Source organism: Halovivax cerinus, from assembly GCF_024498195.1.
Lineage (GTDB): Archaea > Halobacteriota > Halobacteria > Halobacteriales > Natrialbaceae > Halovivax > Halovivax cerinus.
Genome location: NZ_CP101824.1, coordinates 2,113,294 through 2,225,239 on the forward strand (window position 1 = coordinate 2,113,294; position 111,946 = coordinate 2,225,239).

Here is a 111,946-nt window from a genome sequence, read left to right on the forward strand (position 1 = left end):
GCCGAGATCCGCGACGCCGTCGACGTGGTGGACCCCGGTCACCAGGTAGACCGCGAGGAGGTAGCCGACGGCGACGGTCGGCCCCGGCAGGTGCGCGCTCGCGAGGAAGGGGATCGAGGCGAGGGCGCCGACGACGAGGCCGATGACCGGAAACGCCGCGGGCGTTCGACTGAACGCCTCCCAGTCCGACTCGTCGCTCCCGCCCGTCGGCAGCCGCGTCAGGAAGGCGACGCCCGCGCGGAGCGCGCGCAGTGCATCAGGCGTCACGGAGATCCCTCCAGAATCGTCTTGGCAACCCGTTCCAGAGCCTGCTCGACGACCCACTCCACGACCGTCACGGTACCGCCCCCATCGTGAGTGCGTCCACACCCGCGTCGAGGCCGATCGTCGCGAGGAGGAGCCCGCACACGGCGACGACCGCGCCGACGCCGACCAGGCGAATCGCCCGGTCGCCGTCCGCCGGCGTCGGGTCGTCCCCGTCGGGATTTAGCACGTACGCGCCCGGCTTTTCGAGTCGGAGACCCAGGCCTACGGCCACCACTGCCATGGGCCACCCCGAGTTCGGCGACGGCGGGGCTCGGGCCCACTGTCCGGCTGCCGCGAGCGCCCGCGGCTCTCGCGCGGCGATCGCCAGTGCGACGGCCGTCAGCCGGGCGGGGAGCCACATGACGAGGTCGTCCAGTCGGGCGCTGGCGGTCCCGATCGGCCGGTCGGGGTAGCCGAGCATCGAGTCGAGCGTGTTCACGGCCTTGACCCAGGTCGCGCCGGCGGCCGCCACCGGCAGCGAGAACGGCGCCAGAAGGACGAACGGGGCCAGCGTCGCGACGTAGCCGTCGGCCAGGTTCTCGGCCGCGCTCTCGATCGCGGCGCTGCGAAGCTGGGCCGGCGAGAGGTCGCTCGCGTCGCGACCCGCGAGCCCGCGGAGCCGGCGTCGTGCCTCGTCGGGGTCGGTCTCCGTCAGCGTGACGACGTCCTCGGTCAGCTCTAGCAGGGAGCGAAGGCTCGTCGTGAGAAAGAGGACGGCGCCGGCGAGCAGGGCACCGACCGTCGGGTGGGCCCGACCGGCGAGGACGACCAGGCCGGCGACGACTCCGGCCGCGACCGCCGGGAGGACCAGCGCGACTGCCAGCCCGAGTGCCCGCTCGGCTCGCTCGTCGAGGTCCCAGTTCCGGTCGACCGCCGCCACGGCCCGTCCGAACCAGGCGACCGGGTGCCAGCGCGTGGGCGGCTCGCCGACGAGCAGGTCGAGCCCGGTGGCGAACGCGACGAGTGCGAGGGTCGTGGCGCTCACCGCGCCCACCCGATCGCGACCGACGGTCGATCACTCACCCGATCACCTCGTCGAGTCGATCCGGAACCGCCGGGAGCGCGGTCTCCTCGAGCGAGATGGCCGTGCCGCCCGCGTTCGTGATGCCGCCGTCGGTCTCGGGATCGTCGCCGACGTGGACGAGTGACGACGGTGGGACGTCGAGGGCCTCGGCCGTCGCCTCGAAGATCTCGGAGGCTGGTTTGCGAAACCCGCAGGCGGCGCTCGTGACGATTGCGTCGAACGCCGACCGATCGACGGTCGATCGAAGGAGCGCCTTCGAGACGAGTTCCGGGACCCCACAGTTCGAGCAGACGGCGACCGGTCCGCGCTCGCCGGCGGCCGCGACGGCCGCGACGGCCCCCGGTCGCGTCTCGACGACGGGGTCGAACGCCGCGACCACGGCCCGGCGCACCGCGTTGTCCGCCCACTCGACGTCCCGACTGGCCAGCGCCCGGCCGACGTGAGCGGGAAGCGGGACTTCCGCGTGCTCGGGTGCCCGGACGTGGCGCTCGACGAAGGCCTCGTCCCAGTCCGCGGGGACCGCCACGTCCCTGGCCTCGAGCTCGCTCGCGATCGCGCTCGCCGGGTCCGGCGGCCGCTCTGCGGTCACGAGCGTGCCGAAGCAATCGAACGAGACTGCCATGTGGGTGAGTGTAGTCCAACTTCACTTGAAGCGATCGGTGCGGCGGGGTCGCGAGCCTGGAGTGAGCGAGAGGGTGGTTCGCCGCGTCGGACCGAGAGCGGACCGAATACGTACTGGGATGGTACAGACGGGAATACGATAATACGGGCGTACATTTATAAACGAAGGTATCCGATATTACTTCCGTGCCGATCAGCATCGACGAGTTCGACACACACGATCCGACGCACCGCGAGACGAACGCACAGCGCGTCGTTCGTTTCCTCGTCGAAAACCGAGACAAGGCCTACAAGGCCGTCGAGATCGCCGAGGCCACGAACGTCGATCGGAACTCGATTCACCCGGTGCTGAATCGACTCGAAGAGCGCGGGCTCGTTCGGCACCGGGAGCCCTACTGGGCGATCGGTGATCTCGAGGCCGTCCGGGATGCGATGGTGTTCAGTTCTGCGGCCGCATTGTTAGACGAAACGGTCGGATCGGAGAGCAGAGCGGAGTGGCTTCGTGCGAGCGAGAGCGAGGATACGGAGCGACCGTGACACCGTCGGATCCGACGTTCGACGATCTCGAACGGGGACACGTCGTCCTCGCTCCCGATCCGTTCACGCCCGACGACGACGCGACGAGACCGTGGGTCGTCGTCAACAACGATTCGCACCCCTTCGACAAACAACAGTACGTGGTGATGGGTTTGACGACCCGGACGTGGTACGACGAACGGATTCCGCTCGTCGGGGACGATTTTCGCCACCAACGGGCGCCGCGGGACAGTTCCATCGTTCCACACTCTGTCGCCGCACTCAAACCGGATTTGATGACCGATTACGTCTGTCGGATTCGTGACGAACCGCTCGACCGGGCGGTCGAGACGCTCGTCGAGTACTTGTGACAGACCATGGATAAACATCGGGCCGGACAGCCGTGGACGTTCGGGTTACGCTTCGCCAGACCAACCTGAGTACGCAGTACGTCCGAGGAGCGGCGACCGGGAGTTACTCGCTCGGCCCGTTCGATGTCGTCGCTCTCACCCGTTCGTGGACTCGTCACCCCGTCCCGTGGGCACTATCCACCGCCGGGAGAAGTCGGAGAGGTTCATCGCAGCGGCGCAGTGTTCACAGCAGTAGCGGACGCCGTCCGCGTATTTCTCCGACAGCGGCGCCGGCGACTCGACGGTGACGCGAAAGAGAAAGTGCGGCGCCACGTCGCGATTGCAGCGATAGCACTCGCGCCCGCGCGGCTTGTACTCGTGAGCGTCGCTCGACGCGTCGGCGGCCGTCATCCGCGATCACCACGGTGCGGTCCGGCGGACCATCGGATGGATTTCGGTCCCCGATCCCCGGAATCGAAAGTGAACGACGCACAGCGTTTCAACTCTCTAGACCGAGAGCGGGCGAGACCTTTTTGTCGTGGTGGTGTGTTTCGTAACATGGCAACCGAATCGCAAGCCGCGGTTTGGAAGCCACGTCTCGGGTGACCCAACCACCCGGGGCATTTCGTACCCCAACGGACGCAGCTTCCGTGCGGGTGATTGACGTGATGGGTAATATAGTTACTGTTCAGTGAGTGAAATCAAGCACCTGTGGGGGTATAGTATACCACGCCATCTCTCTCTCTCTCGGGTTCAACCGGAACGGATCGTCGATTCGTCCGGATGGCGGCCCTGGAATTCTGTCGTATCGAGGGTTGCGGGGTGATTCGTCGCGGCGGTCGGGAATTTTCGGTGATGCGTCACCGCTACCGTTCTCGGTTCACTCGACGTCGATGATGTTCCCCTCTAGGTCGCGCGGGAAGTAGGTGAGCCACTCGATCCCGTCCTCGGTGATGGCGATGGTGTCGGAGTGGCGGTAGCCGTACTCGTCGGTGTAGAGGCCGGGCTCGATCGTCCAGACGTTGCCGGGTTGCATGACGGCGTCCTCGGCGTCGTAGCTGGTGTACTCGCTCTCGCAGTGGTCGCCCCACCCCTGGTCGATGTACGGCGGTTCGTGTCCGTCCATGCCGATGTTGTGGCCGACGTGGTGCTGGTAGAGGTCCGCGACGCCCTGCTCTTCGACGTAGTCGCGGACGGCGTCGTCGACGTCGGCGATCGGGACGCCGGGGCCGAGCGCGTCGATCGCGATCTCCTGCATCTCGCACATGAGTTCGAAGTAGTGGACCTGCTCGTCGCTCGGCTCGCCGAGGAACATCGTCCGCTCCAGTTCGGAGTGGTAGCCGTCGACGTTGGCTGCGGCGCCGGTGACGAGCACGTCGCCCTCCTGCAGGCGGCGGTTGGCGGTGTGGCCGTGCGGGAGGCGCGTCTGTGGGCCGGTGATGTAGCCCGCGAAGGCGGGACCGGAGCCACGGGTGCGCGCGACGTACTCGTCGCCCAAGGTGTCGAGCATGGCGCGGGAGGCCTCCATGGAGGCGCGCTGGCTCACGGTCGCCGGGTGGGCGCCGACCTCGGTGTAGTCCGCGAGGTAGCGGTGGGCCAGGTTGCCCCAGCGGGCGGACTCGCGGATCAGGTCGATCTCGGCGTCCGTCTTCTCCCAGCGCATGCGGGTGACCCAGGACTGTTTGTCGACGGCGACGAACTCGGAGAGGGACGGCCCCTCGTAGCCCATCGTGCCGGGCGCGCCGTCGGCGTCGGCGACGACGGACTCGACGCCGAGCCCGTCGAGCATCTCCGCGGCGAGGGCGATCGGCCGGCCGCCCGGGTAGTCGTGGTAGTGGTGGACCGCGTCGATCCGCGGGTTGGGCTCGACGCGCTCGACTTCGAGCCGGGGGACGACGATCTCGGCAGACTCCGGCGTGACGGCGAGACAGACCGGTCGTTCGGTCTGGATGTGATCGAAGCCGGTCAGGTACTCGATGCTCGTCGCGCCGAACCAGACGCCGGCGTCGGCCTCGGCGTCGACGATCCGCCCGCGAATTTGGTCGAGGCGGTCGTCGTACTCGCGTTCGGGGAGTTGCGTAGCCATGTGTCACCTGCTAGCGCAGAGGGGTAAAAGGATACAGATGCCGGAGAATTGGGGACCGCGAATCGGCCTCGCCCGCGTCGGGGTCAGCGCTCGTCGATCGACGTCCACGTCCGGCCGTACTCGCCGACGTACTTCGACCGGGGACGGACGATGCGGTTGTCGGCCAGCTGTTCGAGCGCGTGGGCGGTCCAGCCGCCGACGCGGGCGACGGCGAACGTCGCACTGAACAGCGGTTGCGGGATGCCGACGCCACGCAGGACGATCGCGGTGTAGAATTCGACGTTGGTCTCCAGGTCGAGGTCGGGCCGGCGATCCGAGAGGAGGTCGCGGGCGACGGTCTCGGTCTCGACGGCCGACTCGTAGAAGTCCTCGTCGCCGCCGTCGTCGGCGCGATAGAACGCCTCGGCTGCCTCCGAGAGGACCGCTGCCCTGGGATCGCGGACGGTGTAGACCCGGTGGCCGAAGCCCATCAGGCGCTCGCCGGCGTCTAACTTCGCTTCGAGGATCGCACGGACGTCGTCCGCGGCGTGGGTCTCGTCCAGCATGTCGAGAACGGGTCCGGGCGCGCCGCCGTGGAGCGGTCCCTTCAGCGCGCCGACGGCGCCGGTCACGGCCGAGAGCACGTCCGACTCCGTCGAGGCGATGGCCCGGCCCGTGAACGTCGAGGCGTTGAACCCGTGGTCGACGACCGCGTTGAGGTACGTCTCCAGGCCCCTGACCTCGCTGTCGGTCGGCTCCTCGCCGGTCAACATGTAGAGGTAGTTCCCGGCGTGTGAGAGGTCGGATCGCGGCTCGATGGGCTCTGCGCCCTCGCGGGCCCGCCAGTAGGTAGCCACGATCGTCGGGAGCTGGGAGACCGCGACCAGGGCGTCGCGTTCGGGCTCCTCGGACGCGGTCTCGCCGTTCGCGCCCGATGCCCCGTCGTCGGCGGCCGGGCGGGCGAGCGACGCGCTCGCGATTCCCATGCGGGCGGCGTCCATCGCGGACTGGCCGCCCTCGGCCGCCGCCTCCACGACCGTCCGGGTCGCCGGCGCGAGTGACCGGTAGCCGGCGAGCTCGTCGCGAAAGTCGGCCAGCTCGTCCGCCGTCGGCAGCCGATCCTCGTACAGCACGAAGAGGGTCTCTTCGAACGTCGCGTTCCCGGCCAGCTCGTCGAGCGAGAAGCCGCCGATCGTGAGTTCGCCCAGGTCGCCGTCGATCGCGCTCAGTCGCGTTTCGTCGGCGACGACGCCGTCTAAGCCCGTGCGTACGGTCTCGTCCATGGGCTAGCCAACGCGGGAGCTGCCCTTGATAGCACTGATTCAGGAAACCCGGACGGTCTGAAATAGTGACCGTTCGTCGAGAATTCGGGCGATCGGCCCGAGACGGGTGGACGCGTCTAGGCTTTGCGGGCGAACGCGAGGTTGCCGGAGATGTTCTCGATGTAGATCTCGGTGACGTCGCCCTCCTGGGCGCCGGGGACGAAGATGGTGTACTTGCCCTTCTCGGCGACGCCGTCACCCTTGCGGCCGGTGCCGGTGATCTCGACGGTGTAGGTCTGGCCTTCTTCTACCGCGTCGCGGTCTTGTTGCTGGGACTGGCTCTGGGAACGTTTGGTGACCGGCCGGAACGCTCCGCAGGCGTCACAGCGCAGCATCGGCGTGCGGTCCTCGCGAACGAGTCGGGTGTCGGGCAGTCCGCACTCCGAACAGAGGACGTACTCGTCGACGTAGGCGTCGATGACCGCGTCCAGGTCGGTCTGGGAGAAGTTGCCGTTGTAGCGGCCGCGGCCGTCTTCGAACTTGCCGCTGGTGCCAAGCTCGCGCTGGATGAACCGGTGGAGGTGTTCGGGTTCGCGACCGAGGGTGTCGGCGATCTCGTTCATGTTGGTAAACCGCGTGAACGCGCCGTCCTTCTGCGGTATCGGGTCCGGAATGTCGAGACGTTCGTCGTCGCCGCCGATGTCGGGGACGTTCTCCATCGCGCGGTCGAGACTCGATTCGTAATCCATACGTGAACGGAGCGGATCCCGACGTAAAGCCGTTCCCCTCTCGGTTCACGCCCGCCACGTCCCTGGATTTCGTACCGCATCGCGCCACCGCACGGGCCGGTACTGTCCGTCGTCCACCTCCGGAGCCGTCCGGCCGGTGTCGGCTTCGCCGGGTTCGGTCGACGGTGTTCGGTCGCTGTTTCGCGCTCCGGCCGACGACTCCCGATCGACGCGGGGGCCCGGTCGAGCGACGGTCGTCGGTTCGCGCCCGAGTCCGACGCCGACACTTAAGGCGATTCCCTTCGAGGATGTGGTGTGAGCGAAGACACCACGAGACGGGCACTGCTGGCGACCGTTCTCGGGGCGGGAACCGTGGGACTCGCGGCGTCGGACGTCGGCCCGCTGCTGGATCAGTTCGCTCCGCTCTCGGGGACGGCCTGGGACGCCGCCGACCGGCGCCCGTCGGAGGAGCTCGCGAATCCGTACGGGCCGGCGACGGTCGCCCGCGACGACGTCGGTGTCCCGCACGTCGAGGCGGACGACGAGGAGGCGGCGTACTTCGCGGTCGGCTACGTGCAGGCGTTCGATCGGCTCTTCCAGCTCGACCTCCAGCGCCGACAGATGCGCGGCCAGCTCTCCGCGGTCGCTGGCGAGGCGACGCTCGAGAGCGACGAATTTCACGTCCGGATGGACTTCGCCGCCGCGGCGGAGGCCACCTGGGAGGCCATCGACGAGACGAGTCACGCACCGCTGGTCCGGGCGTTTTCCGAGGGCGTGAACGCGGTCATCGAGACCGAGCAGTTGCCCTACGAGTTCGAACTACTCGAGTACGAGCCGGCTCCCTGGACGCCGGTCGACACCATCCTCCTGGAGAAACAGATCGCCTGGACGCTGACGGGGAACTTCACGGCGCTGCGGCGCGAACGGCTCGCCGACGCGCTGGGCGCGGAGATCGCGGCCGAACTGTACCCGACGACGTACGATCACGACGATCCCATCCTCCGGGTCGACAGCGACGCGATCGGCGACGTCGGCGGCGTCGAGACCGCGTCAGGTGGCGAGGCGTCGGATGGCGAGGCCGTGACGAGCACCGTACACGGAGACGCCGGCGAGCCCGCCGAAACGCAGTCGGGATCGGGAACGGCTGCCCTCCACGGCTGGCTCTCGCGGTTCGAGTCGCCGCCCGGCGTCGGATCGAACAGCTGGATCGTTTCGGGCGCGCACACCGACACCGGGGTCCCGATCGTGGCGAACGATCCGCACCTCACGCTGATGACGCCGCCGATCTGGTACGAACAGCACGTCACTACGCCGGAGACGAACGTCCGCGGTGTGACGTTTCCTGGCGTCCCGTTCGTCATCATCGGGGCGAACGAGGCAGGTGCCTGGGGATTCACCAACGTCGGCGCCGACGTCCTCGACTGTTATCGGTACGAACTCGACGACGACGGCCGGCGGTATCGCTACCGGGGCGAGTGGCGCGAGTTCGACACCGAGGAGCGCGACATCGCCGTGGCTGGCGGCGAGGACCGCACCGTCACTGTCCGCAAGACCGTCCACGGCCCGTTCCTCGAACGCGAAGGATCACACGTCGGCGTCGCCTGGACCGGCCTCGCGGCGACGCGGACGTCCCAGTCGATCTACGAGATCGGCCGAAGCGATGGGCTCGACGACGTCGTAGACGCGCTCGAACGGTTCGACGAACCGACGCAGAACTTCGTCTACGCCGACGTCGATGGACGGACGTGTTACTACGTGACCGGCCAGCTCCCGATCCGGACGATCGACGGCGACGCGGTTCGGGGCGACCGCGTCTTCGACGGCTCGGCGGGCGAGGGCGAGTGGACGGGCTACGAGCCCTACGGCGAGGCGACCTGGGAGGGCTTCGTCCCGTTCGACGAGAAGCCCCACGCCATCGACCCGGACGTCCTGGCCACCGCGAACCAGCGCGTCGCCGACGATCCGACCCACTACATCGGGACGGCCTACGCCGCTCCCTACCGCGGCGGTCGCATCTACGATCGCCTCGACGAACTCATCGGTGCTGGCCCGACGACACTCGACGGACACGCGGCCGTCCAGACGGATCGCGTCGACCCGCGTGCCGCCCAGCTCGTTCCGGAACTCGTCGCGGCCGTCGATCGCGTGGCCGAGGCGGGCGACCGGCGCATCGTCGAGGCGAGCGACCTGCTCGCCGACTGGGAGTACGAGATGGTCCCCGACTCGGAGGGAGCGCTCGTGTTCGCCCGCTGGATCGATCACTTCGTGTCCGCGGTCTGTGAACCGCACTTCGCGGAGACCGGACTCGACGACGCGGACTATCCCGCCGACTGGGTGATCGCGACACTGCCGGCAGACAGCCCGGTCTTCGAGTCGGCCTCGCGTGACGCCGCGATGATCGAGGCGCTCGAAGCCGCACTCGCCGAGATCGAGGAGGCGGAGTGGGAGGTCTACGGCGACTACAACACGACGGCGCCGATCGAACACCCCTTCGGCGCGCAGGTGCCGGCACTCGATTACGAGGAGCACCCCATCGGGGGCTCACGCGCGACGATCAACAACTACCGCGTCGAGTCGGCCGTCGGATCGAGCACCCGTCTCCTCGCCTATCCCGGTGGCGAGGCGCGTACGATCCTCCCCGGCGGCAACTCCGGCGACTACTACTCCGAGCACTACGACGATCAGTTCGAAGCGTGGATCGACGGCGAGTATCGCCCGCTCGCGCTCGACGGCGACTGGGAGACCGACATGACGTTCGAGGAGGGATCGCGATGACGGACGAGGTTTCCGAAGACGGACACGGAGCGACCGGCGACTCCGGTTCGTCAGGAAGCGACCCCGAGACGGCCCGCGACGCCGGTTCGCCGACCGACGACCGCACGTCGGCCGATGTCGCCGATCCGCCGGGAACCGTCGACACGCCCCGAGGCCGGGCGAACGTGGCGCCGGACGGTGGCCCGTCTCGACTCGCCCGGGCGCGCGTCGCTCTCGCTCACCTGCGGACGCACCCGCGGGCCCATCCGATCGCGCTCGCCATCGCGGTGTTCGTCGGCCTGATTCTCTCCTGGGTCCACTGGCTGGGACTCATCGTCGCCGGCGCACTGGTGGGGCTCCTGGCGCGGAACGTCAGACGCGCGCTCCTCGGCGCCGTCGGTTTCGGCGTACTCGTCCTCCTCGTGTTCGCCCTCACACTCGGTCCGTCGGTCGGGCGCGCGCTGGCGATGACGCCGCCGGTGTACGTGGCGATCGGGGCGGCGTTCGGCCTGCCCCTCTTCGGCTCTCTCGTCAGAGGGTTCGGGTGACGACGCCGCCCGTCCGGCCACGGCAGGGCCAAGGAGGACCGGACTGGAACCCGTGGTCCTGGTATGGGTCCGATCGTCGCGATGCCGATGGACGCCGATCATTTTCTCGTCGCGCTGCTCGTGATGGTCGTGACGTTGGCGCACGTGCTCCCCCACCGCCTCCCGGCCGCAATCGAACGCCGTCGCGACTCCCTCCTCTCGATGGCCGGTGGCGTCTCGCTCGTGTACGCGTTCGTCCATCTCTTTCCGGAAGCGGACCACCGTCGCGAGACGATCGAAGGGTTCGACCTGGCGGGAGTGACGCTCGTCGCCGAGCACATATACGTGGTCGCGTTCGTCGGCCTCGCGCTCTTTTACGGCCTCGAGCGTCTCGCGATCGCAGCCGGTTCGGTGGCGGCGGGCGGATCGGACGGTGGGCGGCCCGGGATATCGATCTTCGCCGCCCACGTGGGTGGATTCGCCGTCTACAATGCCGTGATCGGGTACGCTATCGTTCGCGGCGAGACCGGTACGGAACGCGTCCTCCTCTTCGCGATCGCGATGGCGCTCCACCTCTTCGGCAACGACCAGGCCATGCACGAACATCATCCGACACTCTACGGGCGATACGGCCGTTTCGTCCTGGCGGCCGCGGTCGTGGTGGGCGCCCTCATCGGGGCGTGGAACGCACTGGAACCCGGCGTCTATACGCTCCTCCTCGCGCTGTTGACCGGCGGGATCGTCTTCAACGCGATCAAAGGTGAACTACCGCGGGCGCGAGACGGCCGGTTCTGGGCGTTCGCGTCCGGCGCCGGAGCGTACGGCACCGTTCTATTGGCCCTCTAGGTGTCGATCACGTCCGGTCGCCGCCGGCATCGGAGGGTGCGTCCTCGTTCCCCTCGTCCGAGGGTTCGAGGGACCGATCAGGGCTCGCTTCGGTGACGTCGGCCGCTTCGCCCGACACCTCGCCGTAGATCGCCTTCCGAGCTTCGTCGGCAGACGCGAACTCTTCGTTCACCAGCCGGTCGAACGCGCTCCCGAGTGACTCCGTCTCGTTCGGGAGGTCCATCGCGCCGGTGGCGTACTCGCGCGAGAGCTCTTCGCCAGTGACGGGATACTCGAGTTCGCCGAGGTGACGCTCGACGTCCGCGAGCACTGACTCCGTCCGGGCCGCCCGCTCGTGCTTTCGCGCGTCGATCCGGTCCTCGGCCCGGTCGACGTCGGGTTCGTCGGGTGCCATACCCGCCCTGTGCGCTTCCGGCGGGAAGGCTGTCGGCTTGCGACGGCCGGGCGCCTCTCCCATGCTTATAGGTATCATCCATCATTCGGGCAGTCGGATCGGAACTACGAAACCCTCTGAGTCCCATCGATCACTCAATGTCCGCAAATGTTGCCGAGGAGGCGGGAGACGCGTCCGAGGAGACGGAGCCGGAGACGGCCCTAGAGACCGCGAAACGGCAGCTCGCCCGCGCGACGGCCCACGTCGATATCGATCCGAACGTCGTCGAGCGCCTAGAGCGGCCCCGAAAGATCCACGAGGTGTCCCTGCCGCTCCGGCGCGACGACGGCAGCGTCGAGGTTCTGACCGGCTTTCGCGCCCAGCACGACAGCGTTCGCGGCCCGTACAAGGGCGGCCTGCGCTATCATCCCGAGGTTACGCGCGACGAGTGCGCCGGCCTCGCGATGTGGATGACCTGGAAGTGCGCCGTCATGGACCTCCCCTTCGGCGGCGCCAAGGGTGGCATCGTCGTCGATCCCAAGGACCTGAGCAGCACGGAGAAGGAGCGACTCACCCGCCGGTTCACCCAGGAGATCCGCTCGGCGATCGGTCCGACGAAGGACATCCCGGCGCCCGACATGGGCACCGACCCGCAGACGATGGCCTGGCTCATGGACGCCTACAGCATGCAGCAGGACGAGACGATCCCCGGCGTCGTCACGGGGAAACCGCCGGAGATCGGCGGCAGCGAGGGCCGCGAAGAGGCCCCCGGCCGCAGCGTCGCGATCATCACCCGCGAGGCCTGCGACTACTACGACTACGACCTCTCGGAGACCACGGTCGCCGTCCAGGGCTTCGGCAGCGTGGGCGCCAACGCCGCGCGCCTGCTCTACGAGTGGGACGCCAACATCGTCGCCGTCAGCGACGTCAACGGTGCCCGCTACGACGCCGACGGCATCGACGTCGACAAGATCCCCTCTCACGACGAAGAGCCCGAGGCCGTCACCGCCGCGACCGGCGTCGGCGAGAAGATCACCAACGAGGAACTGCTCGAACTCGACGTCGACGTCCTCATCCCCGCCGCCATCGGTAACGTCCTCACCGAGGACAACGCGACCGACGTCAGCGCCGACATGATCGTCGAAGGGGCGAACGGCCCCACGACCTTCGCCGCCGGCGCGATCTTCGCCGAGCGCGACATCCCGGTCATCCCCGACATCCTCGCCAACGCCGGCGGCGTCACCGTGAGCTACTTCGAGTGGCTCCAGGACATCAACCGCCGTGCCTGGTCGCTCGAACGCGTCAACGAGGAACTCGAGACCGAGATGCTCTCCGCCTGGGACGACGTCAGAGACGAAGTCGAAGCACAGGACCTCACCTGGCGCGACGCCGCCTACGTCGTCGCGCTCAAGCGCATCGCCGCCGCGCACGAGTTCCGCGGCGTCTGGCCATAGGACCGACGAACTTTTTCTTCGTCGGGGTCACCTAAGGCGACCCGCTCTCTGCTCACGGGCGCTTAGCGCCCGTTCGCATGGTCAGCGGGACCGGAGGTCCCGCTCGACTCGAGAAACGTCGATGAAACAGGCCGGCGGCGACGCCGCCGGTGTGGTTCGAAAGAGCCCAAGCGCGCTTACGTCATCCTGCGTTCTTTCGTCATCTCGAAGTGCCGTCGCACTTCGACGAGTCATCAGAAGACCGTCGGTCTTCCGAGATGCCGAGAGCGCTCCGCTCTCTCGTAGCAACCCTCGCCTTCTCCGTTCGCGCGGATGCTAGTCCGACCGGTCCCGCCTTCGCAGGTACCGCACGCAGCTCCGCCAATGCCGGGGGTATGGAGCTGCCGTCGTCTCGACCCGTCCCCATCCACTATCGATCCAGATACGCTATCGCCTCCTCGTCGCTCACCTGGCCGAACTGTCGGTAGAACTGGCCGACGGCGCGGAACGTGGGAGGTGTCTGCAGGGCGATCACCTCGTCGGCTTCCGCGTGAAGGTCGTCGGCGGAGTCGGGTGAGGAGACGGGAACGGCGAGCGTGACGGAGGCGGGGTTCTTTTCGCGGACCTGTCTGAGGCAGGCGCGGGCCGTCGCGCCGGTGGCGACGCCGTCGTCGACGACCACGACGCGGTTGCCCTCGATATCGGGGAGGTCGCTCGTGCCACGGTAGCGTTCGAGTTTGGCGCGAGCCGCCTCGATCTCCCGGTCGCGCTCGCGCTCGACGTGGTCCTGGGGGACACCGATGCGGTCGATGAGTGGCTCGTTTCGCCAGACTGCCCCGTCGCTCGCCGCGGCGCCGATGGCCAGTTCGGGGTTGTGCGGCGCGCCGATCTTCGACGCCACGACGACGTCCAGGTCGGCGTCCAGCGCGTCGGCCACGGGACGGGCGACCGGGAGCGCTCCGCGTGGAATTCCTAGGACGAGGTCGGCCACGACGCCGCGACGGTCGAGCTCGGCCGCGAGGCGCTCGCCGGCCTCCGTTCGATCGTCGAACATGCGTGCCTCGATCTAGGACGTCTTTCGTCTTGGCTATTGGCCCGTCGACCGACGAGCGACGGGGGCTTTCGGTCGCTCCGCCACCCCAACTGACTCACCGTCGGAGCGCGAACCCACGGTCGATGACTGCCGATCGTACCGACACGGACGACCTGGATCACCCGCTCTTCGCGAGACTCTACCGGGCGTTCGATCCGATCGATCGCCGGACGTTCGGGCCGCACCGCCGCGACCTCGCGAGCGATCTCGCGGGTCGCGTCGTCGACCTGGGCGCGGGCGACGGCGCGATGTTCCCGTACGTGGTCGCGGGTCCGCGCGGGACGGCGCGGACCGTCGACGACTCGACGGGGGCGGAGTCGTCGCTCGAGTACCACGCGGTCGAGCCGGATCGGACGATGCGACGGCGGGCTCGGTCGCGCGCCGCGGACGTGGGGCTGACAGTTTCGTTCCACGACGCGCGCGCCGAGGCGCTCCCCTTCGAGGACGACAGCGTCGACGTCGTCGTCTCGTCGCTCGTGTTCTGTTCGGTGGACGACCCCGATGCGGCGCGCTCGGAACTCGCGCGCGTGCTCCGGCCGGGCGGCGAGGTCAGATTCTTAGAGCACGTCGGTGGATCTGGTCGGTACCGGACGCTGCAGAACGCCGTGACACCTGTCTGGAAACGCGTGGCAGGCGGCTGTCACCTGAACCGGGACACCGCGGCGCAGTTCGACGCCGACGCTCGCTTCGAGACCGTCGAGTGCGTCGACACCGGCGTACGGACGTACCCTGCGGCGCCGGTGGTTCGGGGACAACTTCGCCTCGCCGACGCGTGATATCCTCTTCCCCGCCCTCTCTCACCTCCGCTTCACACACTCTCCCCTCACCCACCCACACTCTCACCCACCCACATTCTCACCCACTCACATTCTCACCCACTCACATTCTCACCCACTCACATTCTCACCCACTCACATTCTCACCCACCCACATTCTCACCCACCCACATTCTCACCTCACCCCCCTCTCACCACTCTCACTTTTTCGGGCCCACTCTTCCGCATCCAGTACCCTTTTCTCCGGGCCCTTTCCCAGCATAGTCATGGTCCGTTCCGCTGCCGTCGTGAAGTACTACTTCTACAAGGCGACCGAGGCGGTCGAGTTCTACCGCCCGATCATGTACCTCTACTTCCTCTCGCTGGGTCTCTCCTTTACCCACATCGTGATCTTCGAGGCGCTGTACAACGTGGCCACCGTCGTCGGCGAGATTCCGACGGGCTGGGTCGGCGACCGTATCGGTCGACGAAACAGCTTGCTGGTGGGGAGCGCGACGATTACCGCGTCGCTGGTCGCCATCGCTCTCGCGGAGTCGGCGATCGTATTCGCGTTCCTCTTCGTCGTCTGGTCGACGGGCTACAACTTCAGGTCCGGAACGGAGGACGCGTGGGTGTACGAAACGCTCGCCGACAGCGACGATACGGACGCGTTCACGAACGTCCGCGGCCGTGGCCAGTCCATCGCGCTGGCGGCCGGCGTGTTCGCGTCCCTGGTCGGCGGGTACCTCGGCGGCATCGACCTGTCCTACCCGTTCCTCGCGGCGGCGGCGTTCACCGGTGTCGGCACGGTCGTCATCCTCACGCTCGACGAACCGGAGACGTACCAGGAGAGCGGGTCGAGCGATCTCGGGATGCGCGAGGCCTGGGACGTCGTGCGCGAAGCGCTCGGTCAGCGTCGCCTGCGCTCGTTCATCCTCTACTACTACGTCCTCTTCTCGGCCGTCACGTACCTCGTGTTCATCTTCCTCCAACCGGCGTTCGAGGCGACGCTCGTCGACCTCGGGATCGACGCTACCGTCACGATTCCGCTTCCGGGCGAGTGGTCTCCCGAGCTGGCCGTCGCCCCTGACAACGTCGAGACGCTCCTTGGCGGGTTCTACGCCGCGATGAACCTCGCCTCGGCGGCCGTGAGCTACCGAATCGGCTTTCTCCGCGAGCGCATCGGGTTGCACCGCTGGTTCGTCGGCGCTCCGCTCGTCGTGGGAACGCTCCTCGTCGCCATGGCGTTCGTCCCGGCGCTCGCGTTCGTTGCCCTCTTCGTCGGCTGGGGTATCGTCCAGCCGACGCGCGTCCTCGCCGGGCAGTACGTTAACGACCGCGTCGAGACGCTCGGCCGAGCGACCGTCCTCAGCGCGATGGCCATGGTGAGCGGACTGACCGTCATCCCCTTCCAGCTCGGGAGCGGCGTCCTCTCTGACGCCGTCTCGCCGGTGCCCGCTCTCGCACTGGCTGGCGGCGTGCTCGTCGTCGGGTCCGTCGCGATCCTGCTCTGGGAGCCGCCCGTCGACGTGCCGACGGCCGACCCCGTCGCCGACTGATCGACGGGGGAGTCTCTCGCTGGGGGCGACAGTACGTGACCGTCTCGCGGCTTGGACCCGCAGGTTTACGGTGATTCGCTCCCTCGAAACTGGCGTGCGAACGAGTTTCAACATCCCCGACGAGACCGTCGAGACGTTCGATCGCATCTGGCAATCGGAGGGATTCAGCTCCCGATCGCGCGCCGTGCGGGAGGCCATGCAGGAGTACATCGAGTCCCACCGGACGCTCGACGACCGTTCCGGGACCGTCGCCGCAGTCGTCGTCTTCGATTACGTCTACGACGACGTGGTGGCCGACATCCACGAGATCCAGCACGACCACGAACGTGTCGTCAACGCCTCGAGCCACGTTCACCACGGCGACTGGTGTCTGGAGACGGTCCACTGCTCCGGGGACGTCGAGGACGTGAAAGCGCTGGTCTATCGCCTGCGCAACTTCGACGCGGTGAGACGGGTGAAACTGATGCTCGTCGAGGGAAACGCAGCGTTCGACCACCACGCGAACGAGGGCTGACGCGCCCAACACGGTACTGGACCGTCGGCGCGTTGGGACACGACGGTTCGGTGGATCCCAGACGGTCGCCCGGTTCGATCGGGGAAAATGCTGCCGCCGTATTACGAAGGCCTGTGTCACGTCTTAACAAGGTATAACCCGGTCGGTCGGCTGGATCGGAGTATGCTCGCAGATGGAACGCTGGGCCTGTACATGGGAGCGATCGTGCTCGGTGCGGTCCACGGAATCCTTCCCGATCACGGCTGGCCGATCGCCGCGATGCACTCGTTGAACAAGAAGCGAACCTGGTTTCACGGCGTCGCGTCGGGATTCATCCTCGGGATGGGCCACCTCATCAGCAGTATCGCCGTCGTCGCCGTGTACTTCTGGGCGTTGCAGTACTTCGACCTGACCGAGATACACGGACTCAAGTACGTCGCCGGCGCCGTCCTGATCGTACTCGGCGTCCGCGAGTACGTCCGAGGTGGCCACTCCCACGACCACGCCACCAGTGAGGGCGACGAATCTGACCACGCCCACCACGACGATCACGCCCACCACGACGATCACGGTCACGACGATCACGGGCACGACGATCACGGGCACGACGATCACGGTCACGACGATCACGGGCACGACGATCACGGGCACGACGATCACGCCCACCACGACGATCACGGGCACGACGACCACGCCCACCACGACGATCACGGGCACGACGACCACGCCCATCACGACGATCACGGGCACGATCACGGCTCCGCCGACCAGGGCTGGGTGGCGCGCCTTCGCAGCGTGATACCATTCGTCGGGGGCGACGATGCCCACGCGCAGGCCCACTCGCTCGAAGAACAGGCCGATCAGCGCGGTCTCTACGGGATCGCCGCCTTCGCGTTCCTCCTCGGGTTCGCCCACAACGAGGAGATCGAGATCATCGCCATCTGTACGGGCTCGGCGCAGTGTCTGGAACTGATGCTCTCGTACGCGATCGCGGTTCTCATCGCCGTCATGACGATGACGCTGTTGCTCATCGCCGGATTCGAGTACCACAAAGATCGGATCGAAAAGTACGAGGAGTACCTTCCGACGGTCACCGCCGCCGTGTTGATCCTGATGGGGCTGGCGTTCATCGTCGGCATCTTCTGAGTGGTGGGTCCCGCCCCGTCGAGACCGCCCGCCGCCTCGAAGACGGCAGGGCGGTTCGACCGCCGTGAGGTCGCTTCGGCGGTCCACCCGTTTCGGCCGTCTCCGCCGAGTCGATCCCGCGGTTGCTGGCGCGATCTCGTCACACGTCCCCTTTCGTCCCCCGAAAGGGAAACGACTGCCGAGCCGACGAAACCTGGTAACCGCTTCGAGAACGAAACCGCATCGAGAACGAGTGCTACTGCCTGTCCGATCCGCTCAGCGAGCGCCGATCGATTCGGCGAACTCGATCGCCGGGTGGTCGTCCGGGAGGTCGTCGAAGGTGAACGGTGTGCCCTCCGCCGCTTCTTCGGCGAGTCGCTCGTCGGTCGCTCTGAGGGAGTCGACGAAGGCCTCGGCGGAGTCGGACATCACCTCGCCCTTGAAGATGAGGATGTAGGCGTCTTCGTCGAACGGAACCTCGTACCCCGTCGGCACGCCGGGTCCGAACCAGAACAGGTCGCCTTCCGTCATGTGTCGGCGTTCGCCGCGGGCCGACAGGACCCACTCGCCGCTGAGCGTCATGATCATCGACTCCGTCTCGTGGGCGTGTTCGTCGAGGTAGAGGCCGGGCGGCATCTCGATGAAGTGCGTCTGGATCGATTCTCCCTGGAGGAGCATCCCGATCCGCCCCTCGTAGGTGGAAAGACCCGGCTGGTCTTCGATCGACGGGGCGACCTCGACGCCCTCGACGTGCGTTTCGACGCTTGGGAGCGGATCGTCACGCTGATCCGAATCGTGTGCGGTATCTTCCCCGGACGCTGGATCTGTATCCGTCATCTAGCGTGTCCACCGATGCTGGCACCTTGAAGATTGTTAGGACGATTTCGCGACGGCGTAATACGTCGGCACGCGTCTCCGGGGACCCTAGACTGAAGGTGGATTCGAGCCTGTTTCTATCGATGACCGACTGGATAGGCGAAACATTCTGTAGCACCGTCGGGTGGGATCACCTGGAGACGCTGGCCGACATCGACCACCGCATGGCCGGCAGCGAGGGCGAACGTCTCGGGGCCGAAGCCACGCGGGACGTCCTGGCCGACGTCGGCGCTCGTGATGCTCGTCTCGAGACGTTCGACCTGCAGGGCTGGACCCGCGGCGACAGCGGCGTTCACCACCCCGAATCGGGCGCCTCGTACGACTCGATCGCGTTACCTCGCAGCCCAGGCGGCACGGTCGAGGCCGAGTTCGTCGACCTGGGGTACGGCCTCCCGGAAGACTTCGACGCCGCCGACGTCGAGGGGAAGCTCGTCATGGTCGCGTCGAACGTGCCCAGTTACCACGATCGATTGATCCACCGGCGCGAGAAGTACTACTACGCCGTCGAGGCCGGCGCGGCCGGGTTCGTCTTTCGAAACCACGTCGAGGGTCAACTTCCGCCGACGGGCTCGGTCGGTCGACCGGACCATCCTATCGGTGAGATCCCGACCGTCGGCGTGAGCAAAGAGGTGGGGGCGGCGCTCGGCCGACGGTTCGACGGTGAGCCCCTTCGCGTACGTGTCGACGCCGACGTTCACGACGCGACGATCCAGAACGTCCACGCGGAACTCGGGCCCGAAACCGACGAGCGCGTTCTCGTCTCGGCCCACCTCGACGGTCACGACATCGGCGAGGGAGCGATGGACGACGGGGCCGGCACGGCGACGATGGTCGAGATCGCGCGGGCGCTCGCGACCCGCGAGGGTGAGCTCGACACCCGGGTCGAGTTCGTCGGCTTCGGCTCGGAGGAGGTCGGCCTTTGCGGCTCGCAGTACCACGCCGAGGTCTGCGATCCGTCGTCGGTGAAAGCGATCGTCAACCTCGATGGCGTCGTCCGTGGGCGGACGTTGCAGTTCTTCACGCACACGTTCGACGAACTCGAAGCCGCCGCTTCCCGGATGGCCAACCGGTACGATCACCCCGTTCGCATCATCCCGCGCGAAGGATTCCGGGGCGACCAGTGGCCGCTCGTCCGCGAAGGCGTCCCCGGCTACTTCGTCTCGGGCGTCCGGGATTCCGAGGGCCGCGGCTACGGCCACACGTCGGCCGATACGCTGGACAAGCTGGACGTGCGCAACCTGCGAGAACAGTCGATCCTCCTCACCGATCTCGTGGTCGACCTGGCGGACGCCGAGACCGTGATCCCGCACCGCGACCGCGCCGACGTTGCGGCCTCGTTCGAAGCGGAGGGTCGTTCCGAGGGGATGAAGATCGTCGGCGAGTGGCCCTACGCCTGAGTCGGGACGGCGCCGGCACGTCGTCCGGCGTCTGAACCGGGACGACGCCGGCGCGACTTTCGGCGCCGAGTACTAGTCGCGGTCGATCGGATCGTCGATCCAGTTGTAACAGCGGTACGCCTTCGCTGGCCGATCTGCGGTGAGCATCTCGACCGGGATGAACCCCTCCCCGCCGCGGGCGCCGGCGACGCGTTCGTCCGGATCGTCGGAGTACGTCATGAGCTTCGCGTCGATCGAGAACGTGAACTCGAGGCGACCTCGGTGTGCGTCGTCGGGATCGAACGAGACCGACACGTCGCCGCCGCCCACTCCGAAGATCGCCGTTCCGTCCGGACCGGAGACCCCCACGTCGTGACTCGCGAGGCCGCCGCGCAGGTCGGCCAGCCACTCGCGCAGTCCCTCGCGGTCGAGGGACCGATCGAGGTCGAAGCTACCGTCTGCCTCCATCGACCCGCCGTCGAGTTCGAAGTCCGGATAGCGGAGTTTCTCGTCGGGCAGGACGTGGGACGCCGTCTCCGGGTCCGGTGGGGCGTCCGGGACGTCGAGTTCGTCGCTCACGGCGGACCGATCGGTGTCGGCCGACGATGTCGGTGCGACCGGTGTCCGCTCGCCGTCGCCGCCGTCGCTCGCCGCCGGCTCTGCTACGGGTGTCTCTTCGTCGTCGACGTCGGAGGTCGGGACGCCATCGTCGGTCCTCGGGACGTCGTCGTCGGTCGTCGGCGCGTCGCCGTCAGTCGTCGGTGCGTCGCCGCCGTCATTCGCCGCCGGGGGCGCCGTACCGGACGCCGGTTCGTCCTCGCTCATGTGTTCATGCTCGGTCTGTGGGGTACCATCGTCAGTACGTTTCGGGTTCGGTCGTCGTCTCAGTGCGACTCGTGTGCGACCGACTCGGCGTCGGCGACCTCCTCGGCGAAGTGACAGCGCGACCAGCCCCGGCCCACGTCGATACGATCGGGTACCTCGGAGCGACAGCGTTCCTCAGCCATCGGACAGCGGGTGTGAAAGACGCAGCCAGACGGCGGGTCGACGGGACTCGGGACATCCCCTTCGAGGACGAACGTGTCCTCGATCGACGTGCTCGGATCCACGTCCGGGATGGCTGCGAGCAGCGCCTGCGTGTAGGGGTGGGCGGGCCGCTCGAAGAGGTCCGCTGCGGGCCCGACCTCCATCAGCTCGCCGAGGTACATCACGGCGATGCGATCGGCGACGTGCTTGACTGCGCTCAGGTCGTGGCTGATGAAGAGGTATGTGAGGTCGAGTTCCGCCTGAATTCGCATCAACAGGTTGAGGATGCTCCCCTTGACGGAGACGTCGAGCGCGGAGACCGGCTCGTCGAGGACGAGCACCCGCGGTTCGGTGGCGATCGCTCGCGCGATGGAGACGCGCTGGGCCTGTCCCCCCGAGAGTTCGTGCGCGTAGCGATCGAGGTGCTGGTCCGAGAGCTCGACGAGATCGAGCAACTCCGCGATCCGTTCCTCGCGCTCGTCGGCCGACCAGCCCTGCGTGATGAGCGGCTCCGCGATGGCGTCGCCGACGGTCATCCGGGGATTGATACTCGAACTCGCGTTCTGGAAGACGACGCCGACGTCCGCGAGCAGGTCGGCGGGACGGTCCGTCGCCGCGCCGACCGGGGAGCCGTCGATCGTGACCGTTCCGTCGGTCGGCGTGTGCAAACCGGTCACGAGGTTCGCGAGCGTCGACTTGCCGCTCCCACTCTCGCCGACGACGCCCAGCGTCTCGCCGCGGTCGACGGTGAGCGAGACGTCGGAGACGGCCTCGAGCCGGGTGACGTTCCCGAACAGCCGATCGAGGAGCGAGTCGTCCATCGCGAACGACTTCGAGACACCCTCGAGTTCGATGACCGGCTCTCTGCGTCGCGCGGACGTCTCCTCGGCCTCCGCTGCAGCCGAGGTCTCCAGTCCGTCCGGCTCGTTCGTCCCGGCCGATCCGTCGTCCGTCTCCGCGGGCGTACGGGCGCGCTCCGCGGTCATCGCGATCCCTCCACGCCGACGGCCTCTCGCGTCGGGTCCGGGACCCGATCGAGTGCGCAGCACTTCGCCCGCTGACCGTCGCCGCAGTCACTGACAGGCATCGGCCCGTCCCTGCACCGCTCCTGGGCGTACCCACAGCGGGACGCAAACGGGCAGCCGTCCACCTCTCCGAGGCGGTCCGGAACCTGTCCCTCGATCGTTTCGAGGGGTTCTTTTCGCTTCGTCCGCTGGGGCATGCACTCGAGGAGTGCCTGCGTGTAGGGGTGGCGTGGTTCGGTCAGGATCTGCTCGGTCGTTCCGGTCTCCATCACCTCGCCACCGTACATCACGATGACGCGGTCGCAGACGGCCGAGACCACGCCGATGTCGTGAGTGATCAGGACGACCGACATGTCGCGTTCCTCGCGCAGGTCGGCCAGGATCTGCAGGATCTGAGCCTGGATCGTCACGTCGAGCGCCGTCGTCGGTTCGTCTGCGATCAGGAGATCCGGTTCGCTCGCCAGCGCGATGGCCAGCATCGCCCGCTGGCGCATCCCGCCTGAGAACTCGTGGGGATACGCGTCCAGTCGTTCGCCGGGATTCGGGATTCCCACCTCGGACATGAGTTCGACGACGCGATCGCGTTTTTCGGCCCAGTCGGTGCGGTCGTGCAGGAGGGGGATCCGAAGGTACTCGCGCAACGGTTGCCGGTCCGGGTTCTCGTGGACCTTCAACGACTCCACGATCTGCTCGCTGACCGTGAAGACCGGATTGAGCGTCGTCATCGGGTCCTGAAAGACCATAGACGTGTCCTGGCCCCGAAGCCGCCGGATCTCCTCGTCGGTCGCGGTCGTCAGTTCCTCCCCGCGGTAGCGGATCGAGCCGTCGACGATCTCACCCGGCGATTCGAGGCGCATGATCGACCGGGCGGTGACCGACTTGCCGCTGCCGCTCTCGCCGACGATCCCGACGACCTCGCCCGGTTCGACGTCGAAGGAGACGCCGTTGACTGCGTGGACGGTGCGATCGCGGGTTTCGAAGTGGGTGTGCAGATTGTCGACTGCGAGTAGTGGTTCGGTCATGGTTAGAGCCCCTTGTTCTGGACAGATTCTTCCTCACGCGGGTCGAGCACGTCTCGCAGCCCGTCGCCGAGCAGGTTGAAGCCGAGGACGGCGAGCATGATCGCGAGCCCGGGGAAGTTGACGACCCACGGGGCCGACTGGAGGTACTCGCGCCCGGTCGAGATCATCGTCCCCCACTCGGGTGTCGGCGGCTGGGCGCCGAGTCCCAGGAACGACAGACCCGCAGTCGAGAGGATGACGGTCGCCATGTCGAGCGTCGCGAGGACGACGACTGGTCCCATCACGTTCGGCAGGATGTGTCGGCCGACGATCCGTAGCCGTCCGGTTCCCATCAACTGGCTCGACTTGACGTATTCCTGCTCTTTGACCGATAGGACGCTTCCACGGACGACGCGCGCGTAACTGGTCCAGCCCACGATCGCGAGTGCGATCATGATGTTCGTCAGGCTCGGTCCCAGGATTCCCGCGATGACGAGCGCGAGGAGCAGCCCCGGGAAGGCGAGCAGCACGTCCACGAGTCGCATGAGTCCCTCGTCGACGTAGCCGCCCGCGTAGCCCGCCGTCACGCCGACCGCCGTTCCGATCGCCAGGGAGATGCCGACAACGGCGAGACCGATCTTCAGCGAGACGCGCGCGCCGAAGACGAGTCGCGACAGCACGTCCTGGCCGAGTTGATCGGTACCGAGCGGGTGTTCGGCCGACGGGCCTTCCAGGCGATCGCGCAGGTGCTGTTCTTCCGGATCGTGGGGCGCGATGTACGGCGCGAAGACCGCCGTCAGGACGAGTCCCAGGACGATCGCCAGCCCGATCAGGTTGAGGGTGTTCGACCGGAACTGTCTCGCAGTCCGGGAGTGATAGGCCTCGACGAGCCGGGACCGCGTGTCACCGGCCGTCGTTCGCATCCGCTCGACCACCGTCGTCTCTTCGCTCACGCGTTCTCACCTCCCAGGGAGATGCGTGGATCGACGTACCGGTACGTGATGTCGACGAGCAGGTTCGTCACCACGAACACTACCGCGACGATCAGGACCAGTCCCTGGACGACCGGGTAGTTGCGCGCGAAGATTGCGTCGATGAGCAGGCTGCCGAGCCCGGGCCGCTGGAACACCATCTCGATGATCACGGCCCCGTTCAGCAGGTAGCCGAACTGCAGGCCGACGATCGTGATGACCGGGATCAGCGCGTTTCGAAGCGCGTGCTTGTACACCACGATTCGCTCCTGGAGACCCTTCGACCGCGCGGTCTGAATGTACTCCTCGTCGAGCACCTCGAGCATCGACGAGCGCAGGAGTCTCGTGATGACGGCCGCCATCCCTGTTCCGAGGGTAATGGCGGGCAGTGCCAGGTGTCCGAAGGTGCCGAACCCGTGGGTCGGAAGGAGGTTCAACTGGACGGCGAAGACCAGGATGAGCAGGTAGCCGAGCCAGAAGTTCGGCATCGACAGCCCAAGGAGGGCGACGACCTGACTGCCGTAGTCGAGGCGACCGCCCTTGTGGACGGCGCTGATCACGCCGGTCGGGATCGCCACGACGAGCGCGACGAGCAAGCCGGCGACGGCGAGTTCGACCGTCGGCATCACGTTCTGTCCGATCAACGTCGTCACGGCCGTCTCCGAGTGGTACGAGACGCCGAGATCACCGCGGACGACGTCGGTGATCCAGTTTACGAACTGCACCGGGATCGGTTCGTTCAGCCCGTTTGCTTCCCTGAACCGCTCGATCGCCTCCTGTGAGGGTGACCGACCGCCCATCTGCTGGCGCAGGATCGTCCGGGCCGGATCGCCCGGGGTGAAGAACGTCAGCGAGAACGTCAGCACCGACACGCCCAGGAGGACGGCCAGGCCCGAGAGCGTCCGTTGAACGATGTATTTCCACATTGGTTGTCTGTGTCTCGGGGGATTACTTCTCGAGTGACGTCCAGCTCGTGAACTCCGGGATCGGCGAGAACGAGACCCCTTCGAGATCGGACTGGTAGGCGGCGACGAACTCGTCGTAGTAGACCGGCACGGTGACGGCCTGGTCCTTCATGATCCGCTGGGCTTCGCCGTACTTCTCTTCTTTCACCGAACTCTCGGTCGCCTCCATTCCCTCCTCGATCAGCGTGTCGACCTCGCCGCCCGGGTTCTGGACGCCGGTGTCCTCGTTACGATAGAGTCGCTGGTTGACGTCGCCGTCGGAGTGGAACGAGTCGTAGATGACGTAATCGGCGGCGCCGGAGTTCGATCCGCTCGTGTCGAGGAAGAGGTGGCCCTCGCCGTCGCGAACGAGCTCCGAGTATTGCGCCCGTTCGGCCATCTGGATCTCGGCGGAGATCCCGACTGAGGTGAAGTTGTCGAGCAGGACCTGTGCGATGTCGCGACCGTTGACGAGGTCGTTCGGGACGACGATCGTGAGCATCTCGCCATCGTAGTCGGACTCCTCGACGAGCGAACTCGCCTGGTCCTCGTCGTACGCGTACGGGTCGACGTCGTCGTGAGCGGACCAGTAGATCGTCGGCGAGATCGGCACCCGCGCCGCCGACCCGACGTTCGCGAGGATCGTCTCGACGATCAGTTCCTGGTCGACGGCGTGGTTGAGCGCACGTCGGAGCACGGGATCGTCCGTCGGCGCGGCGTAGAGGTTGAGACCGCCGTAACACGATCCTGCCGTCTCCTGTCTGGCGACCGTCGTGCCGTCGCCGCTCTCGAGGGAGCTGATCTGGCTGCGCGGTGGGGCCATCCCGATATCGATCTCCCCGTTCTCGAGCGAGAGCGATCTCGTGTTCGGATCCTCGATCACTTCGAACACGAGTTCGTCCACCTGTCCCCCGTCGCCCCAGTAGTCCTCGAACGGCGCGGTGACGACTTCCTGTTGTGGCTCGACGGTGTCGACCTGGAACGGGCCGGTTCCGATGGCCTCGTACTCGTCGACGTTTCGATCGGGGTGCTGGACGCACACCATGTTGTGCGCGATGTTCCCCGGGAACACGGAGAACGGTTCCGGGGTCGTGAACTCGACGGTGTAGTCGTCGAGCGCGACGATACTATCCGGCCCCTCGAGTCGCAGCCACCCGGGTGCGTACGCGAGTTCGTCTAACAGCGTCTCGAAGGAGTAGACCACGTGCTCGGCCGTCATCTCGTCGCCGTTGTGGAACGAGACACCCTCGCGGAGGGTAAACTCCCAGGTCGTATCGCTCGTTCGCTCCCAGTCCGTGGCCAGCCACGGCTGGAGCGCCATCTCCTGATCGACCCAGATCAGCGGTTCCATGACGTTGGTCCAGTACGGGGTGATACCGCCGTGGGAGGTCCAGGTCTCGGCGGTCGGGTCCGTCTGGAGCGCGATCGTGACCGATCCGGAGTCGCTTCCGCTCGTGTTTTCCGCACAACCGGCCAGGGACACCACGCCGGCCGCAGCGGTTCCCTTCAGCACCGTTCGACGGGTGAGTTTGTCAGTCGTCATCAGTGATCATCCCGGTGATGAAGGCAGGTTGCGGTCAACCCCCATAAAAATTATCCTACTTTTATAATATGTGGTTAGGATTCTAAAGTGGTTTTTCCTTCTCGATTTGGTTGTCGTGGGTGTGGCTGTGCCCGAATGTCCCTGCTCGCAACGCATTCGCCTGTCAGAGACGATACTTTCCAAACGTCGTCCGGGTCGTGCGATTCGATTACAAGGTCGATCCGGGACGCGGGTGGTGCTCGATCGAGCATCAAGGGGGGAATCATCCACATCGGGCGGGCCGTCGGCGCTGGGCCTTTTACCTATAGCCGCTCGAATCGCTATCTCACTTCTTCGTTCACCCGGCTCGGGGTTTATTTATGCACTCTATCCATTCGTTCCGCGAACGAACGGCGGGTATCTCTACTTCGTCCCCTCGCCCGTCAGTCCTGCGGTCTCCTCTCGACGGGGAAACACGCTTCCGTTCGAACGGTCACGGGAAACACGTATACTCCGTCAGTCACTCTGTGGCGGTATGTTCGAGAAGTCGTCGTGGATCCGCTTGCCGCGCAACGTCGTGGTGGGTCACGGAGTGCTCGACGAGGTCGTTCCGGTCGTCTCCGATCTCCACCTCGACGGTCGCCCGTTGCTGGTGACGAGTCCGACGCCTCGCACGGTGGCGGCCGATCCGATCGCCGCCGACTTCCGGGAGTCGGGCGTCGACCCCGCGATGGTCACCGTCGAGACGGCCTCGTTCGACGCGGTCGAGCGGGTGATCGACGCCGTCGAGGCCGAGGACGCGGACTACCTGATCGGCGTCGGCGGCGGGAAAGCGATCGACATCGCGAAGATGGCGAGCCACCACTGTGACATCGGCTTTCTGTCGGTCCCGACGGCGGCGAGTCACGACGGGATCGTCTCCAATCGCGGATCCGTTCCCGACGGCGACACCCGCCACAGCGTCGCCGCGGAGCCGCCGCTGGCCGTCGTCGCCGACACGGCGATCCTGGCGGAGGCGCCGTGGCGACTCACGACCGCCGGCTGTGCCGACATCATCTCGAACTACACGGCGGTGATGGACTGGCGCCTGGCCCACCGGTTGAAGAACGTCGAGTACTCCGGCTTCGCCGGCGCCCTCTCGGAGATGACGGCCGAGATCCTCGTCGAGAACGCCGACTCCGTGCGACCTGGTCTCGAGGAGGCCGCCTGGATCGTCACCAAGGCGCTCGTCTCTTCCGGCGTCGCCATGTCCATCGCCGACTCTTCGCGTCCCGCCAGCGGCGCCGAGCACCTCTTCTCGCACCAACTCGACCGACTGGCACCCGAGGCGGCCCTCCACGGCCACCAGGTCGGCGTCGGCTCGATCATGACCGCGTACCTTCACGGCGGCGAGAAGGGGGTCTGGCTGGACATCCGAAACGCGCTCGAAAGTATCGACGCGCCCACGACGGCGGCCGAACTGGACATCGACGACGAGACCGTCATCGAGGCGCTTACGACCTGCCACGAGATTCGCGATCGCTACACGATCCTCGGCGACGGCATGGACGAGGGCGCAGCCCGGGAGGTCGCAAGGGAGACCGGCGTGATTGGGTAGCGGTGAGAATCGATCCGGGTACCGGGACCGCTTGTCCGATTGACCGGCGGGTGGTCAGCCGAGGTCCGCCCGTTCGAACCGCCAGAGACCGAGTGCGAGCGGAACGACCAACCAGGCCACGAGGATCACGAGCATGGTCTCTCCCTGCAAGAACCACGGCAACTCCATCGGAATAGTGTTGAAGCCGTCGGGGAACACGAGTCCCGTCGAGTTGACGTACGCCGTCGTCGGACTGATCAGCGACTGGAGGAACACGATCTGGTTGACCGAGATTTCGAGCCCCAGCAGGTCGTTGGCCAGGTAGTCGATGGCGAGTTGCAGCGGTCCGAACAGGCTCAACACGTTGGTGACGAAGAAGAACGCGATCGAGGCCCCCATCGCCCGTGATCGGGAGGCAGTCGAGGCGGAGATACCGATCGCGACGGCCACGTACGTGAGGGCGTACAGTATCGTCAGTGCCGCCATCTGACCGAAGATGTCGAGTTGCGGGTCCGGATACCACAGGATGGCGAGGAGGATACCGACCACGAAGGCGACGACGATCGAGGCGCTGACGACCGCCGTCCGGGTTACGAACTTCCCGAGGACGACGTCCCGTCGCGAGTTGGGGATCGAGAGCACGTACTTGATCGATCCGGACTCCCGTTCGCCGGCGATGGCGAGGTAGGCCGTCACGAGCGCGATCAGCGGGATGATCATCGCCCCGGCGGCGGTGAGATTCCAGAGCGCGTCGAGGACACTCGGGGCAGAATCGGTACTCTGTTCGACGAACACCAGAAGTGTCATGAAGAGGGCGTACAGCACGCCGACGAACCAGACGATCTTCGCGCGCCGGACGTCGAGGAAGTCCTTGCGAGCGACGGCGACGGTGCTCATGCCGTCACCTCCGTACGAGACACGTCACGCTCGTCGTCGTCTCCCGTGCCCGGTCCGTCGGCACCAGTGTAGGTGTTGAACAGTTGTTCGAGCGAGGTGTTCGTCGAACGGATGTCGAGGACGGTCGCCCGCTCGTCGACGTGGCGTATGGCGTCGATCTTTCGCGTCGGATCGGCGACCGAGACCGTCAGCGTCGTCCCGTCGAGTTCGACGGCGTGGATGCCGTCGATCGACTCGAGGCCGAGGTCCGTCGGTACCTCGTCGACCTCGATCGACACCGAGGCGTCGAGTTCCAGTTCCGCCCTGAGGGCGTCGATCGTTCCCGTCGCGACGAGTCGCCCCTCGTTCATGATTCCCAGCCGATCGCAGACGGACTCGACCTCGCCGAGGATGTGACTCGAGAAGAAGACGGTCGCACCGCGGTCGGCCTCCTCGCGGATGATCTCGCGCATCTCCTGCATACCCGTCGGGTCGAGCCCGGAGGAGGGTTCGTCGAGGAGCAACAGGTCCGGTTCGCCGAGGATGGCCATCCCGAACGCGAGTCGCTGGGCCATCCCCTTCGAGTAGCCGCCGACCGGCCGGGATCCCTCCTCCGGGGTGAGCCCGACTCGGTCGAGCGTCGCGTCGTAGTCGACCGACTCACGAACGCCGTTCGTCCGCGCGACCCACTCCAGGTGCTCGCGCCCGGTTAGCCGGTCGTATAGCTCGGCCCCTTCGGGGAGGACGCCGATCCGCTCGCGGATCACGGCGGCGTCTGCCTGCGCATCCAGTCCGAGTACTCGCGCGCTGCCCGCCGTCGGGCGGACGAAGTCCAGAAGGACGTTGATGGTCGTCGACTTCCCGGCCCCGTTCGGCCCGAGGAAGCCGAAGACCTCGCCCTCCTCGACGGTGAGATCGAGGTCGTCGACGGCGAGGACGTCCTCTCCGAAGCGCTTCGTGAGTCCGTCCGTTTCGATCGCTGGCATGGTCGTTAGTACGACAGAGACGGTTCTTATAACCTGGACATCTACGCCGAAATACACGTTCTGTAATCACCGCCCGCTGAGCTCGGCCTCCAACTTTGAGTGGTCGGTGGACTACACGTGCTCGTCGAGGAAGTCCGCGATCTCGGTGTAGGCCTCGATGCGGTTGTCGAGTTTGCTGAAGCCGTGGCCCTCGTCGGGAAAGATCAGTTTGCGCGTGGGCACGCCGTGGTCGCGGGCCTCCTCGACGATCTGTTCGGCTTCGCTGACGGGAACGCGGGGGTCGTTCTCGCCGTGGAGGACGAACAGCGGCGCCCCGATCTCGTCGACGTGATTGAGCGGCGAGATGGATTCGAGGAACTCTCGATCGTCCGCTAACGAGCCGTATTCCGCCTCGCGCAGGGATCGGCGCCAGTCGCCGGTATTCTCCAAGAATGTGACGAAGTTGGCGATACCGACGATGTCCACGCCGGCGGCCCACAGGTCGGGATACTCGGTGAGCGACGCGAGGACCATGAATCCGCCGTAGGAGCCGCCCATGCACGCGATTCGATCCTCGTCGATCGCGGGCTGGTCGGCCAGCCAGTCGACGCACGCCGCGACGTCGTCGACCGAATCCATGCGCTTCTCGACGTCGTCGAGACTGGCGTACTCGGTGCCGTAGCCCGACGACCCGCGAACGTTCGGCTCGAAGTAGGCGTAGCCCCGATCCAGGAAGTACTGCTTGACGCTGGAGAACGAGGGCCGACGCTGCCCTTCGGGTCCGCCGTGGATGTCGACGATGACCGGGGCGCCGTTCGCCGTTTCGGTCCCGCGCTGCTCGGTCGCGGTCCCGTCCGCGTCACGAGTCGTCTCACCGTCGTGAGCCGTCTCATCGTCCGGCAGGGTGAGAAAGCCAGGAACCTCCAACCCGTCGAAGCTCTCGACGCGGACCAGGTCGGACTCGTCGAACGTCTCGCGTGGAATCCCGGCAGTCGGGGCGTCGGTCCAGCGCTCGGCCTCGCCGCTCTCGACGTCGACGACCCAGACGTTCGCGTTGGTGGTGTCGCCGGTCGCCGTGATGGCGAAGCGATCGGCGTCGGGATCGAACGAGACGCCGCCGGAAATGCCGCCTGGCAGGTCGGGGTCCGGGAACGTCTCGAACGCGGTCGGGTCCGCGCCGTCGGACTCGTCGCCGGTCAGTTCGCCGACGGTGAGCTCGGTGTAGCCGTCGACGTTGCGTGAGTACACGAATCGACCGGTCTCGTCGTCGAGTGCGATCCCGTCGACGTTCCAGCCGCCGCCGTCGTCGACGACGGTGAGCGGGGTCGTCCGTTCGTCGGTCGTGCCGTCGTCTTCGGCCGCTTGGATCCCCTCGTCGAGGTCCAGGTACGCGAGCGAGAGCGTGTCGGTCTCCTGGTCGGTGACGAGGTAGATTCCGTCGCCGTCTGGCGCCCAGCTGGGTGACTGATAGCGGACGTCGCCCTCGTGGGGCGTGAGGTGGTCGAGCTCACCCGTCTCGAGGTCGAGCACGAACAGGTCCTGATCGTAGCTGGACTGGGCCTCCGAGACGAGCAGTCGCGAGTCGTCGGGGCTCCAACCGGCCAGCGAGAGCCACCCGTCGCCCTCGTGAACCATCGTCGCCTCGTCGCCCGTCTCGTCGCGACCCTGGACGTAGAGATCGAAGACGGCCTCGTCTCGACGGTTGGAGGCGAAGGCGAACCGCTCGCCGTCGTGACTCCAGCCACCCCAGCGGTGTTTCGCAGTCGGTGTGGCGGTCACATTCTCGATGTGGCCGGTTTCCACGCCGAGGCGGTATAGTTGTGCGCGCTCGTTGCCGCCCTCGTCCATCCCGAAGACGAGTTCGGGGCGCTCGGACGACCACGAGGCGAACGTGACCCGCTCGTCGTAGAACGTCCGCTGCTCGGGCCAGCGGCCAGGTCCGTCGAGCGTCCAGACCTGGTTCGTCCCCGTCGTGTCCATCAGGAAGGAGAGCCGTTCGCCGTCGGGACCGAACGACACGCCGCCGGCAGAGCGAATGTTGAGATATCGTTCGATATCGTAGGCCATGACGTGGCGTCGGCGTGACGGGTTCTATGCTTTCGGGTTGCGGCGGATCGGCTGTCCTCGGGATGCGGTGGCTCCATTCGACGAACTCGATCGACCCAGTCGGCTACTCGCGACTCGTCTCTGTCGCGTCGCAAACGGTCGCCCGTCCGTCGACGCTGGCTGGGTCCCCGTCGAGTCCGACCGAGAACGTGTAGGATGCCGTCCCACCGGAGGCGTGGACGACGGTAATTCGTGCGGTTCGCTCGGATCCGTCCCCACAGCTGACCGTCGCTTCGGTATCGGTGAACGCGAAGGGTGCGTCGGTCGTCTCGAACGTGGCCGTCTCTCCGCCCGTGACGACGAGGTCGGATCGATCGGTGGTCAGCGGTCGATCCGTCCCGACACCCACGACGCCCGGATCGTACGGGAGGGACGACTGGTCGACCGAATCGGCCAGTGGATCGATCGAGGGATTCGGGACGTCGCCCGTAATTCCGACGAACCGGACGAGGAGCGGAGCGTCGGCCTGATTCTCCAGGTCGATACGCGCACGGCCGTCCGAAAGCGGTTCGACGGCTGTCGCGTACGCGTGAACGCGTCCTCGGACGTGCTGATCGGCTCGTCCCTCGGACGTCTTCGCAGCGATCTGTAACGAATCACCGATGTACGTCTCCAGTCGTTCCGGGAAGACGACCGTGAATCTGGCCGTTTCGCCCGGCTGGTCGATCGTCTCGTACGTTTCGTCGGTGCGCCAGTTACGGAGGGACACCGTTTCCACGTCGGCCGGATCTCGGAACTCGACGACGAGATCGGTGTCGTCGAACCACCGTCCCGCGAAGACGTCGTTCGCTTCGATGCTGGATTCGGTCTTGAGCACCTGCTCTGTACAGCCGGCCAGCAGGCCGGCCCCGCCGGCGGGGATCGCGTGGAGGAACGGACGGCGTTTCATACACGCACGTTCACAACGGATTACAAATACCTGTTGAAGCGGTTCCATCTTTCGGTCGGCGTTCGGGCCGAGCGGATCGACCGCCGACCCGAACGGATGCCGTGTCATTTATACCTCATCTCTGCGTGGCCGGCGATAATGCGCGTCGGCGTCGTCTCGTTTCGGACCGTCCACCACCGCCGTAGCGAGACGACCGAACGGATCCAGACGCTGGCCGAACTTCTGTGCGACGACGGCCACGACGTCCACGTCTTCTGTGCGCGCTGGTGGCCCGACGACCGGGACGTCGCCGCCGAGGAGGGTATCACCTACCACGGGCTCGCACCCGACCGCGACTCCGGCCGCTCGTTCCTGCTGCGCCTGCCGGTCGCGATTCGAAAACTCGGTCCCGACGTCGTCCACGTTGGCGCGAACCCGCCGAAACAGGTTGGGGCGGCGAGTCTGGGGACGAAACTGTCGCGAACCCCGCTCGTCCTGGAGTGGGACGGCTCCATCGGCGATGGCGCCGAGACGGACTACAAACGCGCCCTCCGGGCCGCCGACGCCGTGATCACGCCCTCGCAACTGGTTCGCACCTGGGCGCGCGAACGCGGCGCCGACGGCGACGACGTCACTGTAATTCCGGACCCCATCGACGTCGACCGAATTCGCGCGGTTGACCCCGGTGAGCCCGCGGAGGTCGTCTACGCTCGCCAGCTCGACGACGGGGCCAATCTGGAGAGCGTCATGCTCGCGCTCGCGGAACTGCGCGATCGGGACTGGACGGCGACGGTGATCGGCGACGGCCCGCGACGCGAGGACTACGAGTCGATGGCCGGCGACCTCCGGATCGCCGACCGGGTGGACTTCGTCGGTGAGGCCGACCGCGACGAGCGCATCGCCAGCTACCGCGCGGCCCACGTCTTCGCCCAGACCGCCGAGTACTGTCCCTTCCCGACCGAACTCGCCTGGGCGCTCGCCTGTGGCTGTGTCGGCGTCGTCGAGTACCACGTCGACTCGGCCGGCCACGAACTCGTCGAGGGTCGTGAACGTGGTTTTCGCACCACGAGCGAGTCGGAACTCGCCGACGCTATTATCGAGGCCGGTGAGCTGGAATCGCTCGACTTCGACGACTCGTTCGCCGAGTTCGACCGGGAGAACGTCCGTCGGCAGTACATCGAGTGCTACGAACGGGTGCAGGACCAACGTGGGTTGTTCGGGTAACGCCGCGGCTTCTTCGCGTATTTGAACGGGGTCACTCGACCGGGTAATTCGTCTGCTCGCTCGATCCGACGCGACACGAACGGTCGACGGACCGGACGGTGGTGTCGGCCACCACTGAACGAGTCCCCGAGCGGACCGTCGGATGTTCTGACGTCTCCTAACGGCTACGGTTCTGGGGGTCCTGAAGACACTCGATGAGCGTCTTTCTCGAGTTCACCGTCGCCAAAACGGCGTTCACGCTCGGTAGCGTGCTGGCGGGGCCACCACCGATGTCCGTCGAACTCGAACGGATCGTCCCGACGGGGGACTCGGCGATGCCCTTCCTGTGGGTGACCGGTGACGATTTCGACGCGTTCGAGCGGAAGGTGCGCGGCCACGAGTACGTCGAGGACGTCATCGCGCTCGATCGGGTCGCCGACAGCACGCTCTATCGCGTGATCTGGTACGAGACCCACAACGACCTCATTCGCGGCATCACCGAAGCCGACGGCACTATCCTCGAGGGTCGTGCGCAGGGCCGCTGGCACTTTCGCGTTCGGTTCCCTGATCACGACTCGCTCTCGCACTTTAGCGACTTCTGTACGGATCGCGACTTGCCGATCGAGATCGTTCGCACCTACACCGAACTCGAAGACGCCGAGGGCCTCGTCCAGTACGGACTCTCGGACGAACAGCGAGACGCGCTCCTCCTCGGGTTGCGCCGGGGCTACTTCGATACTCCCAGTCGGACGAGCCTGGACGACCTCGCCGACGAACTGGGGATCTCCCAGCAGGCCACCTCGGATCGAATCCGTCGAGGAACGGAGCAGGTCCTGACCGATGCGCTTCTGCTGACCGAAGAACACGAGGAGTGACGATCGAGGCCACGGGTGACCGACGGGGTGTCTTAAACGGATAGTAGCTACTACGGACACCCTCTCGGCCGACGATCCGGTGTGTTCGAGCACGATCATGCCCACAGTCACCTGCGACGCACGACGCGGCGACCAGTATCGCACGTCGGGTGAGACACGATGACCGCTTCACGTGAGCGACCGTCGGCCGAGTACGACGCTATTCTCGAGGCGTGTCGCCACCCTGTCCGTCGCGTCGTGCTCGCGACGCTGCTGGCACACTGCGGGTCGATCACGCTCACCGAGTTGGCAGCGTCGATCGAGACGAACGCCGCGGGTGTCACTGGCGACCATCCGAGGAGGCTATCGGACGCCGACGATCGCACTCCGTCGACGCTTCTTCTCACGCTCCATCACACGCACCTCCCGAAACTGGCGGAGGCGGGCCTCGTCGAGTACGATGCGGAGCGACGTGTGGCCGAACCGACGGCCGAATTCGACCGCGTCCGGCCCCTGATGTCGACGATCGTCGCCGCGGATCCCACCCTCGAAGCACCGATCGTCGGCTAACCGCAGCCGTCTCCGGTCGCCCGTTTTGCGGTGCAGCGACGACTCACGCCCGCTGAGCGAGCAGATAGCGCCACTCCTCGCTGCCGAGTTCGTCACCGATGGTCCAGGCGTCTGCGACGGTGAATCCGACATCGTCGAGCGTCTCGCGGGTCCACGCGGCGTCGTGGAAGCTCCAGCGCATCGCGGCGCCACCGTCGAGCCAGTCGGGGTTCTCGCCCTCCCAGGCGCCAGTGCCGACGGTGAGCAGTAGCCACCCGCCGGCGGCTGTTACCCGGGCGAACTCTTCGAGGACGGTCTCGTGTTCGGCCTTGGGAACGTGGATGATCGAGTGCAGTGCACAGATCCCGTCGAAAACGTCTGCCTCGAACGGCAGGCTCGTCAGGTCGCCCTGGACGAGCGGGATGGCGTTTCCCTCGACGGTCCGTCCGACCGTCTCGCTCGCGAGTTCGAGCTGCGACCGAGAGACGTCGAGCCCGACGACAGCCGCTCCCAAATCTAACAGCGGTTGCGACGCCGCCCCTCCGTCGCCGCAGCCGGCGTCTACGACTCGCGGACGTGTGCCGTCGATGCGGGCGTACAGCTCCTCGACCAGTGCCAGTTCCTCGGAATCTTGCTCGCGCTCGGCCGCGTACGTTCGGGCGAGTTCGTCGTACCCCTCGCGAACCCGTCGGCGCTGGGCTGTCGCGTCGTCCGGTGTCGAATCCATCGCTACGTCGAATCGCCCCGGTTCTGTCGTCGCGTCGCGTAGCCGGCTGGATCTCTCGTCGCCAGGGCCGTCTCCACCGCGGCGACGTTCTCGGGGACGTCGTGGACGCGGACGATGTCGGCGCCGCGGTCGACGGCCAGCACCGTCGCCGCGACGGTCGACTCCAGTCGCTCGCCGGCGTCCTGGCCAACCCAGTCGTACATCGATTTCTGGGAGTGACCGATCAGGATCGGACAGCCGAGCGTACGGAACTCGCCGATGCGATCGAGGAGTTCGAACTCTTCCGGTTTCGACTTGCCGAAGCCGAGGCCGGGGTCGACGACGATTCGCTCCCGGTCGAGTCCCGCCCGTTCGGCGAGCAGGACGGTCTCCGAGAGATCCGCGAGGACGTCACCGACGACGTCGTCGTAGGTCGCTTCGCGGTCGGAGTCGACCGGCGCGTCGAGACTGTGCATCACGATCAACGTGGCGTCGTGTTCGGCCGCGACGAAGCGCATCTCGGGGTCGGAGAGTCCGGAGACGTCGTTGACGATGTCCGCACCGGCGTCGAGCGCCGCCTCGGCGACGGCGGCCTTTCGCGTGTCGATCGAGATGGCCGCGTCGAGCTCGCGGATGCGCTCGATGACGGGGACGACGCGGTCGATCTCGTCGGCGACGGGGATCGGTTCCGCACCGGGGCGGGTGGATTCGCCGCCCACGTCGATAAGCGAGGCGCCGGCGTCGACCATCGATTCCGCGCGGGCGACCGCGGCGTCGACGTCGTCGTACTCGCCGCCGTCGTGGAAGCTGTCGGGCGTGACGTTTACGATCCCCATCACCGCCGGCGCCTCGCCCCAGGGGTACTCTGTCCCCGTGACGTCGGGGCCGCGGGGGTTCGGACCGCGCGGACCGGCACCGCTGTCGCCCTCGTCTCTCGCGGCCCCGGTGTCGCCGTCCGTCGGGTCGGCGATGCCGAGCGTTCCTCGTAGGTCCTCGCCCACAGCGGCGAGGCCGTACGGCTGGGCGTCGAGCTTCTCGATCAGACGCCGGTACTGCGCGAGCGTGCCCATGCAGACCGCCTCGACGAGTTGCTCCTCGCGCTGGAGGCCAGAGAGCGCGCACTCGCCGCCGAGGCTCAGCAGCTCTTGCTTGAGGTAGGCCGCCTGGCGCTCCTGCAGCCGGAGGTGTACTGTCCGGTGGACGGCTTTCCCTCGCATCCGCCAGACGCCCTTGTCCGTCACGTTGGCCCGCTCCAACGTCTCGCGGGCGTCGGTGAGGTCTCTGACCCGCGTCTGCACGCCCGACAGGGTGTAGTGCGTCCGGGCCTCGGCGATGGCGTACAGCGAGCCCGCGACGACGACCGCGTCACCCGGCTCGGCCTGCGCGAGTGCGTGTTCGAACCCGTCCCGGACCGCGGAGATCGTCCGCACGTCGTCGACGCCTTCGCGCTCGAAGAGTCGGGCGAGAACGGCGGGATCGACGGATCGATCGGTCGTGGGGCGGCAGGCGACGACGGCGTCGGGGGTCGGCAGCGCCGCGACCATCTCGCCGTAGTCCTTGTCGTGCATGACGCCGACGACGAGGTGGAGGTCGTCGTACGCGAACGTCGAGAGCGCGTCGGCGAATCGTTCGCACCCGGCGGGGTTGTGCGCACCGTCCAGGACGACCAGCGGCGCGTCGTCCATCACCTCGAACCGACCCGGCCAGTGGGCACGGCGCAGGCCCGTTCGGAGCTCCTCGACCGATACGTCGGCCAGCTGTCGGGCCAAAGCGACGGCCACGCCAGCGTTCTCGGCCTGGTGGGCGCCGATCGCGGCCATTCGGCTCTCGACGGCGTCCGCGTGCGGTCGCGTCGGGTGCCCAGACAGGTCGATCGTCACCGCGGATTCGGCGTGGGAGACGCGCCCCTCGTAGGTGACGTGGACGTCCGGGCGGTCGTCTGGATCCGTGGACGGGTCGACGCCGTCACCGACCGTCACCACGTCGGTCGCCACCTCGCGGATCGCGTCCAGCGCCTCGCCGTCCGTTGCGGTCACGAGTCGATTCTCCTCGGCGGGCGGCGCGACGTGGGCCATGTCGCGGGCGATCTCCGGAACCGAGTCGCCGAGGACGGTGGTGTGTTCTAACGCGACACTCGTCACCGCGCTCGCGACGGGGTCGACGACGCTCGTCGCATCCTCCTTGCCGCCGATCCCGACTTCCATCACGGCGTAATCGACGTCTTCGCGGGCGAAGTGCCACAGGGCCATCGCAGTCGTCGTCTCGAAGAAGGTGGGCGAGGCGCCGTCGGCTCCCCGTTCGGTGAGGTACTCGTCGCAGGCCGCGACGAACTCGCTCACCGCCGCTTTCGGGATCGGCCGCCCGTCGACCCGGATCCGTTCGCGCATGTCCTCCAGGTGCGGCGAGGTGTAGAGTCCGACGGTGTAGCCCGCCGCTCGCAGAATCGATTCCAGCATCCGGGCCGTCGACCCCTTTCCGTTCGAGCCCGCGAGCTGGATCGCGTCGACCGACTCGTGGGGACCGTCGAGGTGGGCGAGTACGTCCGCCGTCGACGCCGTCCCCGGGCGAATGCCGAACCGGCCGAGATCGTAGAGCCGATCGGCCGCCTCGTGATACTTCATACGAGAGTATCAGTACAGGGTCGCTTTAGCGTGTTGGAGTCGGACCGCGTACAGTCCCGAGTGACGGCCCATCGCTCGCGCCGTTCCGATATGTCTGGTGTGTTATAGAAAGTCCACGTCGAGGCGGTCGGGTATTCACGAACCGTCGAAATCGTCGTCGGCGACGACGAGTCGGTCGTCGGTGATCAGAGCGCAACCGACGACGAGCGCAACACGTCTGCGAACGGCTCTCCCCGTTTCGCGAGCGCCGTCTGCAATTCCGCGGTCGCCCGAGCAAGCTCCGACGACGTCTCCACGATGGGTACCCACTCCAGTGCACGATCGACCGCGTCGAAGGCCGGCGGTCCCGAAGAGCGTCATCGATTCCCGACGCCTCGCTTCATCTCGGTGCGCGCCTCGCGCGCCTTCTCGGCCGCGCCGGTGCCGTCCCAGAGTCCGGCTCCGTCTCGAACCCGTTCGCGCCGTTCTTCGAGCAGTCTCGTGAGCAGCGCGTCGAACGTCTCGTCGTCACCTTTCAGCGCCGAAAGCGCGGCGTGGGTGTCTTCCTCGACCCGGATGCGCTTGCTCATACGCGTTGTATACGGGACTGAATACGAGTGTGTTGTGCCGGTCGGTTGCGGGTTCGGTTCGCCCGTCGCCGACGCCGGTTTCGGTCGATCCCACGACGAACCGAGATGACATCCTCCCCGCGCTGAAGCGCGAGGCTTTCGCTTCGGATTTCCGTGAGGGTACGGCCGTATTGGCGAACGGATCCCGGTGAGGAACGTTTCACTCCCTGGGGAAAGTATTTATCTTTTTGTATGACAGCAGTAACTACATGATATTGGACCAGGGTACGAATAGGCAGGAGCCCCGAACGACGAGCCGGACGAGCTGATTTGCTCCGGCGGTAGTATTCCGGGTACGAACTGGAAGACTGCGAGATTCGGTGCAGCCGAATCTCGCGCCAACCACTGGCTCGATACCGAGTACGATCGGGGATTCGGTGTCCCTGAAGCACTAACAGAGCAATAGATCAAACGCAATCACCATATGCCATCGAGTGGATTTGAGCGTCGTACCTTTCTCGTCGCTGGCAGCGTCACCATTACCTCGGTGGCGGGCTGCATCGGTGCCCTCGGCGTACAGGAGGCCTCGACGTACGAAACCTATCTGTCGGTGCGCAATAGCGATGACGTCGACGTCGACATCCTCGTGAGCGTGTACAACGCGACGCTCGAGGAGGAACTGATTACCGAGACCGTGACGGTGCCAGCGGACGAACGACACGAATTCGAGTTCACGGTCGCGTACGACGAACCGGGCGGTTCGGCGACGGTCAGTGTCTCTCTGGAGAACGTCGAGACGGGTGCGGAAGCCAGCGCTGATCCTGTATTTGGAGCCGGGTCCGGCTCCCTCGGGTTCAGCGGGAGAATCGACGAAGATGGAACGCTCTCGTTGACCACCGACGTGGAGTAGCGATCCATCGAAGTCGGATTAGCGTCACGCCCATCCGCTTCTGCGCCATATTTATCTATCATTAAGTTATATAATTACTAAGGGATAGGCGTTCAGTATGCCCTCGAACGATCGTACTCGACGAACCGTCCTCGCCAGCGGTAGCGTCGCTATCGCTTCGGTAGCCGGCTGCTTGCGTTCGCTCAGCAGATCGAGTTTGTCGACCCACTATGAAACGAGTCTGTCGGTGAGGAATCGGACCGACGACGTGGACATCGCCGTAACCGTGTACAACGAAACTACCGACGAGGTGGTGATCGACGAGACCGAAACGGTGCCAGCGAACGAACGACTCCACTTCGAGTTCACGGTCGCGTACGACGAGCCGGGTGGCTCGGCGACGGTCAGCGTGACGCTCGAAAACACCGAGACTGGTGAGAAAGCCGGTCAGGAAACCTCCCTCGGTCCCGGATCGGGATTGCTCGGGTTCGGCGGAACGATCGACGGAGAGGATGGTCCGTCCCTATCCGCGTACGTAGAGTAGGAAGGGGAACCACGACAGGGCTGCCGGACCTCGAAAATCTGCGAGAGCGGACCTCACGCACCCTGCAGCCCGTTCGGCGGGCGCAGGAACAGGGCATCGACGAGGGCGAGGGAACCGACGACGCTCGCGAGGGTCATCCCCGCTTCCGGGGGGATGCCGAGCGCCGTACTGGCCGTCGCCGCGCCGGCGAACGCCATCGGGATGATCGCCAGCAGCAGGTCCCACCGGGTGGTCGTCTCGACGATCCGTCGGAGTCGCGCGAAGCCAGGACGGGTACGGATGACTCTCTGCACGTCGATGCTCACCTCCGGACACCAGTACGACCGACGAGACCAAAAAAGTGGCGGAAACCGGCAGAGAACGGACGCGAGTGGCTACGAAGCGCGCAGAACGTGTAAATTGTCCTCGGGCCCGCTTCGGCTCCCGGTCCCGTTGCCCCGGTCGACGACCGCAGGAGACGTCGAGCTGTGAGCGAGGGTTCCCCCGACCCAGACGCAGACTCAGATTCGCGACGACGATCCAGATCGCGTCGGTCGACGCACAATACGCTCACTGTCGGACAGCGCCCGAAACGGTGGACGATGTCCAGCCCCCGGCTCTCGCACAGATCGCCGTCACGAAGGCGGTAACTAGGAGGGCGAAGGTGAACCATATCGCACCCACCAGGATTGCGAGAGCCGGAAGGTAGGATGGCGCCGACAGTTCCGAGACGACGAAATCGATGGACGACCAGACGATTGGGACGCCACCGACGAGTCCGGTCCGAAACCCGGCGTGACGTACCGACTCGGATCGACGCTCGTAGTAGAGGCCGGACACGAACCCGGCCACGAGCACCGGAGAGATGTCGATCGACGACGGCTCGGGCGTCACGATCAGTGTGATCGGGATCGACGCGGCGCCCAGGAGGAGGTCTATAGCAGGAAACCTGTGTACTTTCTCACGCATACTCTTTTATTCGATCCTCTATGTAAAAACCTTATAATTCCTCCCCACTCACGAACGAGCACCCTTCGACTCTGGTGGCTCGGCAGGTGCGTCGACGAACCTGAAGCGGAGACCGAAGCGTCGTAGCCACCCACGAGATGAGGTGGTTCGGTGGGCCGAGTAGGAGGAAATCGGTGCGTGCGATCAATTGACGGTACGAACCGCTATCGCCGTCGTGCGCGGAGAATTACCTCACTCGCCCTTCGGCTGGCCCCAGTACTCGTCGCGCTGGGGACGGTCGCCGATCGCTTCTACGTCGATGGGCTCGTCGCGCGATTCGCGCGCCTCGAGCGCCGCCGACGCCGCCTCGTGCGTCGAGAAGTACGGAATCTCTTCCTCGACGGCGACGGTGAGCAGGTCGCGCTTGCCGGAGACGATCATGTCGATCTCGCCGCGTCTGGCCGCCTCGACGAGATCGACGGCGTCGGAGAGGTCGTAGTACTCGGTGAAGCCGTCGACGAGCGCTTCGCCGGCCTCGCTGTCGGGGTCGGGGAAGGCGTCGTCCGCGAGATCGAGGACGATCGTCCCCGACTCGGGGATCTCGTTTCCGGCCGCCGACTGGGCCTTCTCGTAGGCCTTGCCGAAGGAGTCGGCGGTGCCCATGACCTCGCCCGTCGACTTCATCTCGGGGCCCAGCCGCGGGTCGGAGTCGGGCAGACGGTCGAACGGCAGGACGACCTCCTTGATCGAGGTCTGTTCGGGAACCTGCTCGGTGACGTCGAGTGCTTCGAGCGAGTTGCCGGCCATCACCTGCGCGGCGATCTTCGCGATCGGGACGCCGGTGGCCTTCGAGATGAACGGCACCGTGCGCGAGGAGCGCGGGTTCGCCTCCAGCACGTACACCTCGCCGTCTTTGACCGCGAGTTGGACGTTCAACAGGCCGACCGTGTCCAGTTCGCGGGCGATCTCCTCTGCGACCTCGCGAACGCGGCGGTTAACGTCGCGGCCGAGCGAGCGCGGCGGGATCATACACGCCGAGTCGCCGGAGTGGACACCGGCCGATTCGACGTGTTCCATGACGCCGCCGATGAGGACGCTCTCGCCGTCGGCGACGGCATCGACGTCCAGCTCGACCGCGTCTTCTAAGAACTCGTCGACGAGGATCGGCTTGTCCGGACTCACGCGGACGGCCTCCTCGATGTACTCCTCTAACTCGGCGTCGTCGTAGACGATCTCCATCGCGCGGCCGCCGAGCACGTAGGACGGTCGCACGAGGACGGGGTAGCCGATCTCGTGGGCGAGCTCGAGGGCCTCTTCCTCGGAGGTCGCGGAGCCACCTTCCGGCTGGGCGATACCCAGTTCGTCCATCAGGGCGTTGAAGCGGTCGCGGTCCTCCGCTAAGTCCATCGCCTCGACGCCGGTCCCCATAATCTCGCAGTTCAGCCCGCGGCGTGCGAGTTCGTCCTCCAGCGGCTCGCCGATGTTGACTGAGGTCTGGCCACCGAACTGGACCATCACGCCGTCGGCGTCGGTCGCCTCGGCGACGTCGGCGACCTCCTCGGCCGTGATCGGCTCGAAGAACAGGCCGTCGGAGGTGTCGTAGTCCGTCGAGACCGTCTCTGGGTTGTTGTTCACGACGTGGGCGTCGATGCCGAGTTCGCGCAACGCCTGGACGGCGTGGACCGCACAGTAGTCGAACTCCACGCCCTGGCCGATGCGGATCGGGCCGCCGCCGACGACGACCACGCTCTCGACGTCCGGGTCGATCTCGAGCTCGCTCGCCATCCTGGAGACACGCTCGGCGCCGTCCGGCGCCCCGCTACCGGCACTCCCCGTACTGCCGGCCCCCGGCACGGCGGCACCGGCGAGCGCCGACTGGCGCGCGGAGTAGTAGTACGGCGTCTCGGCCTCGAACTCGCCCGCACAGGTATCGACCTGCTTGTACGAGCGGCCGGGGACTGCGGCCTCGACCGATTCGACGTCGGCGTCCGCGAGCGCGGCGATCTCGTCGTTCGTCCGGCCGGCGACGGCGGCGTCGGTGAACTCGCCGTCGCGGGCGAGGGCGTCGGCTTCGGCGATCCGGGCGAAGCGTTCGACGTACCACTCGTAGATGCCGGTCAGCTCGCAGACGTCCTCGATCGAGAAACCACGATCGAACGCCTCCAGCATCGCGTAGGGACGGTCGGGGGAGGGTCGTTCGAGGTACTCGGCCGAGAGCGTCGCGTCGTCCAGCTCGTCCCAGTCGACGCTCGGGTCGTACTCGGACGAGCGAAGGGCTTTCAGCAGGCTCTCCTCGAAGGTCCGGCCGATGGCCATCGCCTCGCCGGTGGACTTCATCGCGGTCGTCAGCTCGAAGTCGACGTCGTCGAACTTGTCGATCGGCCAGCGCGGCACCTTGGTGACGACGTAGTCGATGGCTGGCTCGAATGCGGCGGTCGTCTGGCCGGTGATCTCGTTTTCGATCTCGTGGAGACGCTTGCCCAGCGCGACCTTCGCGGTGACGCGGGCGATCGGATAGCCGGTCGCTTTCGAGGCCAGCGCGGAGGAGCGTGAGACGCGCGGGTTGACTTCCACGACGCGGTACTCGCCGCCCGGCGTGCCGTCGTCTCGCCAGGCGAACTGGATGTTACAGCCGCCCTGAATGCCGAGTTCGCGGATGACGTCGAGCGCCGCGGTACGCATCTCCTGGTGGCCGTCGTCGGGGATGACCTGCGACGGCGTGACGACGGTGGACTCGCCGGTGTGGATCCCCATCGGGTCGAGGTTCTCCATGTTGCAGATGATGATACAGGAGTCGTCGGCGTCGCGCATCACCTCGTACTCGAGTTCGACCCAGCCCGCGATCGATTCGGTGACGAGAACTTCGCTGTTGCGCGAGAGTCGCAGCCCCGTGCGGACGCGCTCGATCAACTCGTCCATCTCGGAGACGACGCCGGAACCCGAGCCGCCGAGCGTGTAGGTCGTCCGTGCGATGACGGGGAGGCCGCCGACCTCGTCGACGGCGTCTTCGACGCGTTCTTCGAGGTCGGCTTCGGTGAGTTCGGCGACGGACTCGTCCGCGTCGAGCGTGATCGTCGTCGAGGCAGGCACTGGCTGTCCGATCGACTCCATCCGCTGGCGGAAGAGGTCGCGGTCTTCCGTCGCGTAGATGGTGTCGAGCGGCGTGCCCATGATCTCGACGTCGTGTTCTTCGAGGACGCCCTCCTCGGCGAGTTCGGCGGTGACGTTCAGGCCGGTCTGGCCGCCGAGGCCGGCGATGACGCCGTCGGGATCCTCTTCGCGAATTATCTCGGCGATCGCTTCGGTCGTGATCGGTTCGATGTAGACCCGGTCTGCCATCTCCGGATCCGTCATGATCGTCGCCGGATTCGAGTTGACGAGGACGACACGGGCGCCTTCCTCCTGTAACGCTCGGCAGGCCTGTGCGCCGGAGTAGTCGAACTCCGCCGCCTGGCCGATCTGGATCGGTCCGCTGCCGATGAGCAGGATCGTGCGCCCGTCCGGCTCGTCCCCGGCTCGGTGGTGCGCGGAAGCCATTGGTCGTCCGTTCGAAGTTCGCACATCGTAATAAGCCCCACGATACGTTACGAAAGCCGTAGCATGTTTTCGAAATTCGAATAGACGAACCGATCGTCGAGCGAGGGAGGACGCGTCTCCGCTCGCCGCTCACCACAGGAAAATCGCGATCGGCTAGTCCCGTTTCCGGTGTCTGAACACTATCTCTGGACCTATCTCGTATAATTGGCCAATTTTCTTAATAACCTGGGCGTCGGTGTGTTGATATCTATGTCGACGGTGGACCCCCAGGACGACTCCTCGACGTGGACGGTCGTCTACCTCCACCCGGATCCGGCCGTCGGTGGCGCCGTCGCGGACGGGCTCCGGACCGACGCCATCGACGTCGTACCCGCGAATCGGGTCGGGGACGCGCGGTCGCTCATCGAGAACAGAGCGGTCGACTGTCTCGTCACGGCCTACGACCTGCCGACGACCGACGGTATCTCTCTCCTGCGGTCGCTCCGAGCGGACGGATTCGTGACTCCGGTGATCTTCCACGCAGAACGCGGGGACGAGTCGATCGCGGCCGAGGCGATCGAGGTCGGGATCTCCGGATACGTTCCGATCGACGATGTCGCCACCGAGAGTCTGGACTCGCTGTCGAAGACGCTGTCGAACGCACTCACTGAGACCCAGTCGACGGCGGCGCTCAAACGGCGCTGGCAAACGGTCGAGTCCCTCCACGAGGTTGCACTCGAGTTCGAAACCTGCGCCACGCCGGCGGAGACGTACGAGTTCGCCGTCGAGGCGCTGACGAAGGTCCTCGACGTGTACGCCGCCGCACTCTACGTGAAAGACGGAACTGCACTCGTCCCGGAGGCGACCGTCGGCTCCCTGCCCGGGGGCTGGGGTCCGTACGGACTCGACGAAGGGGTCGCCGGGCAGACGTTCCAGCGCGGCGAATCGAGCCGAACCGATCACATTCCGTCGGACGACGCCGCGGCACCGGCAGACGCGACCCTCCGTTCCGGGATCAGTGTTCCCGTCGGCGACTTCGGCGTGTTGCAGGCGGTGTCGACGTCGCCGGGCGCGTACTCGGAGCACGATCAGAAACTAGCCGAATTGCTCGCCGCACACGTCTCCGCGGCGATCTCTCGAATCCGATCGAAACGGGCGATGCGGGCGGAACGCGACCGGTTCGCCACCCTCTTCGAGAACGTCCCCGACGCCGTCGCCATCACCCGTGGCGAGGAGCGATACGTCGCGGACGTCAACCCGGCGTTCGAAGAGACCTTCGGGTTCGACCGGGACGAGATCGTCGACGAACCGATCGACGGCTTCCTGGTCCCCGAAGCCAGCGAAGCGATCAGAGTCGCCGACACGGTGGGGACCGACGAGGTCGTCAGGGATCACCTGACCAGGCGGGGACGGACCGGCACGCGAGAGTTCAGTTTCACCGGTTTCGCGATCGAGGACGCAGAGACCTACCGCGAGTACGGTATCTACACCGACGTCACCGACCGCAATCGACGCGAGCGTGAACTCAGGCGATACAAACGCCTCGTCGAGGCCGTCGGCGATCCCATGTACGTTCTCGATCCGGACGGTCGTGTCGAGATGGTCAACCAGGCGATGGCGGCTGTACTGGGAACGACGCCCGAAGACGTCGAGGGCTGTCGACCGGAGTCGTTCATGCCCGCAGAGCACGTCGACCGCGGTGCCGAGTTGCTCCGCGAACTCCTCTCAGATCCCGACCGTCAGTGGGACACCTTCGAGATGGACGTCGATCCGGACGACGGGGACGCGTTCGTCGCCGAGACCATGGTCTCTCCGCTGTTCGACGACGGTGCATTCTCCGGCAGTGTCGGCGTTATTCGGGACATCACCCGTCGACGGGAGCGCGAACGGCGGATCCGTGACCTCCACGAGGGGACGCGTGAACTCATGTCGGCCGAGGGCGTCACGGCGGTCGCCGAGGTCGCGACGGAGGTGGCGACCGATGCGCTCGACTTCTCGCTCAACGGCGTCTTCCTCTACGACGAACCGGCCGACGCGCTCGTCCCTGTCGCGAACACCGATCGCGCCCAGCGAGTTCTGGGGGATCCACCCGTCGTCGAGCCCGGTGACGGCCTCATGTGGGAGGCCTACGAGACCGGGGAGCCGGCGAGTTACGGGGACGTACGCGCGGCCTCCGACGTGATGAACCCGGAAACCATCGTCCGGAGCGAGGCGTACGTTCCGCTCGGGGATCACGGCGTGATCATCCTCTCGTCGCCTGCCGTCGACGACTTCGACGACGAGGCGCTCGCGCTCGCGAAGATCCTGGGATCGAACGTCGAAGCGGCACTCGATCGGGCCGAACGGGAGGCGACGCTCGCACGTCGGACGAGTGAACTGGAACGCCAGAACGAACGTCTCGACGAGTTCGCCGGAGTGGTCAGTCACGACCTGCGAAATCCCCTCACGCTGGCGGAGGGTCACCTCGAACTCGCGAGCGAGGGCGCCCCAGCCGAGATCGAACCACACGTAGACGAGGTCGACTGGGCGCTCGGCCGCATGGGTGAACTCATCGAGGACATGCTCTCGCTTGCGAGAAACGGACGACCCCTCGAGGAGACGGCTGACGTCGACCTCGTCTCCGTCGTCGATGCGGCCCACCGGACCGTCGATCCCGACCTGGCGGTCGCCGTCGACGACACCCTCGGGACGATCGAGGCCAGCGAACGACGCCTCCGCGCACTCTTCGAGAACTGCCTCCGAAACGCCATCGAGCACGTCGGCCCGGACGTCTCGCTCTCGATTCGACGGACCGACGACGGCTTCGCGATCGACGACGACGGACCAGGTATCCCCCCGGCGGACCGCGACGCCGTCCTCGAAACGGGTTACACAACGTCGACAGACGGAACCGGCTACGGGCTCGCGATCGTCGCCGACGTGGCCGAGACGCACGGCTGGACCGTCGAGATCGAGGAGAGTCCGGACGGCGGCGCGCGCATTCACGTGGTGACGGATGGCACGCGGGCCGGCCCGGAATCGGATGGGAGACGGATGGCGGAGGATGATCACTGACAGCACCGAGCGATCGTGCGAGACGGGTACCCTCGGCGCTGTCAGACACTAACTGACCACCGAACCGGGGAACACGTCTCGGACGATCGTACCTTTTTCGACCGAGTTCGCACCACTCATACGGGTGCCGGTCGCTCAGACGAGTACGATCTCCGCAGATGTGCCGGTCGCTCAGACGACCGCGAGCCCCTCAGACGGGCCGGTCGCCGCGCGAGTCGACGTTTCTGACCGCGCGATACTCCTCGACGAACGCCGCGACGTCGAACCCGTCGAGCTGTGACTCGAACTCCCGTACGATCGCGTCGTCGTCGGCGTGACTGACCGCGTGGTCCATCAACTCGACGACGAGTTCGACGACGATCTCGTGTAACCGGCGGGCGTCGAACGTCGTCACCCACAGCATGGCGTAGCCGACCGATCCGTCGTCTTCGGCGTCGTGGACTGCGATCGACTCGGGGAACTCCTCCATGACGATGCCGAGCAGGTGCGGCGTTCCGAAGGCGTCGAACTCGTCGGCGGGTTCGATCGTCTCGCGTAGCACGTCGACGAACGATTCCGGGAAAAAGCGCGAGGGCGGGTGTACGTCGAGGACCACCGCGTGCCGATCGCCGCACGGGCAGGCGTGCTCGCGCATTCCGAGGTCGACCGCTCGCGGATCGAGCGGTTCTCCGCACGGCAACTCGAGCTGTCCCCGGCCGCCGTCACCGGGCACTCGGGGGGTTGTCATGAACAGACCTTGGGACGGTGGTCCAATAAGGGCGACGCATCGGGATCGTGTTCGAGCGCGACCGTCTTCCGTCGCGACGGTGATAGCGGTTCAGGCCCCGGATTTCGGACACCCCTCTCGACGGTGAGTTCGACCTCACGGCCAGTCGTCGCGCTTCTCACCGGCCTCGGTCTCGTCGACCTCGTCGTCCTCGACGGTGGCAGCGATGGTCCAGTCGGCCGCCTCCGCAGCCTCCTCCACGGAGAGGTACTCCCAGTCGAGGTCGTCGGCCATCTCCTCGTCCTCGTCGGACGTTCCGATGAAGACCTGGCGATCGGTGTCGAACTGGTCTTTGACGCTCTCGAGACTCTCTGCCTTCCCGCGCGGGCCGGAGAAGAAGTCCTGGCGGATGCGATTCTTACGAGTGAAGTTGGTGACGACGTACGTGGGTTTCTCGGAGACGACGCCTACGTACGTGCTCCAGGAGCGGGCGTCCTCGAAGACGCGCTCCGGGTAGGCGAGTTCTTCGAGCGCGGCCAGCTCGAACGCGAGGGTCATGTCGGTGCCGCCGTTCATGTCCGAACCCTGGCGTGGCCGACGCAAAACCGTGTCGATACGCGAGACGGCGGTCTAGCCGAGGTGATGTCTGGTCCCGACGTACCTCCGCGGTCCGTCGTCCGTGTCGGTCGGACCCGTGACTCGCCGTTCCGTACTCTCGTCCGTGCCGGTCCCGACTGGCCGGCCATGACTCCGCGGCCTGTACTCCCCCGCCCGGCTCGTGACCGCGCGTACTCAGTCCTGTGTGGGTGCCAGTTCGTCGAGGTCGATCTGCTCGTCGAGCAGTCGCTCCGTCTGTCCGCTCAGGTCCCGTTGATCGCGCATGAGCTGTTTCAGTGGGCGCTGCTGTGAGAGGTCGCCGATGAGGACGCCCCCGACGACGCGGCCGTCTTGCAGGGCGACGCGGCGCCACTCGGTGTCGCCGTAGCGCTTCTCGACGTGGTCGTCGCCGATCGTCGGATGGCCGAACGAGAGGAAGGGAAAGTCGAAGTGCGTGATCGAGTACGACGAGACCCACTCGAAGCCCTCGGCTTCCTCGTCGGCGGCCATATTGACCGCGGCGACGCGTCCCTGCTCTTTCGCCGAGCCCCAGGAGCCGTTCTGGGCCTCCTGGCCGATGAGCGTGTCGTAGAATCGGGTGAGGTCGCCGGCCGCGTAGACGTCGTCGACGCCGGTTCGCATGAACTCGTCGACGGCGATACCGCCGTCGCGGTCGATGCCCGTCCCGCGGAGGAACTCGGTGTTGAAGGTCAGGCCGATCGCCACGCCGGCGAACTCGCAGGGGTAGCGTTCGTCGTTCGGATCGACGGCGGCCGTGACGTGCCCGGCGTCGTTCACCTCGAAGTGGTCGACGCCACTGTCGAAGACGGGCTCGACGCCCATCTCGCGCAGGCCGTCGTGGATGATCTCGGCGCCGTCGCCCGAGAGCGCGTAGCGCCACCACCGGTCGCCGCGCATCAGGTACTTGCCGTCGACGTCCTGCGAGCCCATGACGGCCGCGAAGTCGATGCCGAGCAGGCCGGCCCCGACGGCGACGCCCCGGTCGGCCGCCTCCGCGGCCTCCTTGATCCCCCGGGCGTCCTGGAACGTCCAGAAGTGGTAGACGCCGTCGGCGTCGGAGTTCGGGACTGGCAGCTGCGTCGGTGTGCCGCCGGTCGCGACGAGCAGTTTGTCGTACGAAATATCCTCGCCCTCGTGCGTGTGGATCGTCTTCGCGTCGACGTCGACCGCCGTCACGTGGGTGTTGAGCGACAGGTCGACGTCCCGTTCGTCGTACCAGGACTCGTCGTGGATCGAGATCGGTGCCTCGGGGAGTTTCCCCTTGGCGTGTTCTTTGATCAGGATCCGGTTGTACAGGGGTTCCCCTTCGTCGGTGATGACCGTGATCGAGGAGTCCGGATCCTCCTCGCGAAGGGTTTCGGCGGCGGAACTGCCCGCGATTCCGTCGCCGATAATGACGTACTCGCTCATGCACGCAGGTTCGAAAGCCGGGTTAAAGTGGGTTGCTATCTCGGTATGGGACCGACACGCCCGCGGGCTGGCGGAATCGTGTGTAAAGCAGCATCGGTGCGAACGGAACGGGGAACCGTACTATCAGTACCGTACTTGTCGGTTCTCCGACGTCACGAGATGGTCGAACGTGATCGTCGTCGGCCGTCCCCGGTCGAACCGCTGATGGGCTTGGCGGTCGAACGGCCCACCGTGAAACTTCGTCAGACCGCCCGTCACGTCGCCTCACGGAAGGCGCTCGAAACGCCAGTCGTCCGCGACGTCGCCCGCCGTGGCCTCGTTCGGCTACACACCCGCGTATTCCTCGGCACGGCAGACCCGAATCACGCCGAGGAGCGCCACGCACACCTCGACGCGCTGTTCGACGTCACTGTCGACACCTATCTGGAGGCTCTCCGTGCCGGTTACGACGAGGCCGCAGCGCGCGAGATCACCCATCTGCAGGCGAACTTCGACTTCTACAATCACGGCTGGACGGAGATGATGGAGATACCCGTCGACGAACTGGACGCGCACTTCGACCGGTACGCGGACTTCTTCGACGCCTGGGGAATCACGATCGCCGATCCGCTGGGTGAGTTCGCGACGGGTCCACTCCCGGACGCGCCGTCGACGCCTGGGCGACTCGACGATCCCGACCACCCACACGCCGAGGCGGGCTTCGCGGACGACGTCTACGTCGAAGATCCAGACGGTGAGCTGCTCGTCGGGGGTCGGACACTGGACGAGTCGGTGCCAGTGACGGACGCCGTCGGCGTCGGCGACGAAGCACTGAGGAGTGTCGAATCCGTGGACGAGGATCGGTCTGCGGACGAACGGAATCAGTCTGTGGACGAACAGGGGGAGTAACGCCCGCGCCGACACGATCGACGCGGCGTCCGGTATCCCCTCGATCGAAGTCGTACCGATTCGTTCGAACCCATCACGCTGGGTCGGACGACCGGGACCTCGCCGTCACACCGTTTCAGTCCAGGTCTACCTTCCAGGTCGTGCTGGACGAGTAGCCCCACTTCTCGATCTCGACGTCGTAATCGCCGTTCTGGAGGCTCGTGATGTTCGAACCGACCTCTTTCGCCGTCATCCCGAGCTCCTTGCCGATTAGCCGCGACTTGAAGTACGTCTTCGTGCCGGCGTGCTCGCGGAGGTACTCGAGGATCTGGTACTGCTTCGTCGAGAGGTCGGGTGCCATCGCTGTGCTCATACTACGACCACCGACGACCACACCCTTGAGGGGTTTGGTACGGACGGTTAATCCGTCGCAGTCTTGCGGTTTTCGGCTATCGGTAGCGAGTTATTACCGACCGGGAAGGCCCCCTTGGTACGGCGAGGTAATCGATCAGTACTCGTGACCGTCTCGTCGGGTGTCACCGAACGGGTTCCGATCCAGTTCGCCGGCGCGCCGTTGTGGACGCCGGACGGCCGCAACCGGGCCTCTCGACGACGGGACGGAGCGACCGACCCTGGCTTTTGATTCACCGTTGTCCCGACCGAACGCTTCGGACAGTTGAACTTATATAAATATTTTGGTTCGAGTTCGTCGTTCGGGCGAAAATATGCGTATCCGGGCCGTTCGTATCCTGATACCGAAATACTTAAGCGTCGCGTATTTGAACAGGGATAGCAACGACTCTGGCCGCGCGCACCACTGTTCACCCGGTCAGCGCACACACATCTCGCATGACGAACGCCTCCCAGACCACCCGAGTACGACGTAACGAGGAACGAACGACCGAACGAGAGGACGAATCGAGTCACGACCGTGTCACCTGCCCCGAGTGCAGCGGCCAGCTCGTCGCGGACGACGAGCACGGAGAGACCGTCTGTGCCGACTGCGGTCTGGTCGTCGCCGAGGACTCCGTCGACCGCGGCCCGGAGTGGCGCGCATTCGACGCCAGTGAGAAGAACGAGAAATCCCGCGTCGGTGCCCCGACCACCAACACGATGCACGACAAGGGGCTTTCGACCAACATCGACTGGCGCAACAAGGACGCGTACGGAAACTCGCTGGGTTCGCGCCAGCGAGAGAAGATGCAGCGTCTGCGCAAGTGGAACGAGCGCTTCCGGACGCGCGACTCGAAGGAACGGAATCTCAAACAGGCCCTCGGCGAGATCGACCGTATGGCGAGTGCGGTCGGTCTGCCGACGAACGTCCGCGAGACGGCGTCTGTCATCTACCGTCGTGCCCTGGAGGAGGACCTCCTGCCGGGGCGTTCGATCGAGGGCGTCTCGACGGCCTGCGTCTACGCCGCCGCGCGCCAGGCCGGCGTTCCCCGCTCGCTCGACGAGATCGCCGACGTCAGCCGCGTCGAGAAGAACGAGATCGCCCGCACCTACCGCTACGTGGTCCGTGAACTCGGTCTCGAAGTACAGCCGGCCGACCCCGAGAGCTACGTCCCGCGCTTTGCCTCCGGGCTCGACCTCTCCGACGAGTCGGAACACCGCGCGCGCTCGCTCCTGAAGAACGCGAAGGAGAAGGGCGTCCACTCCGGAAAGTCGCCGGTCGGGCTCGCCGCGGCCGCCGTCTACGCCGCCGCCCTACTCACCAACGAGAAGACCACCCAGGCGGCCGTCAGCGAAGTCGCCGACATCTCCGAGGTCACGATCCGCAATCGCTACCACGAACTCCTCGAAGCCGAGGACTCGATCGGCCTCGCGTAAGGGTCGGATTCCGAATTCTCACACACGGCCGTCAGAACCGAACGATCGCTCCCACCCAGCTCGTATCCGTCCGACATGAACTTCGAGTCGCTCGTCCTCGCGGTCTCGACGGCGTCGCTCGACGACGAGCCGGCGGCTCGGGCACACGCGGACGCGATCGAGTTTCGGCTCGACCGGGCCGACGAGCCACTCGCCGAGCTCGACGCGTACGATGGCTCGCTCCCGATTCTGGCGACGAATCGGGCGGCCTGGGAAGGCGGCGCGGCGACGTCGAACGAGACCGCACGAATCGAGACGCTCGCGGCCGCGACGGCTCGCGAGGCGGTCCACGCGGTGGACGTCGAACTGGCCGCGATCAGGGCCGGTGACGCGGACCGCGTCCTCGACGCCGCCCGCGACCGCGACGTCGCGGTCGTCGTATCGATCCACGACTTTCGGGGAACGCCACGGAGACGGACGCTCGAAGCGCTCCTGGCCGAGGCGAGTCGACACGGCGACGTCGCCAAACTCGCCGTGACGGCGACCGATCGCACGGACACGCTCACACTCCTCGAGGCGACCCACGACGCGACGACCGCGGGCCGTACGGTCGCCACGATGGCCATGGGATCGATCGGCTCGCATACCCGCGTCGTGGCGCCAATCTACGGCTCGCACATTGCGTACGCACCGCTCGATCCGGACGCCCGGACGGCGCCGGGCCAGCTCGATCTGGCGACCCTTTCGAACGCGCTCGACGCCGTCGGGCTCGACCGGTCCCGCCGGTAAAAACGAGGGAATTAACCGCGCCGAGATTCAAGCTGTGGTACCTGTCGATGTCCTGGATACGTGCCGTGGTCGCTGCGGGCCTCTCGCTGTTCGTTCCCGGAGCCGGGCACGTCCTCGTCCGTGACTGGGGCCGCGCGCTGCTATTCGGGACGCTGTTCGTCACCTCAATCGTTCTCCTCTTCCCGGTCGAGGAACTGTGGGCCATCGCCTCCGCGGACGCGGCGACCGCGACCTCGATGAGTGAGACGACGGCCGAGATGATGGAGACCATGGAGGACGGCACGGACGCCATCGATCGATTCACTCTGACGTTTCTCTCGCTGTTCGCGGCGGTCCACGCCGGTACGCAGGCGCTCGGGATGACCGACGCCCCAGGCGACGGCGACGACGTCGCCGCCTGTCCGCACTGCGGCAAACCGCTCGACGAAGACCTGACGTTCTGTCACTGGTGTACGACGCGACTGGAGGAGGCGGGCGAGGCGACGTCGAACTGACGCTCTCCGTCCCGACCCGCAGGGACGCCGGCGATGGGTGGTGAGAACGGACTGATGGACCGAGCCTGCGACGATTACTTTTCGATGATCTGTTCGTCCACGGCCTCGCCGAAGTGACGTGCGGTGTCCTCGTAGTAGAGTCCGATCTCGTCGCCCGCTTCCAGCTCGGTGACCGGCGTCCGCCCGTCGGGCGTCGCGACGGCCACCGTCTCCGCGTTCTGCAGGAGCGTTTCCACGGAGTCGTCCTCGACGTCGACGGCGAGTCGGAACATCGGTCGCTGTTCGATCTTTACCCGGCCGACGACGGCTTCACGGGTGTGACCGTCGCGGTCGACGACCTGTACCTCGTCGCCGCTCCGGAGTTCGGAGAGGTACTTCGTTCCGCCATCCGTCGTCCTGACGTAGGCGTGGACGGCGCCGGCGTTCACCCGGAACGGACGGGCGGCGACGTAGGGCGAGTCGGCGGTCTCGGCGTGGACGAACACCAGACCGCGGGCCATCGAGCCGACGAGCATTCCCTCGTCGTCGTCGAGCAGGCGACCGGTGTCGACGCAGACGCGGTCCGCCGAGCCGGTCTGCTCTATCGAGGTGACCGTCCCCCACGTGAGGTCGAGTTGTTCCCGCTCGCCGGCGTCGCGAACCTCGACCGCCTTCCTGATCTCGTCGGGGTCGTCGGTGTCGACGAGCACCGCGTCGGCGCCGAGCTCCAGCGTCTCGAACGCGGTTCGGGCCTCCTCCGCACTCGTCACGCCGGCGACGAGCTCGGTCTCCTCGCCGATACGAGCGATCAGATTCTCGAGCGGGATGATGGTCCAGTCCTCCCCGATCACGATCGTGTACGCCGCGTCGGTTGCCGCCGCTTCGGCGAACTCCTCGTACTCCTCGCCTGCGATGGTGACGTATGCACCACCCGGTACCTCGCCGTCGCGTCGGAGCGTCGAGAGGTCCGCCGACCCTGCGTAGTCGGTCGGCAGCGAGATGGTTCCGTCGCCCTCGCCGTCTTTGCCGACGACGGAGACGTCGGGCCGTGCGTCCGTCTCCTCGGCTTCCGCGTCGTCGATCAGCGAGACGTCGCCGTCGGTTCGGAAGGCGGCGACGCGGATGTCGCCGAGTTCGCGGACGCGCTCGACGTCGGATTCGTCGACTAAGACCCAGTCAGCACCGGCTTCGAGGGCGGCCGTGATCCGATCGCGACGGGCCTCCCACTCGCCGACGCTGTCGTCGGCTTTCACCCAGACTTCGCGTGTCATGTCTCGACGCTCGGGCGGGACCGGCTTGAACGTGGCGGATAGCGTGATCGTCTCCGAATGGCCTCCGGGACCGGCCCCACGCCTGACGCGGTCTTCGTCACCAGTTCTCACGCAACCGTTAGATATCGGGCAGCCGTTCGTTCTCGCAGATGTCGGCCTACGACGCCGTGTGCTTCGACCTCGATCGGACGCTGTGCGTCTCGACGCAGGACCCCACCGCCCTCCTCGAGACCGCGTTCGACCGGACCGGCCGCGAACCGTTCTGCTCACACGCCGACCTGCAGGCACTCCTCCCGCGCGTACAGCCAGCGTTCACCGATCGAACGTTCCACGAGAACCTCTTCTCGCTCGCCGCGTCCGAAGCAGGCCACGACGACGCCGTCGCCGCCGCGCTGACCGACGCCTATCTCGATGCGTACGACCCGAGCGCGGTTCGCTTTCGCGACGGGGCCGCTCGAATACTCGACCGGGCGCGCGCCGCGACCGACGCTGTGGGATTGATCACGAACGGCAGCCGACCGACGCAGGTTCCGAAACTCGAAACTCTCGGGATCGAGGACGCGTTCGACGTCTCCGTCTTCGTCGACCCTGACGACGGCGTCCCGCCGAAACCCGATCCCGTCCCGTTCGAGCGCGCGCTCACCTCGCTCGGCGCGACGCCGGAGCGCACGATCCACGTCGGCGACGCGCCCTACGCGGACGTCGCCGGCGCGAACGCGGTCGGGATGGATTCGGCCTGGCTGGCCGCGGGCCACGACGTCGGTGCCGGTGATCCCACCGCTGATTCACAGCACGAACCGACCTACGAACTCTCCTCGCTTTCTGCCCTCTCGGCGCTGCTCTGAGACGGCTCGTCCACACCGGACCGCACCGTCGGTTCGACCGCGGGCACCCGATCGCGGTGGACGACGATTCGGTTGTCCGGTCGCTCCGTCGCCCCCTTGATCCGAACCACCAGTGACGCGACCCGCTCGAAGGTATCCGGGAGGGTGAACGAATCGTCTGCGTTCGCGTCGCGTTCGCGACACGTGGCCACGAACGCAGCCAGTTCGCCCGCCATTCCGACCGGCAGGTAGACTACGTCCGGATCGTCCGTCAGCAACTCCTCCCACGTCTCAGCGACGGCTGCGGCGACGCGGCGCGGTCGTCGGATCCGGTCGACGACGGCGTCGGGGTCGGCCACCTCGTCGTCGAGGGCCGCCGAGACCGCCGTGGTTAGCGTCTCTTCGTGGCCTGTGGCCGTCTCGTCCGCGCGCACGAGGTCGGCCAGCGCGTCGCGCTCGGCGGCCGACACGGCGATCGCGAAGGCGATCGTGTGGCTCGCCGGCGAGACTGTGTAGGTGACGTCGGCCTCGACGTCGTCGAACCGCGCCGTGTTCCCCTCTCCGCGCAATCGCTCCAGCAGTCCCATACACCTCGTTCTCCCGGCACCGAATAAAGTCCCCCGTCTCGACTCGACGCGCTCGGGTTCGTCGTGTGGTCACGCTCGCCCGTTCGCGTTCGAACGTGCCCGTCCGTCGCGATCGGTCGTGACGGCTCCGCCGTCCGATCGCGCTCGGACCGCGGCTACCAGTCGTCGCCCAGGGCCGCCCGCGCATCGTCGTACTCGTTCGTGGTCGTCCAGGTGCGGCCGCTCTCGACGTGTTCGACGACGAGCGAGCCCCCGCAGTCGCCGCAGTGGTAGCGATCCGGCGACGTGACTGGTTTCGACGCCCGATGCCGTCGCAGGGTCCAGTCACAGTCTGACTGCCGGCAACGGAGTCGATACCGCGGTTTCGTGAAGGATTCGCAGTGGACGGAGACGTCGAACTCGTCCGCGCGCTCGCGAAACCGCGGGCCGTGGTCCGACTCGCCGAAGCGCTGAAACTCCCAGGCGTGGATCAGTTCGTGGCGGACGACCGCCTCGAACGCGTCGCGCTCGAACGTCTCGTAGGCCCGCCGCGAGATGACGATCGTCGCCGTCTCCTCGTCTGCGTTCCACCGGCACGCGCCGGCGCGACGCTTGGCACGCGGCGAGACCGCCCAGTCGACCGCGTCTATGTCGACGCCGATCTCGTCGGCGACCGACCGGGCGTGGACGCGAGCGTGGGCGAGGATCTCCTCGTTCGTCGGGGCGATCCGCGACACGTGTTTCGGTCCGAAGCGTCCGACCGTGATCGTTTCGATCTCGGGGCACGTTGTGTATCCTAGGTAACAAGACTGTCCGATGTCGTGCGCTCGACCGGCACTCTTTCGGGTATCGGTGGCATCGTCACGGGCACTGATGACGCCCGATGGTCCGACGGTCGGCCGGTCGTCGCTCGATCTCCCGACGCCAGAACCGCTCGACCCGAACGCGTCGATCCGACCAGCGGTCGTCGTCCTCCCGGCTGTCGCGTTCGACCCGCCCTTCGACGAGCGAGCGCCGTGGTTGGAGCGCCTCTCGATCGAGGCGGCGTACGACATTCCCGGGACCGACGGCCCGCTGTACGTGACCAGTCCGGACGGCGGCGTCGCCGTGACGACGACCGGACTTGGAAAGGCCCCGGCAGCAACCACGGTCGCATCGCTCTGGGGGGCCGACGGGCTCGACGTCGCCGGCGCGCACTGGCTCTCCGCGGGTATCGCCGGCGCGCCGCCCGCCCGTGCGGTCCCGGGTTCCGTATTCCTCGCCGACGCGATCCTCGACTGGGACCGCAAGCACCGCTGGGACCCCGCCGAAGTTGGCGATACAACCGCCGACCGCGACTCCGGACTGCACCCTCCCGATGCCGACTCGAACGACCACGCTCCGATCGCAATCGAGCAACTCTCCTACCTCCCCGAGGCGTCACTGATCGATCTCGATCCCGACCTGGTGTCGCTCGCGGCGGCCGCCGCCGAGAACGTCGACCTAGACGAGGACGACGCTGTTCGGTCGTACCAGGACCGCTACCCGCAATCGCCGGCTCACGGGCCGCGCGTCGGCGTCGGTTCGACGGTGACGAGCGACGAGTTCTGGCACGGCAGCGCCCTCGCTCGCGAGGTCGACTCGCTCTGTCGGTCCTACGACATCGAACCCTACGTCACGACCCAGATGGAAGACGCCGCGACGGCGACCGCGCTCGCTCGCTTCGACGCCGTCGACCGGTACCTGAGCCTGCGGGCGGTGGCGAACTACGACCGGCCCGCGCCGGGCGAGACCGTCCACGACAGCTTCGAGGGTATCGACGAGTCGGTGTCGCTGGCGACGGAAAACGTGGCCCGAGTCGGTGCGGCGATCGTCGAACGACTGCGTGACGACGGTCGAAACTGACAGACGCGGGAGGCACCGTCACCCACGTCGCACTCGACGGCGAGGCCTGCTTAGCACTCGTGGGCACGGCCTGCTTAGCACTCGTGGGCACGGCCTGCTTAGCACTCGTGGGCACGGCCTGCTTAGCACTCGTGGGCACGGCCTGCTTAGCACTCGTGGGCACGGCCTGCTTAGCACTCGTCGGAACGGCCTGCTTAGCACTCGACGGCGAGGCCTGCTTTCTCCAGCGCCGTCTCGACGCGCTGGTCGTCGTGTACGACTGCGGAGACCGCTCGCGTGATGGCTTCCGGATCCTCGTGCTGGAATATCGATCGGCCCATCGAGACGCCCGCCGCCCCGCCATCTACGGCCCCCCGGACCATCTCCAGGGTCTCGCGGTCCGAGCCGCGCGACCCGCCGGCGATGAGGACGGGCAGGCGCGTCGATTCGACGACGTGTTCGAAGCTGTCGGCGTCGCCGCTGTAGCCCGTCTTGACGAGGTCGGCGCCGACCTCCTCGGCGAGTCGAACGGCGTGGCCGAGGGCGTCGGGTTCGTCGCCGTCGAGGCCGGGCCCGCGGGCGTAGGCCATCGCGAGAACGGGGATGCCGAGGCGGTCCGCGTCGGCGGTGACCTCGGCGAGCTGGGCCAGCTGGTCGGGTTCGTGGTCCGAACCGACGTTGATGTGGAAGGAGACGGCGTCGGCGCCCGCGCGGACGGCTTCCGTGACCGTCCCGGTGAGGCGTTTGTCGTTCTCGTCGGGACCGATCGTCGTCGAGGCGTTCAGGTGAACGACGTATCCCGCGTCGTTCTTGGTGGGGTGGACGCGCGGGGCGATTCCCTTCTGCGTGAGGACGGCGTCGGCGCCCCCTCGCGTCACCGCGTCGATCGTCGATTCGATGTTTTTCAGTCCGCGAACGGCACCGAGCGTGATGCCGTGGTCCATCGGTACCATCAGGTACCGATCCCCTGTCCGTAGCCGGGCCAGCCGCGCGTCGCGTCCGACGGTCATATTGAGACTGTGTAGCAACCTCTCGACTATGATCGTTCTGGTTCCGGTATTGCGTTCGCGTCGGTCCCGGCTCGCGCACCACGCTTCAGTTCGCGCGCCGTCGCTTCGAGCGCCCGCTCGGGGTCGTCGCTCGTGGCGGCCAGTTCGACCAGCGCGCTGCCGACGACGACGCCGTCGGCCCCGGCGGCGACGATCTCGCGGGCGTGTTCGGGTTCACTCACGCCGAACCCGACGGCGACCGGGACGTCCGCGCCGTCCAGTCGTTTCAGGCTCTCGTGGGTCGCCGTCGAGACGTCGGTCCGCGCGCCAGTCGTCCCCAGTCGCGCCTGAACGTACGCGAATCCGCTCGTCGTCGAGAGCAGCGTCTCCAGACGCTCGCCCTCGGTCGTCGGCGCGACGATCGCGATGAGGTCCAGTCCCGCGGCCTCGCAGGCCTCGCGTACGCCACCCGCTTCCGACGCGGGCAGGTCGGGGATGATGACGCCGTCGAGGCCGGCGTCGGCGGCCCGCTCGACGAAGGGCGCGACGTCGGTGCCCGACTCGGCCGGACCGTATTGCATCAGGAGGTTCGTGTAGGTCATCACGACCAGCGGTGCGTCCGTCTCGATGGATTCGACGAGGTCGAAGAACGAGTCTGGTGTGGTCCCGGCCTCCAGGGCGCGGGAAATCGCCGACTGGATCGTCGGCCCCTCCGCGATGGGCTCCGAGAACGGTAGGCCGAGTTCGATCACGTCCGCGCCGCCGCGGTCGAGCGCCTCCACGTAGCGCGTCGTCGAGGCGAGATCCGGATCGCCTGCGGTGAGATAGGTGATCAGCGCCGGGTGGTTCTCGCGGATCGCCGCCTCGATCGCCGAGTCGGTCTCGACGACTCGTCGGTCGTCACTCATCCGTCGAACACCTCCACGTCGGGCGCGGTCTCGATGTCGCGCCGGTCGGTTTCCTCCAGAACGGTCTCCAGATCCTTGTCGCCCCGTCCGGAGACGGTCACGACGACCAGGTCGCCGAGATCGGCGTCCCCCGTTTCGCCCGACGCGTCGCCGCCCCTGTCGGACACGTCGCCGCCTCTGCCTGACGCGTCGTCGTTCCTGTCGGACACGTCGCCGTCCTCGTCCGTCGCGTCGGCGTCCGGTCCACAGGTCTCCTCGAGGTAGGCGAGCGCGTGACTCGATTCCAGGGCGGGAATAATCCCTTCGAGCCGCGAGAGACGGTGAAACGCGGTGAGCGTCGCGTCGTCGTCGACCGTCGCGGGCGTCACCCGGTCCCGGTCGACCAGCTCGGCCAGCTCCGGCCCGACGCCGGCGTAGTCCAGGCCCGCGCTGATACTGTGTGATTCGACGACTTGCCCGTCCTCGGTCTGGAGGAGCTTGGTCAGCGCGCCGTGGAGGACGCCCTCGGTGCCGGTCGACAGCGACGCAGAGTTCGGCGCCACGCCGGACTCCTCGTCGATACCGAGGTCGGAGCCGCCGGCTTCGACGGCGTGGAGGGCGACGTCAGCGGTGGCGTCGCCTTCGGAATCTGCGTCCGCAGGCCGCTCGTCTTCAACGAACGCGGCGAACGTGCCCATCGTGTTCGAGCCACCGCCGGCGCAGGCGACGACGTCGTCCGGGAGGCGCGCGGCCTCGTCGCGGATCTGGGTGCGGATCTCCTCGCCGATGACGGCCTGGAAGTCCCGAACGAGTGCGGGGAATGGGTGCGGCCCGACGACCGATCCGACGGCGTAGTGGGTCGTCTCGACGCTGCCCGCCCAGTCACGCATCGTCTCGTTGATCGCTTCCTTCAGCGTCGCGCTGCCGGCATCGACCGGCGTCACCTCGGCGCCGCTCATCCGCATCCGGTAGACGTTGGGTCGCTGGCGGTTGACGTCGACCCGGCCCATGTAGATCTCGCAGGGCACGTCGAGGTGGGCGGCGGCCATCGCCGTCGCAGTGCCGTGCTGGCCGGCACCGGTCTCGGCGATGACGCGGTCTTTGCCCATGTACGTCGCGAGGAGGACCTGCCCGAGCGCGTTGTTAAGCTTGTGCGCACCGCCGTGGACGAGGTCTTCGCGCTTGAGATAGATATCGCGGCCGTAGCGCTCGCTCAGGGCGTCCGCGCGCTGAAGCGGTGTCGGCCGGCCGGCGAAGGTCCGCAGGTGCTCGCGCAGTTCGTCGCGAAAGCCGTCCTCGTTGTGCAGGACGTAGCGCTCGTGGGCGTCGACGAGTTCGGCCAGCGCGGGCACCAGCGCCTCGGGCACGTACTGGCCACCGTACGGTCCGAACCGGCCCGCTGTGTCGGCCATCGTCTCGCGTCCACCGATCGAGGAGTCACTCACGCGGCATCCACCCCCTGTTCGCTGGTCGAACGAGCCTTCGGGTCGGCGTCGGTCCGACCGTCTTCTGGCCGTCCGGCCTCGACCAGCCGTCGCGTGTTCGCCTCCACGTCGCCGTCCATTATCGCGCTCCCAACGAGCAAGGCGTCTGCACCCGCCCCTCGCAGTCGGCGCACGTCGTCCGGCGTCGACACACCACTCTCGGCGACGAGCGTGACGTCCGCGAGTCGATCCGTGAGATTGTCGGCCGCGGCGAGCCCGTTCGCCGTCCCACCGTCCCCGGTCGACCCGACGACGTGCTCGAACGTCGAGAGGTCGACCTCGAGGGCGGCCAGATCGCGATTGTTGATACCGACGAATCGCGCGCCGGCGTCGAGCGCCGCGCGTAGTTCCTCGCGGGTGTGTACTTCCACCAGCACCTGGAAGCCTCGATCCCGGGCGGCGGTGACCAGTCCGGGGAGGTCATCGACGAACCGAGCGATCACCAGGACGAGGTCGGCGGCGACGACGTCGAGATGCTCCTCGCGGAGAATGAAGTCCTTCCTGAGGACCGGGACGTCGACAGCCTGGCGGACGCGTTCGAGGGCCTCCGGCGACCCCCCGAAGTGATCCGGTTCCGTCAGTACCGAGAGCGCGGTTGCGCCGCCCGCTATCATCGCCCGGGCCAGCTCGACGGGATCGTCGGTTCGTCTCCCGTCGGTCGTCGGACTCGTCGGTTTGATCTCGGCGACGATCGGGACCCGGCCGTCGGATTCGGCGTCCCGTATCGCCTGGGGGAGTGACCGCGGCGACACGGCGAGGGGTGTTCCATCCGGCTGCGATCGGTCTCTCGCCGCCGTCAGGATCGACCGAACTGGCGCGGCGAGTTCGTTACAAGTCATCATCGTACACCAATGTACTGATTTATACATAAGGCTTGCGCGTCTCGCCGCGGTCCGGGGACCGACGACGAACTGGAGACCAGGCTGACCGACGATGAACTCGTGGCCGACGACCGACGGGACCGAATCTTCAAGGGGGTCGCTCACCTCCGACCCGACATGGAAGACGCTGGGATCTACGCGCGTGAGGTTCCCTTTCTCGACGGCTACGTGCAGGTCGGAATCGCGAGCGGTCGCGTGCTCTCCGTCTCGTTTCCGGCCCAGCCGGACGCGGATGCCACGTCGGACCATCCCGTTCTCGATCGGATCGTCGAGTACCTCGACGGCGTCTCGGACGTCTCGTTCGACGACGTCACCGTGGCGCTGACCGTGCCGACCGACCAGCGTTCCGTGCTCGAGCAGGTTCGGACGATCCCCTACGGCGAGAGCATCGACGTCGCCGGTCTCGCCGCGATGACGCCAGACGTCGACCCGGACGACGAGGACGATCTGATCCTCGTTCGAACGGCGCTCGAGGCGAATCCGGCGCCACTTCTCATCCCCGACCACCGCGTCCGCGACGGACCGAGCGCTGCCCCGCCGTCCGTCGAGCAACGACTCAGGTCGCTCGAAGGTCTCTAGTCGACGGGCGCACACCGCCACGCACCGCGTCTCTCTCTCTCTCTCTCTCTCTCTCTCTTCGTCACGATCACGTCCACATCACGTGCCGGCCGCGTGTCCTAGCCGGCGATCCAGACGGCGTAGACGTACGCGAGGAGCCCACCGAAGACGAGCAGCGACGCCACCTGGCTCGCGACGGTGATCACGACCCCGGCCAGCAACCCGGCAACCCAGACGAGTTCCGCCAGTCCGCCGAGTGCGAGCCCAGCACCACCGATCAGCAGGATGGTCTCTCCCTCGCTGGCCTCGGTGATCACTACCACGCCGATTCCAGCGGCGATGAACCCGAAGAGCGCCGCACTCGCCAGTCCGAGGAGCGACGATTCGAGGGCGATGGAGCCGATCCAGGTCGCGAAGTATGCGACGACACCGACGAGGAGCACTCGCTGCGTCCACGCGGGCGCGGTCCGAAGCTGATTCATGGGCACACGTTCGCCCGCAGCGCATTAGTAGCGCCGATACTCGGGGGAGCCCGTCACCACTCCGCGGACCGGCGCTCACTCCGGCTATCGATCGAGACCGAAGCCCTCGTGAACGGCGAACTCGAACGCGTTCAGCAGGTAGTGGGCGGTGACGACGGCCACCAGACTCTCCGAGAGGACGAACAGGCCCGCCAGCGCGAATCCGATCACGCCCGTGACGACGATCCCGGCCCTCCCCTGGATTCCGTGACCGATCGCGAACAGCACCGAGGAGCCGATCGCCAGGAGCCACGGTGAGATACCGAAGCCGGTCGCGAACGCTCCGATCAGGACGCCGCGGAAGAGCAGCTCCTCGAAGATCGCGATCACGGGTAACACGACGCCGAACAGGAGGAACCAGTCGCGACGGCGGGCCGGCGCGAGGCTCTCGCGGAGCCACTCGTCGTGGTCGACGCCGAGCCGTCGGATGAGGCGGCTCCCACCTTCGCTCGCAGCGTAGAGACCGAGACCGGCGCCGAGTCCGAGACCGAGGTCCGGTACGATCGCGTCGTGCGAGAGCGCAATTCCAAGCGCGTCTGCGGGTACGCCGGTCAGCACGATGGCGCCAGCCACGAGCGCCAGAAAGAGCCCCTGCGTGGCCAGCGCGTTCAGCAACAGTCCGCGACTCGTGATCGGAACGCCGCGGGCGCGAGCGACGATCCGGTCCGGCGACGACTGCGTCGCCGACGTCGCTCGATCGGTCCACTCCCCGGCTGACGAACGCACTGTCGCGCCGGAGCGGACGCCGTCGCGCACCTCCGCGGCGGTCGTCTCGACTGCCGGGGAGTCGGCGCTCGACCCACCGTCGGTGTCGTGGTCGCCGGACCTGCCTCGTTCGCCGTCGCGATCTGCCGGCTCGATGTTCGCAGCCTGATCCACCCACGCCGCTCCGTCTTCGTGGTCGGACCGGTCGTCTCCATCGTCGCGTCCCGTCCACGCTTCTCCGTCGTCGCGCCCCACCATCGCTCGTGAGTCGACCGCGGTCGATAGAGTCGTCTCGTCGGATCGAGTCGACTCGATGGGCGTGATCGACCGCTGCGTCAGAAGGGAGAGCCAGACCATCACTGTGGTCAGCAGGGTGACGATCACCGCGAACGCCACCCACCGGACCATCGCGTTACTGGGGGCTCGGGTTCGAGCTACCGGTTCCGCTCACCTGGCTGTCGAACGCCGTGTTGGTGATCGACTTCAGCCGGTCGAGTAGCGAATCCTTCTCGGGTTCGCCCATCAGTGCGACGTCTAGGACCTCGCTGATGTTCGAGACGGGGATGATGTCGACCATCTCCTCGTACTCGTCCTCGATCATGACGTCCTGCTCGTTGGCCTTCGGGATGATGACCGTCTTGATGCCGGACTTCGCGGCGGCCTCGATCTTGTGCGTCACGCCGCCGACGGGCAGTACGTCGCCCCGAACCGACAGCGAACCGGTCATCGCGACCGACTGGTCGACCGGGACGTCCTCGAGCGCGGAGATGACGGCGGTCGCGACCGTGATCGAGGCCGAGTCGCCGTCGACACCTTGCTGTCCGGCCTGGACGAACTGGATGTGGACGTCCGTGCCGGCCAACGAAGAGTCGGGATAGTCGCTCGCCCCGTAGCGATCTTCCTCCCAGCCGGGGACGCCCGTCGAGAGGTCCTCGTCGGAGAACTTCTTGATGATCGCGGAGACGTTCTGGACGGACTCCTGGGCCATCTCCTTCAGCTGGCCGGTCGCGATGACCCGGCCGGGCCCCTGTGCGGGCGTCACTTCGGCCATGACGGGGAGCATGATGCCCGAGTCCTCGCCCATGACTGCGAGGCCGTTGACGCGGCCCTCGACGCCGCCCTCGTTGACCTGCAGTTCGTAGTCCTTGCGCCGATCGATGTAGTCGTCGGCGAGTTGCTGTTCGATCGAGCGCGAGCGCTTCTTCGCCTGGAGGACGTCCTCGCGCGTCGTGTACTCGCGATCCTCCGCGCGGGCGATGTCGCCGGCGACGCGGACCAGTCCACCGAGGTTACGGAACAGCAGCGTGAGGTGATCCTTGCGGCCAGCGCGACGGCGGGCCTCCAGCATGAGTTCCTCGACCGCCTCGCGGTCGAAGTGGGGCAGGCGCCCGTCGCGTTCGACTTCCTGGGCGATGAAGCGGACGTACTTCCGGCGCATCTCGGGCGTGTCCTCGATGGTGTCGTCCATGTACACCTCGTAGCCGTAGCCCTTGATCCGCGAGCGCAGCGCGGGGTGCATGTTCTCCATCGCGTCCAGGTTCCCCGCCGCGATCATGATGAAGTCCGTCGGGACGGGCTCGGTCTGGACCATCGCGCCCGAGGAACGCTCGGACTGGCCGGTGATCGAGAACTCACCCTCCTGGATGGCCGTCATCAGCTTCTGCTGGGTGCGGATATCGAGCGTGTTCATCTCGTCGACGAACAGCACGCCTTTGTTGGCCTTGTGGATGGACCCAGGTTCCACGCGGTCGTGACTCGGGGTCTCCATGCCGCCGGACTGGAACGGGTCGTGGCGGACGTCGCCCAGCAGCGCACCGGCGTGGGCACCCGTCGCGTCCTCGAACGGCGCGACGCGCTGCTCGCCGTTGTTGACGATCATGTTGGGCACCATGGCGTCCATCCCGCGGGAGGTGTAGCGGAAGAACAGCCAGATGACCACCGCGGCGATGACGCCGAGGAGGAGGGGCCCGGTGATGAACGCGTACACCACCACGATGGCGATGATGACCCACATCAGGATCGAACGCATCTGCTTTCGCTTGCGGGCTTCCTCCTTGTGGGCGTCGATGATCTGCTCGCCCTTGCCCGCCGGGACCGTCCGGACCTTCGGCTCGTTGCCGTCGTCCGGGTTGTGGTAGACCAGGATGTCCTGGAGGTCTTCCTGCGGGAGGAGCTGGCTCATCGCCTTCGCGAGCATCGACTTGCCGGTACCAGGCGAGCCGATCATCATCACGTGGCGGCGCTGCTTGGCCGCCTTGATGATGATGTCGCGCGCCTCGTCCTGGCCGATCACCTGATCGACCAGCCGGTCTGGAACCTCGATCTCGTCGGTCGAGTCGATCCGGAGGCCGCCGAGTAAGTTGTCCTCCTCGTCCTCGTCGATCTCGAGATCGGCGTCGACGGTGACCTCGCTTCCGAGATCGTCGATCGTCTCGACGGTCTCCGGTTCGTCGTCGTACTCGCCGTAGACGCCCTCGCCCGTCGCTGGGTCGTCGTCGGCGGTCCCGTCGCCCGGAGTAGGCTCGTCTTCGAGTTCGCGCCAGATGTCGTCCGGGACGTCGTCCGGATCGGGGTCGGTATCGCCGGACTCGTCCGTAGGCGCGTCCGAGTCGTCCGACGTCTCGTCGGTTTCGTCCGACGACGGCGTCGACTCCTCTGTCGCGTCGGCGTCCGCTTCGGCATCGGCCGACGCCGTCACCGGTACGTCGTCCGACGGCGCGAGGACGTCGCGAGGTGGCTGCTCGTCGGCGGCCTCCTCTGTCTCCGTCTCGGACGCGTCGGTCCCCTCGTCCGGGGGATCGGTGTCGTTCGTGTCGTTACTCATAAGGGGCTGGTTGCTACCTCTACCGAAGGGACTCGCACTGATATACTTTCTCCCTCTCCTTCTGCCGTATTCGGGCGTGTACAGGCCTGAAGGACGTGTTTGCGCACTTCCCGACTGGCGCCGCCTCTCGTCACCCTTAAGCGCCGGGCTCTCGACGCATGCGGTATGACGCGGGGTATCTACATCGGGCGCTTCCAGCCGTTCCACGACGGCCACTACAGCGTCGTCGAACGGATCGCCGACGAGGTCGACGAACTCGTCCTCGGTATCGGGAGTGCCGACGCCTCGCACTCGACGCGGAATCCGTTCACCGCGGGCGAGCGTATCATGATGATCACCAAGAGTCTCGCCGCACTGGATCTCGTCACCTACGCCGTTCCGATCGAGGACCTGGATCGCAACGCCGTCTGGGTGAGCCACGTCGAGAGCATGAGCCCGCACTTCGACGTCGCCTACGCCAACAACCCGCTCGTCATCCAGCTCTTCCGCGAGGCCGGGGTCGAGGTTCGTCAGTCCCCGATGTACAATCGCCACGTCCTCGAGGGGAGCGAGGTGCGCGAGCGAATGATCGACGACGGCGACTGGGAGTCGCTCGTTCCCGGTGCCGTCGTCGAGGTCGTCGCTGAGATCGGCGGCATCGAGCGCCTCCAGATGGTCAGCGACACGGACGCGAACGGCGAGGCGTAGCCGCGTCTCGTCGCGTTCGCTTCGTGACGACGTTCGCAGTCGCGTTGCGACTGCTCACCGGCGGACCCAGACGGGACAGCGCCCTCAACAGCATTGATTCCTCTCCGACAGTGATCTGCTGTAGGAAATGTGCGTGGGTGCAGTCCCAAGGGACTCCACCTGCATCGACGCTCGACGGCTGTGCCGTCTCGCGTTTCGTCGCCTTCGGCGACGCGTGCGATGCGTGGGACCGGATTTGAACCGGCGGACCCCTACGGGACAGCGCCCTCAACGCTGCGCCGTTGGCCTAGCTTGGCTACCCACGCTCGCGTGCTGTTGCGGCGTTACTTCCTACCCGTGGGTCGATATAAAAGCGTGTTCTTTTTCGCCCGCCGCAGGTGGACCGAGGCGGTCCATTGAAATGCTGCTGGTGCGAAGCACTCCCATGGCTAAGTACTCGACCGGCTCCTCGACGGCCGGAGGCGGGACGAACTGCGAGCTCTGTGGCGCCGAGAGCAACTCGCTGACGCGCCAGACAGTCGCGGGTGCGGAGCTGGAGGTCTGTTCGAACTGCGCCTCGCACGGCGACGAGTCGCGCTCGTCGACGTCGTCGAGCGGTGGCGGCGGTCGCGACCGGGACGAGACCAGCCGCAAGAAGAAAGCGGCCCAGAACGTCGCGAAGGCGAACCCCGTCTGGGATGGCGATTCGGAACACTGGGAGCGCGAGGGAACGAACTACGACGACGACCCGCTGCCCTACCTCGTTTCGGACTACGGTGACGTCCTCGAATCCGCCCGACAGGACGCCGGACAAACGCGCGAGGAACTCGCCGACGACCTCGGCGTTCCCGAGTCGGACCTGCTCGCGATCGAGCAGGGTCGAGCGACCCAGGCCGGTGTCGGCGGCGGCTTGATCGAAGCGCTCGAAGACCGGCTCGACGTCCAGCTCGCCGAGTGAGGTCGCCGGTCGGCGCGGGTGAACCCGCTCGTCGGTAGCATCACCGGGGTCGGAATTTTCGAGACCGTAACTGTTGGGGCCGAACGGACCGGATTCGACGGGAATCGGCGAGCAGATTTTTAAGCGATCCGGACGGAGTGGTGTGCGATGAGCGGGCAACGGGCAGCCGCCGAACCGTACGCGACGCGATTCGAGACCGAAGTGACGGCCGTCGACGGCCGTCGCGTCTGGCTCGACTCGACGCACTTCTTCGCCGAGAGCGGTGGCCAGCCTGCGGACCGTGGCACGATCGGCGACGTGTCGGTCGTCGACGTGCGGATCGAGGACGGCGAGCACGTCCACGTCCTGGAGGCGGAACCCCGATTTAGCGCCGGGAAACGGGTGCTGTGTTCGATCGACTGGGACGCGCGGATGTACTGCATGCGCGCGCACACGGCGGGCCACGTTCTCTTCGGAGCGGCTCGCCGCGTGTTCGACGACGTGACGTACGCCGGCCTCGAGATCGGGGACAGTCGCGTCCGGCTCGACGTCGACACCGACGACCGCGTCGACGACGACGCGCTGGTGGCGCTCGACGAACTCGTGAATCGAGCGGTCTGGGAGTCCCGGCCCGTCTCGTGGGATTCGATGCCCGTCGCCGACGCCCGAGAGACGGACGAGATCGTCCTGTCGTCGGACACCGAGGAGACGGCGTTCGAAAAGGGACGTGTCCGCGTCGTCACCATCGGCGACGCCGACGGCGGCGGAGCCAACACGATCAACGCCTCCCGCGACGTCTGGGACGTGGCCGCCTGCGGCGGGACGCACGTTCGAAACACGCGGGAGATCGGTCCCGTGACCGTCCTCGGAAAGGTGGTGCCGAAGCCCGGCCGGGTCGGCGTGGAACTCGCGGTCGGTCCGCGCGCGATCGAGCGCCGCGAGACCGAAAAGCGCGTCACGTTCGCAGCGAGCCGCCAGCTCGGCGTCCCGCTTGGCGAGGCGACGGGCGAACTGTCGCGACTCGAATCCGAGCGCGAGGAACTCGCCGACTCGGTCGGCACGCTCCAGCGTGAACTGGTCAAGACCCGGATCGAGAGCGCGGAACCGTTCCGCCGCAACGGCCGTACCTGGGTCGCGACGACGGCGGGCGTCGTGGACGCGGACGATGCGGGCGACGTCGCACACGAAGTCGCCGGCACGGTCGCGGACGTCGTGGTGATCGCCGGCGAGTCCGACTCGCCGTTCGCCGTCGTGGCCGCTGGCGACGACGCCGACGCCGAGGCGATTCTCCGGGAGCTGACCGAGGAGTTCGGCGGCGGAGGCGGTGGCTCTGACGACCTCGCCTGGGGCGGCGACTTCGACGTCGATCCGGACGACGTCGTCACCGGACTGGAGTGAGTCGAAACACCGGACCGAGGCAGAGGGATCGAACTAGGTAGAACTGTAGTAGCCTATTTTAGAACAACCACGACTATATTTTTATACCTTGTTGGAAATCGTTTGTAAGATCCATGTCTATCGGTTTAATTCGTCGATGGAATTATATATGATATCAAAAACTCTATAATAATGTATGTAGGTTCTACTTAGAAACATTTTTATAAGAAAATAGATTGTGTAAGGTATGGGCCAACCTATTGGTTCAACACGAAGATCGATTCTGAAACTACTCGCCAGTGCCGGAGCTGGGGTGGGTGCACTAGAAGCGGCGAATTTACCGGTTATCGCCGGCGGTGAGCCGAATTATAGTACCTTCCAGGATGTTTGTGGTGACTCTCTCAGCTTTTATGAACCTGTGTGGGCGACGCGGAATTCGGAGCACTACGAATTTGAACGTGCCACAGGGAACAAGCGGTACAGTTCGTACCAGTACGTCGACTATCACGGGGCTGGCTGGAATGAGTTGGATGAGACGTGGGATCACTTCTTTACGTTCACAACCATTGCGTTGAGTTCAAAGCAGAATTTGGATGCACTCGCGCCAATAACGGCAGACGAAACCACGAATAAGTCTGCGGACCTGGGGCTCACCGGGACGGAAGCAACTCCCGAAGTGCCTTCTTCAGGTGAAAGATTACAACCTACCGATCCGGTGAATGACTCCTGCACTCCGGTTCCGAGTGCAGATTTTAAGAATCACGATATATCGATCGAACTAGATACTCCAGATTTCGGTGAGATTGGGGTCACGTTTGGGGGGGACAATATCCTCTTTTTTGGATTCGAGCCATTCCTGGTTGATGACAATGAGGCTGACTGTAACCTTGACATGTACGAATATCCGGAACTTTTCGAGGATATGTGGGCGGATGATTGGCGCTCACACTCCAGTTTCGACTCTCAATATGATCAACTGAGGGAAACTCTCTCACACACCGTTGACCAAGATACGGAGACAACGTTGATGGATGTTGGGATCGGTGGACTTTCGATTCTCCTTGGATCCATCACTCGTCTGGGGGCTGTGCAGGACACGATAAGTCTCGCCGAGCTTGTGAATGATTATGCTTCTACGAGATCACCTCCTGAACCGGACGAAGGGTTTCATTATAGCTATGATCCGGGATGGAACCCGATAACGGGGCACCAATTTTCGTTCAAAGTCCGAACCGAACCCAGTGAATCATCTTTCGCTGCTTCGCTTGAGATCAAATCCGATTTCCTGAACGAACTAGATCCAGTGACCACAACGGTGGATGTATGGACTGCACCAAATCCAAATACCGGATCACATGATCCCGAACCGGGCGACAACCTGAGTTATATTGTGCCTCTGGATCATCTCCGTAAGAGTCTGGCTGAACCCGTTGGAGTGGAGGATGTTTCTGTTCCCTTGAATTCGAATGGATTGTCTGCCGCTTTGGATGCCCCGCCGGAAGCTTCGGTAGACGAAGAATTTACCGTTTCTGCATCCATATCGACCAGCGGAAGGAGTGAAGTAGCATACGTTTCGTGGCTTCGTCATGGACCGCTTGCTGACAGTTCAGATGACGCGACGGGCGGTGATTGTTGGTTCGTTGCCGGAGAAAGTGATATCGGATCTGATGTTCTCACTCAGACGCTGTCGTATGACGAGGTCGGTACTGCAGTTGTCTATTTCGTCCTTGCCGACCAATCACATGTTCTCCTAGAGGAGGTCGAAATCGATATCGTCGAACCGAGTGGAGGCGGCGGTGGCGGCGGTGGCGGTGGTGGCGGCGGTGGCGGTGGTGGCGGTGGTGGCGGCGGTGGCGGAGGCGGCGGTGGCGGAGATGACGACGATGACGACGATGACGATCATTGTGGTGAGTGGGGGTGCATCTACCCGTAACCGGAGTCGATCGCTCCACCCACGGCCAGCCGGTATTTTGAATCGCAGACGCGATTATCTCGTACCGATCCACGAGTCTGTCGGCATGGATTGATCCAGACCACTGTGGCTATCGTGGCGTGGTCACTCTTCTCGTGCGGTTACGTGTCTCTCCGCAGTGCGCTCTGCCCACCGAGGGCGTCGTCCCCGTCGTTGACCTCGTCCGGGTCGCGATCGATCCGTTCGAGTTCGTCTTCGATCTCGGCGGTTCGTTCGGCCTCGAGTTCGTCCCGTCGATCGGTGTCGTCTTCTGCCATGGTCGGGCCTACACGGGTCGCGTCCTCGACGTGACGGCCGTCACCTGCAACTTCCGGCACCGGACGGGTCCGGTGAACGGCGGCTCACCTGTACCAGTTCACCCGCTCGTCGCCCGCCGACGGAAAGACAGATAAAAGGGCACGCGCGTTGTTTGGCCAGCCATGAACGTTCCCTACGATCTCACGTCGTACGTCCGCGTGCTGAAGATGGCGACGACGCCGACCCGAGAGGAGTTCTCCCAGGTGTCGAAGATCGCCGGTGCCGGCATCTTCCTCATCGGCCTTCTTGGGTTCATCATCGGCGTCACGATGGGTCTGCTGACCGGTGGCTTCTGATGGGGATCTTCGCCGTCAAGACGACCGCCAGTCAGGAACAGACCGTCGCGGACATGATCATCAACCGCGAAGAGCCCGAGGTCCACGCTGCGCTGGCCCCCGACTCGCTGACCTCGTACGTGATGGTCGAAGCCGATAATAACGCCGTCCTCGAACGCGTTCTCGAAGACATACCACACGCGCGAACGATCGTTCCCGGCGAGTCGGACATCTCCGAGGTCGAGCACTTTCTCTCGCCCAAACCGGACGTCGAGGGAATCGCCGAGGGCGACATCGTGGAACTCATCGCCGGCCCGTTCAAAGGCGAGAAGGCCCAGGTCCAGCGCATCGACGAGGGCAAGGATCAGGTGACGGTCGAACTCTACGAGGCGACCGTTCCCATCCCCGTGACGGTGCGTGGAGATCAGATTCGCGTGCTCGATAGCGACGAACGATAGTTCGTCGGACCATGCGAATAGTGCGAGGCGACGCCTCGCATACCATACGAACGGGCCACGCGGCACGAAGTGCCGCGAGTCCGTGAGTAGACGGCGCATTGCGCCGTGAGCAGACAGTGATGAGCGCTGACGCGCTCATCAGGCAGTCAGCGCGGCGCAGCCGCGCTGAATATAGCGACGAGCGGTGAGCGACGTGAGCGGCTCGTCGGGGACACCTCGTTGGTACCGATAGGACCTGTGTCCGGAGCGGCGTGACCGCCCACGACATCGATACCCCTCACAGCCGTCGCGACCGGCGTGCGTCCGTTTGCTCCGCTGAACCCGGTCGTCACGAAGACCCGAGCATCTCGGCGAGTACCTCCTGGTCGATAGCCGACGTCACGTCGTCGAGCAGCTTTTCGCGCGTGCGGATCGCGGCCGAGTCGGCGTCGTACGCGCGGACGTACTCGGCGCGGCTGTGGTTCGTGAAGGTGTGATAGATCGCCAGGAACCCGTCCGGGACGACGGTTCCGCAGATCTCGCACTCGCGTCGCTCGTGCGCGTCGGCCTGGTGGGCGATTGCCGATTCGACGTCTTCGAAGACGGAACCGCAGCCGTCGATGCCACACTCCCAGGCCATTACGCCTTCGATTGACAGGCCTGCCTAATGGCCTTTTCGCCCATGGGGTTCGCCCCGGGGAACAACCCAGATTTCCGAACCTGGCACGGGGATGCACTCCGAAGCGGGTGCCGAATAAATGGTAACACCTACTTTCTGTCGATCGGTATCGGCCGGTGTGCCCGCACAGTACTGCGCGGATCTCCACGTGAAGGTGTTGTCCGATCGCGTCGTCGCTCGGGCGAAACGCCTGGGGCTGGATGCGCTGGTGTACGCGCCACACTTCACGCCGTTGTCCGAGATCGAGGCGACTGCTGCGCGGTACGCGGACGACGAACTGGCGATCGTTCCCGCCAGAGAGATATTCACCGGCACCTGGCGCGACCGCAAGCACGTTCTGGCGCTCGGACTGGAGGGGCCGATTCCGGATTTCATCACGCTGGAGGGAGCCATGGCGGAGTTCGACCGCCAGAACGCGGTCGTACTCGTTCCCCATCCGACGTTCGCGACGGTCAGCCTCGGACCGGGCCAGATACGCCAGTATCGAGACAGCGTCGACGCCATAGAGGTGTTCAACCCGAAGCACCTCCCGATGCACAACCGTCGCGCAGCGACCATCGCTGCCGAACTCGACCTTCCCGTCTACACCTCGTCGTACGCCCACCTTACCCGGTCGATCGGTCTCGCTCGTACCGTGTTTCCGACGGAGATCGACGCCGAATCGGGGTTGCTCGACGCACTCGAAGACGGCGCGGATCGGCGGATCGACCACGCCGATGGCGTTCGTCGCTGGCTCGGGACCGGAAGCGAACTCGCTCACCTCGTCTGGGAGAACACCTGGGAGAAGGCGCGGCGTATTCCCGGCCCCGAAATCGAGCCGACCCATCCGGACGATCCCAGGTACGAGGGACGATTCGACGACGTCAGCGTCTACTGAGGTCGAGACGGGTAGAATTGGACGTGTCTCGCACTCTGCCGTGGGTGACTCGGTGGCGAGTATCCGATCCGACCGCGGTTACGGACGGCTACCGTCGTGTAGTCGGGAACTTCTCGTCGTATTCCGCTCCTGCCTCGGTGTAAGGGTCGATGATCCTCGTGGTCGGTGTCGGCAGGGACTCATTAGTAAACAGTCGTGATGGTCAGGCCTCGGGTATGGATCGACGCTCGGTCCTGGTTGGAAGTGGTACCGCATTCACGCTCGCCCTCGCCGGCTGTATGGGAGGCGACGGGACGGACGAAGACGAGCCCCAAAACGACGTCCAGACAGGTGGTGAGACGAACGAGGACGACGAGACCACCGACGGAGACGACCTGCCCGGTATCGACGCCGACGACCTCGATCGACTCACCGAGTACGTCTCCGTTCGAGAGGTCTCGATCGAAGACCGGACGCTCACGATCGTCGCCGATCTCACGGTCGACTCCAAGAAGAAGGGGATGACCGATCTCGGTGACGGACTGAAGAAGGGCCTCTCGGACGTCCACGAGCTGAAGAAGAAGATCGACTGGGTGAAGATCGTCCTCTACGACACCGGCGAGACGGTCTTTACTACGAAAGTCAACGTGGACTGGCTCGTCAAACTGGTCGACGAGGAGATAGACATGGAGGAATTCAGGTCCTACCTCGAGGACGACGGAGACGACTGAGTACGCAGCGGATCGGCCGACTGGTGGGGTCGAGGCGTCGCGGCGTCCCGCCACAGAACCGTCACGTATCCGGTACGATCGACGCCAGCGTCTCGCGGACGCGATCCCAGTGACTGCCGCGCCAGAAGTACTGCCCGCAGTCGCGACACTGCCAGCAGCGCTCGTCGGCGGGATCGGGCGCGTACGCCGGCGTCACGCCGCCCGGTTCGACCGGCCCGAGCCGACCGTTGCAGCGCCCGCACCGAGTCGGCACGTCGGGGAGCGTCAGGTCGATCCCTGCAGCCAGGACGTCCGCGAGCTGTCCGTTCACGTCCCGCGATTCGAGGAGAACCGATGCTGCCGCTCTATCTGCGAGCGCCACATCCCGTGTGAGTATCGTCCGATCCGCAGCGGCGGCGACCGAGAGGACGTCGTCGTCCGCTTCGAGCCCCCGATCGCCGGCGTATATCGTGTCGTGGCCGCACATCCGCAGATAGGAGACGAGTCGGCCACACATCACGTCGACGAGCAGGCGCACAGGAGGTGTTCGCGTTCGAGTGACAAAACGTCGTCCCGTCTCTCTCTCTCTCTCTCTCTCTCTCTCTACGTCGGAGCCCCGACCCGCTGCGTTCAGTGGAGGAACGATTCGAGGTCGGGCAACTCCCACGTGTTGACGACGTCGTTCGGTTCCGCCCAGCCGCGGCGGGCGGTGTGGACGCCCCAGCGAACGAACTCGAGCGTCGCGGGTCGGTGCGCGTCGGTGTCGATGGCGATCTTCGCCTCTTCGTCGATGGCGGCCTGGACGGCGCTCCCCCAGAGGTCGAGCCGGCGGGGATTCGCGTTCACTTCGAGCGCGGTGTCGTTCGCCGCGGCGGCCTCGCCGAGTGCGCCCGCGTCGATAGCGAGCCCCTCGCGCTCGTTGAGCAGGCGTCCGCTGGGGTGGCCCAGCACGTCGATGGCGGGGTTCTCGATCGCGCGGATCAGCCGTTCGCCGGCCGTCTCGGCGTCTTGATCGAGTGCGCTGTGGGGCGAGGCGACGATCAGGTCGAGGGCGTCGACCACCTCGTCCGAGAGGCCGATCGCTCCCTCGGCGTCGACGTTCGCCTCGATGCCGGCGAACACGTGGACGTCGTACTCGTCGTCGATGGCCCGGATCTCGTCGACCTGGTCCAGTATCTCGGCCTCCGAGAGCCCCATGCCGCCGACGACGCCCGGGCCCTGGGCGTGATCGGCGACGCCGTAATACTCGTAGCCGCGATTCTCGGCGGCGGCCACCATCTCCTCGATGGAGTTGTTCCCGTCCGACCACTCGGTGTGCGTGTGCAGATCTCCGCGAACGTCGGCTTCGGTGACGAGGTCGGGCAACGCACCGGCTTCGGCGGCGTCGATCTCGCCGCGATCCTCGCGAATCTCCGGCGGGATCCACGGGAGGCCGAGCGCGTCGTACATGCTCTCTTCCGTTTCGCCGGCGACGCGCTCGCCGACGCGCTGACCGCCGCCGACGTGCTGGGGGTCCGCGTCGGGGTCGGCCTCGAGTTCGGAGACGTCGAACGCGCCGTACTCGTTCAGCTTCATCCCGCGGTCGATCGCGTAGTTGCGCAATCGGACGTTGTGGCCCTTGCTCCCGGTGAAGTACTGCAGCGCCGAGCCGAACTCCCCGGGGACGACGAGCCGGAGGTCGACGCGCATCTCGCCGACGCGGACACTCGCCTTCGCCGGCCCGGACTCGATCTCGTCGTCGATCGAGTCCCAGGCGAGGAAGTCGTCCACGACGGCGTCCGGCTCGTCCGTCGCGGCCAGCACGTCGACGTCGCCGATCGTCTCGCGCCAGCGCCGGATCGAGCCGGCCACCTCGCAACGCTCCACGCCCGCGATCCCCTCCAGGTACGCGAGGACGTCGTCCGCGAGCGGTCGGGCCTCGCCGACGAGGTGGCGCTGACCGACGGTGCGCGCGAAGTCGATGTTCTCCAGAATGTTCTGCTCCGTCTTCGCGCCGAACCCTTTCACTTCCTGAATCTCGCCGGCCTCAGCGGCCGCCTCCAGATCATCGAGTGTCTCGATTCCGAGTTCCCGATAGAGCACCCCGACCGTCTTCGGACCGACGCCCTCGACGCGGGTGAGGTCGGCGATGTCGACCGGAAGCTCCGCGCGCAACTCCTCGAGCTCCTCGATCTTGCCCGTCTCGACGTACTCGACGATCTTCGACGAGATGGCGTCGCCGACGCCCTCGATGTCGTCGATCGCGTCCTCGTCGCCCGACTCGACCGCCTCGGCGATGGGGACGGGGTGTGCGAGGATGTTCTCCGCGGCGCGCCGGTACGCCCGCGGCTTGTACTCGACGTCGTCGGCCTCGAGCAGGTCGGCGAACTCCTCGAAGCGCGCGGCGAGTTCCGCGTTCGTCGTCATACCGGGTCGTTGCACTCCGGGTGCCTTAGTGTCTGGTACCCGCGGGCCGGTTCGCAGCGCTGCGGGTCGAGTCCGGCTCACTCTCGTCGGTGCGGATCAGTGAGTTCTAACGCCCGCGACGGCTCGCCGCGTCGTCCTCGTCTCCGAGCGCCTTCTTCAGGAAAGATAGCCAGCGCTTGCGGTCGGCGATCTCCTGCGTTTGCTGTTCGCGCTCGAGGTTCGTCGGGCCCAGATTCTCGAGGGCGTTCAACGCACGATCGATGCCGATGATCGCACGTGCCAGTTCTTCGCCCTCCTCGAACGTGATGTCTCCCGCTTCGATCTGCTCGACGCGTTCGACGCGCTCCCGGCGCAGATTCCGCTTGGCCTGGTCGACGCGCTCGCGTTCGCCAGCTGGGATCGTCTCGCGGCGCTTGATCTCGAAGACGAACGACTGCAAGTCGAGCTCCTCGCCCTGCACGTCGATCCGGTTGGGGATGTCGACGCCGACCGTGGCCCCGTCGCGCTCGACCCGTTCGAGTAACTGAGAGCGCTCGTAGGGTTGCACACCCGACCATCGGGCATCCGGAGCCAAAAGTCCCACGTCCGGCGACGGGGCACGCAGTCGTCGCTGTGCCTGCTCTCCGTCGAAAACCCCAAACCCCATAGCCATCCGTCTCTTAGCCCAGCGCAATGGCGACGTGTGACGTGTGTGGGGCCTCGGTCAGTATGCCCTACAACTGCCGACACTGCGGCGGCACCCACTGCTCGGAGCACCGGCTGCCGGAGAACCACGACTGCTCCGGCCTCCACGGCTGGAACGACCCGAGCGGCGTCTTCGATAGCGGGTTCGACGAAACGGTGAACGGCGAGAACGCCTCGACGACCGATCGGATCCTGGCGAAACTGCCGATCGACACGGGCCCGGGCGGCCCGCTCGCGTACTTCCGCGGGAACGTGACCTACACGATATTGCTGTTCATGTGGGTGACGTTTCTGGCACAACTCGTCGTTGAATTCATCTATCCGCAATATTACCTTCGTATCTTCACGCTCACGACCGCTCATCCCGAATACGTCTGGACGTGGGTCACGTCGATATTCTCCCATGCTGGTCTCACCCACATCGCGTTCAACAGCATCGCGATCTTCTTCTTTGGCCCGTTGCTGGCTCGATACCTATCGGATAGACAGTACTGGGCACTCTTCCTCGGTTCCGGGGTGCTCGCTGGCCTCTCCCAGCTTCTGTTCAGCTTTGTTACCAGCCAGCCGGCCATTATCCTCGGCGCCTCCGGCGGTGCGATGGCCATCCTCGGCGTCATCACCATCTTGCACCCGAACCTCAAGGTCTACTTCATGTTCTTCATCCCGATGCCGCTGTGGGTGCTGACGCTCGGGTTCGCCGCCATCAGCCTCCTGTTCATGGGTGGTGCAGGTGGCGGACTGGGTGGAGGTGTCGCCCACGCCGCCCACCTCGTCGGTCTCCTCGTCGGTCTCGCCGTCGGCGAGTACGTCAAACGCACGCAGACGGTCCGCGGACCGAAGCAGTTCCAGCTGGGACCGGGCGGCCCCGGTGGGCCGGGGGGCCCCGGCGGACCCGGGCGCGGTCGTTTCTGATCGCACTCCTCGATGCGGCTCAGATCTGCTCTCCATGCCCGTCCATCATCCCGACTTCGTACCCGATCCCTCGCTCTCGCGCGACGAGATGGAATCACAACAGCGTGCGATCGCCCGGCACGCCGTCTTCACCGACGACCTCTGGTTCGATCCGGCGCTGCTCGGCGATCCGATCGCACGGGCGACGGCCGACGCGTCATCCGGTCCCGACAAGGATGCAGATAGTGCGAATCGAGACGATGGGACCGCCCCGCTCGTGGCCGGCGTCGATCAGTCGTTCCTCCTCGACCAGGACCGCGCGCTCTCGGCGATCGTCGTCCTTCGGTCCGCTGGCACGGGGTGGGACGTCGTCGAGCAGGTCCACGCGGTGACGCCGCTCGAAATCCCGTACATCCCCGGGCTACTCTCCTTCCGTGAAGGAGGGGCGATCCTGGCGGCGGTCGAGGAATTGTCCGTCGAACCCGATCTGTACCTCTTCGACGGCAGCGGTCGCATTCACTTCCGGCAGGCGGGTATCGCGACCCACATCGGAGTTACGCTCGACGCGCCGAGTATCGGCGTCGCGAAGAACCTCCTCTGTGGCGACCCCGTCGATTCCACGGAGGGGCTCGCGGCCGGCGAGCGAGTGGCCATCGGGGCGAACGCGGACGTCGAGGGGCCGGCCAAGTTGGGCACCGACGAAGGCGACGCCGGATCCGCCGGTGATCCGGACTGGCCCACGATCGGCTACGCCGTCCAGTCGAAGCAGTACGACTCGCCGAATCGCCACGTCAACCCGCTTCTCGTGAGTCCGGGCCACCGTGTCTCCGCGGCCACGGCGGCGGACATCGTCCTCGCGTTTGCGGCGGGGTACAAGCTGCCCGAACCGACGCGGCTCGCCGATGCGTACGCGGACGAAGTGAAGGCGGAGTACCGATAGAGGGTGCACTGTCGTGCGGCAACCATAACTGGTGGCCCAATAATATGGGGATAGTCCGAATGTATATGGGTGCTGACGACGAACGACCAGTATGGAAACGTGGAGTGACTCGACTACGGCCCGGGAACGCGTCGAGACGATCGCGACGACGCTCTCACGGCCGCGGACGGCCAACTGGGTCGCAGACCAGGCGGACGTGAAGTGGGATACGGCCAAGAAATATCTGGACGAACTGGTCGAGTCGGGCGAACTACTCGTCACCGACTCGGGCGAGTACGTTCCGGACCCCACGCGGGCGTACTTCGACCGGTTACGAGAACTCATTCTGACGAACGACCGGGAGTCGCTGCGCGGCGAACTCGCGGCGATCGCCGACCGCATCGATTCGTGGAAACGTGAGTACGACGTCGACTCCCGCGACGAACTCGAGCAATCGCTCGCCAGCGATCTCGGCCCCGATGCGGTTCGCGACCGCCGACGAGCGATCCGTCGCTGGGAGACCAGCGAGCGAACGCGAGAGACGATCGCCGCGGCACTCGCGATCTACGACGACGTGACGACGCTGACCGACGAGATACCGGAGTCGGCGACGCTCGAAACGGCCGGGTGAGTTCGATGGGACCGATACTCGGGGTCTGGAGTCCCTCGGAACGCAACCTGCTAGAGCGAGTTCATGATCGACTGGTCCGGACGGCCGGGTGCGAGCGCGTTCGGTACGTCCCGTCCAGAATCGACGCGAACGAGGTCGTCTGTGCCGTCGATCCGACCGTCTTCCTCGGTCGGTCGTCCGACGGATCGGCGAGGCTTCGCGTCGAGTTCGACCTCACCGGTGACCGCCCGCACTACTGGATTCAGTGGTGGGAACCGGAGCTGGAACACGGATTCGGGTGGCACTGCGACGAGACGGAACCCGAGTACGGACCGGTTCATTTTCAGGTCGAGTATCCCGACGGTTCGACCGAGCGCGAGTCTGCACCCACCGTCGAGGACGAACAGCCGTACCGGACGTTCGAACGTCGATTCGGGGCGATCGAGTCGCGACTCGACGACCTGGACTGGTAATCGGATCACCAGTGCGGCGAGAAAATCGGCGGGACTTACGTATCCGGACGTGAACGGGTCTCGTATGACCAGTGCGACGGCGGCCGACGCGGGCGAGTCGGCGGACGCCACGCGAGCGGACCGAACGGAGCGATCGGACGAGCGCGACGGGACGGCCGATGTCCTCGACGAGGATCGGTACACGCGAAAGCAGAGCGTGCTGATCACCGGGTGTTCGTCCGGGATCGGGCGGGCGACGGCGCTGGCCTTCCTCGACGAGGGGTGGACCGTCGTCGCGTCGGCGCGCGATCCGACCGACATCACCGACCTCGCCGAGGCTGGCTGTGAGACCATCACGCTCGACGTGACCGATCCGGACCAGGTGGCGACCGTCGTCGAGCGCACGGTCGCGGAGACCGGCGCGATCGACTGCCTGGTGAACAACGCGGGCTACGCCCAGATGGGTCCGCTGGAGGACGTTTCGCCCGAGGATCTTCACCGGCAGTTCGACGTCAACGTCTTCGGTCCGCACCGACTCACGCGCGCCGCCCTGTCGCACATGCGCGCGCAGGGCGACGGCCGGATCGTCAATGTCTCCAGCATCAACGGTCGGGTCTCCGTCGCCGGGTCTGGCGCGTACGCCGGCTCGAAGCACGCGATGGAGGCGATGAGCGACGCCCTCCGCGTCGAGGTCGACCCGTTCGACGTCGACGTCGTCCTGATCGAACCGGGGCCGGTCGAGACGGCGTTCGCCGAGCGCGTCGATGACGAACTCCCGGACTCCCGGACGCCCGACTACGACGATATCTACGAGATCTTCGAGGACACGCAACTGATCGGCGGCAGCGGGCCGCTGGCGAGTCCGCCGAAGGACGTCGCCGACGCCATCGTCCACGCCGCGACCTGCTCCGAGCCGCCGGCGCGCTACCCGGTCGGTCCCGTCGCTCACTACGGCTCGTACGCGCGATTCCTCCCGGACCGGATCCGCGACGGACTCTACGGCCTCGTCCGGAAGCTCGTCTGAGGGGTTCGATCCCCATGTTCGACCGTCGCGACAGACACGCACGGACGCCCGCTCGCGAGGTCGCCCTGTCCTGCCTCGAAGCCGGGATCGACGCCGCGACGCTGTCCCGACTCGTCGACGAGGCGGTCGAGTTCGACGACGACACCCTTCGAGTCGTCGACGAGACCTACGATCTCTCGACGTTCGACAGCCTCCTCGTCCTCGGCGGTGGGAAGGCAGCCGACGGGCTCGCCATCGCGCTCGACGCCGTTCTCGGCGATCGGATCGACGACGGAGTCGTCGTGACGTCCGCAGGGCGCCGGACCCCGTCAGCGTGTGCGGCCACTGGAGCCGAGACCGATCCCGTGAGCGCGGCCACGGGCCGCGAGACCGAATCCGCGCGCGCCGGCCGCATCGAACTCGTCTCCGGAACCCATCCGATGCCGACCGAGCCGAACGTCGACGCCACGACCGACCTCCTGGAGCGGGCCCGCGGTGCGGACGCCCGGACACTCGTGCTCGCGCTCGTCACCGGCGGCGCCAGCGCGCTCCTCTCGGTGCCCGCCCCCGGGATCGTCGTCTCGAACCTCGCGGCGACCACCGACGCACTCGTCGAGAGCGGCGCGTCGATCGACGAGATAAACGCGGTCCGGAAACACTGCTCGTCGATAAAAGGCGGGCGACTCGCCCGGGCCGCCGCGCCGGCGACGGTGGTCACGCTCGCCATGAGCGACGTGATCGGTGACGATCCGGCCGTGATCGCAAGCGGACCGACCGTTCCCGATCCGAGCACGTTCGACGACGCGCGAGCGGTCCTGGATCGATACGGGCTCGTCGACCGGGTGCCCGACGCGGTCGTGGCACACCTCGACGCGGGCGTGGCGGGCGAGGTGGCAGAGACGCCGACGGCCGACGATCCGTCGTTCGAACCTGGGCACTGGCACCTGCTCGGAAACGGTCGCACGGCCATCAGCGCCGCAACAGACGCAGCCGAGGCGGCCGGCTTCTCATCCGTCGTACTCTCCGGTCGGATTGCGGGCGAGGCCGCCGACGCGGGTCGGTTCCACGCCGCCGTCGCGGCCGAGATACGGGCCTACGGCGACCCGGTCGAACCGCCGGTCGTTCTGGTCTCCGGCGGCGAGGCGACGGTGTCCGTGACGGGTGGCGGCACCGGCGGGCCGAACCTGGAACTGGCGCTGGCTGGCGCACTGGAGCTGGCGTCGAGCGACACGGACGCGGTGCTCGCGAGCGTGGACACGGACTGAATAGACGGCGCCTCGGACGCGGCGGGGGCGATCGTCGACCCGCATACCGTCTCGGGCCGTCGTCCGGCCGCACGCGACGCGCTCGCTGCGAACGACGCGGAGAGGGTCCTCGACGAGGCGGATGCACTGCTTCGAACGGGACCGACGGGGACGAACGTGAACGATCTGCGCGTCCTCGTGCTCTCAGCGGGACCCCATCCCGACCCGTGATCGCGCTCCGTCGTCAGAACGGCTGTATCGTGTCTCTCGTCGACTGTCGGCTGTGTGGTTACGCGCCTGCCCAGTCGTCTCCCGAGTCAGCGACGTTCGAGCCTGGCTCCCGGTTCTCCACGTAAATGCGCGCGTACGCCATCTGGACGACTGGCTGGGCGAACGCAGAGATGAGAACGACGATTGCGACCAGGCCGACGACCATCCCGGTTTCGGACCCGGCGGCGAAGAACACCACCGGCGTCGTGACGAGCATCGCGGCGAAGACCAGTCCGAACACGATGAGGCCCAGTCCGAAGATCTTCAGCAGGTTCCCCTCCGCGACCTCCCAGCTCGTCGAGAGGCTATCGAACGCGTTCTCACCGTCGATCACGCAGGCCGCTGGCGCCAGCGAGAGCCGGAGTGCGAGGTAGATCCCGGGAATGATGAGGAACAGGAACCCCACACCGATCAGCACCGAACTGATGAGCCAGATGCCGACGAGCGATAGCAAGCGACCGAGCACTTCTCCGGCCGCCCCTCTGATGTCTGGCGTCTCCCCGACGAGTTCGTCTCTGGCGACCAGCTGGGCGATGCCGTTGATGTACAGTGCCAGGATCCCGAAAAGGGCTCCGAGGAACGGAATCAGAGAACCGAATCCCACGATCACGGTCCCGACGAGGAAGACGAGGATGAGGGCCGGATTCTCGCGCAACCAGCCCATCGATTCACTGAACGTTCCCACTGCACCTTTCCGATTAACATTCGAAACCATATGTGATGGTTCCTTCAATTGTTTAAAATAGTATCGGTTTGGAATACTACTCGGATTGTCGAAATAGATCGTGTCGGTCGGGCCTGCGGGGGTACGTACTGGGTGGTTCAGCCGTCACCGCCGCAGACACGCCGCCACGACGGCGAGCATCTCCTCGCCGCGAACCTCGTCGGCGAACAGCGGGACGCGCCGGACGTCGGTACCGCGAAAGAGGTCCTGCGCGGCGGTCAGCGCGTCCTGCTGGACGTCCCATCGCCGCTGGCAGAACGCACAGTCGTCGAGGTTCGGACTCAAAAACTCGCCGTCGACCGCGTCAGTCACGTCGGTGAGTGGCTCCATGACGCGGTTGACGACTACGGTGCCGACGGGAATGCCGACGTCATCGAGTTGCTCACGCAGCCGTGTCGACTCCCGGACGCTCATCTCTTCGGGGACCAGGACGATCCGGAAATCTGTCCGATCGGGGTCTCGAAGCACCCCTCGGAGGCGCTCGATCCGATCGCTCAGTTCCTCCAGGTCCGAGACGTCGAACTCCCCGTTCGAGTCTCCCTCACCGCCGCCGAACAGCCCTGTGATCCCATCGATCATGCTCCCGATACGCTGGCGGAACGTGAGGACTTTCCCGACCATCGAGTCGAGCAGTTCGGGAAGTTCGAGCAGCCTGAGGGTGTGGCCAGTCGGCGCCGTGTCGACGACCACGCGGTCGAACCGGTCGTCGTCCAGGTACTCGAGGAGCAACTGGACGGCCGCGGCCTCGTCGGCGCCCGGCATCGTCCCGCCGAGGAGTCCCTCCATCGGGTTCTCGCCTCCCATCGCGCCGGCGAGGCCGCCGAACGGACCGGCCGCGTCACCGTCGAACGGTCCGGCCCCGCCGGGTGGATCCGATTCCGCGTCGCCGAACGGATTCGAATCGGCGCCCTCGAACGGGTCGGCGGCGGACCCGTCATCGGTTGCGGACTCGGCCGTCCCCCCGAAGGGCCCGCCCGGCCCGCCGAAGGCCGTTTCGCCCGATTCCATCGCAGCTTCGGGATCGATCTCGACGCCCCAGAGCGGGACGTCGTCGGACAATCGCGCCGGTTCGCTCGGGACGTCGGTGTCCAGCGCGTCGGACAGCGAGTGGGCCGGATCCGTCGAGATCACGAGCGTTCGCGCGCCGCTTCGGGCACTATCGAGCGCAGTCGCCGCGGCCATGGTCGTCTTCCCGACGCCGCCCTTTCCGCCGTAGAGGACGTACGACGGGCCGTCGAGTGGCTCGTCTGATCCGTCGTCGACATCCACGTCGATTCGCTTTGTACTCCGCGCCTCGACGTCGTCTTCGGTGATCGAGTCGGTCGGCGTCACCTCGATCTCGTTGTCCTCACCGTTCTCGACCGGTTCGACGTCGAGTCCGCTCATGGAGTCGAGTAGCCAGTCCGCGCACGAGTATTCGTCGGTCTCGAACCGTGAGGATCCTTCTGGCTCGGTATCGCATGAGACCGGCGTCGAAATCGAAAGGATATCGTCGGCTTCGGGACCGCTGGGCGACCGCTGTCTCCGCTCAGGTAAAGTACTCGGCGAGCCGGTCGGCGGCTTCCTCGACCCGGGGCGTGACGAGCGCGAAGCGCAGCCACGGCTCGCAGCTCTCCCCGAAGGCACTGCCGGGCATCCCAGCTACGCCGGCTTCGTCGATCAGCCGCTCGACGTTCGAGAGCGTCCCCGGGTAGTCGTCGAAGCGCGCGAGGACGTAGAACGCGCCGTCCGGGCGGACGTAGTCCGCACCAGCCCCGTCGAGTGCGTCGGTGAACAGATCGACGCGCTCGCGGAGGAGTTCGCGGTTCGCCTCGTGATAGGCCGGGTCCGTCTCCTGCAGTGCCCGGAGGACGGCGTACTGTGCGGGTCTGCTGCCGGCGACGTTGACGAGCATGTGGCGGCTCTTGGCGTCCTCGACGAGGTGGGACGGGAAGATCGCGTACCCGACCCGGAAGCCCGTGATCGCGAGCGTCTTCGAGAACGCGTTGGTGACGATCCGGTGGTCGGAGTCGACCGAGAGCGCGCTCGTGAAGGTGCCCGAGAGGTCGTAGTGGTCGTATACCTCGTCGGAGACCAGGATCGCGTCGTTCGCTTCGGCGACCTCGACCAGCTCGCTGACCGTCTCCTCGGGATACACCGCGCCCGTCGGGTTGTTGGGCGTGTTCACGACGATGGCGGCGGTGTCATCGCTCGTCGCGGCGCGCACGACGCTTGGATCGAGATGCCCGTCGGCGCCGGCGGAGACGTAGTGGGCGGTCCCGCCGAGCATCGTCGTCTTGCCTGGGTAATACGAGTAGACCGGATCGGTGAGGACGATCTCGGACCCCGCGCCGCGTTCCAGCGCGCGGGCCATCGCGAGGTAGTTTGCCTCACCGGCGCCGTTCGTGATCACGACCTGTGAGGCGTCGACGCCTCGACGCTCGGCGATCTCCTCGCGAAGCGGTCGAATCCCCTCGCTCGGCGGGTACTGGAATCGGTCCGCGTCGAAGTCGGCGTACTCCCGCAGGCCGTCACGGAGCGCCTCAGGCGGCTCCCAGTCTGGGTTTCCGCTCACCATGTCGACGACGTCGTGGTCGGCCTCGGCCGCGTACGCCATCACGTGGAAGAACAGCGGCGTCTCGTACTCCATACGCGTGGAAGGGACGGTGGGGTCGTGGTTCTTTCGTCCCGAGGTACGCTGAAGGTGCTCGGTCGTGTCGGGTGAGATATGACCGACCCGACAGTCACGGTAGATCGAGTTGTGCCCGACGGCGGAGAACGCGTCGAACCCCGAAAGACGCTCCGTCGGTACTACGACCGCGTCGACGCGAACGACGTCGACGGACTCCTGTCACTGTTCGCGGCCGACATCCGGTACGAGCGCCCTGGCCAGGGCGTCATCGAGGGGAGAGACGAACTGCGAACGTTCTACGAACGGGACCGGCCGCTCGAAGATGGGTCTCACGAGATCTACGAAATCCTCGTCGATGGGTCCTCGGCATCCGTACGCGGAACGTTCTCGGGACGACTGGACGGTGATCCCGTCTCGTTCGGGTTCGCGGATCACCACAGGTTCGACGCCGACGGGTTGATCACAGCCCGATACACGTTTACGGACCGGGACTCGGTGTAATCTCCGGGTAGATCGTCTCACGTGGCCGACTGGCCTGTACGCAACCGCGTCCGACCAGCTGGTCATCCATCGAGCCCGGCCGTCTGGCCACCCGCCGAACCCGGCCATCTGGTCCTCCACCGAGCCCGGCCGTCTGGCCACCCGCCGAACCCGGCCATCTGGTCCTCCACCGAGCCCGGCCGTCTGGTCCTCCACCGCGTCCGTCCAGGTGATCCTCCACCGCGTCCGACCGGCGGTTTGACGACGGGGCGGCCCGTTCACACGCCCATGTTCGACGACATCGATCGCGACCTGCCGATGCGAGTCGCCGACGAACTCCGCGAGGCGGAGGAGACCCTCGCCGTCGCCGAGTCGTGCACCGGCGGGCTCGTGGGCGCGACGCTGACGGCGATTCCCGGCGCGAGCGACTTCTTCGAGGTCGGACTGACGACGTACGCCTACGGCGCGAAGCGCCAGCACCTGGGGGTCACCCGCGAGGCGCTGGACGAACACGGGGCGGTCTCCGAACCGGTCGCCAGGGAGATGGCGAGCGGCGTGCGAGACGTCTGCGACGTAACGTGGGGCCTCTCGATCACCGGCGTCGCGGGTCCAACCGGCGGAACCGAGGACGCACCCGTCGGAACGGTGTTCGTCGGCGTCGCCTACGCCGGCCCGTGGGGAACCGAGACGTCGTTCGTCGAGGTCGAACGCGAGCGGTTCGACGGCGACCGTGCCGCGGTCCGGGCGGCGACCGTCGATCGTGCGCTCGAATTGCTCGTCGAGACGAGTGATCGGGTCGATCGCTAATCGGAAACCGACCCGGAAATCCAGGTGTCCGGTACGGACGGGGCACACACTTTCGAAACTGTCGCTACGAGGTACCGTCCCGTTCGATCGACCCGCGCCGGACGCGTTCAATCACGATCTCTGAAAAAAGCGGCCTATCGGTTTCCGAAAAAAGCCGGACGGAAAGGTATTCACCCGTCGCGGTGATTCCTCCTGATGCATGAACAAACGGGATCACGTCATGAACGCGATCCTCGTCGGGATCGGACTCGGTGCGCTGGTGGACCCGAGCGGTGGCGAGTCGACCGCACAGGCGATGCTCATGATCGGCGTCCCGGTCCTCCTCGGCGCACTCGTCCCCGACATCGACACCGTGATGGGTGATCACCGAAAGACCTTCCACAACTTGCCGGTGCTCGTCGGCTTCGTCGCCTTCCCGCACGCGTTCGGCAACCTCCAGTACGTCTGGATCGGGATCGTCACCCACTACGTGCTGGATGTCGCCGGGAACACCCGGGGCATCGCTGTCTTCTATCCCCTGCTGAACCGGGAGTACGGCCTCCCGATCGGCGTCCCGGCGAACAGCCACGCCGCAGACGTCGTGACGCTACTGATAACCGGAGCAGAGCTCGCACTGGCGATGGCGATTCTCTACGGCCTCGAGAACGGCTGGTTTCAGACGATTCCGACGGCGATCGACGCGGTTCGACCGGTCCTCGGGCTGTGACCTGCTTTCGGACGAAGCGACCTCTCACCGGTTGGCCGTCCACTGCTCGCAGGGGTCCATGTCGTCCATCCGCTCGCCGTGGTGGGTGCAGTACGGTACCATTCCACTCGACCCGCGACGGTATTCGAAGTGCCGACAGTTACCACAGTAGTGGTCGGCCGGTTCGGCGGGGGTCGTTCGATCGACGCGGCCGGTGTCGTCGAGCGGTGACGTGATGTCCGTGCTCTCGACACCGCCGTCGCTGGTCGGCGTTGGCCGGCCGGTCGCCGAACCGCTTGCACGGCCGCTCGCAGAGCGGGTGGCCGTCGAGGCGACGGACGACGCGGCGTCCGAGACGGCCGACGAGATCCGATCGGTTCCGTTTCGGGACCCGTCCGACTGTGCGTTCGTCTGGGTTTCGACGTCCCCGTCCGGTGTCGCGCCGAGGAACCCGACACCGCTCACCCCGCCGGTGTCCCGTTCGACCTCGACGACTTTCGTCCGACCCTGACGGGTGACGTTCATCTCGAGGGCGCCACCCGGGTCGTTTCGCATCTTGAAGTTCACCACGACGACGAAGAGACACAGGATAGCGCTGAAGAGGCCGACGAGGTAGACGAGGGAGACGAAGAACGTGAGATCCTGGCCGTGTCCGGCCCAGTGCTTCGGGTAGGCGTGGCGAAAGAGCACGACGCCGACCAGACAGATGGTCGCGCTGATCGCGGCGGCCACCTGCGCGAGCAGGCTCGCGGGGAGGACGGTGAAGACGCCGACGAGGACGACGGGGACGGCGAGCCCGCCGAGCGTCCCGGCGACTTCCCGAGAGGGGAGCGTCCCGCTCGCGACGAACGAGAGGTGGTCGGTGGTGGCGACGAGGATGGCCAGGACGGCCAGGACCCCGCCCGCGAGAACGAGTCCCGTTCCGGTGTAGAGCCGTCGCGTGCTCGTCACCTCCCGTTTGTTTCCGTTGTACGCCTCCGTGAGACTAGTCATGTCCGGGCAAAGGGCAGCGAGACCCAAAACAGTACGTCAGACGCCCGTCGGACGCCGCCATCGCCGATCTCTCGACGCCGGTCTGGTCTGATCTGAGTGAGACGACCGGATCCGGTCACCGGCACAGTTCCGACTTCGTCTCCGGTGCGTGGGTTATCGCGGCGTCACACGGATCGCGCGAACCGCTCGTCCACAGCCAGGGCGGATACCGTCAGAAGCGAAACCTTGAATCGATCGCTGTGAGAAGTGTGCGTATGGGCGACGACGAGGACGACAATCCGATCGAACTCGGCGAGCACACACCGGTCGACGGCGCGCCACTAGCGCGCGTGAGTTCACGGTTGCACTGGCCGATCGAGGCGAGCGAGATCGACCGCCGAGAAGGCGAAACCGTCGTCAGGACACCCGACGGACCCGTCAAACTGGAGGATCTGCTCTCGACGATCGACGTCACGTACTTCGACTCTCGCCAGACGTTCGAACGCCACGTCCGGGACGCGATGGGTGGCGGGCCCGTTCGGACGGCCGAGTAATCCACCGTGGCCACCGACGAACAGGGCGATCCGATTCGATCGGCCGTCGAACGGCTCTCGCCGTTTACCTGGGTCCAGACCTCCATATTCGCCGGCGCCGTGTTCACTCTCTGCTGGATGGTGTTCGTTCCGGCCGAGATAGACGGTCGCGTCGTCGTCGACGGGACGTTCCTCCTCGGCGGTCCGCTCGCGCTCGGTCTCGCCCACGGCGAGCGAATCGGCTGGCGCGTCAACCGCCCCGCCCTCCGGAACACCGTCTTGCTCGCGCTGTTCGTCCTGCCGTTTTACCTCGTCGGATCCACGTTCCCGACCATCAGGGACTTTTACCCGCTGTGGGAGACGTCGGCCGATCCGGCTGCGTTCGTCCCTCACGCGTTCAAACTCTTCTTCCTCGCACTGGCGGCGGAGACGTACTACCGCGGACTGCTCTGCGTGGGCGTTCGCTCCATCGGTATGAAGGCCGTTCTCATCAGTCCGGTCGTCTACATGTTTCACCACGCAGGGAAACCGCCGATCGAGTTCCTCCTCTCCGGTCCGACCGACGTTCTCTTCGGCACGGTCGACTACACGTCGAACTCGATTCTCCCATCGGTCGTCGCTCACGGGGCCGGGCTCGTCCTCCTCGACTGGCTCGTCCTCCACGATCCACTCTTCGACCCGGGGCCGCTGCTCTCGGTGCTGGAGGTCGTACCGATTCCGCTCTGACCTGTCCGTACCGACGCCGCTCGCGACACTCCGTCGGTCGTGATACCCGAATGCAGTCGGACGACGGGGTGTGGCGCGACAGAATAGTAACCGATCCAACTAAATACTGGTTGTTCCAAGTCTCGTGTATCGAAAATAGACCGCCAGTTCCCCGAGTCGGGGGTCTGTAGACGGTACGGTGTACCGCGGGCCCGGTAGACACGCGGTGTAATGCGGGCCCGCGAGAACGGCGGCGTGAAGGTGAAGCCTTATATGAATTTGCCGACAGTGCGACCTATGGACGTTCGGACCGGTTTCTTTGCCCTCCTGATTCTCGGGCTCGGCGTCGTCGGATACCTCCTCGTCGAGCCGTTCCTCCAGTACGTACTCGGCGCCGGGTTGCTCGCGTTCATGCTGCGCCCGGTCCACCTGCGACTCGCAGCCAGCGTCGGCCCGCGAATTTCGGCGGCTCTGTTGACCCTGCTCGTGTTACTCGTGGCGATCGTCCCGCTCATCGTCCTCTCGGTTATCGTCCTGGCGACGGCCGCGGAGTTCGTCGATCAACTCGAACGGGGTGACGTCGAGACGGTCCAGGAGTCCCTCCGATCCCTCTTCGTCGACCGGTTCGGGGTGTCCACCGAACGGATGGAACAGGTCGAAGGGGCACTCGAGAGCGGGATCGAAGACGCCGCGTACACGGCCTCCGAGACCGTCCTCTCCGAGTTCGTCTCGATCATCAACACCACCATCCACACCAGTTTCGGGTTCATGACGCTTCTGTTCTTGCTGTACTACTTCCTGCTCGACGGCGAGCGCTTTCTCGACTGGGTACGCCACGTCGCGCCACTGCACGACGCCGTCCAGGACGAACTGCTCTCCGAGATCGCGTCCGTCACGTGGGCGGTCATCTTCAGCCACCTGCTGGTGGCGATCGTCGTCGGCGTCCTCGGCGGTGTCGGCTTCGCCGTCGCCGGCCTCCCGAACGTGGCCTTCTGGACCGTCGTGATGATCGTCGTCACGATCCTGCCGGTCATCGGCGTCTGGCTCGTGTGGGGACCGGCCGTCGTCTACCTGCTTTCGGTCGGTGCGGTCGTCCCAGCGCTCGTCTTGCTGGTGTACGGTCTCGCGATCCTCTCGCTCATCGACAACTATCTCCGGGCCATCTTCGTCGATCAGGGATCCGGGTTGCACCCGGCGGTCGTCCTCGTCGGCGTCCTCGGCGGCATCTACCTGCTCGGCATCCTGGGGCTCTTCCTCGGGCCCGTCCTGCTCGCGGTGTTCAAGGTGAGCCTCGCCGTCTTCAGCGAAAACTGGCACCAACTCGGACCCGAGGAGCCACAGGCGACGCCACAGCGTGCGGAGTGACCACGGCCTCAGAGTGCGGTTCCCCGATCGGTCGCTACGCGTCGTCAGAACCGTCGTCGTCACGTTCGTCGGCTCTGGCCGCCTGCCTCTCGCCGGTTGCGGGACGGTCGGGCTCGGAACCGTCTGCGGCCAATCGTTCGAGTTCTCGTTCGGCGCCGTCACGAACGTACGCGGCGCTCCCCGTCACGACGGCGACGACGAGGACCGGGACGCCGACCAGGAGCGCGAGGAGCAAGACGAGTTCGAGCACGATCGCTCGAACGCAGGCGGTCCGTAAAGTCCGTTCGCCTCCACGGCAGTCGCGATGAACGACGGTTCCCGGCGCCGATCACCGCCGGTTCGCGAACGCGGCGAGGTTCGACTGGAGGCCGGCGGCGAGTTCGGACTTCCGCCGGAGTCGCTCGAGCGAGACGGGGAGTTGCTCTGCGACGGTCGCGACAGCGTCGTGGAACGTCTCGGCGGTCCCGTACTCACCGGCGAGCGAGTCGCGCTCGCGATCGCGTGCGCCCCCGGGAACCCCCTCGAAGGCGTTGCGAACACTCTCTCTGACCTGCCAGACGCCGACCGGCGCCCAGTACTCGTCGGAGACCTCGCGGAGGACGAGACACTTCGCCTGCCGACCGATCGACTCCAGGTGTTCGAGTACACCGAGTCGGGAAGCGTAGTAGGCACCCGCGGTCTCCTCGACGTAGCTCGATCGGCCCTCGTAGCCCTCACTCGCGCTGCCCATCCAGATGTTCCCCGACGGTGCAGGGTTCCAGACGCTGCCGGGGGCTTTCATCTCGACGAGTTCGAACTCCCAGGTGCCTGGTGCCAGGATCACCCAGTAGCGGTTGCCGACGTACTCGTTCATCCAGACCTGGACCTCATCGATGCTCGGCCGGTTACGGATGCGCCCCCGAAGGTACTCGCCGACGGCGTCGTCGACGGCCGTGATCGACCAGCGAGTGGGAACGAGCCGGCGATTCTCGGCCTCGCCGAGGGCACCGGCCGAGAGGATCGAGTTGATCTCGTAGACGTCGAACCCGCGGCGGTAGAGGTAATTCATCGCGCCCTGTGCCTGCCAGTCGTCGTCCTCCAGGGTCTTCTCGACCTGCTTCGGCACGTGTGGGTTCTCGCGGAGTTCGGCGTCGCGCGCGGTCGCCCGCGGTCCCCTGGGTGTGGCGACGTCCGTCCCCACGTCGAGGTTCAGATCGGGTTTGCCGTCCAGGCCGATCTCCAGATCGACCGGACGGTCCGCGATGGCGACCTCGCGCTGGACGCCGACGAAGCCGTCCCAGACGTCGTGGACCGACGGGGCGAGCCGCGAGGCGATGCTTGGGGCGTCGACGTTGGCCCGCTTGCTCGAGTTCAACAGACCGGTGCGCCGCTGGAGGACGTCGTCGATGCCGTACCCCTGCTGGTACCACTGCCCGTCGGTGACGTACTCTTCGGCGTGATCTTCGTCGCCTACGGGCGAGAGCAGCCCCACCGGGATGTCGGGGTAGTTCGATCGCCCGACGAAGATGGAGGGCGCGCTCGATCCGACGAGGGAGTCACCGCTGATGACGTCGTCGAAGCGGCGCTCGACGTCCGAGAGGTGGTCCGTGATCGCGTAGGACTTCTCTTTCGCGAGGCGCCGACGCTCGGCCTCCTCGTCGGGTTCCAGGTCCTCGATATACTCGTCGAGGCGCATTCGATATCGGCTACGCGCCGGGTGGTGTTGAATGTTGAGTCCGCCCGCCGGGGTATCGGCGGCGCTGGGTCGATACGACGGAATCGAACAGTCCATCCGGTGGACGGTACCGTGAGAAGAAGCGCAAGACGCGTCGGGATCTAGCCGTGGATGCCCATCGCTTCGATCTGTTCCTGGTAGCGGTTCCGAATCGTCACTTCGGTCACCTGCGCGACGTCGGCGACCTCGCGCTGGGTCTTCTTCTCGTTACAGAGCAGCGAGGCGGCGTAGATGGCCGCGGCGGCGTAGCCGGTTGGCGACTTGCCCGAGAGGAGTCCCTCCTCGGCGGTCTTCTCGATGATCTCGTTGGCCTTGGTCTGGACCTCTTCGGAGAGTTCGAGTTCGGAGCAAAAGCGGGGAACGTACTTCTTGGGGTCGACGGGTCGCATCTCGAGGCCGAGTTCCTGGGAGATGTAGCGATAGGTTCGCCCGATCTCCTTGCGTTCGACCCGGGATACTTCAGAAATCTCCTCGAGACTACGCGGAATGCCTTCCTTCCGGCAGGCCGCGTAGAGTGCCGACGTCGCGACGCCCTCGATGGACCGCCCGCGGATGAGGTCTTCTTTCAGTGCGCGTCGATAGATGACCGACGCGACCTCCCGGACCGATCGCGGGACGCCGAGCGCGGAGGCCATCCGGTCGATCTCGGAGAGGGCGAACTGCAGGTTGCGTTCGCCGGCGTCTTTCGTCCGGATGCGCTCTTGCCACTTTCGCAGCCGATGCATCTGACTGCGCTTCTTCGAGGAGATCGAGCGCCCGTAGGCGTCCTTGTCCTTCCAGTCGATGGTCGTCGTCAGCCCCTTGTCGTGCATCGTCTGGGTCGTCGGCGCGCCGACGCGGGACTTCTCCTGGCGTTCCTGGTGGTTGAACGCGCGCCACTCCGGGCCCGGGTCGATCTTCTCCTCCTCGACGACGAGCCCACAATCTTCACAGATGAGCTCCCCCCGATCAGAATCTTTCACGAGATTGTCGGACTCACACTCCGGGCAGGTCCGAATCCCCTCTTGTTCGTCGTCCTCGACCGTCTCACGCGTGCGCTCCCGCTGGCGGGTGGACCGTGTCATCGCACTTTTATAGTAGCATCTTCCAGGTATATAAGACTTTGGCGGGTGCGAGTACCTGATCGGCTCCTCCCCCAGGAATCGGCAGGGAGAGCGGTGGTTTGAGTAGATTTTTCGGACGAAACCAGAAAAGTTTTACCGTGAATACCGTTCCCTCCGACAGATGCCGACCATCGAATGCGACGTCGACGGTGCGCGCGAGCGACTCGAATCCGCGGGCGTGTCGATCGAGGCGGGCAACACCGATCACGAACGCTGGCGGGCGAGTCGCGGCGAGGCGACGGCCGTCGCCTACGACGGCAAGGTCGTGATTCAGGGAGCGAACCCGCGCGACATCGAGGCGATCCTCCGCGAGTCCGGCGGTCGGGTCCACCTCTACTGGGACGGCGGGTCACGCGGCAACCCCGGACCGGCGGGGATCGGTTGGGTTCTCGTCACCGGCGACGGGATCGTCGCGGAGGGGAGCGACACCATCGGCGAGGCGACCAACAACCAGGCCGAGTACGAGGCCCTGATCGCGGCCCTCGAGGCCGCCCGCGAGTACGGTTTCGACGAGGTCCACTGCCGCGGCGACTCCGAACTGATCGTCAAACAGGTCACCGGCGCGTACGATACGAACGATCCGGTACTCAGAGAGAAACGCGTGACGGTCGTCGAGCACCTCTCGTCGTTCGACGAGTGGACCATCGAGCACGTTCCGCGCGAGGCCAACGAGCACGCGGACGACCTCGCGAACGAGGCTCTCGATCGCGCCTGACGCGCCGTCGCCCGTGGACTCCAGCAGGGCCACTGTCAGCACCCGTGTCGATCGACGGTCGTAGTTGCTCACCGGACTCGATCGAGCGCTCGTTCCGACTACCCCCTCGGCCGGCGCGACCGACAGGCCAAAAACGCCCTCGGGACTAGCCGTGGTATGGACGACTCCCCCGCGGACGATTCCGGCTCTGGCGGCGCTCCCGACGACGGCGAACGGTCGCGTGGCGGTGACCGCTCACCCCGGGACGCCGCCGACGCGCCCCTTCCTGACGACGTCGTCGCGGAAGCCGAACGACTCACTCGCCTGGCCCGGAACGCGACGGACCCGGACGAGCGTGCGGCCTACATCCAGCGGCGCGACGAGATCGTCGCCGAGTACGACTACGCCGCGCGTGTGAGAGAGGCGGACGACACGCTGGTCTGTCACCCCGAACACTGGCTGGAGGACGGCGTCGTCCGCACGGAGCGCATCGACGACCTCTCGACGGCCGTCGAACGGTCGCTCTCTGGGCCCGGGGACCCCGACGACTGGGCGGCCCTCGACGCGGACAACCGCGACCTGGTCGAGCGCGTGCGCTCCGAAGCCGGAGACGTCCACGCGGCGAACGCGTCGGCGTTCGCGGATTTCATGGGCAACCACTGCGCCAAACCGATGACGGCGGCGACGGCGGACGAGATCGAACAGTTCCTCGGCGAGTACTACGTCCGCAACGCCTGGCCGGACCCCGACGCCAGAGCTGTCGTCGTCGACTCGATCGAGATCACATTCGCGGTTGCCGGCGTCGAACCGCCGGCGTTCACACCACCCGACATGGACGACTCGCCGGGTCGGAGCGCCGGCAGGTCCGAACGAGGCACGTGATCCAGGGGAGACGGGAGTACCTCGCCTACACGCACCGGCGAATCGTAGTCCGTGCGCAGAGTCCGCGCGCGGAACGGAACCCGTACGCGGCGGCGGTATCGAGTCGCCGTTGCTCGGCGGTGACGGCGGAAAAACCGGTAGTGGTCGGTTTTCGTCAGTAGCTGCCGTCGACGATCGATTCGATCTCGCTCGCGCGCTCGTCGTTCGTTACGACCTTCGAGAGCGTCCACTCGAGCTGGTCGATGACGGCGTCGTAGCCCTCGTCGGTGAGTTCGTACTGGTTCGTTCGCTTGTCCAGTTCGCTCTTCTCGATCAGGTCCAGGTCGACGAGCTCGTCGAGGTTGGGGTAGAGTCGTCCGTGATTGACCTCGGTGCCGTAGTAGTCTTCCAGCTCCCGCTTGATCGCCAGCCCGTACATGGGCTCGGTCGACAGGATCGTCAGGATGTTGTTCTGGAAGGCGGTCAGGTCGCGTGCTTTGCGTGTGTCGTCGGTAACTGATTGTGCCTCTGACATAGGTGGTGTAATGTCACCGATCTATTTAACACTTGCTTACCGTTGAGTGTTTGAACCGGCGACGGTGTGGCAACCGTGCGAGTCACCTCCGCCGTGTCGGCGCTCGTCGACGGCCACCGTCTCTGTCCACTGGGGCGCGATTACGAAAGTACTTTTTGATCCACACGAGACCTCCCCATGTATGCCTAATCTCTGGGAAGAGCTAGAGACCGGACCGAACCCGCCAGAAACCATCTACGCCGTCGTCGAGTGCCTCAAAGGCGAGCGTAACAAGTACGAGTACGACAAGGACGTCCCCGGCGTCGTCCTGGACCGCGTGCTCCACTCGAACGTTCACTACCCCTCGGATTACGGCTTCATCCCGCAGAGCTACTACGACGACGAGGATCCGTTCGACGTCCTCGTCCTCGTCGAGGACGCGACCTTCCCCGGCTGCGTCATCGAGGCGCGTCCGGTCGCGCTGATGAAGATGGACGACGATGGCGAGCAGGACGACAAGGTGATCGCCGTCCCCACCGAGGATCCTCGATTCGACCACATCGAGGATCTCGACGACATCCCGACGCAGCGCCGCGACGAGATCGACGAGTTCTTCTCGACGTACAAGAACTTAGAGGAAGGAAAGGAAGTCGAGACGCTCGGCTGGGAGGACCGACAGGCCGCCTACGACGCCATCGAACACGCCCAGGACCTCTACGACGAACACTTCGGCTGATCGCTGTCGTCTCTCGAACTCGCGCTTTCGTCCGCGTTCCTCCGCTGTCGTCGAGTGCGACGATACGGACGATCGGCGGTCGCAACCGCCGTCACCTCGCCTTCGATAGGTGTGCCGATCGCCGACCATCGTCGCCTCGCCAGGGCTCTCCAGCGATCCGGATCCATGCGCACTCTGGACTCTCCCGCACTCTGAAACTCTCTCTCTCTCTCTCTCTCTCTCTCTCTCTCTCTCTCTCTTGCGCTCTGGTATCCGATCACGCGACGGTCCGCGATCACCGATCCGTCTCCGGGACCTCCGGTCGCGCGTCGTTCGCGTCGGTCCGTGGCAGACGAAGTTCGACGATCGTCCCGCGTGGATCGTTCTCTTCGAACCGGAGTTCGCCGCCCGACTGTGTTACTACCCAGTCGACGAGCCAGAGGCCGAGCCCGCTCGCGTGACGCAGTTGCGTAATCTCGCGTTCTTCTTCCAGTAACTGCCGCTCTTCGTCGGGGATTCCCGGCCCGTCGTCAGCGATGGCGATCGAGAGCGTCTCGGGATCGTCCGCGACGGGCCGCATCGTGACGCCGATCGTCGGCTCGTCTCGATCTGTGTGCTGGACGGCGTTCTCTAAGACGTTGTAGACTGCGTCGACGAGAAGATCGTCCGCTCGAACGGGTGCGGCTTCCGGAAGCGACCGCTCCACGGTCACGGGTGAGTGGTGCTGGGTGAGACGGGCGATCGCGCGTTCGACGGCGTTCGCAGCGTCGATCGGCCCCGTTGCGACGGTGTCTCGGTCGAGGGTTCGCTCGACCGCTCGCGTCTTCTCCGCGAGGCCGATGAGTTCGTCCGTCCGTTCGCGGATGGCCCGTGCGTAGCGCTCGGCGTCGTCCCCGGTCGCCTTCGTCGCGAGTCGCTCGGCGCTCCCCTCGATGATGTTCATCCCGTTGCGGAGGTCGTGTCTGAGGACGCGATTGAGCACTTCGACGCGTTTCTGTCGCTGCTTTTGGTCGGTTACGTCCGTGTAGAGACCGAACGCGTACTCTCCGTCGCCGTCGACCTCGTACGGGACGACTCTGAGCATGAAGTCTCTGAGTCCGTCCGTCGTCTGGCGTTTCACCTCTGTCTCTACCACTTCGCCGGCTTCGCTCCGACTGTTGATCTCTCTGGCCCGTTCGCGCCGGTCCGGCGACGCGATGTACGCGTCGATTGGGTCGCCTTCGAGAGTCGCCACGTCGTACCCGAAGGTCTCCTCGAACGCAGTGTTCGCCTCCTCGACGATGAACTCTCCGTCGACGTGCCGTCCGGTCACGACGGCGTCCGGGACGTTCTCGAAGAGGACGGCGAAGCGGTCCCGCTCGGCCACGAGTTGTTCTTCGTACGCGAGTCGATCCAGCGCGTCGACCGCGTGGCTTATGAGTAACTCCGCGAGCTCTTCGTCGCGCTCGTCGAACGCGGCCGTATCGGTCGAGATGGCCTGGAAGACGCCGTATTCGCCTACAGGGACACTCAGCCCCGACCGGTAGGCGTCGTCCTGCGGATTCGCCTCCGGCGCGGTCGAGACGTCGTCGACCCGATAGGTCTCGCCGTTTCGGTACGCGCGACCACCGAGTCCGGTGTCCATGGATCGACGCATCTGTAGCTGTGACGTATCGACGCCCTCCGAGAGGACGCGAATCTCCAGGTGGTCGCCGACGGCCTCGCTCACCACGCAGACATCGAACTGGAGGACGCCCTCGGCCGCGTCGACCGTCTCTTCGAAGATCGCCGTCTTCGTCTCGCAGGCCTCCAGGCGACCGACGACCTCGTGTAAGGTCGTCACCTTCCGCTGGTGGTCTAAGAGTTCGCGCTTCATCGCCGTTCGATCGCTGACGTCGTGGACGATCCCGACCGCTCCGATGGCCTGGTCGACGCGTTCGAGTGTCGTCGACGTCACCTCGCACGGGACCTCGTTACCGCCTGCCGTTCGAAGCGCTCGTTCGGCCGTTCGAACAGTCTCCGCCGACCGGACGCACTCACGTGAGCCATCCGTTCGGCGGTCGTCGACTGGCGCGGGTCCCGCTCCGGCTTCGTTCGTACCCAATCTCCCGTCCGTCGTGGCGTCGGGGAACAACGTCGAGACGTGTGAACCGAGGAGTGTCTCGCGGTCGTAGCCGCACATCGCTTCGAGTCGGTCGTTTACCGTGTTGAATCGGCCGTCCGCGTCGAGTGCGTAGACGCCGTCGCCGACCGTTTCGACGATCGTTTTCGCCCGGAGGCGCGCTCGGTCGTGCTCGACGCGCTCGATCGCGACCGACGCCGTCGCGCCGAGAACGTCGACCAGGTGGTACTCCGCTTCACCCAGGCGCGCCTCCTCGCGCGAGGCGACCGTCAACAGGCCGTCGTCGGCGATCGGTCTGACGATCACGTCGCGAATCTCGACTCCCAGGTCGTACGGGACGATGTCTCGTCCGACGTCGGAGAGGTGGCGCGCCTCGCCTCGCTCGAACGCCTCCCAGAGGACGCCGTCGTCCGTACCGAGACGCGTTCCCTCGATGGTCGATTCGATCGGCTCGGTCGCGGCTTCGAGAACGAGTTCGTTCGCGTCCGCGTCCAGGTAGCGAAATCCGGCGCGGGCGTCGTCGATCACGGCCGTCACGGACTCGATCGCGATGGAGGCGATCTCCGCCTTCGAGGTGGCGCGCATCAACCGATGCGTCGTCGTCTGGAGGACGTCGAGTGCGTCCGAACGCGTACCCTCGTGACGGTTCTCACGTTCGACCAGATCCAGCAGGCGTGCTTCGAGCGTTTCCGTCCCGTCCGACGCGGGGACGTAGCCGTCGGCGCCCGCGGCGACGACGTCGCCAGCCAGTTGCTCGCTTCCCGACTCCGCGTAGACGAGAACGGGGAGCGTCGGTGCACGCCCTGCGAGCAGACGACAGGTCGACACGAGGGTCTCGGACTCGAACCCGGGACCGACGACGACGCAGTCGGCACTCGCGCAGTGACCTCGTCGTGTCGGCGGGTTCGTCACGCGTTCGACAGTCAGCCCCTCGTCCCCCTCGTCGAACCGGAGCGAAGATTCCGCCGCCGGTGCCGCGTGGATGACGGATATATCCCCTGTCATTCGAGTCCCCGTCCTGTCGCTCCCTCTGTGGCATCGTCGTGGTCCATCATTAATGTTGTAGTAGAATCGACGGTGAACCGCCACGTCGGGTCCGTCGACGGTCGTCGCTCACTCGAAGCCGTGTAAGACGCCTCGTCCGTCGGTCGACCCGGTATACGGCAGGGTCGCCCGTTCGGGGTGGGGCATCATCACGGCGACCGTGTCGCGGTCGCCGAGGACGCCTGCGACGTTGTGTCGCGACCCGTTCGGGTTCCCCGCCGCTGTCACCTCGCCGTCGGCCGTACAGTACCGAAAGAGGACGCGGTCGTCGTCCTCTAAGTCTGCCAGTCGCTCGTCGTCGATCTCGTAGCGTCCCTCGCCGTGCGCGATGGGAAGTTCGATCACGTCACCCTCGTCGTAGGCGGCCGTCCAGGGCGTGTCAGCGCGTTCGACGCGAAGGTGGACGTGTTCACACTGGAAGCGCGCACTCTCGTTCGTGGTGAACGCGCCGTCGGTCAACCCCGATTCACAGCCGATTTGCGCGCCGTTGCAGATGCCGAGTACTGGCACACCGTCGGCCGCCAGTCGCTCGACCTCGTCCACGATCGGTGACTGGGCTGCCATCGCACCGGCCCGGAGGTAATCACCGTAGGAGAACCCGCCCGGCAGGACGATCCCGGTCGTCTCAGTCGGGAGCCCGTCCTCGTGCCAGACGATCTCGGCGTCGATGCCGAGGTGGGAGAGGGCACGTTCGGCATCACGATCGCAGTTCGACCCGCCGAAGCGAACGATCGAGACCGTCATCGGTGTGCGACGTCGACCTCGTAGTCGTGGATGGTCGGGTTCGCGAGGAGGCGCTCGGCCATCTCGCCCGCCCGGTCGGCCGCGGCGTCTGCGTCGACCGCGTCGAGGTCGATTTCGAACTGGTCAGCCGACCGGAGATCCTCGAGGTCGAACTCGAGACGCTCCAGGGCCCGCTGTGTGGTCTCGGCCTCGGGATCGAGCACGCCGTGTTTGAGTCGCACGGTCACCGTCGCGGTGTAAGCTGTCATTGTCTAAACGCGCGCGAGCGGGGTCAAAAACGCTTTCGTTAGCGCGGTTCGGAGGCCGAAGGCCGAGAACCGCGAAACAGCGAGCGGTGAACGGAGTGAACCGCGAGGAGCGCGGATCGGAGGGCGCATGGTTCGGAGGCCGAAGGCCGAGAACCGCGAAACAGCGAGCGGTGAACAGAGTTGAACCGCGAGCAGCGCGGATCGGAGGGCGCATGGTTCGGAGGCCGAAGGCCGAGAACCGCGAAACAGCGAGCGGTGAACAGAGTTGAACCGCGAGCAGCGCGGATCGGAGGGCGCGCGGTTCGGAGGCCGAAGGCCGAGAACCGCGAAACAGCGAGCGGTGAACGGAGTGAACCGCGAGGAGCGCGGATCGGAGGGCGCATGGTTCGGAGGCCGAAGGCCGAGAACCGCGGACTAGGGAGGCCGAGCGTGTGCGAGGCTTCGAACGTGTGAACGGGGAGTGTACCGACCTGTGAAGGAGTGGCGTGACCGACGGGAACCGCGTAGTGGTGAACTGATCGATTTCCTGTCGCTGACCCGGGAGACGGTTGCATCGAACCGGGTGCGTGTGTCCGTTCGATGGGAGGCTTGCGTCGAACTGAACGTTTTTATCCGCCGGTTGGCTGGGAGGCTGGTAGCGATGGTCACCACATCTCGTGACGACGGGTGGTGTCGATGACGGGTACACTCACGGAGATCACGGTTATCGGAGAGGACGACACGGGACTGGTCGCGCGGGTGACGAGCCTGCTCTTCGAGCGCGGGATCAACATCGAGGACGTCGACCAGGCGGTTCGTGACGGGGTCTTCCGGATGTACCTCGCGGTGGATACTGGCGGGATGGAGGGGGCGCCCAGGGAGTTGCGGACGGCGCTACACGCCCTCGGCGACGAACTCGGTCTCGACGTTCAGGTCCGCTTCCCCGCCGATCGCGACACGCAACGGATCGCGGTGCTCGGGACACGGGAGAGCCACTGCCTCGAGGCGCTGTTCGAGGCGTGGACGAACGACGACCTCGACGCGGATATCGGTGTCGTGATCGGGAACCACGACGAGCTGGAGCCGCTGGCGTCGCACTACGGCGTTCCGTTCCACGACGTCGGCGGACCGTCCGGCGAGGTCGACGAGGACGCGCTCCTCGGCCTCCTCGCCGAGTACGACGCGGACCTCATCGTGCTCGCGCGGTTCATGCGGATCCTGAGTCCGAACGTCGTCTTCCGATACGAGGATCGCATCATCAACGTCCACCCCTCGTTACTGCCGGCGTTTCCGGGCGCCGAGGCGTACCGTCAGGCTGTCGAGGCGGGCGTTCGCGTGGCCGGGGTGACCGCTCACTACGTCACCACGGATCTCGATCAGGGCCCGATCATCACCCAGCGCGCGTTCGACGTGCCGGACGACGTGGACCTGGCCGAGATGCGAAGACGTGGCCAGCCGCTCGCGGCCGACGCGCTCCTCGAAGCGGTTCGGTTACATTTGAACGGTGACGTCTCCGTCCACCGTGGCCGGACGACGGTCCGCGACGGCGCGGGCGGGTACCAGCTCGGACTTCCCGGGGAGGCGACGGCCGCGAACCCGGACCGGCCGGTAGACGGTCTCGCCGACTCGATCGCGACCGAATCATCGAACTGATCGAGTCGTCCGTCTCCGAGCCGTCGGCTGCGGATCGAGTCGTCCGATACTGAGGGGGTTGGGGGCGGATCGATCGGTCAGAGCCGGCTCACGGCACCGATCGCCGTCGAGAGTGCGGGCGCCTCGAAGTGGGCGGTTCCGGTGTAGGCGTTCGTTCCGGCGCAGTACATGTCACGCGCCGTCTGGAGCACGTCGGGATCGAGCGGCTCCGGAGCGTGCTCACAGAGGCTCTTCCAGTCTGCGCGGTCTTCCTGTTTGGCTCGATCCTTCGCCGCGTCGACGGCGTCGACCCACTCCGGCTGGGTGCGCTTGTGGTGCTGGCGAAGGACTTCTTTCGAGAGCTGGGTCCCCTCGTACCCGAAGCGATTCTCGTCGAAGGTGCCGACGACGTCGGCGACGCGAATCTCTCCCTGATAGTACAGACACTCGATCTTGCCGTCCTGGTGGTCGAGCCCGGCGGACGACGCCTGCTTCGTGACGATCCGGTTGACCTCCCGCGCGACGGCTTCGAGGTCCTCGATCTCGGCCGCTCCGGCGATCTCGGCCGCCTCCGGGCGATCGAGGTATCGGTCCGACTCTTCGTACTTCGTGGAGAATTCGACGATCGGCGACTCGAGGTCGACCGCCTCGTCGGGCCACGTATCGAAATCGAGACCGTGGTCGGCCGGGTCGGTCCGTCGACGAAGGCTTGACCCGATCGGGACGTGGTTTCGGAAGACGATCTCGAGCGGGATCAGATAGTTCTCCGTCGCCTCGGCGTGGTAGGCGTCGTAGTCGTAGTCGCGACCTTCGTGGGGCAGGTCGGGGACCTGTGTGAGGTCGATGGCCATCTCTCTGGGCGGTGCCGTCACGTCGGTGAGCGGGACGGTCCGACCGTCCTCGACCACACCCCGGTAGTGGGTCGGGATGCCCGCGGCCTCCAGCCGTTCGAAGTTGTACGCGCCCATCGTACAGAGACTCTCACCTTTCTGCGGTATCTCGTCGGGCATCTTCCCCCAGTCGAACACGGAGTAGTCGTCCGTGAAGACGAACGCCCCGCGGCCGAGGTCGGTCTCGGTCGCCGATTCGTCTATCCGGAATTCCTTGACGCTCGTCATGCGACCACCGCACCCACGACGCGGTCGTACGCCGCGACGTTCGATCGGCCGCCGGCCGGTCCGGTTCGCCCCGCAGCACTCCGCACACCGGGTTCCATATCGAAGCAACTGGGGCCCGCCCCCATCAAAGTTTCAGTGTGGCTCGCGGGTGATTGCTCTCTTCCTGGCACACAGCAGGGGCTTCTGTCCGTACTCCTGCAACGTACGTGGGGGATCACCACGTTTTTGCGTTCACGACGGTTTCACTTCCGTGATGGACGGAGCTACGGGCGCCGGTGACGTGCCCGGTGCGGAGGCGGACGACCGACTGACGGGCGAAGAGGACCTGGACGTCTCGTTCGACGTCGTTCCCGAGACCGACCAGTCGTTCGAGAACGCCCTCGCGAAGGCGCGGGACGGAACCCGATTGACGGTCGACGACGCCGTTGCACTGCTCACCACCGGTACGGACGTGGCGGGGATCGACCGGCGACGAAAGGAACGGGTTCTCGAGGCGGCCGACCGCCGCCGCGAAGCGGTCGTGGGGGACGAAGTTACCTTCGTCGCGAACCTCAACAACAACGTCACGACCGCGTGTAACGTCGGTTGCCTGTTCTGTAACTTCAAGGACGCTGCCCACACGTTCGAGTCCGACTTCGACGCGCCGGCGGGCGTCGAGGTGCCGGGATTCACCAAGACGCCCGCGGAGAGCCGCGAGATCGTCGCCGACGCCGTCGACCGGGGTATCTACGAGGTCACCTCCGTCTCCGGGCTCCATCCCGCGTTCGCCCTCGACGACGAACACCGCGAGATCCTCGAAGGCTACGTCGACGAACACGGCCCCGAGGCGGCTTACCGCGACCTGAACTACAAGTCGCCGGAGACATACGCGACCGACCCCGGTACCTACGTCGATCAGATTCGAGCGATGAGCGTCGACGGCGTCCACGTCCACTCGATGACGCCCGAGGAGGCCGCCCACGCCCGTCGCGGTACCGACTGGTCCTACGAGGAGATCTACCGTCGACTCCACGAGGCGGGTCTCGATACGGTCCCCGGAACGGCCGCCGAGATCCTCGTCGACGAGGTCAGGGACGTCATCTGCCCGGGCAAGATAGATACGCAGGGCTGGCTCGACGCGATGGAGGCCGCCGCCTCCGTGGGGATGGGCCTCACCGCGACGATCATGTACGGTCACGTGGACAACGCCGCACACCGCGCGCTGCACCTGAAGCGGGTTCGAGACCTCCAGGATCGCGTCGACGGCGCGATTACGGAGTTCGTCCCCCTCTCCTTTATCCACCAGAACACGCCACTGTACGAGCACGGCGTCGTCTCCGGCGGTGCTTCCCGGGACGAAGACGAACTCCTCATCGCCGTCTCTCGACTCTTCCTCGACAACGTCGATCACGTCCAGTCGTCGTGGGTGAAGTACGGCGACGAGGGCGGATTGAAGATGCTGTCGTGCGGTGCGGACGACTTCATGGGGACCATCCTCTCTGAGGAGATCACCAAACGTGCGGGCGGTGAGTACGGCGAATTCCGATCGGTTGCGGACTACGTCGAACTGATCACGTCGATCGGTCGGACCCCCGTCGAGCGCTCGACCGACTACGAGCAACGCCGCGTGATCGATCCCGACGAACGTCCGCTCGGTCCCCGACTCGGGCCGAACGCGGACGGGACACCGCTCGTTCGCGAGTGACCGCCGAAGCCGTCCTTCGGTTGCGACGATCCGACCAGCTCCGACGATACCCGGGTTCGAGCGGGTTTCGACGGCCGAAACGATTAGGGCGTTCCCGGCCGGCGGCGATACCGTGACGCTCCGTTCGTTCGTGCGGGAGACGGGGCCGCCGACGTACAGTCTGGCGGTCGTGTCTCCGGAGACCGACCCGCTCCAGGCTATGCTCACGGACGCGTTCGAAGCGCAACCGATCGACGTCGAGAACCGGCCAGACCTGGACCTCGAAGCGGATACGCTCGTCGCGCTCGATGGTGATTCGATCGTCGCGACGTCACCGATGACCGACGTCTACGCGGATCTCCTCGCGGTCAACTCCGATCTCTACGTGACCGGAACGCGCGGACTCGGCGACGTCTCGCTACCGGACGCCCTCGCTGCGCTTAGTGACGCGACGTTCGAGCTTCGTGGCTATCCACTCGCTCACAAAGAGAAGTTCCTCCTGATCACGATCTCTCGGTGTATCGAGCAACTGGCGTGGAAACAGGGATCGGGGACACTCAGAACGGCGTTTCAGGACCTCTCCCGAATCGAGGACGAACTCGGCACCCGCGACGTCTACACCGAACTCGCCTCGACGGCGGTCGACGTACACTGCTACGGACTGACGGGGACGGAACCGGCTGCATCGTTTCCCGACGTCCAGGTGCACACCGGGACGTCCGCACCGTACCGAAACGGCTGGTTCGTGGTCTATCGGCCGACAGCGCCGACGCCGACCGCCGACGCGGCGGCGCTGGTCGCAGTGGAGACGGAGCCGCGGATCTGGGAGGGATTCTGGACGTACTCTCGTGACCGGGTGGTGAGAATCGACGAGTACATTGCCGAAGAACTCTGACATCATGTCCGCGTCGCTCGTGCCCGTTGGTCACCGCGTCGTCCCCGCTGGTCACCAGGCCACTCACCTACCTGTCCCCCGGGCGCGCTCACGTAGTCCCTGCGGGCACTCTCACGTGGCGGGCGCGCTCACGTGGTCTCCGACCGCACCCAGGCCGTATCATTTCTGGAACGCGTGACACATCCGGTACGCTTTTACCGTGAGAGCGGGAAGGAACGAGCATGTCACTGACAGCGACGTCGGCCGTGGGCCACGACGAGCGGGCCACGCTGAAGCTCCTCGCGCTCTCCGGCGGGCTCGAGGGCGACGTCAAGATCTCCTGTGCTGATCTCGCCGACCAGCTCGGGGCGTCGAACCAGACCGCCTCGAGGCGCCTCCAGCGACTCGAGAGCGCCGGCCTGATCGAGCGCGACACGGTCAGCGACGGGCAGTGGGTCGTCGTCACGGACGAGGGCGAACACGAACTCCGGACCGCGTACGAAGAGTACCGTCGAATCTTCGAGTCGGCCCCGCAGGTGGATCTCGAGGGAAGTGTCACCAGCGGGATGGGCGAGGGCCGACACTACATTTCGCTGCCGGGCTATCAACGCCAGTTCGAAGATCGGCTCGGATACGACCCCTTCCCCGGGACGCTCAACGTCGAACTTCGCGGTGAGAGCGTTCGCCGCCGCCGCGCGATGGACGCAGTCGAACCGGTCCCGATCGACGGCTGGGAGGACGACGAGCGCACCTACGGCCCCGCGGTCTGTCACCCGGCTACCGTCGAGACGACCGACGGCGAAACCTACACCGAGACCCACACGATAGCGCCGGAGCGAACGCATCACGACGAGGATCAACTCGAGCTCATCGCTCCCGAGAAGCTGCGCGACGTCCTCGACCTGACCGATGGAGACCAGGTGATCGTCCATGTCGGAGACGACTGAGATGTCCGGCGGCCAGACCGGCGCCACCGACCTAGAGCGCGCCATCGACGCGTTCGCCCGTGGCGACCCCGTCTGTGTCCACGACGCCGCCGACCGCGAGGGCGAGACCGACCTGATCTATCCGGCCGAGGCCGTCACCCCGTCGGCCGTCTCCCACCTGCGGAACGACGCGGGCGGGCTCGTCTGCGTCGCCGTGCCAGACACCGTCGCGGAGGCGTTCGACCTTCCCTTCTACGCCGAGGCCGTCTCCCACCCCGCCACCGACGATCACGACCTGGGCTACGACGACCGCTCGTCGTTCTCGCTCACGGTCAACCACCGCGAGACCTACACCGGCATCACCGACGACGACCGCTCGCTGACCATCCGCGAACTCGCCGACGCCGCCGCCACACCGACTGCGACCGACTTCGCCGATCACTTCCGCGTTCCCGGCCACGTCCACCTGCTCAGGGGCGCCCCCGAGGGACTCGCCCAGCGCGAGGGCCACACCGAACTCGGCCTCGCGCTCGCCGACGCCGCCGAGACCGACCCCGCCGTCGTCGTCTGCGAGATGCTCGACGACGAAACGGGGGCTGCGACGACCCCACAGGACGCCCGCGCGTACGCCGCTCGACACGACCTCGTCTACCTCGAGGGTCGAGATATCGTCGAGGGATTGTGCTAACCGCGGGCCCGAACGGGCGATTCGACCGACCCAGCCGGTCCCGCTCTCACCGTCCCATCGTCCGGACCGAGTCGGGGTCGTCGCTCGCGAACACGAACACTTAGTACGCACCTCACCTACCCCGTAGACATGGGATTCGACGAGATGGACGTCGACACGATCTGGATGGACGGGGACTTCGTAGACTGGGAGGACGCGAAGGTACACGTCCTCACACACGGCCTGCACTACGGCAGCGGCATCTTCGAGGGCGCTCGCTGTTACGAGACCGAAGACGGCCCGGCGATCTTCCGCTGGCCCGAGCACCTCGATCGGTTTTACGACTCGGCGAAACCGTACGAGATGGAGATCGACCACACGCGCGAGGAACTCACCGAGGCCACCTGCGAACTCATCCGCCGGCAGGATCTCTCGTCGTGTTACATCCGCCCGCTCGCGTTCTACGGCTACGAGTCCCTCGGTGTCAGTCCCGGCGACTGTCCGACTCGAACCGCCATCGCCGTCTGGCCCTGGGGCACCTACCTCGGCCAGGACGCTCTCGAAAACGGCATCGACGTGATGGTCTCCTCCTGGCGCAAACACGCCTCCAGCCAGGTTCCGACCAACGCCAAGACCACCGGCCTCTACGTCAACAGCATGCTCGCCGGCGAGGAGGCCCGCCGCAACGGCTACGCCGAGGCTATCGTCCTCAACAAGGAAGGCAACGTCGCCGAAGGCCCCGGCGAGAACATCTTCCTCGTGCGCGACGGTGACCTCTACACGCCCGGCCTCGCCGAATCCATCCTCGACGGCATCACCCGTGAGACCGTCATCACACTCGCACGCGAACTCGGCTATACCGTCCACGACGGCGCCACCATCTCTCGCGGCGAACTCAACACCGCCGACGAACTCTTCTTCACCGGCTCCGCCGCCGAGGTCACCCCGATCAAGCGCGTCGACAACGTCGAGATCGGCGACGGCTCGCGCGGCCCCGTTACCGAAGCGATCCAGACCCGCTTCTTCGACGTCGTCGAACGCCGCACCGACGACCACGAGGAGTGGTTCACGTACCCCTAGGACCAACGAACTTTTGCGCTGTCGTTCGAGAGAGCGAAGCTCTCTCGTGATGACGAAAGGCGCGAAGCGCCTTTCGAACCACGGGCCGACTGCGTCGGCCCTCGGCAAAATCTTCAAAAGAGCGCGAAGCGCTCTTTTGGACAGGGCGATTCCAAAGGAATCGCTTGCAGTCGGCGCGGAGCGCCGACGACCTCGCGGGAGCTTCGCTCCCGCTTAGCTTCGATGAAACGCACGGCGTCACCCCCTCAGCCACGACGGCGTCGTGGCTTCGAGGGTTCCTTGGC

Annotated in this window: 110 protein-coding genes, 1 tRNA gene and 1 pseudogene (1 of these 112 cut by a window edge); 54 read left to right on the forward strand and 58 right to left on the reverse strand. The window is 66.1% G+C overall.

Annotated elements, in window-relative coordinates:
* The 3 genes from cobS to NO366_RS09825 form a co-directional block, all read right to left on the reverse strand.
* Positions 1–267 carry the 5' end (the start) of an adenosylcobinamide-GDP ribazoletransferase gene (gene cobS / locus NO366_RS09815; RefSeq protein WP_256530614.1) on the reverse strand. It extends 576 nt beyond the left edge of the window, so only the first 267 of its 843 coding nucleotides appear in the window; its start codon is at positions 265–267; the stop codon falls past the left edge of the window.
* 67 nt (positions 268–334) lie between these two features.
* A complete protein-coding gene (gene cbiB / locus NO366_RS09820) occupies positions 335–1,291 on the reverse strand; it encodes an adenosylcobinamide-phosphate synthase CbiB (RefSeq protein WP_256530615.1) in 957 nt (318 codons plus the stop codon).
* A gap of 34 nt (positions 1,292–1,325) precedes the next feature.
* The gene (locus NO366_RS09825; RefSeq protein ID WP_256530616.1) at positions 1,326–1,952 is read right to left on the reverse strand and encodes an HAD family hydrolase; all 627 of its coding nucleotides are present in this window, start codon (positions 1,950–1,952) and stop codon (positions 1,326–1,328) included.
* A gap of 185 nt (positions 1,953–2,137) precedes the next feature.
* On the opposite strand from NO366_RS09825, the gene NO366_RS09830 reads away from it, so the two are divergent.
* The gene (locus tag NO366_RS09830; RefSeq protein WP_256530617.1) at positions 2,138–2,488 is read left to right on the forward strand and encodes a helix-turn-helix domain-containing protein; all 351 of its coding nucleotides are present in this window, start codon (positions 2,138–2,140) and stop codon (positions 2,486–2,488) included.
* Positions 2,485–2,838, forward strand: a complete 354-nt coding sequence (locus NO366_RS09835) for a type II toxin-antitoxin system PemK/MazF family toxin (protein ID WP_256530618.1) — start codon at positions 2,485–2,487, stop codon at positions 2,836–2,838. The genes NO366_RS09830 and NO366_RS09835 overlap by 4 nt, the downstream gene beginning before the upstream one ends.
* A 135-nt stretch (positions 2,839–2,973) precedes the next feature.
* On the opposite strand, the gene NO366_RS09840 is transcribed toward NO366_RS09835, so the two are convergent.
* The 4 genes from NO366_RS09840 to NO366_RS09855 form a co-directional block, all read right to left on the reverse strand.
* A complete protein-coding gene (locus tag NO366_RS09840; protein ID WP_256530619.1) occupies positions 2,974–3,228 on the reverse strand; it encodes a hypothetical protein in 255 nt (84 codons plus the stop codon).
* Between the two features lie 469 nt (positions 3,229–3,697).
* Complete coding sequence (locus NO366_RS09845) at positions 3,698–4,903, reverse strand: M24 family metallopeptidase (protein WP_256530620.1); 1,206 nt, start codon at positions 4,901–4,903, stop codon at positions 3,698–3,700.
* An 83-nt stretch (positions 4,904–4,986) separates the two neighbouring features.
* Positions 4,987–6,165: a citrate/2-methylcitrate synthase gene (locus tag NO366_RS09850; protein WP_256530621.1), complete on the reverse strand. Its 1,179-nt coding sequence runs from the start codon at positions 6,163–6,165 to the stop codon at positions 4,987–4,989.
* Between the two features lie 116 nt (positions 6,166–6,281).
* A complete protein-coding gene (locus tag NO366_RS09855; RefSeq protein ID WP_256530622.1) occupies positions 6,282–6,893 on the reverse strand; it encodes a translation initiation factor IF-2 subunit beta in 612 nt (203 codons plus the stop codon).
* A 294-nt stretch (positions 6,894–7,187) separates the two neighbouring features.
* Here NO366_RS09855 and NO366_RS09860 point away from each other — a divergent pair, with 294 nt between their 5' ends.
* The 3 genes from NO366_RS09860 to NO366_RS09870 all read left to right on the forward strand — a co-directional run bounded on the left by NO366_RS09860 (position 7,188) and on the right by NO366_RS09870 (position 10,999).
* Positions 7,188–9,647, forward strand: a complete 2,460-nt coding sequence (locus tag NO366_RS09860; protein ID WP_256530623.1) for a penicillin acylase family protein — start codon at positions 7,188–7,190, stop codon at positions 9,645–9,647.
* Positions 9,644–10,174, forward strand: coding sequence for a hypothetical protein (locus NO366_RS09865; RefSeq protein WP_256530624.1), 531 nt, complete (start codon positions 9,644–9,646; stop codon positions 10,172–10,174). The genes NO366_RS09860 and NO366_RS09865 overlap by 4 nt, the downstream gene beginning before the upstream one ends.
* A gap of 63 nt (positions 10,175–10,237) precedes the next feature.
* Positions 10,238–10,999 (forward strand): hypothetical protein, encoded by a 762-nt coding sequence (locus NO366_RS09870; RefSeq protein WP_256530625.1) that lies wholly within the window; start codon positions 10,238–10,240, stop codon positions 10,997–10,999.
* A gap of 7 nt (positions 11,000–11,006) precedes the next feature.
* Here the strand turns inward: NO366_RS09870 and NO366_RS09875 are convergent, their stop codons facing one another.
* On the reverse strand, positions 11,007–11,393 hold the full coding sequence (locus NO366_RS09875) for a DUF5789 family protein (protein WP_256530626.1): 387 nt from the start codon (positions 11,391–11,393) through the stop codon (positions 11,007–11,009).
* Between the two features lie 137 nt (positions 11,394–11,530).
* Between NO366_RS09875 and gdhB the strand changes: the two genes are divergently transcribed.
* Positions 11,531–12,826 carry a glutamate dehydrogenase GdhB gene (gene gdhB, locus NO366_RS09880; protein ID WP_256530627.1) on the forward strand — a complete coding sequence of 432 codons (1,296 nt, stop codon included), beginning with the start codon at positions 11,531–11,533 and terminating at the stop codon, positions 12,824–12,826.
* A gap of 409 nt (positions 12,827–13,235) precedes the next feature.
* On the opposite strand, the gene NO366_RS09885 is transcribed toward gdhB, so the two are convergent.
* Positions 13,236–13,859, reverse strand: coding sequence for a phosphoribosyltransferase (locus NO366_RS09885; RefSeq protein WP_256530628.1), 624 nt, complete (start codon positions 13,857–13,859; stop codon positions 13,236–13,238).
* A gap of 122 nt (positions 13,860–13,981) precedes the next feature.
* On the opposite strand from NO366_RS09885, the gene NO366_RS09890 reads away from it, so the two are divergent.
* The 4 genes from NO366_RS09890 (at position 13,982) to NO366_RS09905 (ending at position 17,851) form a co-directional block, all read left to right on the forward strand.
* Positions 13,982–14,674 carry a class I SAM-dependent methyltransferase gene (locus NO366_RS09890; protein ID WP_256530629.1) on the forward strand — a complete coding sequence of 231 codons (693 nt, stop codon included), beginning with the start codon at positions 13,982–13,984 and terminating at the stop codon, positions 14,672–14,674.
* Positions 14,675–14,940: 266 nt separating this feature from the next.
* On the forward strand, positions 14,941–16,212 hold the full coding sequence (locus NO366_RS09895; protein ID WP_256530630.1) for an MFS transporter: 1,272 nt from the start codon (positions 14,941–14,943) through the stop codon (positions 16,210–16,212).
* Positions 16,213–16,306: 94 nt separating this feature from the next.
* Positions 16,307–16,726 carry a CopG family ribbon-helix-helix protein gene (locus tag NO366_RS09900; RefSeq protein ID WP_256530631.1) on the forward strand — a complete coding sequence of 140 codons (420 nt, stop codon included), beginning with the start codon at positions 16,307–16,309 and terminating at the stop codon, positions 16,724–16,726.
* Positions 16,727–16,888: 162 nt separating this feature from the next.
* Positions 16,889–17,851 (forward strand): ABC transporter permease, encoded by a 963-nt coding sequence (locus NO366_RS09905; protein WP_256530632.1) that lies wholly within the window; start codon positions 16,889–16,891, stop codon positions 17,849–17,851.
* A gap of 255 nt (positions 17,852–18,106) precedes the next feature.
* Here the strand turns inward: NO366_RS09905 and NO366_RS09910 are convergent, their stop codons facing one another.
* A complete protein-coding gene (locus tag NO366_RS09910; RefSeq protein ID WP_256530633.1) occupies positions 18,107–18,667 on the reverse strand; it encodes a cupin domain-containing protein in 561 nt (186 codons plus the stop codon).
* A 122-nt stretch (positions 18,668–18,789) separates the two neighbouring features.
* On the opposite strand from NO366_RS09910, the gene NO366_RS09915 reads away from it, so the two are divergent.
* Positions 18,790–20,103 carry a M28 family peptidase gene (locus NO366_RS09915; protein WP_256530634.1) on the forward strand — a complete coding sequence of 438 codons (1,314 nt, stop codon included), beginning with the start codon at positions 18,790–18,792 and terminating at the stop codon, positions 20,101–20,103.
* 72 nt (positions 20,104–20,175) lie between these two features.
* Here NO366_RS09915 and NO366_RS09920 read toward each other — a convergent pair whose 3' ends face one another.
* Genes NO366_RS09920 through NO366_RS09945 form a run of 6 tightly spaced genes read right to left on the reverse strand, consistent with a single transcriptional unit; the run spans position 20,176 to position 26,592 of the window.
* Complete coding sequence (locus NO366_RS09920) at positions 20,176–20,907, reverse strand: RodZ family helix-turn-helix domain-containing protein (protein ID WP_256530635.1); 732 nt, start codon at positions 20,905–20,907, stop codon at positions 20,176–20,178.
* A gap of 59 nt (positions 20,908–20,966) precedes the next feature.
* Positions 20,967–22,094 (reverse strand): ABC transporter ATP-binding protein, encoded by a 1,128-nt coding sequence (locus NO366_RS09925; RefSeq protein WP_256530636.1) that lies wholly within the window; start codon positions 22,092–22,094, stop codon positions 20,967–20,969.
* Positions 22,091–23,155 carry an ABC transporter ATP-binding protein gene (locus NO366_RS09930; protein ID WP_256530637.1) on the reverse strand — a complete coding sequence of 355 codons (1,065 nt, stop codon included), beginning with the start codon at positions 23,153–23,155 and terminating at the stop codon, positions 22,091–22,093. The genes NO366_RS09925 and NO366_RS09930 overlap by 4 nt, the downstream gene beginning before the upstream one ends.
* 2 nt (positions 23,156–23,157) lie before the next feature.
* Entirely contained in the window at positions 23,158–24,087 is a 930-nt protein-coding gene (nikC, locus tag NO366_RS09935; RefSeq protein ID WP_382274052.1) for a nickel transporter permease, read from the reverse strand.
* Complete coding sequence (nikB, locus tag NO366_RS09940) at positions 24,084–25,031, reverse strand: nickel ABC transporter permease (RefSeq protein WP_256530638.1); 948 nt, start codon at positions 25,029–25,031, stop codon at positions 24,084–24,086. Before nikB ends, nikC begins: the two co-directional genes overlap by 4 nt.
* A 22-nt stretch (positions 25,032–25,053) precedes the next feature.
* Positions 25,054–26,592, reverse strand: a complete 1,539-nt coding sequence (locus tag NO366_RS09945; RefSeq protein ID WP_256530639.1) for an ABC transporter substrate-binding protein — start codon at positions 26,590–26,592, stop codon at positions 25,054–25,056.
* A 514-nt stretch (positions 26,593–27,106) separates the two neighbouring features.
* Between NO366_RS09945 and NO366_RS09950 the strand changes: the two genes are divergently transcribed.
* Positions 27,107–28,168: an NAD(P)-dependent glycerol-1-phosphate dehydrogenase gene (locus NO366_RS09950; protein WP_256530640.1), complete on the forward strand. Its 1,062-nt coding sequence runs from the start codon at positions 27,107–27,109 to the stop codon at positions 28,166–28,168.
* A gap of 54 nt (positions 28,169–28,222) precedes the next feature.
* On the opposite strand, the gene NO366_RS09955 is transcribed toward NO366_RS09950, so the two are convergent.
* The 4 genes from NO366_RS09955 to NO366_RS09970 form a co-directional block, all read right to left on the reverse strand.
* On the reverse strand, positions 28,223–29,044 hold the full coding sequence (locus tag NO366_RS09955; protein ID WP_256530641.1) for an ABC transporter permease subunit: 822 nt from the start codon (positions 29,042–29,044) through the stop codon (positions 28,223–28,225).
* The gene (locus tag NO366_RS09960; protein ID WP_256530642.1) at positions 29,041–30,009 is read right to left on the reverse strand and encodes an ABC transporter ATP-binding protein; all 969 of its coding nucleotides are present in this window, start codon (positions 30,007–30,009) and stop codon (positions 29,041–29,043) included. The genes NO366_RS09955 and NO366_RS09960 overlap by 4 nt, the downstream gene beginning before the upstream one ends.
* 111 nt (positions 30,010–30,120) lie before the next feature.
* The gene (locus NO366_RS09965) at positions 30,121–32,055 is read right to left on the reverse strand and encodes a S9 family peptidase (RefSeq protein WP_256530643.1); all 1,935 of its coding nucleotides are present in this window, start codon (positions 32,053–32,055) and stop codon (positions 30,121–30,123) included.
* Between the two features lie 103 nt (positions 32,056–32,158).
* Positions 32,159–32,983, reverse strand: coding sequence for a hypothetical protein (locus NO366_RS09970; protein WP_256530644.1), 825 nt, complete (start codon positions 32,981–32,983; stop codon positions 32,159–32,161).
* 138 nt (positions 32,984–33,121) lie between these two features.
* Between NO366_RS09970 and NO366_RS09975 the strand changes: the two genes are divergently transcribed.
* The 3 genes from NO366_RS09975 to NO366_RS09985 all read left to right on the forward strand — a co-directional run bounded on the left by NO366_RS09975 (position 33,122) and on the right by NO366_RS09985 (position 35,589).
* Positions 33,122–34,186 (forward strand): glycosyltransferase, encoded by a 1,065-nt coding sequence (locus tag NO366_RS09975; RefSeq protein WP_256530645.1) that lies wholly within the window; start codon positions 33,122–33,124, stop codon positions 34,184–34,186.
* A 194-nt stretch (positions 34,187–34,380) separates the two neighbouring features.
* Positions 34,381–35,040: a helix-turn-helix domain-containing protein gene (locus NO366_RS09980; protein WP_256530646.1), complete on the forward strand. Its 660-nt coding sequence runs from the start codon at positions 34,381–34,383 to the stop codon at positions 35,038–35,040.
* A gap of 159 nt (positions 35,041–35,199) precedes the next feature.
* Entirely contained in the window at positions 35,200–35,589 is a 390-nt protein-coding gene (locus NO366_RS09985) for a DUF7344 domain-containing protein (RefSeq protein ID WP_256530647.1), read from the forward strand.
* Positions 35,590–35,632: 43 nt separating this feature from the next.
* On the opposite strand, the gene NO366_RS09990 is transcribed toward NO366_RS09985, so the two are convergent.
* The 3 genes from NO366_RS09990 to NO366_RS10000 form a co-directional block, all read right to left on the reverse strand.
* Positions 35,633–36,295, reverse strand: coding sequence for a class I SAM-dependent methyltransferase (locus NO366_RS09990; protein ID WP_256530648.1), 663 nt, complete (start codon positions 36,293–36,295; stop codon positions 35,633–35,635).
* 2 nt (positions 36,296–36,297) lie between these two features.
* Positions 36,298–38,895 (reverse strand): dihydropteroate synthase, encoded by a 2,598-nt coding sequence (folP, locus tag NO366_RS09995; RefSeq protein ID WP_256530649.1) that lies wholly within the window; start codon positions 38,893–38,895, stop codon positions 36,298–36,300.
* Positions 38,896–39,251: 356 nt separating this feature from the next.
* Positions 39,252–39,464, reverse strand: a complete 213-nt coding sequence (locus NO366_RS10000) for an antitoxin VapB family protein (RefSeq protein WP_256530650.1) — start codon at positions 39,462–39,464, stop codon at positions 39,252–39,254.
* A 463-nt stretch (positions 39,465–39,927) separates the two neighbouring features.
* On the opposite strand from NO366_RS10000, the gene NO366_RS10005 reads away from it, so the two are divergent.
* Together NO366_RS10005 and NO366_RS10010 are read left to right on the forward strand one after the other, a co-directional pair.
* Positions 39,928–40,353: a hypothetical protein gene (locus tag NO366_RS10005; protein WP_256530651.1), complete on the forward strand. Its 426-nt coding sequence runs from the start codon at positions 39,928–39,930 to the stop codon at positions 40,351–40,353.
* A gap of 226 nt (positions 40,354–40,579) precedes the next feature.
* The gene (locus NO366_RS10010) at positions 40,580–40,876 is read left to right on the forward strand and encodes a hypothetical protein (protein ID WP_256530652.1); all 297 of its coding nucleotides are present in this window, start codon (positions 40,580–40,582) and stop codon (positions 40,874–40,876) included.
* A 53-nt stretch (positions 40,877–40,929) separates the two neighbouring features.
* On the opposite strand, the gene NO366_RS10015 is transcribed toward NO366_RS10010, so the two are convergent.
* The 3 genes from NO366_RS10015 to carB form a co-directional block, all read right to left on the reverse strand.
* A complete protein-coding gene (locus tag NO366_RS10015; RefSeq protein ID WP_256530653.1) occupies positions 40,930–41,181 on the reverse strand; it encodes a DUF8015 family protein in 252 nt (83 codons plus the stop codon).
* 244 nt (positions 41,182–41,425) lie between these two features.
* Positions 41,426–41,824 (reverse strand): DUF5518 domain-containing protein, encoded by a 399-nt coding sequence (locus tag NO366_RS10020; RefSeq protein ID WP_256530654.1) that lies wholly within the window; start codon positions 41,822–41,824, stop codon positions 41,426–41,428.
* 231 nt (positions 41,825–42,055) lie between these two features.
* Positions 42,056–45,340, reverse strand: a complete 3,285-nt coding sequence (gene carB / locus NO366_RS10025) for a carbamoyl-phosphate synthase large subunit (RefSeq protein WP_256530655.1) — start codon at positions 45,338–45,340, stop codon at positions 42,056–42,058.
* A 249-nt stretch (positions 45,341–45,589) separates the two neighbouring features.
* Here carB and NO366_RS10030 point away from each other — a divergent pair, with 249 nt between their 5' ends.
* Positions 45,590–48,373 (forward strand): hybrid sensor histidine kinase/response regulator, encoded by a 2,784-nt coding sequence (locus tag NO366_RS10030; protein WP_256530656.1) that lies wholly within the window; start codon positions 45,590–45,592, stop codon positions 48,371–48,373.
* Between the two features lie 190 nt (positions 48,374–48,563).
* Here NO366_RS10030 and NO366_RS10035 read toward each other — a convergent pair whose 3' ends face one another.
* The 3 genes from NO366_RS10035 to NO366_RS10045 all read right to left on the reverse strand — a co-directional run bounded on the left by NO366_RS10035 (position 48,564) and on the right by NO366_RS10045 (position 51,107).
* Positions 48,564–49,100, reverse strand: a complete 537-nt coding sequence (locus NO366_RS10035) for a DUF5815 family protein (protein ID WP_256530657.1) — start codon at positions 49,098–49,100, stop codon at positions 48,564–48,566.
* 135 nt (positions 49,101–49,235) lie between these two features.
* Positions 49,236–49,655: a DUF7124 domain-containing protein gene (locus tag NO366_RS10040; protein ID WP_256530658.1), complete on the reverse strand. Its 420-nt coding sequence runs from the start codon at positions 49,653–49,655 to the stop codon at positions 49,236–49,238.
* Positions 49,656–49,871: 216 nt separating this feature from the next.
* Positions 49,872–51,107 carry an NAD(P)/FAD-dependent oxidoreductase gene (locus tag NO366_RS10045; RefSeq protein ID WP_256530659.1) on the reverse strand — a complete coding sequence of 412 codons (1,236 nt, stop codon included), beginning with the start codon at positions 51,105–51,107 and terminating at the stop codon, positions 49,872–49,874.
* A gap of 231 nt (positions 51,108–51,338) precedes the next feature.
* On the opposite strand from NO366_RS10045, the gene NO366_RS10050 reads away from it, so the two are divergent.
* Entirely contained in the window at positions 51,339–51,995 is a 657-nt protein-coding gene (locus NO366_RS10050) for a DUF6149 family protein (protein ID WP_256530660.1), read from the forward strand.
* Between the two features lie 115 nt (positions 51,996–52,110).
* Here NO366_RS10050 and NO366_RS10055 read toward each other — a convergent pair whose 3' ends face one another.
* On the reverse strand, positions 52,111–52,347 hold the full coding sequence (locus tag NO366_RS10055) for a DUF7123 family protein (RefSeq protein WP_256530661.1): 237 nt from the start codon (positions 52,345–52,347) through the stop codon (positions 52,111–52,113).
* A 476-nt stretch (positions 52,348–52,823) separates the two neighbouring features.
* On the opposite strand from NO366_RS10055, the gene NO366_RS10060 reads away from it, so the two are divergent.
* From NO366_RS10060 to NO366_RS10070, 3 genes are all read left to right on the forward strand, one after another.
* On the forward strand, positions 52,824–53,804 hold the full coding sequence (locus NO366_RS10060; protein ID WP_256530662.1) for a transcription initiation factor IIB: 981 nt from the start codon (positions 52,824–52,826) through the stop codon (positions 53,802–53,804).
* Between the two features lie 75 nt (positions 53,805–53,879).
* Positions 53,880–54,572, forward strand: coding sequence for a type I 3-dehydroquinate dehydratase (locus NO366_RS10065; protein ID WP_256530663.1), 693 nt, complete (start codon positions 53,880–53,882; stop codon positions 54,570–54,572).
* 47 nt (positions 54,573–54,619) lie between these two features.
* Positions 54,620–55,066: a zinc ribbon domain-containing protein gene (locus tag NO366_RS10070; protein WP_256530664.1), complete on the forward strand. Its 447-nt coding sequence runs from the start codon at positions 54,620–54,622 to the stop codon at positions 55,064–55,066.
* Positions 55,067–55,140: 74 nt separating this feature from the next.
* Here the strand turns inward: NO366_RS10070 and NO366_RS10075 are convergent, their stop codons facing one another.
* Complete coding sequence (locus tag NO366_RS10075; protein ID WP_256530665.1) at positions 55,141–56,316, reverse strand: 3-dehydroquinate synthase II; 1,176 nt, start codon at positions 56,314–56,316, stop codon at positions 55,141–55,143.
* A 149-nt stretch (positions 56,317–56,465) separates the two neighbouring features.
* Between NO366_RS10075 and NO366_RS10080 the strand changes: the two genes are divergently transcribed.
* Positions 56,466–57,161, forward strand: coding sequence for an HAD family hydrolase (locus NO366_RS10080; RefSeq protein WP_256530666.1), 696 nt, complete (start codon positions 56,466–56,468; stop codon positions 57,159–57,161).
* On the opposite strand, the gene NO366_RS10085 is transcribed toward NO366_RS10080, so the two are convergent.
* Entirely contained in the window at positions 57,119–57,727 is a 609-nt protein-coding gene (locus NO366_RS10085; RefSeq protein WP_256530667.1) for a Rossmann-fold NAD(P)-binding domain-containing protein, read from the reverse strand. The genes NO366_RS10080 and NO366_RS10085 overlap by 43 nt on opposite strands.
* A gap of 155 nt (positions 57,728–57,882) precedes the next feature.
* Complete coding sequence (locus NO366_RS10090) at positions 57,883–58,443, reverse strand: SprT-like domain-containing protein (protein ID WP_256530668.1); 561 nt, start codon at positions 58,441–58,443, stop codon at positions 57,883–57,885.
* Between the two features lie 136 nt (positions 58,444–58,579).
* On the opposite strand from NO366_RS10090, the gene NO366_RS10095 reads away from it, so the two are divergent.
* Positions 58,580–59,590 carry a phosphorylase family protein gene (locus NO366_RS10095; RefSeq protein ID WP_256530669.1) on the forward strand — a complete coding sequence of 337 codons (1,011 nt, stop codon included), beginning with the start codon at positions 58,580–58,582 and terminating at the stop codon, positions 59,588–59,590.
* Between the two features lie 194 nt (positions 59,591–59,784).
* Here NO366_RS10095 and NO366_RS10100 read toward each other — a convergent pair whose 3' ends face one another.
* From NO366_RS10100 to trpC, 4 genes are read right to left on the reverse strand one after another with little or no spacing between them, the layout of a single operon-like run.
* Complete coding sequence (locus NO366_RS10100) at positions 59,785–60,579, reverse strand: 2-amino-3,7-dideoxy-D-threo-hept-6-ulosonate synthase (RefSeq protein ID WP_256530670.1); 795 nt, start codon at positions 60,577–60,579, stop codon at positions 59,785–59,787.
* Positions 60,580–60,605: 26 nt separating this feature from the next.
* Entirely contained in the window at positions 60,606–61,466 is an 861-nt protein-coding gene (gene trpA / locus NO366_RS10105; protein ID WP_256530671.1) for a tryptophan synthase subunit alpha, read from the reverse strand.
* On the reverse strand, positions 61,463–62,857 hold the full coding sequence (trpB, locus tag NO366_RS10110) for a tryptophan synthase subunit beta (RefSeq protein WP_256534020.1): 1,395 nt from the start codon (positions 62,855–62,857) through the stop codon (positions 61,463–61,465). Before trpB ends, trpA begins: the two co-directional genes overlap by 4 nt.
* Before the next feature lie 29 nt (positions 62,858–62,886).
* Entirely contained in the window at positions 62,887–63,771 is an 885-nt protein-coding gene (gene trpC, locus NO366_RS10115; RefSeq protein ID WP_256530672.1) for an indole-3-glycerol phosphate synthase, read from the reverse strand.
* Between the two features lie 156 nt (positions 63,772–63,927).
* On the opposite strand from trpC, the gene NO366_RS10120 reads away from it, so the two are divergent.
* Positions 63,928–64,389, forward strand: coding sequence for an MGMT family protein (locus NO366_RS10120; protein WP_256530673.1), 462 nt, complete (start codon positions 63,928–63,930; stop codon positions 64,387–64,389).
* A 98-nt stretch (positions 64,390–64,487) separates the two neighbouring features.
* On the opposite strand, the gene NO366_RS10125 is transcribed toward NO366_RS10120, so the two are convergent.
* The 3 genes from NO366_RS10125 to lonB all read right to left on the reverse strand — a co-directional run bounded on the left by NO366_RS10125 (position 64,488) and on the right by lonB (position 68,418).
* Positions 64,488–64,850, reverse strand: coding sequence for a hypothetical protein (locus NO366_RS10125; RefSeq protein ID WP_256530674.1), 363 nt, complete (start codon positions 64,848–64,850; stop codon positions 64,488–64,490).
* 84 nt (positions 64,851–64,934) lie between these two features.
* Positions 64,935–66,002 carry a CPBP family intramembrane glutamic endopeptidase gene (locus NO366_RS10130; protein ID WP_256530675.1) on the reverse strand — a complete coding sequence of 356 codons (1,068 nt, stop codon included), beginning with the start codon at positions 66,000–66,002 and terminating at the stop codon, positions 64,935–64,937.
* A gap of 4 nt (positions 66,003–66,006) precedes the next feature.
* Positions 66,007–68,418, reverse strand: coding sequence for an ATP-dependent protease LonB (gene lonB, locus NO366_RS10135; protein WP_256530676.1), 2,412 nt, complete (start codon positions 68,416–68,418; stop codon positions 66,007–66,009).
* 165 nt (positions 68,419–68,583) lie between these two features.
* Between lonB and NO366_RS10140 the strand changes: the two genes are divergently transcribed.
* Entirely contained in the window at positions 68,584–69,105 is a 522-nt protein-coding gene (locus NO366_RS10140) for a nicotinamide-nucleotide adenylyltransferase (protein WP_256530677.1), read from the forward strand.
* Positions 69,106–69,325: 220 nt separating this feature from the next.
* Here NO366_RS10140 and NO366_RS10145 read toward each other — a convergent pair.
* A tRNA-Leu gene (locus tag NO366_RS10145) sits at positions 69,326–69,410 on the reverse strand.
* Between the two features lie 119 nt (positions 69,411–69,529).
* On the opposite strand from NO366_RS10145, the gene NO366_RS10150 reads away from it, so the two are divergent.
* The 3 genes from NO366_RS10150 to NO366_RS10160 all read left to right on the forward strand — a co-directional run bounded on the left by NO366_RS10150 (position 69,530) and on the right by NO366_RS10160 (position 73,331).
* Entirely contained in the window at positions 69,530–70,042 is a 513-nt protein-coding gene (locus NO366_RS10150) for a helix-turn-helix domain-containing protein (RefSeq protein WP_256530678.1), read from the forward strand.
* A 147-nt stretch (positions 70,043–70,189) separates the two neighbouring features.
* The gene (locus NO366_RS10155; protein ID WP_256530679.1) at positions 70,190–71,419 is read left to right on the forward strand and encodes an alanine--tRNA ligase-related protein; all 1,230 of its coding nucleotides are present in this window, start codon (positions 70,190–70,192) and stop codon (positions 71,417–71,419) included.
* 226 nt (positions 71,420–71,645) lie between these two features.
* Complete coding sequence (locus NO366_RS10160) at positions 71,646–73,331, forward strand: hypothetical protein (RefSeq protein WP_256530680.1); 1,686 nt, start codon at positions 71,646–71,648, stop codon at positions 73,329–73,331.
* Between the two features lie 140 nt (positions 73,332–73,471).
* Here the strand turns inward: NO366_RS10160 and NO366_RS10165 are convergent, their stop codons facing one another.
* Entirely contained in the window at positions 73,472–73,627 is a 156-nt protein-coding gene (locus tag NO366_RS10165; RefSeq protein WP_256530681.1) for a hypothetical protein, read from the reverse strand.
* Between the two features lie 162 nt (positions 73,628–73,789).
* Between NO366_RS10165 and NO366_RS10170 the strand changes: the two genes are divergently transcribed.
* Entirely contained in the window at positions 73,790–73,963 is a 174-nt protein-coding gene (locus tag NO366_RS10170; protein WP_256530682.1) for a protein translocase SEC61 complex subunit gamma, read from the forward strand.
* Positions 73,963–74,400 (forward strand): transcription elongation factor Spt5, encoded by a 438-nt coding sequence (locus NO366_RS10175; protein WP_256530683.1) that lies wholly within the window; start codon positions 73,963–73,965, stop codon positions 74,398–74,400. Before NO366_RS10170 ends, NO366_RS10175 begins: the two co-directional genes overlap by 1 nt.
* Before the next feature lie 328 nt (positions 74,401–74,728).
* Here NO366_RS10175 and NO366_RS10180 read toward each other — a convergent pair whose 3' ends face one another.
* Positions 74,729–75,019, reverse strand: coding sequence for a DUF7565 family protein (locus NO366_RS10180; RefSeq protein WP_256530684.1), 291 nt, complete (start codon positions 75,017–75,019; stop codon positions 74,729–74,731).
* Between the two features lie 118 nt (positions 75,020–75,137).
* Between NO366_RS10180 and NO366_RS10185 the strand changes: the two genes are divergently transcribed.
* Both NO366_RS10185 and NO366_RS10190 read left to right on the forward strand, forming a co-directional pair.
* The gene (locus tag NO366_RS10185; RefSeq protein WP_256530685.1) at positions 75,138–75,935 is read left to right on the forward strand and encodes a PHP-associated domain-containing protein; all 798 of its coding nucleotides are present in this window, start codon (positions 75,138–75,140) and stop codon (positions 75,933–75,935) included.
* 215 nt (positions 75,936–76,150) lie between these two features.
* Complete coding sequence (locus NO366_RS10190; RefSeq protein ID WP_256530686.1) at positions 76,151–76,645, forward strand: hypothetical protein; 495 nt, start codon at positions 76,151–76,153, stop codon at positions 76,643–76,645.
* A gap of 61 nt (positions 76,646–76,706) precedes the next feature.
* On the opposite strand, the gene NO366_RS10195 is transcribed toward NO366_RS10190, so the two are convergent.
* From NO366_RS10195 to NO366_RS10205, 3 genes are all read right to left on the reverse strand, one after another.
* Positions 76,707–77,162 carry a DUF5615 family PIN-like protein gene (locus NO366_RS10195; protein WP_256530687.1) on the reverse strand — a complete coding sequence of 152 codons (456 nt, stop codon included), beginning with the start codon at positions 77,160–77,162 and terminating at the stop codon, positions 76,707–76,709.
* 92 nt (positions 77,163–77,254) lie between these two features.
* Positions 77,255–79,030, reverse strand: a complete 1,776-nt coding sequence (gene polX / locus NO366_RS10200; protein ID WP_256530688.1) for a DNA polymerase/3'-5' exonuclease PolX — start codon at positions 79,028–79,030, stop codon at positions 77,255–77,257.
* A 106-nt stretch (positions 79,031–79,136) separates the two neighbouring features.
* A complete protein-coding gene (locus NO366_RS10205; RefSeq protein WP_256530689.1) occupies positions 79,137–79,577 on the reverse strand; it encodes a DUF5788 family protein in 441 nt (146 codons plus the stop codon).
* 125 nt (positions 79,578–79,702) lie between these two features.
* Here NO366_RS10205 and NO366_RS10210 point away from each other — a divergent pair, with 125 nt between their 5' ends.
* The 6 genes and pseudogenes from NO366_RS10210 (at position 79,703) to NO366_RS10235 (ending at position 85,064) form a co-directional block, all read left to right on the forward strand.
* Complete coding sequence (locus NO366_RS10210; protein WP_256530690.1) at positions 79,703–80,626, forward strand: rhomboid family intramembrane serine protease; 924 nt, start codon at positions 79,703–79,705, stop codon at positions 80,624–80,626.
* 34 nt (positions 80,627–80,660) lie between these two features.
* Positions 80,661–81,545 (forward strand): endonuclease V, encoded by an 885-nt coding sequence (locus NO366_RS10215; RefSeq protein WP_256530691.1) that lies wholly within the window; start codon positions 80,661–80,663, stop codon positions 81,543–81,545.
* Between the two features lie 91 nt (positions 81,546–81,636).
* Complete coding sequence (locus tag NO366_RS10220) at positions 81,637–82,155, forward strand: DUF7342 family protein (RefSeq protein WP_256530692.1); 519 nt, start codon at positions 81,637–81,639, stop codon at positions 82,153–82,155.
* Positions 82,156–82,160: 5 nt separating this feature from the next.
* On the forward strand, positions 82,161–82,607 hold the full coding sequence (locus tag NO366_RS10225; RefSeq protein WP_256530693.1) for a hypothetical protein: 447 nt from the start codon (positions 82,161–82,163) through the stop codon (positions 82,605–82,607).
* 64 nt (positions 82,608–82,671) lie between these two features.
* The gene (locus tag NO366_RS10230) at positions 82,672–83,610 is read left to right on the forward strand and encodes an SDR family oxidoreductase (RefSeq protein ID WP_256530694.1); all 939 of its coding nucleotides are present in this window, start codon (positions 82,672–82,674) and stop codon (positions 83,608–83,610) included.
* 14 nt (positions 83,611–83,624) lie between these two features.
* Positions 83,625–85,064 (forward strand): annotated as a pseudogene (locus NO366_RS10235) (glycerate kinase type-2 family protein).
* A 58-nt stretch (positions 85,065–85,122) separates the two neighbouring features.
* On the opposite strand, the gene NO366_RS10240 reads toward NO366_RS10235, so the two are convergent.
* From NO366_RS10240 to NO366_RS10250, 3 genes are all read right to left on the reverse strand, one after another.
* Entirely contained in the window at positions 85,123–85,818 is a 696-nt protein-coding gene (locus tag NO366_RS10240) for a DUF7847 domain-containing protein (protein ID WP_256530695.1), read from the reverse strand.
* 114 nt (positions 85,819–85,932) lie between these two features.
* Complete coding sequence (locus NO366_RS10245) at positions 85,933–87,213, reverse strand: ArsA family ATPase (RefSeq protein WP_256530696.1); 1,281 nt, start codon at positions 87,211–87,213, stop codon at positions 85,933–85,935.
* Between the two features lie 142 nt (positions 87,214–87,355).
* Positions 87,356–88,456, reverse strand: a complete 1,101-nt coding sequence (locus NO366_RS10250) for a pyridoxal phosphate-dependent aminotransferase (protein WP_256530697.1) — start codon at positions 88,454–88,456, stop codon at positions 87,356–87,358.
* 78 nt (positions 88,457–88,534) lie between these two features.
* Between NO366_RS10250 and NO366_RS10255 the strand changes: the two genes are divergently transcribed.
* From NO366_RS10255 to NO366_RS10265, 3 genes are all read left to right on the forward strand, one after another.
* Positions 88,535–88,939, forward strand: a complete 405-nt coding sequence (locus NO366_RS10255; RefSeq protein WP_256530698.1) for a nuclear transport factor 2 family protein — start codon at positions 88,535–88,537, stop codon at positions 88,937–88,939.
* A gap of 267 nt (positions 88,940–89,206) precedes the next feature.
* Positions 89,207–89,725, forward strand: coding sequence for a CinA family protein (locus NO366_RS10260; RefSeq protein WP_256530699.1), 519 nt, complete (start codon positions 89,207–89,209; stop codon positions 89,723–89,725).
* A gap of 199 nt (positions 89,726–89,924) precedes the next feature.
* Positions 89,925–90,431: a metal-dependent hydrolase gene (locus NO366_RS10265; protein ID WP_256530700.1), complete on the forward strand. Its 507-nt coding sequence runs from the start codon at positions 89,925–89,927 to the stop codon at positions 90,429–90,431.
* A gap of 24 nt (positions 90,432–90,455) precedes the next feature.
* Here NO366_RS10265 and NO366_RS10270 read toward each other — a convergent pair whose 3' ends face one another.
* Positions 90,456–91,403 (reverse strand): cell division protein CdpA domain-containing protein, encoded by a 948-nt coding sequence (locus NO366_RS10270; RefSeq protein ID WP_256530701.1) that lies wholly within the window; start codon positions 91,401–91,403, stop codon positions 90,456–90,458.
* Between the two features lie 254 nt (positions 91,404–91,657).
* Between NO366_RS10270 and NO366_RS10275 the strand changes: the two genes are divergently transcribed.
* From NO366_RS10275 to NO366_RS10285, 3 genes are all read left to right on the forward strand, one after another.
* Positions 91,658–91,936 (forward strand): DUF5789 family protein, encoded by a 279-nt coding sequence (locus NO366_RS10275; RefSeq protein ID WP_256530702.1) that lies wholly within the window; start codon positions 91,658–91,660, stop codon positions 91,934–91,936.
* A 6-nt stretch (positions 91,937–91,942) separates the two neighbouring features.
* Positions 91,943–92,641, forward strand: coding sequence for a CPBP family glutamic-type intramembrane protease (locus NO366_RS10280; RefSeq protein WP_256530703.1), 699 nt, complete (start codon positions 91,943–91,945; stop codon positions 92,639–92,641).
* 276 nt (positions 92,642–92,917) lie between these two features.
* Positions 92,918–93,985: an AI-2E family transporter gene (locus NO366_RS10285; RefSeq protein WP_256530704.1), complete on the forward strand. Its 1,068-nt coding sequence runs from the start codon at positions 92,918–92,920 to the stop codon at positions 93,983–93,985.
* 34 nt (positions 93,986–94,019) lie between these two features.
* Here NO366_RS10285 and NO366_RS10290 read toward each other — a convergent pair whose 3' ends face one another.
* The 3 genes from NO366_RS10290 to NO366_RS10300 all read right to left on the reverse strand — a co-directional run bounded on the left by NO366_RS10290 (position 94,020) and on the right by NO366_RS10300 (position 96,763).
* A complete protein-coding gene (locus NO366_RS10290) occupies positions 94,020–94,235 on the reverse strand; it encodes a hypothetical protein (protein WP_256530705.1) in 216 nt (71 codons plus the stop codon).
* Between the two features lie 78 nt (positions 94,236–94,313).
* The gene (gene nreA, locus NO366_RS10295; RefSeq protein ID WP_256530706.1) at positions 94,314–95,660 is read right to left on the reverse strand and encodes a DNA repair protein NreA; all 1,347 of its coding nucleotides are present in this window, start codon (positions 95,658–95,660) and stop codon (positions 94,314–94,316) included.
* Positions 95,661–95,800: 140 nt separating this feature from the next.
* The gene (locus NO366_RS10300) at positions 95,801–96,763 is read right to left on the reverse strand and encodes a transcription initiation factor IIB (RefSeq protein WP_256530707.1); all 963 of its coding nucleotides are present in this window, start codon (positions 96,761–96,763) and stop codon (positions 95,801–95,803) included.
* Between the two features lie 160 nt (positions 96,764–96,923).
* Here NO366_RS10300 and rnhA point away from each other — a divergent pair, with 160 nt between their 5' ends.
* Together rnhA and NO366_RS10310 are read left to right on the forward strand one after the other, a co-directional pair.
* Positions 96,924–97,517 carry a ribonuclease HI gene (gene rnhA / locus NO366_RS10305; RefSeq protein ID WP_256530708.1) on the forward strand — a complete coding sequence of 198 codons (594 nt, stop codon included), beginning with the start codon at positions 96,924–96,926 and terminating at the stop codon, positions 97,515–97,517.
* 156 nt (positions 97,518–97,673) lie between these two features.
* Entirely contained in the window at positions 97,674–98,378 is a 705-nt protein-coding gene (locus NO366_RS10310) for a DUF7108 domain-containing protein (protein ID WP_256530709.1), read from the forward strand.
* Between the two features lie 154 nt (positions 98,379–98,532).
* On the opposite strand, the gene NO366_RS10315 is transcribed toward NO366_RS10310, so the two are convergent.
* Positions 98,533–98,892: a PadR family transcriptional regulator gene (locus tag NO366_RS10315; protein WP_256530710.1), complete on the reverse strand. Its 360-nt coding sequence runs from the start codon at positions 98,890–98,892 to the stop codon at positions 98,533–98,535.
* Between the two features lie 181 nt (positions 98,893–99,073).
* On the opposite strand from NO366_RS10315, the gene NO366_RS10320 reads away from it, so the two are divergent.
* Positions 99,074–99,607 (forward strand): inorganic diphosphatase, encoded by a 534-nt coding sequence (locus NO366_RS10320; RefSeq protein ID WP_256530711.1) that lies wholly within the window; start codon positions 99,074–99,076, stop codon positions 99,605–99,607.
* A 274-nt stretch (positions 99,608–99,881) separates the two neighbouring features.
* Here NO366_RS10320 and NO366_RS10325 read toward each other — a convergent pair whose 3' ends face one another.
* From NO366_RS10325 to purS, 3 genes are all read right to left on the reverse strand, one after another.
* Entirely contained in the window at positions 99,882–102,692 is a 2,811-nt protein-coding gene (locus tag NO366_RS10325) for a PAS domain S-box protein (RefSeq protein WP_256530712.1), read from the reverse strand.
* Between the two features lie 108 nt (positions 102,693–102,800).
* Complete coding sequence (gene purQ, locus NO366_RS10330) at positions 102,801–103,475, reverse strand: phosphoribosylformylglycinamidine synthase I (RefSeq protein WP_256530713.1); 675 nt, start codon at positions 103,473–103,475, stop codon at positions 102,801–102,803.
* On the reverse strand, positions 103,472–103,723 hold the full coding sequence (gene purS / locus NO366_RS10335) for a phosphoribosylformylglycinamidine synthase subunit PurS (protein WP_256530714.1): 252 nt from the start codon (positions 103,721–103,723) through the stop codon (positions 103,472–103,474). Before purS ends, purQ begins: the two co-directional genes overlap by 4 nt.
* Before the next feature lie 675 nt (positions 103,724–104,398).
* Here purS and NO366_RS10340 point away from each other — a divergent pair.
* Complete coding sequence (locus NO366_RS10340; RefSeq protein WP_256530715.1) at positions 104,399–105,355, forward strand: formyltetrahydrofolate deformylase; 957 nt, start codon at positions 104,399–104,401, stop codon at positions 105,353–105,355.
* Positions 105,356–105,432: 77 nt separating this feature from the next.
* On the opposite strand, the gene NO366_RS10345 is transcribed toward NO366_RS10340, so the two are convergent.
* Complete coding sequence (locus NO366_RS10345) at positions 105,433–106,452, reverse strand: phosphoribosylaminoimidazolesuccinocarboxamide synthase (RefSeq protein WP_256530716.1); 1,020 nt, start codon at positions 106,450–106,452, stop codon at positions 105,433–105,435.
* A 253-nt stretch (positions 106,453–106,705) separates the two neighbouring features.
* On the opposite strand from NO366_RS10345, the gene cofH reads away from it, so the two are divergent.
* The 5 genes from cofH (at position 106,706) to NO366_RS10370 (ending at position 111,662) form a co-directional block, all read left to right on the forward strand.
* The gene (cofH, locus tag NO366_RS10350; RefSeq protein WP_256530717.1) at positions 106,706–108,136 is read left to right on the forward strand and encodes a 7,8-didemethyl-8-hydroxy-5-deazariboflavin synthase subunit CofH; all 1,431 of its coding nucleotides are present in this window, start codon (positions 106,706–106,708) and stop codon (positions 108,134–108,136) included.
* 112 nt (positions 108,137–108,248) lie between these two features.
* Positions 108,249–109,010 (forward strand): DICT sensory domain-containing protein, encoded by a 762-nt coding sequence (locus tag NO366_RS10355; RefSeq protein ID WP_256530718.1) that lies wholly within the window; start codon positions 108,249–108,251, stop codon positions 109,008–109,010.
* Between the two features lie 221 nt (positions 109,011–109,231).
* Entirely contained in the window at positions 109,232–109,936 is a 705-nt protein-coding gene (locus NO366_RS10360; RefSeq protein ID WP_256530719.1) for a DUF120 domain-containing protein, read from the forward strand.
* Positions 109,920–110,603, forward strand: a complete 684-nt coding sequence (gene ribB / locus NO366_RS10365; protein WP_256530720.1) for a 3,4-dihydroxy-2-butanone-4-phosphate synthase — start codon at positions 109,920–109,922, stop codon at positions 110,601–110,603. Before NO366_RS10360 ends, ribB begins: the two co-directional genes overlap by 17 nt.
* 129 nt (positions 110,604–110,732) lie before the next feature.
* The gene (locus NO366_RS10370; RefSeq protein WP_256530721.1) at positions 110,733–111,662 is read left to right on the forward strand and encodes a branched-chain amino acid transaminase; all 930 of its coding nucleotides are present in this window, start codon (positions 110,733–110,735) and stop codon (positions 111,660–111,662) included.
* Positions 111,663–111,946 lie beyond the last annotated feature (284 nt).

Excerpts from the sequence above, each read along its gene's own strand:
- NO366_RS09825 (WP_256530616.1), bottom strand. The coding sequence starts at position 1,952 with ATGGCAGTCTCGTTCGATTGCTTCGGCACGCTCGTGACCGCAGAGCGG.
- NO366_RS09840 (WP_256530619.1), bottom strand. The coding sequence starts at position 3,228 with ATGACGGCCGCCGACGCGTCGAGCGACGCTCACGAGTACAAGCCGCGC.
- NO366_RS09845 (WP_256530620.1), bottom strand. The coding sequence starts at position 4,903 with ATGGCTACGCAACTCCCCGAACGCGAGTACGACGACCGCCTCGACCAA.
- NO366_RS09850 (WP_256530621.1), bottom strand. The coding sequence starts at position 6,165 with ATGGACGAGACCGTACGCACGGGCTTAGACGGCGTCGTCGCCGACGAA.
- NO366_RS09855 (WP_256530622.1), bottom strand. The coding sequence starts at position 6,893 with ATGGATTACGAATCGAGTCTCGACCGCGCGATGGAGAACGTCCCCGAC.
- NO366_RS09865 (WP_256530624.1), top strand. The coding sequence starts at position 9,644 with ATGACGGACGAGGTTTCCGAAGACGGACACGGAGCGACCGGCGACTCC.
- NO366_RS09870 (WP_256530625.1), top strand. The coding sequence starts at position 10,238 with ATGGGTCCGATCGTCGCGATGCCGATGGACGCCGATCATTTTCTCGTC.
- NO366_RS09875 (WP_256530626.1), bottom strand. The coding sequence starts at position 11,393 with ATGGCACCCGACGAACCCGACGTCGACCGGGCCGAGGACCGGATCGAC.
- gdhB (WP_256530627.1), top strand. The coding sequence starts at position 11,531 with ATGTCCGCAAATGTTGCCGAGGAGGCGGGAGACGCGTCCGAGGAGACG.
- NO366_RS09885 (WP_256530628.1), bottom strand. The coding sequence starts at position 13,859 with ATGTTCGACGATCGAACGGAGGCCGGCGAGCGCCTCGCGGCCGAGCTC.
- NO366_RS09890 (WP_256530629.1), top strand. The coding sequence starts at position 13,982 with ATGACTGCCGATCGTACCGACACGGACGACCTGGATCACCCGCTCTTC.
- NO366_RS09895 (WP_256530630.1), top strand. The coding sequence starts at position 14,941 with ATGGTCCGTTCCGCTGCCGTCGTGAAGTACTACTTCTACAAGGCGACC.
- NO366_RS09905 (WP_256530632.1), top strand. The coding sequence starts at position 16,889 with ATGCTCGCAGATGGAACGCTGGGCCTGTACATGGGAGCGATCGTGCTC.
- NO366_RS09910 (WP_256530633.1), bottom strand. The coding sequence starts at position 18,667 with ATGACGGATACAGATCCAGCGTCCGGGGAAGATACCGCACACGATTCG.
- NO366_RS09915 (WP_256530634.1), top strand. The coding sequence starts at position 18,790 with ATGACCGACTGGATAGGCGAAACATTCTGTAGCACCGTCGGGTGGGAT.
- NO366_RS09920 (WP_256530635.1), bottom strand. The coding sequence starts at position 20,907 with ATGAGCGAGGACGAACCGGCGTCCGGTACGGCGCCCCCGGCGGCGAAT.
- NO366_RS09925 (WP_256530636.1), bottom strand. The coding sequence starts at position 22,094 with ATGACCGCGGAGCGCGCCCGTACGCCCGCGGAGACGGACGACGGATCG.
- NO366_RS09930 (WP_256530637.1), bottom strand. The coding sequence starts at position 23,155 with ATGACCGAACCACTACTCGCAGTCGACAATCTGCACACCCACTTCGAA.
- nikB (WP_256530638.1), bottom strand. The coding sequence starts at position 25,031 with ATGTGGAAATACATCGTTCAACGGACGCTCTCGGGCCTGGCCGTCCTC.
- NO366_RS09945 (WP_256530639.1), bottom strand. The coding sequence starts at position 26,592 with ATGACGACTGACAAACTCACCCGTCGAACGGTGCTGAAGGGAACCGCT.
- NO366_RS09950 (WP_256530640.1), top strand. The coding sequence starts at position 27,107 with ATGTTCGAGAAGTCGTCGTGGATCCGCTTGCCGCGCAACGTCGTGGTG.
- NO366_RS09955 (WP_256530641.1), bottom strand. The coding sequence starts at position 29,044 with ATGAGCACCGTCGCCGTCGCTCGCAAGGACTTCCTCGACGTCCGGCGC.
- NO366_RS09960 (WP_256530642.1), bottom strand. The coding sequence starts at position 30,009 with ATGCCAGCGATCGAAACGGACGGACTCACGAAGCGCTTCGGAGAGGAC.
- NO366_RS09965 (WP_256530643.1), bottom strand. The coding sequence starts at position 32,055 with ATGGCCTACGATATCGAACGATATCTCAACATTCGCTCTGCCGGCGGC.
- NO366_RS09970 (WP_256530644.1), bottom strand. The coding sequence starts at position 32,983 with ATGAAACGCCGTCCGTTCCTCCACGCGATCCCCGCCGGCGGGGCCGGC.
- NO366_RS09975 (WP_256530645.1), top strand. The coding sequence starts at position 33,122 with ATGCGCGTCGGCGTCGTCTCGTTTCGGACCGTCCACCACCGCCGTAGC.
- NO366_RS09980 (WP_256530646.1), top strand. The coding sequence starts at position 34,381 with ATGAGCGTCTTTCTCGAGTTCACCGTCGCCAAAACGGCGTTCACGCTC.
- NO366_RS09985 (WP_256530647.1), top strand. The coding sequence starts at position 35,200 with ATGACCGCTTCACGTGAGCGACCGTCGGCCGAGTACGACGCTATTCTC.
- NO366_RS09990 (WP_256530648.1), bottom strand. The coding sequence starts at position 36,295 with ATGGATTCGACACCGGACGACGCGACAGCCCAGCGCCGACGGGTTCGC.
- folP (WP_256530649.1), bottom strand. The coding sequence starts at position 38,895 with ATGAAGTATCACGAGGCGGCCGATCGGCTCTACGATCTCGGCCGGTTC.
- NO366_RS10000 (WP_256530650.1), bottom strand. The coding sequence starts at position 39,464 with ATGAGCAAGCGCATCCGGGTCGAGGAAGACACCCACGCCGCGCTTTCG.
- NO366_RS10005 (WP_256530651.1), top strand. The coding sequence starts at position 39,928 with ATGCCATCGAGTGGATTTGAGCGTCGTACCTTTCTCGTCGCTGGCAGC.
- NO366_RS10020 (WP_256530654.1), bottom strand. The coding sequence starts at position 41,824 with ATGCGTGAGAAAGTACACAGGTTTCCTGCTATAGACCTCCTCCTGGGC.
- carB (WP_256530655.1), bottom strand. The coding sequence starts at position 45,340 with ATGGCTTCCGCGCACCACCGAGCCGGGGACGAGCCGGACGGGCGCACG.
- NO366_RS10030 (WP_256530656.1), top strand. The coding sequence starts at position 45,590 with ATGTCGACGGTGGACCCCCAGGACGACTCCTCGACGTGGACGGTCGTC.
- NO366_RS10035 (WP_256530657.1), bottom strand. The coding sequence starts at position 49,100 with ATGACAACCCCCCGAGTGCCCGGTGACGGCGGCCGGGGACAGCTCGAG.
- NO366_RS10040 (WP_256530658.1), bottom strand. The coding sequence starts at position 49,655 with ATGAACGGCGGCACCGACATGACCCTCGCGTTCGAGCTGGCCGCGCTC.
- NO366_RS10045 (WP_256530659.1), bottom strand. The coding sequence starts at position 51,107 with ATGAGCGAGTACGTCATTATCGGCGACGGAATCGCGGGCAGTTCCGCC.
- NO366_RS10055 (WP_256530661.1), bottom strand. The coding sequence starts at position 52,347 with ATGAGCACAGCGATGGCACCCGACCTCTCGACGAAGCAGTACCAGATC.
- NO366_RS10060 (WP_256530662.1), top strand. The coding sequence starts at position 52,824 with ATGACGAACGCCTCCCAGACCACCCGAGTACGACGTAACGAGGAACGA.
- NO366_RS10065 (WP_256530663.1), top strand. The coding sequence starts at position 53,880 with ATGAACTTCGAGTCGCTCGTCCTCGCGGTCTCGACGGCGTCGCTCGAC.
- NO366_RS10070 (WP_256530664.1), top strand. The coding sequence starts at position 54,620 with ATGTCCTGGATACGTGCCGTGGTCGCTGCGGGCCTCTCGCTGTTCGTT.
- NO366_RS10075 (WP_256530665.1), bottom strand. The coding sequence starts at position 56,316 with ATGACACGCGAAGTCTGGGTGAAAGCCGACGACAGCGTCGGCGAGTGG.
- NO366_RS10080 (WP_256530666.1), top strand. The coding sequence starts at position 56,466 with ATGTCGGCCTACGACGCCGTGTGCTTCGACCTCGATCGGACGCTGTGC.
- NO366_RS10085 (WP_256530667.1), bottom strand. The coding sequence starts at position 57,727 with ATGGGACTGCTGGAGCGATTGCGCGGAGAGGGGAACACGGCGCGGTTC.
- NO366_RS10095 (WP_256530669.1), top strand. The coding sequence starts at position 58,580 with ATGACGCCCGATGGTCCGACGGTCGGCCGGTCGTCGCTCGATCTCCCG.
- NO366_RS10100 (WP_256530670.1), bottom strand. The coding sequence starts at position 60,579 with ATGACCGTCGGACGCGACGCGCGGCTGGCCCGGCTACGGACAGGGGAT.
- trpA (WP_256530671.1), bottom strand. The coding sequence starts at position 61,466 with ATGAGTGACGACCGACGAGTCGTCGAGACCGACTCGGCGATCGAGGCG.
- trpB (WP_256534020.1), bottom strand. The coding sequence starts at position 62,857 with ATGGCCGACACAGCGGGCCGGTTCGGACCGTACGGTGGCCAGTACGTG.
- trpC (WP_256530672.1), bottom strand. The coding sequence starts at position 63,771 with ATGATGACTTGTAACGAACTCGCCGCGCCAGTTCGGTCGATCCTGACG.
- NO366_RS10120 (WP_256530673.1), top strand. The coding sequence starts at position 63,928 with ATGGAAGACGCTGGGATCTACGCGCGTGAGGTTCCCTTTCTCGACGGC.
- NO366_RS10125 (WP_256530674.1), bottom strand. The coding sequence starts at position 64,850 with ATGAATCAGCTTCGGACCGCGCCCGCGTGGACGCAGCGAGTGCTCCTC.
- NO366_RS10130 (WP_256530675.1), bottom strand. The coding sequence starts at position 66,002 with ATGGTCCGGTGGGTGGCGTTCGCGGTGATCGTCACCCTGCTGACCACA.
- lonB (WP_256530676.1), bottom strand. The coding sequence starts at position 68,418 with ATGAGTAACGACACGAACGACACCGATCCCCCGGACGAGGGGACCGAC.
- NO366_RS10140 (WP_256530677.1), top strand. The coding sequence starts at position 68,584 with ATGACGCGGGGTATCTACATCGGGCGCTTCCAGCCGTTCCACGACGGC.
- NO366_RS10150 (WP_256530678.1), top strand. The coding sequence starts at position 69,530 with ATGGCTAAGTACTCGACCGGCTCCTCGACGGCCGGAGGCGGGACGAAC.
- NO366_RS10155 (WP_256530679.1), top strand. The coding sequence starts at position 70,190 with ATGAGCGGGCAACGGGCAGCCGCCGAACCGTACGCGACGCGATTCGAG.
- NO366_RS10160 (WP_256530680.1), top strand. The coding sequence starts at position 71,646 with ATGGGCCAACCTATTGGTTCAACACGAAGATCGATTCTGAAACTACTC.
- NO366_RS10165 (WP_256530681.1), bottom strand. The coding sequence starts at position 73,627 with ATGGCAGAAGACGACACCGATCGACGGGACGAACTCGAGGCCGAACGA.
- NO366_RS10170 (WP_256530682.1), top strand. The coding sequence starts at position 73,790 with ATGAACGTTCCCTACGATCTCACGTCGTACGTCCGCGTGCTGAAGATG.
- NO366_RS10175 (WP_256530683.1), top strand. The coding sequence starts at position 73,963 with ATGGGGATCTTCGCCGTCAAGACGACCGCCAGTCAGGAACAGACCGTC.
- NO366_RS10180 (WP_256530684.1), bottom strand. The coding sequence starts at position 75,019 with ATGGCCTGGGAGTGTGGCATCGACGGCTGCGGTTCCGTCTTCGAAGAC.
- NO366_RS10185 (WP_256530685.1), top strand. The coding sequence starts at position 75,138 with ATGGTAACACCTACTTTCTGTCGATCGGTATCGGCCGGTGTGCCCGCA.
- NO366_RS10190 (WP_256530686.1), top strand. The coding sequence starts at position 76,151 with ATGGATCGACGCTCGGTCCTGGTTGGAAGTGGTACCGCATTCACGCTC.
- polX (WP_256530688.1), bottom strand. The coding sequence starts at position 79,030 with ATGACGACGAACGCGGAACTCGCCGCGCGCTTCGAGGAGTTCGCCGAC.
- NO366_RS10210 (WP_256530690.1), top strand. The coding sequence starts at position 79,703 with ATGGCGACGTGTGACGTGTGTGGGGCCTCGGTCAGTATGCCCTACAAC.
- NO366_RS10215 (WP_256530691.1), top strand. The coding sequence starts at position 80,661 with ATGCCCGTCCATCATCCCGACTTCGTACCCGATCCCTCGCTCTCGCGC.
- NO366_RS10220 (WP_256530692.1), top strand. The coding sequence starts at position 81,637 with ATGGAAACGTGGAGTGACTCGACTACGGCCCGGGAACGCGTCGAGACG.
- NO366_RS10225 (WP_256530693.1), top strand. The coding sequence starts at position 82,161 with ATGGGACCGATACTCGGGGTCTGGAGTCCCTCGGAACGCAACCTGCTA.
- NO366_RS10230 (WP_256530694.1), top strand. The coding sequence starts at position 82,672 with ATGACCAGTGCGACGGCGGCCGACGCGGGCGAGTCGGCGGACGCCACG.
- NO366_RS10240 (WP_256530695.1), bottom strand. The coding sequence starts at position 85,818 with ATGGTTTCGAATGTTAATCGGAAAGGTGCAGTGGGAACGTTCAGTGAA.
- NO366_RS10245 (WP_256530696.1), bottom strand. The coding sequence starts at position 87,213 with ATGAGCGGACTCGACGTCGAACCGGTCGAGAACGGTGAGGACAACGAG.
- NO366_RS10250 (WP_256530697.1), bottom strand. The coding sequence starts at position 88,456 with ATGGAGTACGAGACGCCGCTGTTCTTCCACGTGATGGCGTACGCGGCC.
- NO366_RS10255 (WP_256530698.1), top strand. The coding sequence starts at position 88,535 with ATGACCGACCCGACAGTCACGGTAGATCGAGTTGTGCCCGACGGCGGA.
- NO366_RS10260 (WP_256530699.1), top strand. The coding sequence starts at position 89,207 with ATGTTCGACGACATCGATCGCGACCTGCCGATGCGAGTCGCCGACGAA.
- NO366_RS10265 (WP_256530700.1), top strand. The coding sequence starts at position 89,925 with ATGAACAAACGGGATCACGTCATGAACGCGATCCTCGTCGGGATCGGA.
- NO366_RS10270 (WP_256530701.1), bottom strand. The coding sequence starts at position 91,403 with ATGACTAGTCTCACGGAGGCGTACAACGGAAACAAACGGGAGGTGACG.
- NO366_RS10275 (WP_256530702.1), top strand. The coding sequence starts at position 91,658 with ATGGGCGACGACGAGGACGACAATCCGATCGAACTCGGCGAGCACACA.
- NO366_RS10285 (WP_256530704.1), top strand. The coding sequence starts at position 92,918 with ATGGACGTTCGGACCGGTTTCTTTGCCCTCCTGATTCTCGGGCTCGGC.
- nreA (WP_256530706.1), bottom strand. The coding sequence starts at position 95,660 with ATGCGCCTCGACGAGTATATCGAGGACCTGGAACCCGACGAGGAGGCC.
- NO366_RS10300 (WP_256530707.1), bottom strand. The coding sequence starts at position 96,763 with ATGACACGGTCCACCCGCCAGCGGGAGCGCACGCGTGAGACGGTCGAG.
- rnhA (WP_256530708.1), top strand. The coding sequence starts at position 96,924 with ATGCCGACCATCGAATGCGACGTCGACGGTGCGCGCGAGCGACTCGAA.
- NO366_RS10310 (WP_256530709.1), top strand. The coding sequence starts at position 97,674 with ATGGACGACTCCCCCGCGGACGATTCCGGCTCTGGCGGCGCTCCCGAC.
- NO366_RS10315 (WP_256530710.1), bottom strand. The coding sequence starts at position 98,892 with ATGTCAGAGGCACAATCAGTTACCGACGACACACGCAAAGCACGCGAC.
- NO366_RS10320 (WP_256530711.1), top strand. The coding sequence starts at position 99,074 with ATGCCTAATCTCTGGGAAGAGCTAGAGACCGGACCGAACCCGCCAGAA.
- NO366_RS10325 (WP_256530712.1), bottom strand. The coding sequence starts at position 102,692 with ATGACAGGGGATATATCCGTCATCCACGCGGCACCGGCGGCGGAATCT.
- purQ (WP_256530713.1), bottom strand. The coding sequence starts at position 103,475 with ATGACGGTCTCGATCGTTCGCTTCGGCGGGTCGAACTGCGATCGTGAT.
- purS (WP_256530714.1), bottom strand. The coding sequence starts at position 103,723 with ATGACAGCTTACACCGCGACGGTGACCGTGCGACTCAAACACGGCGTG.
- NO366_RS10340 (WP_256530715.1), top strand. The coding sequence starts at position 104,399 with ATGACGGGTACACTCACGGAGATCACGGTTATCGGAGAGGACGACACG.
- NO366_RS10345 (WP_256530716.1), bottom strand. The coding sequence starts at position 106,452 with ATGACGAGCGTCAAGGAATTCCGGATAGACGAATCGGCGACCGAGACC.
- cofH (WP_256530717.1), top strand. The coding sequence starts at position 106,706 with ATGGACGGAGCTACGGGCGCCGGTGACGTGCCCGGTGCGGAGGCGGAC.
- NO366_RS10360 (WP_256530719.1), top strand. The coding sequence starts at position 109,232 with ATGTCACTGACAGCGACGTCGGCCGTGGGCCACGACGAGCGGGCCACG.
- ribB (WP_256530720.1), top strand. The coding sequence starts at position 109,920 with ATGTCGGAGACGACTGAGATGTCCGGCGGCCAGACCGGCGCCACCGAC.
- NO366_RS10370 (WP_256530721.1), top strand. The coding sequence starts at position 110,733 with ATGGGATTCGACGAGATGGACGTCGACACGATCTGGATGGACGGGGAC.